101 protein-coding genes, 1 tRNA gene and 2 pseudogenes (2 of these 104 running past the window's edge) are annotated in these 115,343 nt (G+C 43.9%); 91 read left to right on the top strand and 13 right to left on the bottom strand.

Annotated elements, in window-relative coordinates:
- The 9 genes from G400_RS0102295 to holA form a co-directional block, all read left to right on the top strand.
- Positions 1-711, top strand: the 3' portion of a protein-coding gene (locus tag G400_RS0102295) for an FtsW/RodA/SpoVE family cell cycle protein (protein ID WP_017262037.1). The gene continues 465 nt to the left of window position 1, outside the view; 711 of the gene's 1,176 nt are visible here — the last part of the coding sequence; the start codon falls outside the window, past its left edge; it ends in the stop codon at positions 709-711.
- 69 nt (positions 712-780) lie between these two features.
- Positions 781-1,695, top strand: a complete 915-nt coding sequence (locus tag G400_RS15615; protein WP_017262036.1) for a YlbG family protein — start codon at positions 781-783, stop codon at positions 1,693-1,695.
- Entirely contained in the window at positions 1,695-2,276 is a 582-nt protein-coding gene (rsmD, locus tag G400_RS0102285; RefSeq protein WP_017262035.1) for a 16S rRNA (guanine(966)-N(2))-methyltransferase RsmD, read from the top strand. The genes G400_RS15615 and rsmD overlap by 1 nt, the downstream gene beginning before the upstream one ends.
- Entirely contained in the window at positions 2,269-2,772 is a 504-nt protein-coding gene (gene coaD / locus G400_RS0102280) for a pantetheine-phosphate adenylyltransferase (RefSeq protein WP_017262034.1), read from the top strand. The genes rsmD and coaD overlap by 8 nt, the downstream gene beginning before the upstream one ends.
- Before the next feature lie 20 nt (positions 2,773-2,792).
- Complete coding sequence (locus G400_RS0102275) at positions 2,793-3,833, top strand: SepM family pheromone-processing serine protease (RefSeq protein WP_017262033.1); 1,041 nt, start codon at positions 2,793-2,795, stop codon at positions 3,831-3,833.
- Positions 3,834-3,960: 127 nt separating this feature from the next.
- Positions 3,961-4,746, top strand: a complete 786-nt coding sequence (locus G400_RS15610) for a helix-hairpin-helix domain-containing protein (RefSeq protein WP_017262032.1) — start codon at positions 3,961-3,963, stop codon at positions 4,744-4,746.
- Between the two features lie 57 nt (positions 4,747-4,803).
- Positions 4,804-5,313 (top strand): ComE operon protein 2, encoded by a 510-nt coding sequence (locus tag G400_RS0102265; protein ID WP_017262031.1) that lies wholly within the window; start codon positions 4,804-4,806, stop codon positions 5,311-5,313.
- Positions 5,310-7,619, top strand: coding sequence for a DNA internalization-related competence protein ComEC/Rec2 (locus G400_RS14270; protein ID WP_081495852.1), 2,310 nt, complete (start codon positions 5,310-5,312; stop codon positions 7,617-7,619). Before G400_RS0102265 ends, G400_RS14270 begins: the two co-directional genes overlap by 4 nt.
- Positions 7,620-7,733: 114 nt before the next feature.
- Positions 7,734-8,759 carry a DNA polymerase III subunit delta gene (holA, locus tag G400_RS0102255; RefSeq protein WP_026017156.1) on the top strand — a complete coding sequence of 342 codons (1,026 nt, stop codon included), beginning with the start codon at positions 7,734-7,736 and terminating at the stop codon, positions 8,757-8,759.
- 266 nt (positions 8,760-9,025) lie between these two features.
- On the opposite strand, the gene rpsT is transcribed toward holA, so the two are convergent.
- Positions 9,026-9,280, bottom strand: coding sequence for a 30S ribosomal protein S20 (rpsT, locus tag G400_RS0102250; protein WP_017262028.1), 255 nt, complete (start codon positions 9,278-9,280; stop codon positions 9,026-9,028).
- A gap of 270 nt (positions 9,281-9,550) precedes the next feature.
- Here rpsT and rpsO point away from each other — a divergent pair, with 270 nt between their 5' ends.
- From rpsO to G400_RS0102210, 8 genes are all read left to right on the top strand, one after another.
- Positions 9,551-9,820 (top strand): 30S ribosomal protein S15, encoded by a 270-nt coding sequence (rpsO, locus tag G400_RS0102245; RefSeq protein ID WP_017262027.1) that lies wholly within the window; start codon positions 9,551-9,553, stop codon positions 9,818-9,820.
- A 388-nt stretch (positions 9,821-10,208) separates the two neighbouring features.
- Positions 10,209-11,936 (top strand): ribonuclease J, encoded by a 1,728-nt coding sequence (locus G400_RS0102240; protein WP_017262026.1) that lies wholly within the window; start codon positions 10,209-10,211, stop codon positions 11,934-11,936.
- Between the two features lie 3 nt (positions 11,937-11,939).
- Positions 11,940-12,875: an outer membrane protein assembly factor BamD gene (locus tag G400_RS0102235; RefSeq protein ID WP_017262025.1), complete on the top strand. Its 936-nt coding sequence runs from the start codon at positions 11,940-11,942 to the stop codon at positions 12,873-12,875.
- A gap of 219 nt (positions 12,876-13,094) precedes the next feature.
- Positions 13,095-14,282: an elongation factor Tu gene (gene tuf / locus G400_RS0102230; RefSeq protein ID WP_017262024.1), complete on the top strand. Its 1,188-nt coding sequence runs from the start codon at positions 13,095-13,097 to the stop codon at positions 14,280-14,282.
- 219 nt (positions 14,283-14,501) lie between these two features.
- Entirely contained in the window at positions 14,502-15,845 is a 1,344-nt protein-coding gene (gene tig, locus G400_RS0102225) for a trigger factor (protein ID WP_017262023.1), read from the top strand.
- Between the two features lie 184 nt (positions 15,846-16,029).
- Positions 16,030-17,286, top strand: a complete 1,257-nt coding sequence (clpX, locus tag G400_RS0102220; RefSeq protein ID WP_017262022.1) for an ATP-dependent Clp protease ATP-binding subunit ClpX — start codon at positions 16,030-16,032, stop codon at positions 17,284-17,286.
- Between the two features lie 190 nt (positions 17,287-17,476).
- On the top strand, positions 17,477-18,067 hold the full coding sequence (gene yihA, locus G400_RS0102215) for a ribosome biogenesis GTP-binding protein YihA/YsxC (protein WP_017262021.1): 591 nt from the start codon (positions 17,477-17,479) through the stop codon (positions 18,065-18,067).
- A gap of 35 nt (positions 18,068-18,102) precedes the next feature.
- Complete coding sequence (locus tag G400_RS0102210; RefSeq protein ID WP_017262020.1) at positions 18,103-18,405, top strand: nucleoside triphosphate pyrophosphohydrolase family protein; 303 nt, start codon at positions 18,103-18,105, stop codon at positions 18,403-18,405.
- Between the two features lie 50 nt (positions 18,406-18,455).
- On the opposite strand, the gene G400_RS16420 is transcribed toward G400_RS0102210, so the two are convergent.
- Positions 18,456-18,614, bottom strand: coding sequence for an SPJ_0845 family protein (locus tag G400_RS16420; RefSeq protein ID WP_017262019.1), 159 nt, complete (start codon positions 18,612-18,614; stop codon positions 18,456-18,458).
- A gap of 212 nt (positions 18,615-18,826) precedes the next feature.
- Here G400_RS16420 and G400_RS0102200 point away from each other — a divergent pair, with 212 nt between their 5' ends.
- From G400_RS0102200 to G400_RS0102175, 6 genes are all read left to right on the top strand, one after another.
- On the top strand, positions 18,827-20,317 hold the full coding sequence (locus G400_RS0102200) for an ABC transporter substrate-binding protein/permease (RefSeq protein WP_017262018.1): 1,491 nt from the start codon (positions 18,827-18,829) through the stop codon (positions 20,315-20,317).
- Positions 20,310-21,065, top strand: coding sequence for an amino acid ABC transporter ATP-binding protein (locus G400_RS0102195; RefSeq protein WP_017262017.1), 756 nt, complete (start codon positions 20,310-20,312; stop codon positions 21,063-21,065). The genes G400_RS0102200 and G400_RS0102195 overlap by 8 nt, the downstream gene beginning before the upstream one ends.
- A 67-nt stretch (positions 21,066-21,132) precedes the next feature.
- On the top strand, positions 21,133-22,278 hold the full coding sequence (locus tag G400_RS0102190) for an ArgE/DapE family deacylase (RefSeq protein WP_017262016.1): 1,146 nt from the start codon (positions 21,133-21,135) through the stop codon (positions 22,276-22,278).
- Between the two features lie 288 nt (positions 22,279-22,566).
- Positions 22,567-24,408, top strand: a complete 1,842-nt coding sequence (gene uvrC, locus G400_RS0102185) for an excinuclease ABC subunit UvrC (protein ID WP_017262015.1) — start codon at positions 22,567-22,569, stop codon at positions 24,406-24,408.
- Between the two features lie 261 nt (positions 24,409-24,669).
- Positions 24,670-25,989: a GTPase ObgE gene (obgE, locus tag G400_RS0102180; RefSeq protein WP_017262014.1), complete on the top strand. Its 1,320-nt coding sequence runs from the start codon at positions 24,670-24,672 to the stop codon at positions 25,987-25,989.
- Between the two features lie 53 nt (positions 25,990-26,042).
- Positions 26,043-27,968 (top strand): acyltransferase family protein, encoded by a 1,926-nt coding sequence (locus G400_RS0102175; RefSeq protein WP_017262013.1) that lies wholly within the window; start codon positions 26,043-26,045, stop codon positions 27,966-27,968.
- 32 nt (positions 27,969-28,000) lie between these two features.
- On the opposite strand, the gene G400_RS0102170 is transcribed toward G400_RS0102175, so the two are convergent.
- Entirely contained in the window at positions 28,001-28,303 is a 303-nt protein-coding gene (locus tag G400_RS0102170) for a hypothetical protein (protein WP_017262012.1), read from the bottom strand.
- A 230-nt stretch (positions 28,304-28,533) separates the two neighbouring features.
- Here G400_RS0102170 and rnz point away from each other — a divergent pair, with 230 nt between their 5' ends.
- The 5 genes from rnz (at position 28,534) to G400_RS0102145 (ending at position 33,756) form a co-directional block, all read left to right on the top strand.
- The gene (gene rnz / locus G400_RS0102165) at positions 28,534-29,463 is read left to right on the top strand and encodes a ribonuclease Z (protein WP_017262011.1); all 930 of its coding nucleotides are present in this window, start codon (positions 28,534-28,536) and stop codon (positions 29,461-29,463) included.
- 37 nt (positions 29,464-29,500) lie between these two features.
- Complete coding sequence (locus G400_RS0102160; RefSeq protein WP_017262010.1) at positions 29,501-30,397, top strand: SDR family NAD(P)-dependent oxidoreductase; 897 nt, start codon at positions 29,501-29,503, stop codon at positions 30,395-30,397.
- Entirely contained in the window at positions 30,394-30,768 is a 375-nt protein-coding gene (locus G400_RS14265) for a lipopolysaccharide assembly protein LapA domain-containing protein (protein WP_017262009.1), read from the top strand. The genes G400_RS0102160 and G400_RS14265 overlap by 4 nt, the downstream gene beginning before the upstream one ends.
- Before the next feature lie 124 nt (positions 30,769-30,892).
- Entirely contained in the window at positions 30,893-33,217 is a 2,325-nt protein-coding gene (gene recJ / locus G400_RS0102150; protein WP_017262008.1) for a single-stranded-DNA-specific exonuclease RecJ, read from the top strand.
- Between the two features lie 20 nt (positions 33,218-33,237).
- The gene (locus G400_RS0102145) at positions 33,238-33,756 is read left to right on the top strand and encodes an adenine phosphoribosyltransferase (RefSeq protein WP_017262007.1); all 519 of its coding nucleotides are present in this window, start codon (positions 33,238-33,240) and stop codon (positions 33,754-33,756) included.
- A gap of 145 nt (positions 33,757-33,901) precedes the next feature.
- On the opposite strand, the gene G400_RS16385 is transcribed toward G400_RS0102145, so the two are convergent.
- Complete coding sequence (locus G400_RS16385) at positions 33,902-34,009, bottom strand: putative metal homeostasis protein (protein WP_017262006.1); 108 nt, start codon at positions 34,007-34,009, stop codon at positions 33,902-33,904.
- Positions 34,010-34,186, bottom strand: coding sequence for a 50S ribosomal protein L32 (gene rpmF / locus G400_RS0102135; protein WP_017262005.1), 177 nt, complete (start codon positions 34,184-34,186; stop codon positions 34,010-34,012).
- Positions 34,187-34,368: 182 nt separating this feature from the next.
- Here rpmF and G400_RS0102130 point away from each other — a divergent pair.
- Together G400_RS0102130 and G400_RS0102125 are read left to right on the top strand one after the other, a co-directional pair.
- A tRNA-Ser gene (locus G400_RS0102130) sits at positions 34,369-34,457 on the top strand.
- 126 nt (positions 34,458-34,583) lie between these two features.
- The gene (locus G400_RS0102125; RefSeq protein WP_017262004.1) at positions 34,584-35,744 is read left to right on the top strand and encodes a hydroxymethylglutaryl-CoA synthase; all 1,161 of its coding nucleotides are present in this window, start codon (positions 34,584-34,586) and stop codon (positions 35,742-35,744) included.
- Between the two features lie 216 nt (positions 35,745-35,960).
- Here G400_RS0102125 and G400_RS0102120 read toward each other — a convergent pair whose 3' ends face one another.
- Positions 35,961-36,617, bottom strand: a complete 657-nt coding sequence (locus G400_RS0102120; RefSeq protein WP_017262003.1) for a hypothetical protein — start codon at positions 36,615-36,617, stop codon at positions 35,961-35,963.
- A 601-nt stretch (positions 36,618-37,218) separates the two neighbouring features.
- On the opposite strand from G400_RS0102120, the gene G400_RS0102110 reads away from it, so the two are divergent.
- Entirely contained in the window at positions 37,219-37,659 is a 441-nt protein-coding gene (locus G400_RS0102110) for a nucleoside 2-deoxyribosyltransferase (RefSeq protein ID WP_017262001.1), read from the top strand.
- A gap of 224 nt (positions 37,660-37,883) precedes the next feature.
- Here the strand turns inward: G400_RS0102110 and lexA are convergent, their stop codons facing one another.
- On the bottom strand, positions 37,884-38,513 hold the full coding sequence (lexA, locus tag G400_RS0102105; protein WP_017262000.1) for a transcriptional repressor LexA: 630 nt from the start codon (positions 38,511-38,513) through the stop codon (positions 37,884-37,886).
- A 230-nt stretch (positions 38,514-38,743) separates the two neighbouring features.
- Between lexA and G400_RS0102100 the strand changes: the two genes are divergently transcribed.
- The 4 genes from G400_RS0102100 (at position 38,744) to G400_RS0102085 (ending at position 42,997) form a co-directional block, all read left to right on the top strand.
- Positions 38,744-38,983, top strand: a complete 240-nt coding sequence (locus G400_RS0102100) for a DUF896 domain-containing protein (RefSeq protein ID WP_017261999.1) — start codon at positions 38,744-38,746, stop codon at positions 38,981-38,983.
- Positions 38,984-39,074: 91 nt separating this feature from the next.
- Positions 39,075-39,299 (top strand): YneF family protein, encoded by a 225-nt coding sequence (locus tag G400_RS0102095; protein ID WP_017261998.1) that lies wholly within the window; start codon positions 39,075-39,077, stop codon positions 39,297-39,299.
- Positions 39,300-39,395: 96 nt separating this feature from the next.
- The gene (locus tag G400_RS0102090; protein ID WP_026017155.1) at positions 39,396-41,147 is read left to right on the top strand and encodes an ABC transporter ATP-binding protein; all 1,752 of its coding nucleotides are present in this window, start codon (positions 39,396-39,398) and stop codon (positions 41,145-41,147) included.
- Positions 41,147-42,997 (top strand): ABC transporter ATP-binding protein, encoded by a 1,851-nt coding sequence (locus tag G400_RS0102085; protein WP_017261996.1) that lies wholly within the window; start codon positions 41,147-41,149, stop codon positions 42,995-42,997. The genes G400_RS0102090 and G400_RS0102085 overlap by 1 nt, the downstream gene beginning before the upstream one ends.
- Positions 42,998-43,117: 120 nt before the next feature.
- Here the strand turns inward: G400_RS0102085 and G400_RS14260 are convergent, their stop codons facing one another.
- Positions 43,118-43,852, bottom strand: coding sequence for a lysophospholipid acyltransferase family protein (locus G400_RS14260; RefSeq protein WP_017261995.1), 735 nt, complete (start codon positions 43,850-43,852; stop codon positions 43,118-43,120).
- A 287-nt stretch (positions 43,853-44,139) separates the two neighbouring features.
- Between G400_RS14260 and G400_RS0102075 the strand changes: the two genes are divergently transcribed.
- The 12 genes from G400_RS0102075 (at position 44,140) to G400_RS0102020 (ending at position 59,158) form a co-directional block, all read left to right on the top strand.
- The gene (locus G400_RS0102075) at positions 44,140-44,898 is read left to right on the top strand and encodes a tRNA1(Val) (adenine(37)-N6)-methyltransferase (RefSeq protein ID WP_017261994.1); all 759 of its coding nucleotides are present in this window, start codon (positions 44,140-44,142) and stop codon (positions 44,896-44,898) included.
- Between the two features lie 2 nt (positions 44,899-44,900).
- Positions 44,901-45,185, top strand: a complete 285-nt coding sequence (locus G400_RS0102070; RefSeq protein ID WP_017261993.1) for a GIY-YIG nuclease family protein — start codon at positions 44,901-44,903, stop codon at positions 45,183-45,185.
- 146 nt (positions 45,186-45,331) lie between these two features.
- A complete protein-coding gene (locus tag G400_RS0102065; RefSeq protein ID WP_017261992.1) occupies positions 45,332-46,324 on the top strand; it encodes a D-2-hydroxyacid dehydrogenase in 993 nt (330 codons plus the stop codon).
- Positions 46,325-46,476: 152 nt separating this feature from the next.
- Positions 46,477-47,262: a 30S ribosomal protein S2 gene (gene rpsB / locus G400_RS0102060; protein WP_017261991.1), complete on the top strand. Its 786-nt coding sequence runs from the start codon at positions 46,477-46,479 to the stop codon at positions 47,260-47,262.
- A 113-nt stretch (positions 47,263-47,375) separates the two neighbouring features.
- Positions 47,376-48,251, top strand: a complete 876-nt coding sequence (gene tsf / locus G400_RS0102055; RefSeq protein WP_017261990.1) for a translation elongation factor Ts — start codon at positions 47,376-47,378, stop codon at positions 48,249-48,251.
- Between the two features lie 82 nt (positions 48,252-48,333).
- Positions 48,334-49,056 (top strand): UMP kinase, encoded by a 723-nt coding sequence (gene pyrH, locus G400_RS0102050; protein WP_017261989.1) that lies wholly within the window; start codon positions 48,334-48,336, stop codon positions 49,054-49,056.
- A gap of 1 nt (position 49,057) precedes the next feature.
- Positions 49,058-49,621 (top strand): ribosome recycling factor, encoded by a 564-nt coding sequence (frr, locus tag G400_RS0102045; protein ID WP_017261988.1) that lies wholly within the window; start codon positions 49,058-49,060, stop codon positions 49,619-49,621.
- A gap of 420 nt (positions 49,622-50,041) precedes the next feature.
- Complete coding sequence (locus tag G400_RS0102040) at positions 50,042-50,737, top strand: isoprenyl transferase (RefSeq protein WP_236402217.1); 696 nt, start codon at positions 50,042-50,044, stop codon at positions 50,735-50,737.
- A gap of 45 nt (positions 50,738-50,782) precedes the next feature.
- Positions 50,783-51,568, top strand: a complete 786-nt coding sequence (locus tag G400_RS0102035; RefSeq protein ID WP_017261986.1) for a phosphatidate cytidylyltransferase — start codon at positions 50,783-50,785, stop codon at positions 51,566-51,568.
- A gap of 94 nt (positions 51,569-51,662) precedes the next feature.
- On the top strand, positions 51,663-52,928 hold the full coding sequence (gene rseP, locus G400_RS0102030) for an RIP metalloprotease RseP (protein ID WP_017261985.1): 1,266 nt from the start codon (positions 51,663-51,665) through the stop codon (positions 52,926-52,928).
- Positions 52,929-52,978: 50 nt separating this feature from the next.
- The gene (locus G400_RS0102025; protein WP_017261984.1) at positions 52,979-54,688 is read left to right on the top strand and encodes a proline--tRNA ligase; all 1,710 of its coding nucleotides are present in this window, start codon (positions 52,979-52,981) and stop codon (positions 54,686-54,688) included.
- 150 nt (positions 54,689-54,838) lie between these two features.
- The gene (locus G400_RS0102020) at positions 54,839-59,158 is read left to right on the top strand and encodes a PolC-type DNA polymerase III (protein WP_017261983.1); all 4,320 of its coding nucleotides are present in this window, start codon (positions 54,839-54,841) and stop codon (positions 59,156-59,158) included.
- A gap of 254 nt (positions 59,159-59,412) precedes the next feature.
- Here G400_RS0102020 and G400_RS14255 read toward each other — a convergent pair whose 3' ends face one another.
- The gene (locus tag G400_RS14255) at positions 59,413-60,384 is read right to left on the bottom strand and encodes a VOC family protein (protein WP_017261982.1); all 972 of its coding nucleotides are present in this window, start codon (positions 60,382-60,384) and stop codon (positions 59,413-59,415) included.
- Positions 60,385-60,579: 195 nt separating this feature from the next.
- On the opposite strand from G400_RS14255, the gene rimP reads away from it, so the two are divergent.
- From rimP to dtd, 20 genes are all read left to right on the top strand, one after another.
- Entirely contained in the window at positions 60,580-61,062 is a 483-nt protein-coding gene (rimP, locus tag G400_RS0102010; RefSeq protein WP_017261981.1) for a ribosome maturation factor RimP, read from the top strand.
- A 75-nt stretch (positions 61,063-61,137) separates the two neighbouring features.
- The gene (nusA, locus tag G400_RS0102005; protein ID WP_017261980.1) at positions 61,138-62,295 is read left to right on the top strand and encodes a transcription termination factor NusA; all 1,158 of its coding nucleotides are present in this window, start codon (positions 61,138-61,140) and stop codon (positions 62,293-62,295) included.
- 36 nt (positions 62,296-62,331) lie between these two features.
- Positions 62,332-62,634, top strand: coding sequence for an RNase P modulator RnpM (rnpM, locus tag G400_RS0102000; protein ID WP_017261979.1), 303 nt, complete (start codon positions 62,332-62,334; stop codon positions 62,632-62,634).
- On the top strand, positions 62,631-62,942 hold the full coding sequence (locus G400_RS0101995) for a YlxQ-related RNA-binding protein (RefSeq protein ID WP_017261978.1): 312 nt from the start codon (positions 62,631-62,633) through the stop codon (positions 62,940-62,942). Before rnpM ends, G400_RS0101995 begins: the two co-directional genes overlap by 4 nt.
- A 13-nt stretch (positions 62,943-62,955) precedes the next feature.
- Positions 62,956-65,838, top strand: coding sequence for a translation initiation factor IF-2 (gene infB / locus G400_RS0101990; protein ID WP_017261977.1), 2,883 nt, complete (start codon positions 62,956-62,958; stop codon positions 65,836-65,838).
- Positions 65,839-65,883: 45 nt separating this feature from the next.
- On the top strand, positions 65,884-66,246 hold the full coding sequence (rbfA, locus tag G400_RS0101985; protein WP_017261976.1) for a 30S ribosome-binding factor RbfA: 363 nt from the start codon (positions 65,884-65,886) through the stop codon (positions 66,244-66,246).
- Between the two features lie 135 nt (positions 66,247-66,381).
- Positions 66,382-67,290, top strand: a complete 909-nt coding sequence (truB, locus tag G400_RS0101980) for a tRNA pseudouridine(55) synthase TruB (protein ID WP_017261975.1) — start codon at positions 66,382-66,384, stop codon at positions 67,288-67,290.
- 41 nt (positions 67,291-67,331) lie between these two features.
- On the top strand, positions 67,332-68,306 hold the full coding sequence (ribF, locus tag G400_RS0101975; RefSeq protein WP_017261974.1) for a riboflavin biosynthesis protein RibF: 975 nt from the start codon (positions 67,332-67,334) through the stop codon (positions 68,304-68,306).
- A gap of 210 nt (positions 68,307-68,516) precedes the next feature.
- Positions 68,517-69,560, top strand: a complete 1,044-nt coding sequence (gene hrcA / locus G400_RS0101970) for a heat-inducible transcriptional repressor HrcA (protein ID WP_026017153.1) — start codon at positions 68,517-68,519, stop codon at positions 69,558-69,560.
- A 53-nt stretch (positions 69,561-69,613) separates the two neighbouring features.
- Positions 69,614-70,210 (top strand): nucleotide exchange factor GrpE, encoded by a 597-nt coding sequence (gene grpE / locus G400_RS0101965; protein WP_017261972.1) that lies wholly within the window; start codon positions 69,614-69,616, stop codon positions 70,208-70,210.
- Between the two features lie 28 nt (positions 70,211-70,238).
- Entirely contained in the window at positions 70,239-72,104 is a 1,866-nt protein-coding gene (gene dnaK / locus G400_RS0101960) for a molecular chaperone DnaK (protein WP_152323444.1), read from the top strand.
- Between the two features lie 174 nt (positions 72,105-72,278).
- On the top strand, positions 72,279-73,412 hold the full coding sequence (dnaJ, locus tag G400_RS0101955) for a molecular chaperone DnaJ (RefSeq protein WP_017261970.1): 1,134 nt from the start codon (positions 72,279-72,281) through the stop codon (positions 73,410-73,412).
- 261 nt (positions 73,413-73,673) lie between these two features.
- Positions 73,674-75,515 (top strand): translation elongation factor 4, encoded by a 1,842-nt coding sequence (gene lepA / locus G400_RS0101950; RefSeq protein WP_017261969.1) that lies wholly within the window; start codon positions 73,674-73,676, stop codon positions 75,513-75,515.
- A 69-nt stretch (positions 75,516-75,584) separates the two neighbouring features.
- A complete protein-coding gene (locus G400_RS0101945) occupies positions 75,585-75,920 on the top strand; it encodes a hypothetical protein (protein WP_017261968.1) in 336 nt (111 codons plus the stop codon).
- 284 nt (positions 75,921-76,204) lie between these two features.
- Positions 76,205-77,239: a zinc-binding alcohol dehydrogenase family protein gene (locus tag G400_RS0101940; RefSeq protein WP_017261967.1), complete on the top strand. Its 1,035-nt coding sequence runs from the start codon at positions 76,205-76,207 to the stop codon at positions 77,237-77,239.
- Positions 77,240-77,272: 33 nt separating this feature from the next.
- Positions 77,273-78,223 (top strand): 50S ribosomal protein L11 methyltransferase, encoded by a 951-nt coding sequence (prmA, locus tag G400_RS0101935; RefSeq protein WP_017261966.1) that lies wholly within the window; start codon positions 77,273-77,275, stop codon positions 78,221-78,223.
- The gene (locus G400_RS0101930) at positions 78,223-78,990 is read left to right on the top strand and encodes an RsmE family RNA methyltransferase (RefSeq protein ID WP_017261965.1); all 768 of its coding nucleotides are present in this window, start codon (positions 78,223-78,225) and stop codon (positions 78,988-78,990) included. Before prmA ends, G400_RS0101930 begins: the two co-directional genes overlap by 1 nt.
- A gap of 83 nt (positions 78,991-79,073) precedes the next feature.
- Complete coding sequence (locus G400_RS0101925) at positions 79,074-79,484, top strand: hypothetical protein (protein WP_017261964.1); 411 nt, start codon at positions 79,074-79,076, stop codon at positions 79,482-79,484.
- A gap of 159 nt (positions 79,485-79,643) precedes the next feature.
- Positions 79,644-81,881 (top strand): RelA/SpoT family protein, encoded by a 2,238-nt coding sequence (locus G400_RS0101920; protein WP_017261963.1) that lies wholly within the window; start codon positions 79,644-79,646, stop codon positions 81,879-81,881.
- A gap of 46 nt (positions 81,882-81,927) precedes the next feature.
- Complete coding sequence (gene dtd, locus G400_RS0101915; RefSeq protein ID WP_017261962.1) at positions 81,928-82,371, top strand: D-aminoacyl-tRNA deacylase; 444 nt, start codon at positions 81,928-81,930, stop codon at positions 82,369-82,371.
- Between the two features lie 140 nt (positions 82,372-82,511).
- Here the strand turns inward: dtd and G400_RS0101910 are convergent, their stop codons facing one another.
- A complete protein-coding gene (locus tag G400_RS0101910) occupies positions 82,512-83,360 on the bottom strand; it encodes a fructosamine kinase family protein (RefSeq protein ID WP_017261961.1) in 849 nt (282 codons plus the stop codon).
- Positions 83,361-83,410: 50 nt separating this feature from the next.
- Complete coding sequence (locus tag G400_RS0101905) at positions 83,411-84,274, bottom strand: N-acetylmuramoyl-L-alanine amidase (protein WP_017261960.1); 864 nt, start codon at positions 84,272-84,274, stop codon at positions 83,411-83,413.
- 375 nt (positions 84,275-84,649) lie between these two features.
- On the opposite strand from G400_RS0101905, the gene hisS reads away from it, so the two are divergent.
- The 4 genes from hisS (at position 84,650) to G400_RS0101885 (ending at position 90,596) form a co-directional block, all read left to right on the top strand.
- Entirely contained in the window at positions 84,650-85,942 is a 1,293-nt protein-coding gene (hisS, locus tag G400_RS0101900; RefSeq protein WP_017261959.1) for a histidine--tRNA ligase, read from the top strand.
- Positions 85,943-86,119: 177 nt separating this feature from the next.
- The gene (gene aspS, locus G400_RS0101895; RefSeq protein WP_017261958.1) at positions 86,120-87,895 is read left to right on the top strand and encodes an aspartate--tRNA ligase; all 1,776 of its coding nucleotides are present in this window, start codon (positions 86,120-86,122) and stop codon (positions 87,893-87,895) included.
- A gap of 698 nt (positions 87,896-88,593) precedes the next feature.
- Complete coding sequence (locus G400_RS0101890) at positions 88,594-89,202, top strand: NADPH-dependent FMN reductase (RefSeq protein WP_026017152.1); 609 nt, start codon at positions 88,594-88,596, stop codon at positions 89,200-89,202.
- A gap of 35 nt (positions 89,203-89,237) precedes the next feature.
- Positions 89,238-90,596 (top strand): NAD(P)H-dependent oxidoreductase, encoded by a 1,359-nt coding sequence (locus G400_RS0101885; protein ID WP_017261956.1) that lies wholly within the window; start codon positions 89,238-89,240, stop codon positions 90,594-90,596.
- A gap of 141 nt (positions 90,597-90,737) precedes the next feature.
- Here G400_RS0101885 and G400_RS0101880 read toward each other — a convergent pair whose 3' ends face one another.
- Positions 90,738-91,352 (bottom strand): hypothetical protein, encoded by a 615-nt coding sequence (locus G400_RS0101880; protein WP_017261955.1) that lies wholly within the window; start codon positions 91,350-91,352, stop codon positions 90,738-90,740.
- A 145-nt stretch (positions 91,353-91,497) separates the two neighbouring features.
- On the opposite strand from G400_RS0101880, the gene G400_RS0101875 reads away from it, so the two are divergent.
- The 17 genes and pseudogenes from G400_RS0101875 to pepT all read left to right on the top strand — a co-directional run bounded on the left by G400_RS0101875 (position 91,498) and on the right by pepT (position 109,232).
- Positions 91,498-92,373, top strand: a complete 876-nt coding sequence (locus tag G400_RS0101875; protein WP_017261954.1) for a YitT family protein — start codon at positions 91,498-91,500, stop codon at positions 92,371-92,373.
- A 33-nt stretch (positions 92,374-92,406) separates the two neighbouring features.
- A complete protein-coding gene (locus G400_RS0101870; protein WP_017261953.1) occupies positions 92,407-93,333 on the top strand; it encodes a deoxyribonuclease IV in 927 nt (308 codons plus the stop codon).
- Positions 93,334-93,464: 131 nt separating this feature from the next.
- Complete coding sequence (rpsU, locus tag G400_RS0101865) at positions 93,465-93,653, top strand: 30S ribosomal protein S21 (RefSeq protein WP_017261952.1); 189 nt, start codon at positions 93,465-93,467, stop codon at positions 93,651-93,653.
- A gap of 97 nt (positions 93,654-93,750) precedes the next feature.
- Entirely contained in the window at positions 93,751-94,194 is a 444-nt protein-coding gene (locus tag G400_RS0101860; protein WP_017261951.1) for a GatB/YqeY domain-containing protein, read from the top strand.
- Positions 94,195-94,628: 434 nt separating this feature from the next.
- A complete protein-coding gene (locus G400_RS0101855) occupies positions 94,629-95,606 on the top strand; it encodes a PhoH family protein (RefSeq protein WP_017261950.1) in 978 nt (325 codons plus the stop codon).
- Between the two features lie 68 nt (positions 95,607-95,674).
- On the top strand, positions 95,675-96,157 hold the full coding sequence (ybeY, locus tag G400_RS0101850; protein ID WP_017261949.1) for an rRNA maturation RNase YbeY: 483 nt from the start codon (positions 95,675-95,677) through the stop codon (positions 96,155-96,157).
- Positions 96,141-96,539: a diacylglycerol kinase family protein gene (locus tag G400_RS0101845; protein ID WP_017261948.1), complete on the top strand. Its 399-nt coding sequence runs from the start codon at positions 96,141-96,143 to the stop codon at positions 96,537-96,539. The genes ybeY and G400_RS0101845 overlap by 17 nt, the downstream gene beginning before the upstream one ends.
- Positions 96,540-96,588: 49 nt before the next feature.
- Positions 96,589-97,530 carry a GTPase Era gene (era, locus tag G400_RS0101840; RefSeq protein WP_017261947.1) on the top strand — a complete coding sequence of 314 codons (942 nt, stop codon included), beginning with the start codon at positions 96,589-96,591 and terminating at the stop codon, positions 97,528-97,530.
- Between the two features lie 236 nt (positions 97,531-97,766).
- Positions 97,767-98,531 (top strand): annotated as a pseudogene (recO, locus tag G400_RS0101835) (DNA repair protein RecO); the annotation flags it as partial.
- Positions 98,532-98,956: 425 nt separating this feature from the next.
- Complete coding sequence (gene glyQ / locus G400_RS0101830) at positions 98,957-99,943, top strand: glycine--tRNA ligase subunit alpha (protein ID WP_017261945.1); 987 nt, start codon at positions 98,957-98,959, stop codon at positions 99,941-99,943.
- The gene (gene glyS / locus G400_RS0101825; RefSeq protein ID WP_017261944.1) at positions 99,943-102,033 is read left to right on the top strand and encodes a glycine--tRNA ligase subunit beta; all 2,091 of its coding nucleotides are present in this window, start codon (positions 99,943-99,945) and stop codon (positions 102,031-102,033) included. The genes glyQ and glyS overlap by 1 nt, the downstream gene beginning before the upstream one ends.
- Before the next feature lie 499 nt (positions 102,034-102,532).
- A complete protein-coding gene (locus tag G400_RS0101820) occupies positions 102,533-102,898 on the top strand; it encodes a DUF488 domain-containing protein (RefSeq protein WP_017261943.1) in 366 nt (121 codons plus the stop codon).
- 193 nt (positions 102,899-103,091) lie between these two features.
- A complete protein-coding gene (gene dnaG / locus G400_RS0101815; RefSeq protein ID WP_017261942.1) occupies positions 103,092-104,936 on the top strand; it encodes a DNA primase in 1,845 nt (614 codons plus the stop codon).
- Positions 104,937-105,000: 64 nt separating this feature from the next.
- Entirely contained in the window at positions 105,001-106,134 is a 1,134-nt protein-coding gene (gene rpoD / locus G400_RS0101810) for an RNA polymerase sigma factor RpoD (RefSeq protein ID WP_017261941.1), read from the top strand.
- A 293-nt stretch (positions 106,135-106,427) separates the two neighbouring features.
- The gene (locus G400_RS0101805; protein WP_017261940.1) at positions 106,428-107,144 is read left to right on the top strand and encodes a tRNA (adenine(22)-N(1))-methyltransferase; all 717 of its coding nucleotides are present in this window, start codon (positions 106,428-106,430) and stop codon (positions 107,142-107,144) included.
- The gene (locus G400_RS0101800; RefSeq protein WP_017261939.1) at positions 107,122-107,922 is read left to right on the top strand and encodes a Nif3-like dinuclear metal center hexameric protein; all 801 of its coding nucleotides are present in this window, start codon (positions 107,122-107,124) and stop codon (positions 107,920-107,922) included. The genes G400_RS0101805 and G400_RS0101800 overlap by 23 nt, the downstream gene beginning before the upstream one ends.
- Positions 107,923-107,993: 71 nt before the next feature.
- Entirely contained in the window at positions 107,994-109,232 is a 1,239-nt protein-coding gene (gene pepT, locus G400_RS0101795; RefSeq protein WP_017261938.1) for a peptidase T, read from the top strand.
- A 116-nt stretch (positions 109,233-109,348) separates the two neighbouring features.
- On the opposite strand, the gene G400_RS0101790 is transcribed toward pepT, so the two are convergent.
- A complete protein-coding gene (locus G400_RS0101790) occupies positions 109,349-109,549 on the bottom strand; it encodes a YjzD family protein (RefSeq protein WP_017261937.1) in 201 nt (66 codons plus the stop codon).
- 168 nt (positions 109,550-109,717) lie between these two features.
- Here G400_RS0101790 and dnaE point away from each other — a divergent pair, with 168 nt between their 5' ends.
- The 3 genes and pseudogenes from dnaE to G400_RS0101775 all read left to right on the top strand — a co-directional run.
- Entirely contained in the window at positions 109,718-113,269 is a 3,552-nt protein-coding gene (gene dnaE / locus G400_RS0101785) for a DNA polymerase III subunit alpha (RefSeq protein WP_017261936.1), read from the top strand.
- A 183-nt stretch (positions 113,270-113,452) separates the two neighbouring features.
- Positions 113,453-114,868 (top strand): annotated as a pseudogene (gene pyk / locus G400_RS0101780) (pyruvate kinase); the annotation flags it as partial.
- A 152-nt stretch (positions 114,869-115,020) separates the two neighbouring features.
- Positions 115,021-115,343: the 5' portion of a CvfB family protein gene (locus G400_RS0101775; RefSeq protein ID WP_017261934.1), read on the top strand. Its footprint extends 565 nt past the window's final position; the window shows 323 of its 888 coding nt (coding positions 1-323); the start codon lies at positions 115,021-115,023; its stop codon lies off the right edge, out of view.

Raw genomic sequence — 115,343 nt, 5'->3', positions numbered from 1 at the left:
GGTTTAGCCCTGATGCAGCCAGACACTGGTGGTGCAGCGATTGATTGGTTTATTATTTTGATCATGATGTTGAGTAGTGGTAACAAACACAATGTGCCTACCGAAATTGTTGGTGTTTTGTTCATTGGCTATTTGGCAATGCTAGGCTTTTTGTCACACACAAACTTAAACTCGCCAATGTGGACTAAGCATTATCAATTGCAGCGGTTTGTGGCCTTTATCGATCCATTTGGGACGATTAAAACTGTTGGTCGACAGCTTGTTAATTCATACTATGCGATTAGTAATGGCGGCTTGTTTGGTCGCGGTTTGGGCAATAGTATTCAGAAAATGGGCTATCTGCCAGAACCTAACACTGATTTTATTTTGGCAGTAACGAGTGAAGAGTTGGGTGTTATTGCAGTGCTAGGGATTCTGGCCTTGTTAGGAACAATTGCTGGGCGGGCCATCCAGATCGGCAAACGGGCATCTACAATGTATGAATCGTTAGTTTGTTATGGCATTGCAGCGCTCATCACCGTGCAGTCATTGTTTAATGTCGGCGGTGTCGTTGGTGCATTGCCTATCACTGGGGTGACTTTGCCGTTTATTAGTTATGGTGGTTCATCTATGTTAGTGCTGTCTATGTCAATGGGCATTCTCTTAAATATTTCTGCCCGTGAAAAGCGCGCACAACTGGCTGAACGTGCTGAAAGGGCAACTGTTAAATGAGCTGAATTTTATGTATAAACTAATTCATATGACAAAAATATCGAAATAAAAAAGTAAGGAGGTTGTATTATGAGCGAGGAAAAAGCAGATCAAAATAACGGCTCAAAGGGTTCAACTGGTAAAAACAAACAAGCACCGCGTCGCAATAATCACCATCCACGTCGTCGGTCCAAATCAAATCAACAAAGAAACAATAAACCTAATGACCGTGCTAATGAAGAAGAGAAACAGGATAAAACTGTTAAAACAGCAAGTGATGACGGCCGTCAAAATCGATCGGCAGGTCAGCTTCGCCGTCGTCGTTCACAACGTAAACCCAACAAACCTTCGAGACAGGATAATGTACATACTGCCGAAAAGACGGTTACTGCATCACATTCCGTTAAGACGAATTCACATGGTGTAAAACGCGAATCAGAACAAAAAAGGACGGTTTCTCGGTCCCATAGAAACAGAACAACGACGCACTCATCGATGAATCATTCAAAAAGTGAAATTCAACATGAGAAAAATTCAACAACGGTGTCTGAAAAAAGGACTGACGGGCAAAACGTTCCTGCTAAATCTGAGGAGGTCGTCGTTCGCGCTAATCTGGCTGATGCCTTTGTTAATCACGACCCTGAAAAATTGGTGCCCCAAGCTCGTCAGGCGTTGCATGTGTTTGTGCGCAATTTGCGTCAGGTTCGGCAACTTAGGCGATTCGGTGATATTGAATACATCTCAAAGAAGCTACACTACGTTGTCATTTACATGGATCAGGATGACATTAGCCGAAATCAGCAAGCAATCAACAAGTTATCGTTTGTTCGGCGTGTAATGGTCAGTGAACGGCCTGAAATTGATCCGTTTGTTGGCGAAGGGGTTAACGCTAATTTTGTGACCCATACGGAGAATGACGGTGCGGCTGATGCCATCCCTGACACTGACCAGACGACTGCTGATCGTTCAGGATCAGCAGCAACAAAATCGACGGAGGCACATTAATGCGAGTGGTTGCAGGCGAGTTTGGTGGACGACCGTTATCAGCAGTTCCAGGGTCGTTAACGCGCCCCACTACGGACAAGGTCAAAGAAGCCATGTTTAGTATGATTGGACCTTATTTTGACGGTGGTCGCGTATTGGATTTATTTGCCGGATCGGGCGGATTGGCTATTGAAGCTGTATCACGCGGTATGACTGAGGCCGTATTGGTTGACCATCAGTACCAGGCAATTAAGACCATTAAGGCAAATATTGCGGTCACAAAATCAGCAGATCAGTTTACGGTTATCAAGGGTGAGGCTAACAATGTGCTCAAACGCTTGGTTGCTGAAGAACAGCGATTTGACCTAATTTTGTTAGATCCACCATATGCAAAACAGAAAATTATCGATAATCTCAATTTCATGGTAGCAAACGGCCTACTCAATGATGGTGCGCAGGTGATCGCCGAAACAAATCAGGAAGCTCAATTACCAGAAAATTTTGGCGCATTTACGCAAACTCATCATCGGGACTATGGCATTACAGATGTGATGGTATATCGGTATCAAGCATTAAAGAAGGAGACCGGCGAAGATGAGTAAACGAGTTGCGGTTTTCCCAGGTAGTTTTGATCCACTGACGAACGGTCATTTGGATATCATTGAGCGTGCCAGTCGCATGTTTGATCAACTTATTGTTGCCGTTGGCACGAATACGGGCAAGCGACCACTGTTTAGTGTTGAAGAAAAAATTAGTATGATTCAAGCTGTCACGGCAGGATTGCCAAATGTTAGTGTTGAAACAATCAGCGGATTAACAGTTACGTTTATGCATGAGCACCACGCGACCTTTTTAATTCGTGGGTTACGTAATGATCAGGATTTTAATTATGAACGGGATATTGCCAATATGAATCGCACCTTAGCAGAGGATGTTGAGTCTGTCTTTTTGTTGGCGAAACCTGAAAATGCGCAAATTTCTTCCAGTATTCTGAAAGAGATCGTTCATTTTGACGGAGATGTCTCGGCATTTGTGCCAACTGTTGTGTGGACCCATTTGCAGGAGAAGCGGCAACAAGAACGACAAGAGAAGAATTAATAATTGGATGGGGTAATTGAATGAAGAAGAGACGTTGGGGCTGGTGGCTTGGTGGTGCAATCGTCATCGTTGGGCTTCTGGTGATGCGGTTTTTGCCGCTCAATCAGTATATCGAAACGCCCGGAACGGCAGATAACTTACGCGATTTCGTCACGATGCCAACGCGGCCAGACAAGCGCAAGGGTGATTTTATGATTACCTCTGTTTACCAGCAACAAGCGACACCGATTTCTTGGTTGTGGGCACACGTTGATCCACACGCGACAATTTATAATGAGCAAGAAGTAACTGGCGGCGAAAATCAGTCGACTTATAACAAGGTTCAGGGATTCTACATGCAAAGTGCCATTAATCAGGCCATTGCGACGGCGTACAAAGCTGCCGATGAACAGTATACGCGGCAATACCTGGGGATCTACGTTTTGGATGTCTCAAAAACGTCTCACTTTTATCACAAAATTCAGGTCGGCGATACCGTTACAAAGATTGATGGTGTGCATTATGATTCTTCTGTTGGTTATCAAAAGGCGTTGGCCAAACGTAAACTATCGGATAAAGTTGCCATTACATATACACACAATGGTAAAGAGCGGACAACGAAGGCTGGTTTAATTCGTCTACCAGATGGACGTTCTGGGATCGGCATTACACTGACGGACGATGTTAAGGTCAGCACCAAAATTCCGGTTGAAGTTAATGCTGGGCAAATTGGTGGTCCATCAGGTGGTCTGATGTTTAGCTTGCAGATTTACCAGCAATTGACTAATCAAAACTTACGCCATGGTCAAAAGATTGCCGGAACTGGCACCATTAATGCGGATGGTTCCGTTGGTGAAATTGGTGGAATTGATAAGAAAGTTGTGGCTGCTCACAAGGCAGGTGCCAAGATATTCTTTGCGCCATATCTAAAACCAAGCAAGGAAGTCTTGAAGTATGAGGAAGGCCACAAGACGAACTATCAATGGGCAAAAGAAACGGCAAAAAAATACGCACCAGGTATGAAAGTTGTTCCTGTGAGCTCATTTGATCAGGCCGTCAAATATTTACAAACACACAAGTAAATGATTTGGATATAAAGTCATCGGTTGAAAAAACTGATGACTTTTTTTACGTTTGACGAACAAATAACGCTTGTTTGCGTATGTTATGGGTATGGACCATATCAGATAGTAAACAGGAGGATAATTCATGGAATGGCGAGAGGCATTACAAGATGCTTGGCGACAATATCGAGGTTGGCTGTTGGGCGGTCTAGCTGTCATGATTGCAGTGGGTGTCATTGGCACTCAGTTATTAAAACCGAATGATCAACACCGCGACACAAACAATTCAATGAATGGTACATCACAGTCAGCATTTCAATCTGATAGTTCTGGTAGTTTAGCCGATGCGACAACCAAGGTAGCGTCGCGATCAACTAAGCCAGAAACAACTAGTGCGACCACCGTTAATCCAGGAAAGCTTGCTGGGCAAACTGAATCAATGGTTGAGGTAAAAGGCGCTGTTAATCAACCGGGGGTATACCATTTTAAAACCAATATGCGGGTTATTAACGCCATTGAACGGGCGGGTGGTTTGAGGGCTGATGCTGATAGTAAACAAGTTAATCAGGCTCAGACATTGCATGACCAAATGGTGGTTTATGTTCCAACTCATGGCGAGGCGTTGCCATCGACTAATACAAGTGGTGTAGCTGGTGGTGCAAATACAACCACAGCCGGCGATAATGGTGCAACTGGCACCGCTGGGACGGCGTCAATCGAGGGTGACGGTGCCGATGTACCGATCGGATTGAACAGTGCGACAAAAGAACAGCTAACGAAAATTTCAGGAGTCGGTGACAAAAAGGCTCAGAAAATTATCGACTTTAGAACAGAACATAATGGCTTCAAGTCATTAGACGATTTAAAACAAATTTCTGGATTTGGTGAGAAAACCGTTCAAAAGTTGAAACCACATTTAAGCTTGTCGTGAGACACAGACTGGCATACGCTTAATGAAATACATTTAATGAATGGTGGAGGTAACATAATGGCAGATCAAAAGCGGGTTCCCTGGGATCAATATTTTATGATGCAAGCGGTGTTGTTGGCTAGTCGCAGTACTTGTCAGCGGTTGTCTGTTGGTGCTGTTTTAGTCCGCGACAAGCGCGTTATTGCTGGTGGTTATAACGGCTCTGTCTCCGGTGATGATCACTGTATTGATGTTGGTGATTATTTAGTGGATGGCCATTGTTTAAGAACAATCCATGCAGAAATGAATGCCGTTTTGCAATGTGCGAAGTTTGGAATTGCTACCGATGGAGCTGAAATTTATGTAACTGATTTTTCGTGTTTGCAATGTACTAAAATGTTGTTACAAGCCGGCATTACGAAAATTAATTATTTGCGCAATTATCATAATGATCCATACGCAATGCATCTGGTGTCCCTTAAGAATATCGAAGTGAAACAGATCGACATTCCCGAAGATGCATTGACACAATTCCACATTACTAATTACTTGACGGCTCAAGATAGCGATTCACGTTCTCAGCAATGACCATTTCTAACCGGCCACCATGGATTTTCTTGGGATTACTTGTCGGTCTTATTAATGCGGTGATTGTCGGTCATTTTTGGTGGGCTGGACTTGGCATTATTTATTTACTGGTCCGGTGCCTTCACTTAGGGAGCGTCAGAGCACATATGGTTTGGCTCATGAGCGCTGCAGTGTTAGCAAGTGTGTGGTTTAGCTATCAAAACATGCAGTATCAAACGAAAACGTGGTCAACAATCGCAACTCGCCAGCTTAGTCTACGGGTTGAACCGGATCAAATTCAGGTCACCGGCGATACGGCAAGTATTATCGGTGTGACAAAAACAGGACAGCGAATCCGGGCGTTTGGTCATTTAACGAGCAGGCAACAAGCAACCCAATTGCAAGCCATCGATCAACCGACACAATGGCAGGTAAAGGGCACAAATGACTTACTGGAAGGGCCACGGAACCAAATGCAATTTGATCGCCGTTCACAGTTACGTGCCATGGGGATTCATGGCAGTATGAAAATGGCTCAGTGGTTCATTGTGGCACCGAGTCAAACAGTATGGCAGTGGCCAATTGATTTAATGCATCACTGGCGCAAGCAATTATTGCTGTATTTTGCAACATTGCCTACCACTTTGAATGAGTACGCAAGCAACTTGATTATTGGGGCGACAGCTAATGATTTTTACACCCAGAATAGTGGCCTGAAACAATTGGGACTTTTGCATCTATTTAGCATCTCCGGTATGCATGTTGTGTATCTAGTCACGCTTTGCCAATTTATTCTTGCACGATTAGGCGTGCCTCGTGAGCACTCACAACTAATGTTGGCCATTGGCTTGCCACTTTACGCAATTATTGCTGGTGGTTCGGGCACGTTAATTCGCGCTATTCTTATTGGCGAGGCTGGTTTACTTCAGCCGCTCCTTAATCGCAAGCAGTCGACTCAAATAAGTGGCTTGGACATGTGGTCGTTATCGTTAATTGGTGGTGTTACGCTTCAACCGGCGGTCTTGTTAACGCTGGGCGGTCAACTAAGCTATTTGCTGGCGTTTGCGTTAATCTATGTTGCAGTCGAAAAGACATGGTGGCAAACATGGTTAATGAATCTAGTCAGCTTACCATTAATTTTACATACTGTTTTTCAAATTCATGTTCTTAGCACGCCTGTGAATCTATTGGTGATTCCATTGTTTGGTTGGTTCATTTTTCCACTTGTTATTATTGGCGCTTGCTTAGGCGGCGTATTAAGTTGGGTGGCAGGTATCAGTAACACAGTTTTGACAGTGTTTAGTAGTTTGACAAACTGGTTTGGCCAATTACCAGGAATGGTCACGTTTGGACATCTCTCAACATTGTTCACCTGTGTGTGTTTGCTGATGACACTGTTGGCTATTGATGAGCGACGGACACGAGTTCGATGCAGGTGGCTCATTGCATTAGCGATAGTTTACGGAATGGCGTTCGTGACGATTCATTGGCCAATGGATGGTGAGGTTTCGTTTATTGATGTTGGTCAGGGTGATAGCATTCTTTTAAGGACGCCATTTAATCAGCATGTTTCGTTAATTGATACGGGTGGCAAAGTGGGATTTTCAAAGCCGTCGTGGGCGCCCACTCTCCCGGGGATGACCAATGTTGAAGCTGTGACAGTCAATTATCTTCATAGCCGTGGTATCAGTGAAATTGACGATGTAAACTGCAGTCATCAAGATGCTGATCATATCGGAGATGTAGGTCGACTGTTGCAATTGATGATAGTTCACACATTGACGATTCCTGCTGGTATGCGCCAGTCGCGCGGTTTTCAGACGAAAATTGCCCCTTATCTGAAGCAAACCAGAGTCATCGAGCTGACTGCTGGTCAACAACCTGCAAATTTTCCGTTTACCATTTACCATCCGTTTCATCCAGGACCAGGTGGAAACGAGGATTCAGTGTCACTAGGCACAATTAGGAATGGGGTTCGATTTTTATTTATGGGTGATTTGGACCGGGCCGGTGAACGAGAAATTTTGCAACATTACCCGAGGTTGACCGCTGACGTGTTAAAACTAGGTCATCATGGCAGTGACACCTCTAGTGACCCAACGTTTATTAAACAAGTGGCACCTAAAATTGGGATTATTTCAGCCGGTCGTGAAAACCGGTATGGACATCCCAAACAAAGCACGCTAACGACACTGATCCAGAAACATGTTGCAGCCGTTAATACAGCGGACACTGGCATGATTAGTTATGTTTATGACTGGCTTGGCAACGCTCATTGGCAGACGATACTGCCGACACGCACACCGATTGCTGGTTCGCCCCGATAGTTTGTGGGCTGGATGAAACTTAATAGGGTATAATGGTGAAACGAGCTCAAACGTATTAAAAGGCGTCATGTGATGAGTAAATAGCAGCTTGATGGAAGGAATGAAATGGCAACGATGAAAATTGCGGAGTTAACACGACAATTGGCTGGTTCAAACATTCAGCCACTATATTTAGTGACGGGGACTGAACGGTACCTGCTTAATCAAATTCGAGCGCAATTTAAGGCGATCATTCCAGAAGACCAGGCGCAAATGAATGTCGGTAGCTATAACATGGTCCAAACACCGGTGGCCGTGGCGCTCGATGATGCTATGGCGATGCCCTTTTTTGGCGAGCATCGACTGGTTATCATCGATGAACCTTATTTTTTAACAGGCGAAAAGAGTAAGTCAAAGGTCGACCATGATTTAGATGCCTTGCTTAAATTTATTGAACACCCAGAGACAACTACAATTCTAGTTTTCTTCGCACCATACGATAAACTTGATAATCGTAAGAAGTTAGTTAAAACCTTGAAAAAAGTTGCTGTCAATGTGGACGCGTCGCCATTGAGTGAGCGGGATGCACGTCAATTTGTGGAGCAGCAGGTTGACCATGATGGCTATAAATTCGGTCCTGGTGCACTGGATACTTTAATTCAGCGCACTGGTGCTGATTTGTCACTGATGATGGCCGCATTAACTAAACTGGAGTTATTCGCAGTTCAAGATCATGTAATGACAACGGTAGCTGTTACCGGTTTAGTGGCACAATCTTTGGATGACAACGTGTTTGATTTGGTGAATGCGGTTTTAGGCCGAAATGTTAAACGAGCGGTGAGCTTGTATCATGATCTGTTAGCAACTGGAGAAGAACCACTGCGAATTAACGCCGTCTTAGTTAGTCAATTTCGTTTGTTGCTACAGGTGAAGGTGTTGGCTAGCCGCGGATTGAGTCAAGGTTCTCTGGCAGGTCAACTAAAAGTGCATCCATACCGGGTGAAATTGGCCTTGCAAAGTGATCGTCACTTTTCTCAACGTGATTTGAGTCGCGCTTTTTTAGGATTAATCAATATTGAAACGCAGCTGAAGCAAACGCAGGATGATCCAGAATTGCTTTTTAATTTATTTATGTTGCAGTTTACCAATCAAGCTGCATAGTCCTCCTCGGCTTGATATGAATAAAATGGAGCTACGACGTAAGTCCGATTTGAGAACAAGCATTAACGAAAAACTGACTCATTCCCGATCTGGGGAATGGGTCAGTTTTTCGTTAAGCGGAATTATCAGGACTTGGGAGCACGATATTGCTCACATCATTCGTCCCAGATAAACTTATGTCACAATTTCATTTTGTGTTGCTAAGGGGAATTGAGTAAAAATATGTAAAAGAAAAACCATCATCACGAATGATGATGGCTAAGAATTTACTTTGCTAAGCGAGCAGCTAAACGTGACTTGTCACGTGAAGCCTTGTTCTTCTTGATCAAACCTTTTGAGTAGGCGTGGTCAATTGCGGCGCTCGCGGAACGGTATAATTCTTCAACGTTGTCTGCACCAGCAGTTACAGCTTTTTCAAACTTTTTAACTGCAGTCCGTTCTTCGCTCAATTGAGCAGTGCGACGTGCTTTGGCAATTTCGTTAGTCTTAACACGTGCAATGGCTGATTTTGTAACTGGCATTAATTTCACCTCCGGAGCGTTTGACCCACGTCAAACAAATTTCAACAGTCATCATTATACAAGAGGCTTACGACCAATGCAATAAATAAATGCAGAAGCGTCAAGGAAATTCACTTGACCGCGGCACGAGTAGCGTACTTTTGCTTGCAATTAGCGGTGTGATTAGATAAACTATTAACCGTGCTAAAGCATGACCCTTACTTAGTTTATCGCCACCACTTGGCGTAGACTCGGTATGCGGTGACAATATTTGAAAGGTGGATTTTATCCATGGCTATTACACAAGCAGAAAAGAATCAGATCATCTCAGAATACGCACGTCACGATGGTGACACGGGTTCTGCAGAAGTTCAAATCGCAGTTTTGACAGCTGACATCAACCAATTGAATGCGCATTTACAAGTGCACACTCACGACTACCACTCACAACGTGGTTTGTTAAAGAAGATTGGTCACCGTCGTAACTTACTGCGTTACCTGCGTAACACGGATATTGAACGTTACCGGACGTTAATCCAAAAATTGGGTCTTCGTCGGTAATCGTTGTTCGACCGAAGTGTGTGAAGAGGGCTACCCATTGTGGGTGGCTCTTTTTTATTTATTCACGATAATGGCAGATCATCAACTGGTTTGAGAAGCCGCCAGCTGGGCAATTGATTGGCTTTTAAGATGGAATATGATAAGCTACATATAACTGATTGTCCCGAAGAAAATAGGTTATTTTAATAGGTTTTTTTGTGGAGTTGCCGCTCCTTTAAACACATCAAACTTAATAGCGATGTGAGGCTGCTTGCGTACTGAGATCAAAATGACGATGAATCACTATTTTGATTAAACTATAGACAAGCCGGTAAAAATGAATTCTTAAAGATGACCGTTAGAGAAACAATTAAGTAAAAAAAGAAATTTTTAATATGAGGTGAATGAATTGAGTAATCAGATTCGAATTATTCCGTTTGGTGGCGTGCGCGAAAACGGGAAAAATATGTACGCGTTGGAAGTTAATGACGATATTTTTATTTTAGATTGTGGTTTGAAGTATCCAGAAAACGAGCTATTGGGAATTGATATCGTCATTCCTGATTGGAATTATTTACGGGAACATGCGGATCAAATCGTCGGTGTGTTTTTGACACATGGACATGCAGACGCAATTGGCGCATTGCCATACTTCGTTAGTGAATTTAATGTGCCTGTTTTCGGTTCAGAACTAACGATTGAATTAGCAAAGTTGAATGTGGAAAATGATCCAAAATCTAAGCAATTTAACGACTTTCACGTTGTTGATGCTGATACAGAAATTGATTTTGGAGAGGAAACAGTCTCGTTCTTTAAAACGACGCACAGTATTCCAGAATCACTGGGAATTGATGTTAAGACACCACTCGGACAAGTTGTTTATACCGGTGACTTTAAGTTTGACCAGACCGCTGCACCTTTTTATCAAACAGATTTAGCTCGTTTGGGTGAAATTGGCAAGAACGGCGTCGTTGCCTTGTTAAGCGATTCAGCCGGAGCAGAACAATATGGCGAATCAGCAACCGAAAATCAAATTGCCAACTTCGTTAAGGACCAGTTTGCTGCACATGAAGGTCGAATCGTGGTCGCCAGTGTTGCGTCTAACATTTTACGAATGCAACAAATTTTTGATGCCGCTGCTGCGACGGACCGCAAGGTTGTATTAATGGGGCACGATTTGGAGAAAATTGTGCGGACAGCAATGCGCTTGGATAAGTTGGAATTGCCATCTGATGACCTATTGGTTAACCCTAAAAACATGAAGTCCTTATCACCTGAACAGACCGTTATCTTGGAAACTGGCCGGATGGGTGAACCCATTAAGGCCCTTCAGAGAATGGCAACGGGTGAAGATCGTTATGTCAAAATTGGTGAAGGTGATTTGGTTTTCATTACAACCACACCATCGCATGCAATGGAGACAACGGTTGCTAAGACGCGTGATCTAATCTTCCGTGCAGGCGCACATGTGCAAGCAATTTCCGACAGCTTGCAGTCATCCGGGCATGGTTCACCAGCAGATTTACAGTTAATGATTAACTTTATGCATCCGGATTATTTCATTCCAATTCAGGGTGAGTATCGGGTTCTAAATCGGCATGCTAAGTTGGCAGAAGAAACGGGGATTTCGTCTGATCATATTTTCTTAACACAACGTGGCGATTCACTCATCTATAACGGTGAGGCACCAATGCACTTAGCAGAGAGCATTGAAGTTGGCAACACGATGATTGACGGAATTGGCGTCGGTGATATCGGTAATATTGTACTTCGGGATCGCAAGATTTTATCTGAAGATGGTATTTTTATTGCAGTGGTTACGATTGATCGTAAGAAGAAGCAAATCGTCGCCGAACCTAAACTGACATCTCGAGGATTTGTCTACGTGAAAGCTAGTCGTGATTTAATGCGTGAGGCTAGTGAATTGGTCACGAAAACGGTTCAAGATAACTTGGATAACAAAGAATTTGACTGGGGTCATTTGAAACAGGATGTGCGCGAACATCTTGGGCGTTATCTATTTGATCAGACCAAGCGTCATCCAGTTATCTTACCGGTGATCATGGAAGTGAACCAACACGCCCATCATGCCCGGACAAAGAAAAACACAGTAAAAAAAGCAACTGAACAGGAGTAATTTATGTCGAAAGACACATTGAATGGTCGCCAGCGTGAAATGTTTGATAAGGCTAATCAAGCTTATCAGGACAAAGATTACGCGCAGGCGGCTTCTTTGTTAGAAAATATTTATAATGAAGTTCAAAATCCACAAATCAATCATTTATTGGTTGAGTCACTTTACCTACATGAGGAATATTCGAGAGCGCGCGCTTATGCGGATGACTATTTAAATAGTTATTTAACCACAGCAACCGATTTTCGGTTCTTACTGACGCTATTGTTGCGCGTACATGAATTTATTCTCGCACATGAAATTGTTGCGGGTGTCCGTGATAAGCAACTCAAACAAACGGGTCTTGACATGATTGAGGGAGCCGAAAACGAGGCTCGTTTGGACACAAAAGTGACCTTAACAACGATTGCTAAGCAGTTTTATCACATGAGCGACTATTCAGCGGCTGAGCAACAGGGACGTTTCCAAGCGGCACTAAAGTTGCCGCTAGCAGAATTCAAACAGGGAGCACAGTACTTGCTGGTCGATCCTTATTTACATCCATTATTTGTTGTTAGCATTTTGGAAGTCTTTCAACGTTTGCACGATGAAACCGCGGTAACGTTTCAATGGTTGGATAAAAAACGTTATACCGTGGTTCCCAATCAACTCAATTCGTTACAAGATGATCAAATGTACAAACAGGTACAGCAGTCATTGACAGAAAAGTTAGCAACTAAAGACCCCGTGGCTTACAATCTGTTAAGTCAAGAAGTGCGGTTGCAATTGACGTTGACTTATCCGTTTGTTAGTCGGGTAGTCACGGACGCAGACGGGTGGGTGGATAATTTAATGGCAGTTTATCAAGGAAAGCCATCTAATGGTTCCGACGAGATTGCAACGTGGCAGTCGCGGCTGGAAAAATTAACGGCTGAATTGTTGGCTAATGATAATCAGGGCTAAGAACTTATAGACTGAAACTGCCTGCCGTTGTTAAAAATTTGTGGCTTTTGTGTTTACAAAAGTCATGGCAGTATATATAATGTTTAAGGATTCTTGGGCTGAGACAATGAAAACTCAGTGTTTTCATTTTGTTCTCAACCGAGGATGTAGTATACTATTTTATAAAGACTTGTCAGGGCATACCTGACATTCTTCTATCACACACTGGAGGTTTTCATTTTGGCTAAAGAACATTATGAAAGAACTAAGCCCCACGTTAACATTGGTACTATTGGCCACGTTGACCATGGGAAGACTACTTTAACTGCTGCTATTACTAAGGTATTAGCAGAAAAGGGATTAGCTAAGGAACAAGATTACGCTTCTATCGATGCTGCCCCTGAAGAACGTGAACGTGGTATTACGATCAACACTGCCCACGTTGAATACGAAACAGAAAAGCGTCACTATGCACATATTGATGCTCCTGGACACGCGGACTACGTTAAGAACATGATCACTGGTGCCGCTCAAATGGACGGTGCTATCTTGGTTGTTGCCGCAACTGATGGTCCTATGCCACAGACGCGTGAACACATTCTGTTAGCTCGTCAGGTTGGTGTTAACTATATCGTTGTCTTCTTAAACAAGACTGACTTAGTTGACGATGACGAATTAGTTGACCTTGTTGAAATGGAAGTTCGGGAATTACTTTCCGAATACGATTTCCCTGGTGACGACATTCCTGTTATCCGTGGTTCAGCTTTGAAGGCTTTGGAAGGCGACCCAGAACAAGAAAAGGTTATCTTACACTTAATGGACGTTGTTGATGAATACATCCCAACTCCAGACCGTGACATGGACAAGCCTTTCTTGATGCCTGTTGAAGACGTATTTACGATCACTGGTCGTGGTACTGTTGCTTCAGGTCGTATCGATCGTGGTACTATCAAGGTCGGTGACGAAGTTGAAATCGTTGGTTTACGTGACGAAACTTTGAAGACTACTGTTACTGGTCTTGAAATGTTCCGTAAGACTCTTGACTTAGGTGAAGCCGGCGATAACGTTGGTGCTTTGCTACGTGGTATTGACCGTGAACAAGTTGTCCGTGGTCAAGTGCTTGCTGCTCCTGGTTCAATCCAGACGCACAAAAAGTTCAAGGGTGAAGTTTATATCCTGACAAAAGACGAAGGTGGTCGTCATACACCATTCTTCTCAAACTACCGTCCACAATTCTACTTCCACACCACTGATATCACTGGTGTTATCGAATTGCCTGATGGCGTTGAAATGGTTATGCCTGGTGATAACGTTACGTTCACTGTTGAACTTATCGAACCAGCTGCCATTGAAAAGGGTACTAAGTTCACTGTTCGTGAAGGTGGACACACTGTTGGTGCCGGTGTTGTTTCTGAAATCGATGACTAATTTAGACTTTGTCTAAATGTTCATCAGTGTCAGTTAATGACATTCACGAGTGCTTAGCTTAGGCTAGGCACTTTTTTTATACATAATCCTAGTTAATCCCTCTCGATACACGTGTTTTTTAGCACATTTATTTACTTTCGCGGGTGGTTACGTTACACTATTAGGCGTATGCAATTTATCAGAAGTTTGGTGACAAACTTCAACTGGAGGAATTTTTTAATGGTCGCTAAAGCAGAATTTGCTAAAAAAGAAGGCAACCAAGGCGAGTTGACTTTCTCAATCGCTAACGAGACGATCCAAAAGGGTTTGGATCAAGCCTTCACTAAAACTCGGAAACAATTAAACGTACCTGGATTCCGTAAGGGCAAAGTTCCTCGCGCTATCTTTAACCAGATGTACGGTGAAGAATCACTTTACAATGATGCGTTGAACATCGTTTTGCCAGACGCTTACTCAAAAGCTGTTGAAGAAGCTGGCATTACACCAGTTGATCAACCACAAGTTGATGTAAAGAGTATGGAAAAAGGTAAGGACTGGGTTTTGAAGGCTGACGTTACTGTTGCCCCAGAAATCAAGTTGGGTGAATACAAGGGTGTTACTGTGCCTAAGCAATCCACCACTGTTACCGCTAAACAAGTTAATGAAGAACTTGAAAAAATGCGTCAACAGCAAGCTGAATTGGTGCTTAAAGAAGGCAAGGCCGCTGAAAAGGGCGATACTGTTGTTATCGACTTTGACGGTTCAGTTGATGGTAACCACTTCGATGGTGGTAAAGCCGACAACTACAGCCTTGAATTAGGTTCGAACTCATTTATCCCTGGTTTTGAAGATCAGTTAATCGGTCACAAGGCTGATGAAGATGTTCAAGTTAAGGTTACGTTCCCTAAGGATTACCAAGCAAAAGACTTGCAAGGTAAAGAAGCTATCTTCGATGTTAAGATTCACGAAGTTAAGACTAAGGAATTGCCTGATTTAGATGATGAATTCGCCAAGGATGTTGACGAAGACGTTGACAGTCTTGAAGAATTAAAGGCTAAGACTAAAGACCGTTTGAAGGAAGAAAAGAAGACGGCCGCTCACGATGCTGTTGAAGATGCTGCTATCAATGCGGCTGTTGACAACGCTGAAGTTATCGGCGGCAAGATTCCTGACGCCATGATGGATGAAGATATTCACCGTCAAATGGACCAGTACTTGGCTCAAATGGCTCAACAAGGGATCAACCCTGAAACTTACTACAAGATTACAGGTACTACTGAAGACGACTTGCACAAGCAATTTGCTCCTGATGCAGAACGTCGTGTTAAGACTAACCTTGTTTTAGAAGCTGTTGTTGATGCTGAAAAGATCGAAGCAACTGACAAAGATGTTGACGGTGAAGTTAAGAACCTTGCTGGCCAATACAACATGGAAGAATCAGCAGTTCGTTCTGCTTTGACACCTGACATGTTGAAGCACGATATTGCCATTAAGAAGGCTGTTGACTTAATTGCTGACAATGCTAAGCAGGAAACCAAAAAGGCAGCTGCTAAGAAGTCTGACGACGAAAAAGAAGATAAGTAATATCGTCTTACATTAATAACTGTCCTACAGAAAGTGAGTGACCAGTAATGGTTACTCACTTTTGTGTCAACGACAGAATAGTGCAAGTCATTAGCTGTTTTTCTAATTATTTGCTATTATGTTCCTAGTTTAGGTGCCATGTAATTTATGGACGGCCTAGGATTAAAAGAGAGCGAGGGTGCTAATGTTTGATAATACCGATCCTAATGGTCCAGTAACTTGCTCATTTTGTGGAAAGTCACAAGATCAAGTAAAGAAGATTGTTGCCGGACCTGGCGTATACATTTGTAACGAATGTATTGATCTGTGTAAAGAAATTATTGACGAAGAATTTGCTGAAGATGCTGCTAGCCAAGTGTTGGATGTGCCAACACCAGCAGAAATTGTTAAAACGTTGGACCAGTATGTAATTGGTCAGAGCGAAGCCAAGCGTACTTTATCAGTTGCTGTTTACAACCACTACAAACGGATTAATGATTTGAGTACGGAAGACGATGGTACGGAATTGCAAAAGAGTAATATCAGTATTATCGGACCAACTGGTTCAGGTAAAACTTACCTGGCGCAAAGTTTGGCCAAAATTCTGAATGTTCCATTTGCGATTGCCGATGCGACGACTTTAACTGAAGCCGGTTACGTTGGTGAAGACGTTGAGAATATTTTGTTGAAGTTGCTGCAAAATGCAGACTACGATGTTGAACGGGCCCAGCATGGGATTGTTTACATCGATGAAATCGACAAGATTGCTAAAAAGAGTGAAAACGTCTCTATTACTCGTGATGTGTCGGGTGAAGGTGTTCAACAAGCCTTGCTGAAGATTTTGGAAGGTACGATTGCCAATGTTCCACCACAGGGTGGCCGCAAGCATCCACAACAGGAGTTTATTCAAATTGACACCACGAATATTTTGTTTATTGTCGGTGGTGCGTTTGACGGCATCGAAAACATCGTGAAGAACCGTTTGGGTGAAAAGACGATTGGTTTCGGTACCGATTCTGCCAATAAGGATGAAGTAGCCAACATGACTGATAAGGACATCATGCAACATGTGATTCCTGAAGACCTGTTGGAATTTGGTTTGATTCCAGAATTTATTGGTCGTTTACCAATTCTTACAGCACTGGAAAAGCTAGATGAAGATGATTTGGTTCGCATTTTAACGGAACCGAAGAATGCACTGGTCAAACAGTACACGAAGCTCATTGGTTTGGATGGCGTAAAGCTCGAATTTACGCATCCAGCGCTGCGAGAAATGGCAAAGTTGGCCATTGCACGTGATACAGGTGCTCGTGGTTTACGGTCAATTATGGAAGAAGTTATGCGAGACATCATGTTTGACTTACCAAGTCGAGACGATGTCGAAAAAGTGGCCATTACTAAAGAAACGGTCACTAAGCATGCACAACCAGATCTTGTTTTAAAGAGTGAAAAGGCCTCATAGTCTTACGAAAATAATGCGTTGAAGAGGAATGGCGTTAGCTTGCGGGCTGACGTCATTTTTTGTTTAAACCACCGGTTAACGTCATTAAAACGTCACAAAATTCAGGGTTTGCTATGCTATGATAGACACATTGAATTATAAAGCGTGTGACCAATTAAAGGGTCAGGTCACGATAAAGGAGCGTTCTTACATGGAAGTGCATGATGTCGAGCTAACAATCAGCGCGGTGGCACCAAAACAATACCCCAAAGGATCTTTACCAGAGGTTGCGCTCGCCGGTCGTTCAAACGTGGGCAAGTCATCGTTGATTAATACTTTAATTAACCGTAAGGCGTATGCCCGAACTTCAAGTCAACCAGGGAAAACACAAACTCTCAATTTTTATAATGTTGAATCTACCGTTTACTTTGTGGATGTGCCGGGATACGGATTTGCCAAAGTTTCTAAAACTGCTCGAGAAAAATTCGGTCAAATGATCGAAACGTATCTGAGTACCCGGGATCGATTGCGCGGTGTGATTTTACTAGTGGATGCGCGTCATGATCCTTCAGATGATGATATCAGTATGCATGAATGGTTGAACTATTATAATATTCCGATGCTCGTCGTGGCGACCAAGTCGGATAAAATTGCCCGCGGTAAATGGAATCAAGCTGAAAGTCGCATTCGCAAGGGGCTTAATATGACGCCAGACGATGCTTATATTCAGTTTTCTGCGGAGACCAAACAAGGTAAAGACGCGGTTTGGAACTGGATTGAACAGCAGGCTGGGTTAGCTTAAGTCAGGTAAAAGTTAGAACGGGAAGAGTGAACAGAATGGAATTTAATGAGTATCAAAAAGAAGCTAAGCGGACATTATTCGGAAACGAACAAGTGCTAACAAATATCACCCTCGGGGTGGCTAATGAGGCCGGTCAGGTGGTTGACCTAGTGCAACGTTATACTTTTCAAGGTCGTCCACTTGATAAAGAAAAATTAACACATGAGCTTGGCGACACACTTTGGTATCTATCTCAAATAGCTGAGTGGGCCAACATTGATTTTGAAGAAGTTGCCAAAAAGAACATTGAAGAATTAAATGATCGTTATCCAGATCCACAACATGCAAAGTGGGAATAGGATAAAAAACAACCAGCGATTTTACGCTGGTTGTTTTTTTGCGACAAGGCTTACTTGTCGGCTTTCTTTTTATCATCTTTTTTTGCTTCGTCTTTTAAATGCTCGCGCTTTAGTGGCGTTTTGTTCGGGTCCTTAATATCATCAGGATCGACAGCAAATTGGTCAAACAGTTTATCTAAGTCTGTTTGCCGTTTGAAAGTTAAACCCATGTGAATTGCTCCTCTCCAAATTTAAAAACTAAGTTGGGCTAATTGTAGCAGATTTTGCTTAAAAACGAAAATGTGCAAATTTTATTCACTATTACCTGCATATACTCAGAAATAATGCATAAAACTAATTATTTTTACAAAATAGTTGCATATTATTTCATCTAATCGTATACTCATTTACATTGTAAAACTTGATACGAGGGGCGAAATAGATGAAAAAATTTGCAAAGTGGTTACTTCTGGTCGTGACGATTGTCGTGACCTTGGGTGTAACCGGTAATATGAACACCAAGGCGGACAGCAATACACCAGCAACTGACCAGTACTTGAGTAAAGTGAAGGCGAAGGGGGAGCTGGTCGTTGGGACAAGTCCTGATTTTCCACCTTACGAATTTACAAAAAATATCAACGGCAAGTCAAAAGTTGTCGGGATGGACATGGAAATTTCCAAAAAGGTTGCCCATGATATGGGCGTGAAATTAGTTATTCGCCGGATGGATTTTGATTCATTATTGGTCGCACTCCAGACTGGTAAAGTTGATATGGTCATCGCAGGAATGAGCAAGACACCTAAACGGGCTAAGAGTGTCGACTTTAGTAACGTTTACTACAAGGCCGGCGAAGACCTAGTTATCAAGAAAAGCGATTTAAAGACGATCAAGAGTTATAAATCGTTAGCAGGAAAAGCAATCGGTGCGCAAACCGGCTCCATTCAGTACAACTTGGTCAAGAACCAAGCCACCAAGTCAACGCTGAAGGGAATGGACAAGGACACCGATTTAATTCTTGCACTGCAAACGAATAAAATTGATGCAATTGCTTTGGATCAGCCAACTGCTGAGGCGTATGCCAAGAATACTGATGGCTTGGTCGCCATTAACGCTCACTTTAAAGACGAAGGCGAACAAGGATCAGCCATTGCTTTTCCCAAGGGTGCTCAGTCTTTGGTTAATTCCGCAAATAAATCAATCGCCGAAATCAAAGCGAAAAATTTGATTCATAAACAATATTTGCCAAATGCTGGAAAATACCTGGCGACAGGTAAGTCCAAATCGGCTAAGGCAGCAAACTCAATGTGGGCCTACAAAGATTTCTTCGTTGCTGGGGTCGGCTACACGCTAATGATTTCGGCAGTGTCTGTTGTCATTGGATTTTTGTTAGGCACTTTGTTAGCCCTAATGCGTTTAAGCAAGAACAAGATTGCTAATGGTATTTCAGTAAGTTACATTGAGTTTGTGCGGGGCACGCCACTGATGGTTCAGATTCTGTTTATCTACTTTGGCTTAGGCCTCGTGGTTAACATTCCGGCACTACTTTCCGGGATTATCGCAGTTTCATTGAATTCTGGGGCGTACGTTGCTGAAGTTATCCGTTCTGGGATCAGCTCTATTGCCGTTGGTCAAACGGAAGCGTCTCGCTCACTCGGATTATCAAGGTCGATGACGATGCGGTTTATCATCCTGCCACAAGCGATGAAGAACATTTGGCCAGCATTAGGGAATGAGTTTGTTTCCTTGATCAAGGAAAGTTCAATTGTTTCCATTATTGGGGTTAAGGATTTAATCTATCAGTCACGAATTGTTCAGGCAGATACTTATCGTGGGGTTATGCCATTACTGATTACCATGATTTTGTACTTTATTATGACGTTTGGCCTATCACGGCTGATGAAGTTCTTTGAAGGGAGAATGACACATGAATAACGAAACGGCGACGCCAGTGCTAGAAGTGAAACATCTGAAAAAGGTATTCGGCAAAAACGAGGTCTTGAAAGATATTAACGAGCAGGTTAGTAATGGTCAGGTGATTTGCTTGATTGGCCCATCTGGGGCTGGTAAAAGTACCTTTTTACGTTGTTTAAACATGTTAGACCAACCGACCTCTGGTGAGGTTTTGTTTGAAGGTCAGGACTTAACTAAATTAGACGATAAACAGCTAGACAAGACACGTGAAAACATGGGGATGGTGTTTCAGAGCTTTAACCTGTTTCCGCATAAAACAGTTATCGAAAACATTAAGCTGGCGCCAGTTAAAGTTAAGGGCGAAGACGATGCAACGGCGACCGCGACGGCAGAAAAGCTGTTGAAACAGGTTGGTTTGGAAAATAAGGCCGATGCTTTTCCAGCCAGTTTATCTGGTGGACAGCAACAACGGGTCGCCATTGCGCGGGCACTAGCCATGAATCCTAAGGTAATGTTGTTCGATGAGCCAACATCTGCACTTGATCCTGAAATGGTTGGTGAGGTATTAAAAGTAATGCAGGATCTTGCCAGTGAAGGGATGACAATGGTAGTTGTCACGCATGAAATGGGTTTTGCCCGTAATGTGGCCGATAAAGTTTGGTTCATGGCGGACGGCTATATTCAAGAGTCCGCTGAACCTAAAACATTCTTTGAACATCCTGAAACTGACCGGGCAAAGGACTTTCTTGCCAAAATTCTTGAGGCATAAACGTCAGGTTTCAAACTGTCGATGATTCAGTTTTTCTTAATCATGAGAGATAATCTTGGAGGCAAACATGGAAGACGCTGCTGCATTAAAGATTTTAACGGATTTGATTGCGATTCCGTCGGTTAATGATCGTGAATCAGAAGTTGCTGACTATTTGGCTGGCCTATTTAAGGACTTGCCGGCTCACATTGAACGTGTCACGTTTGCGCCAGGCCGTGATAATTTAGTTATTACAATTGGTGATCATGGGCCACTACTAGGCTTCTCAGGCCATGAGGATGTGGTTGCGGCTGGCAATGAAGCAGATTGGACTTTTCCACCATTTGCCGGCACAATTGATCAGGGCAATGTTTATGGCCGTGGCGCCAGCGATATGAAATCTGGTTTAGCTGCACAGGTGGTCGCAATACTAGATCTATTAAAATCAAAACAACCGCTGCCTGGTCGTCTTCGTTTGTTAGCTTCAGTCGGTGAGGAAACAGGTGAGTATGGTGCTGCTCAGTTGACCCAACAAGGGTATGCTAATGACTTGGACGGACTGGTTATTGGTGAGCCCAGTGCGTTTGACATCAAGGTGACACACAAGGGTGTTATTGACTATAAGGTTACCTCTCTGGGCAAGGGCTCCCATTCATCACGTCCTGATCAAGGCGTCAATGCAATTACGCCACTACTGAAATTTGCTGAACAAGCTGAGTCAGTGATGGCAGCAAACAATAAACGAGACGATGTATTAGGCGGGCTAACGCATGTGATTAGCCAGATTGGCGGCGGCGAGCAGATTAACTCAGTGCCAGCAAATGCTTGGCTAACCGGTAACATCCGAACAATTCCAGCCTATCCAAACGATGAGGTCATGGCCCAGTTAGAAGACATTATTGAGTCGTTAAACAAGGCGGGCGCTAAATTAAGTATCAGTTATAGTTATCCTGAGCCACCATTACCCTCACAGGCTGGCACTAAATTAGCAGAAATCACACAGGCCGTTTTGAAAAACACTATTCATCGGGGTGGTGAGTTAACTGCGGGGACGGGTGCGACAGATGCCTCGGAATACACGAAGGCAGGGCAGTTGCCAATCGTTATCGTCGGCCCTGCAGCAGGAACAACCGACCATCAAGTGAACGAAAACGTGGCCATTGATGACTATTTGACTGGGTGCCATTTCTATCGAGCCTTAGCGGAAGCGTTTTGGGCACAAACAGAAGAATAGGTTGCCAGACAAAAATAAGTTCAAAACTATTATTAACAAGGTAAGAGAGCGGGACATAACACGTTTTGGCTTTCTCAGGTAACGTGAATAAGGCGTTTATGGGGGTTTTTCCCATGAATGCCTTATTCGCGTTAAATGAGCAAAAGTCAGTGTTATGTCCCAGTTTCTTTGAACAGAATAGCTGGGACGTCTAACCAGACGTGTTTCAAACGGACGCTCTTTTATTTTGCGAACACGCGTTCATGCGTTATAATTTAACTACGATTTTACGAGAACGGAGGCAGTTTTGTGGCATCAGAACACATTGAGCATAAATTAACGTTTCTACCGCCAATGCCTGGTTGTTACCTGATGAAGGACATTAACGGAAAGATTATTTATGTCGGCAAGGCCAAGAATTTGAAAAACCGTGTACGTTCCTACTTTAAGAGCAGTCACGAAGGCAAAACTGCCCAGTTAGTAGCTCACATTGTGGACTTTGAGACGATTGTGACGTCGACTGACAAGGAAGCTTTTTTGCTTGAAATCACGCTAATTCAAAAACATCAGCCATACTACAATATTAAGTTGAAGCGGGGCACAGGTTACCCGTATATTAAAATTACGCATGAACGTGATCCGCGAATCATCATCGCAAACGATGTTAAGCACGACGGTGGCTATTATTTTGGACCGTATCCCAATGTTTACGCGGCCGAAGAAACACTACATTTCTTACAAAAAGTCTATCCATTGCGTCGTTGTTCTGGTTATCAAGGGCGACCATGCTTGTACTATCACATGGGGCAGTGTTTGGGGGCCTGCTTTAAAGAAGTTCCCGAGAGCGCGTACGATGAGCAGATCAAACGCATTAAATCGTTTTTAAACGGTAATACCGCACGAGTTATCAAACATTTGCAAACACAAATGAAAGAGGCGGCAGCCAGTTTGGAATTTGAGCGGGCCGCTGACCTACGTGATCAGTTGCACTACATCGACGTAACAGTTGAAAAGCAAAAGATTATCAGCAACGATCAGACCCCACGGGACATCTTTAATTTCTATCTGGACAAGGGATGGCTGTCCATTCAGGTTTTCTTTGTGCGGCAAGCACGTTTGATGAAACGGGAAAAACGATTGTTCCCAGTTGTTTCAACGGCACCAGAGGAAATGCAAACGTTTATCATGCAGTTTTACAATCGAAAGAATGCTGTGTTGCCAAGAGAAATTTTGGTGCCCAGCAGTATTGACGAGGACACCCGGGAATCTATTGAAGATGTACTGAATGTTCCAGTTAACGTTCCTCAACGTGGCGTTCGTCGCGATCTGATGGAAATGGCGGGCAAGAACGCCCGACTGGTGTTGGAAGAAAAATTCCGTTTGTTAGAGTTAGACGAACACAAGACCACGGGTGCCATGCAAGAAATTGCGGATGCTCTGGGGTTACCACCCGTTTCTAAAATTGAAGCTTTTGACCATTCTCATGAACAGGGTGCTGATTTAGTTTCAGCAATGGTTGTTTTCGAAAATGGTCGACCAAATAAGAAGTTATATCGCAAGTATAAGTTACGCACGGTGGATCACGCTGATGAAACAGCCAGCACGATGGAAGTCATTCGTCGGCGTTACACACGTCTGCTTAAAGAGCATACAGATATGCCAGATTTAATTCTGATGGATGGTGGTGCAATTCAAATGAACGCGGCTAAGGATGTTCTAGAAAATGAGCTTGGCTTGGACATTCCAGTCGCTGGGATGGTTAAAAATGACCATCACCGGACAGCAGATCTAATGTTTGGCGAGGATGACGAGCATCTAAATCTGGATCCTAAGTCACAAGGCTTCTATTTGTTACAACGAATTCAAGATGAAGTGCACCGGTTTGCCATCACGTTCCACCGTCAACTGCACAATAAGAATTCATTAAGCTCACGTTTGGATCAAATTCAGGGTGTGGGACCAAAAACGCGCGCAAAACTATTGAAAAAGTACGGTTCTCTGAAGAAGATTGCTGCTGCTCCAGTTAGTGATCTGCACGAATTAGGATTGTCAGAAACGGTTGCACAAACTGTCCACGTGGCTGTGGCGGCAATGGTTACCGGTGAAGCCCAACAGTCGTTAAGTTATCTAGACCGTCAGCAAACAATTTAACTCATTTGAGTAGGTTAAGGACGTTGCTTTCAGACAGATGGGAGCAACGTCCTTTTCGTTTATGTTTGGCGAAGTTAGCATGACGTTTGCATTCGAAGAATCATGTTAACAAGATAGTGACTAAATGCAGAATTGTTTTTTGACCGAGCGTGTATTGCACTGTACAATGGGATGAGCGAATTGTTCGAAGATAGACGATTGTGGGATGCATAACTGGTCGCCACATTGATATAGAAACCAAGAAATTATGGAGAAACACAAATGGCATTTGTCGATAAAGCAACAATTGAAGTAAAAGCAGGAAACGGTGGTAACGGGATCGTTTCATTTAGACGTGAAAAATTTGTCGCTAACGGTGGTCCTTTCGGTGGCGATGGCGGACATGGTGGTAGTGTCATCATGGTCGTTGACGAAGGCTTACGGACATTAATGGACTTTCGGTATAACCGACACTATAAGGCTAAACACGGTGGCAACGGGATGACCAAGGGGATGACAGGTCGATCAGCAGCTGATTTGTACGTTAAGGTCCCAGGTGGAACCATCGTGCGAAACCTTGACACAGACGAAGTGCTGGGTGATTTAACTGAACCAGGTCAAGAACTTGTCATTGCCAAGGGTGGCCGTGGCGGTCGTGGCAACATGAAGTTTGCTACACCCAAAAATCCTGCCCCAGAAATCGCTGAAAATGGTGAACCAGGTCAGGAACTACGTATTGGTCTGGAATTGCAATTATTGGCCGATGTTGGCTTAGTTGGTTTTCCATCTGTCGGGAAATCGACATTGATGTCTGTTATTACAAATGCAAAGCCTAAAATTGCCGCTTATCATTTCACAACGATCGATCCTAATATTGGGATGGTCCGTTTGGATGATGGTCGGGACTTTGTTATGGCTGATTTACCAGGTCTGATTGAAGGTGCGAGCGATGGTGTTGGCCTCGGTTTTCAATTTCTTCGACATGTGGAACGGACGCGGGTCTTATTACATTTAGTGGCAATGGCTGGCGATGATTTCCTTGATGAAGAAAATGCGATGGCCCCGATTGATGCCTTTCATGCGATTAACAAGGAATTGGGCAATTATGATGCCAGCCTGTTAGATCGGCCTCAGATTGTGGTCGCTACTAAGATGGATCTTCCAGGGGCGGCAGAACGTTTTGAAGCCTTTAAAACTGCTTTGGCCGAAGACGACTCATTGTCAACGAAGCCAACTGTAATGGCGATTTCTTCCGTTTCTCACGAAGGGTTAAAACCATTAATTCAAGCCACGGCGACGCTACTTGACCAAACACCGGCATTTGTTCCGCAAGCGGATGAAGATCTTGGTGTTATGTATCAATATCAAGATGACGAAAAGCCTGCGTTTGAAGTTCAGCACACGGATGACGGCATCTGGTTATTGACCGGTGACAAGATTGAACGCTTATTTAAGATGACGAATACACAACATGAACAAAGTATGGTCCGTTTTGCCCGTCAACTGCGGACAATGGGCGTGGATGACGCGTTGCGAGAAGCGGGTGCACAGGATGGCGATACGGTCCAAATTTTGGACTTCACTTTCGATTTTGTTGAGTAGCTGAATCTAGTAATACGGTCATTTGTTCGTGAAAACGGGTAGGGGTTTAACAGATGCAAACAGCAAAAACGTCGAGTCATCGGCGTTACATAACAGGTATAGATGGTTTGCGGACACTTGCAGTATTAGGTGTGATCGCTTATCACTTGTTACCAGCGGCACTTCCAGGTGGTTTTCTGGGTGTGCCCATTTTCTTTGGGTTAACAGGTTACCTGGTAACTGATAGTTTTTTGAACTTAATTAATAAAGGAACTTCGCTAGCGGTTAACCATTTTTACAAACGGCGGATTCAACGATTGTATCCGGCCTTGGTAGCGATGTTGGCCTTAACCAGCACGTACATCACGTTGTTTGCCCGTAATCTATTGGTTGGTTTGCGGGGAACCATTGTCACCAACTTGCTGTACGTTTATAACTGGTTCGAAATCAATCATGGTCAGTCATACTTCGATCGTTTCAACGGTGAGTCGCCTTTCACCCATTTGTGGACGTTGTCTATTGAAGGTCAGTTTTATCTTTTCTGGCCCTTTATTATTTGGGGACTTGTGAAACTGTTCAAACGCCGGTCACGCGTGGCCGGTGCACTGATGGTTGGCGCTGTCATATCGGCACTTTTAATGGCAGTCCTTTTTAAAGACGCTAATCAGGTCAACCGGGTATACTATGGCACGGACACGCGGGCCTTTTCAATCTTGATGGGGGCAGCGTTAGCGGCAGTTTGGCCAGCCAATCATCTAAATGCAAATCTACACGCTGCTGGTCAGCGATTGTTAAATTGGGTCGGTGGTATTAGCCTGTTAGTCATGTTTATTCTGTACTGGGTGATGACAGGAACATCATCTTTCACGTATCGTGGTGGGATGTTCTTGTTTTCCATTTTTGCGACTGCGATGATAGCCGTTATTGTTCATCCTGGGGCCAGTTGGAATAAATGGTTGACCAATCCTGTATTCAACTGGGTTGGCAAACGCAGTTACGGCATTTACCTGTATCAGTTTCCGGTCATGATTTTTTATGAGCAACGGGTCGTCAACATTGCTCAACATACTGTGCTTAATGCGTTGGCGGAATTGGTATTGATCCTACTGTTAGCCGAGTTATCCTATCGATTTATTGAACAACCAATTGCTCATGGACGTTTTACATCTTGGTGGGCGATGGTCAAAGCACCAAAGACTTGGCGGCAGTATCCGCGCGAAGTGATTACGAGCGCGGTGCTTGTTCTCGCATCACTGATAACTATGGTTGGGTATGCTCAAGCAACACCTCGCAAGAAGCCCCCCGTCGATGCTGTCACTAAACACATCAAAGCGGCCGGGAAACAGACGGCTAAAAAGAATCGTGAAGTGGCTGCTCAAAAGGGTGCATTTGATGCTTCTGAGAAAGCTACAGCCCAAACGAACCAAAAGGCCAATAAGCAATTGTCTGCTCAGCAAAAGAAGCTCGCCAAGGCCTTTGATCTTCAGCCAGCGACAATGCTGTCGGCACAGCACATATCGCTAACGGCGGTGGGTGACTCGGTGCTGGTGGATAATGCGGACAGCTTGCAACAAGTGTTTGGGCACGCCTATGTAGACGCTAAGGTTGGCCGTCAGGTTTGGGAAGCGCCGTCAGTGATTCAATCACTAAAAAAACGCCATTTACTGGCGTCGACGGTTTTAATCAACCTGGGAACAAATTCGCCATTAACACAAACACAAATTGACAATGTGTTGAAAGCGGTAGGTCCAAAACGGAAAGTCTTTTGGGTCAATACAATGGTACCGACGAAAACATGGCAAAATCAGGTTAACGATTTAATTGCGATAAATGCCAAACGGTCTAAGCAGGTTTATCTTGTTGATTGGTATGGTGCTAGTCATGATCAACCAAGTTGGTTTGGCCCGGACCATGTCCATCCCAACCCACAAGGTAGTATTGCCTATACACGATTGGTGACAAATACGGTCGTTCAAAAAAGTATTTCACCAAAAAAATAGGGCTCAACATAATCGTTGAACCAAAGTAAGTGTCACATAAACATAATTTTTTCGTCAATCAGACGATAACCAAATAGCTCACGGGTTGTCGGTGACGCAATTGCGGCTTGAGCCGCAATTCGCCAACTGCCCGGGAGCTTTTGCGTTCTAGTCATGAATGCATCTAGCGTTAGTGGTCGACCAGCATGGGTTAAGTCTAGGTCCAGTATTAAGCGATGATCTGTCGGAGATTTGGTTAAGCTTACTACTGGTTGTGGATTGCCATCAACAGCAACAAATAAGGGTCGCTGCATGTCGTAATCGGCGGTGGAAAATTTAAAATCGACTAAGCGCATCGGTTTGGTGGTCCTTTCTGACTATTTATTAACAGTCATTTTATTACAGTTCAGCTTACCATAGTGGCGGTTGGTGACGATTGTTTTTTGGCCTCAAATTCAGTAGAATTGAATGCGAACTGAATGTTGACTACTGTGTCATCGTTCTTATTTAGGAACTCATAAAGATGTGTGAACTCATTAATAATATAGTAAATACTTTTATATAGGGATTAGGTAGAAGAATAGTTATGGAGATTGAATTTTTAGGTACTGGTGCCGGTTCACCGGCTAAAGCGCGCAATGTGTCGAGTCTTGCACTCCGTTTGTTGGATGAGCGTAATGCAGTTTGGTTATTTGATTGTGGTGAAGGCACCCAACATCAAATTTTAAATACAACGTTGAAGCCACGCAAAATTGAAAAGATTTTTATTACGCATCTACATGGTGACCACTTATTTGGGTTGCCGGGTTTGCTGAGCTCACGTTCGTTTCAGGGTGGCAATGAGCCATTGACGATTTACGGACCTAGAGGGATTAAGGAATATGTTCAGACAAGTTTGCGGTTGTCCGAGTCTGCGTTGACGTATCCTTTGAAGTTTGTGGAGCTCAGTGGGGATGGTGTTATTTTTGATGACGCAACCTTCACAGTTTCATGCAAACGGTTAGATCACAAAATTGTGAGTTTTGGCTACCGAATTGTTGAAAAAGATCACCAAGGTGAATTGCTCGTGGACAAACTAGCCGCGGCCAAAGTGCCATCCGGACCGGTATATGGTCAGTTGAAGGCTGGTAAAACCGTTTCTTTACCAGATGGGCGAACACTCAATGGTAAGGACTTCATCGGTCCCTCTCAAAAGGGCCGAATTGTGACAATTTTGGGTGATACACGTAAGACACGGCGAGCGACAGAATTAGCGCAGGATGCGGATGTGCTGGTTCATGAAAGTACGTTTGCGGCAAACGAAAGTAAACTGGCGCGTAACTATTATCATTCAACTAGCGAACAGGCTGCTCAGGTAGCCCATGACGCCCACGTAGGCCGATTACTGATGAATCACATTTCGGCGCGTTATAATGGACGTGGTGCTAAAGAATTAGAGCGTCAGGCTCGCGCAACGTTTGCCAATTCAAAGGTTGTTCGGGACTTTGACGTCATTGATATCCCGTTTAAAAAATAAACCGTACAAATAGTTACGGCAGTTGAGGTGAGTGCTAATGATGAACTTATCAAGTCGATTAAAAGAACTGCGTGATTTGAAGAATCGGATTGTTTTAATTACTGGCGCATCTTCCGGAATTGGGCAAGCGGCCGCCTTTGAAGTTGCTCGTCGCGGGGCAATCGTGGTTTTGGTTGCCCGTAATGAGTTGAAGTTAAATCAGGTTGCTCAACAGTGCATGTTGTATTCTGGCCGGCCAGCCTTTGCGTTTGCGCTGGATGTCGCTAATCCAGCGGCTATCGACAAGACTTTGAGTCAGGTTCGCCATGAAGTGGGTGCAGTAGATGTTGTCATTAATGCTGCCGGTTTTGGTGACATGGAGCCAGCAGTTGATACTGATCCTGAGGTAACAGACCGGATGTTTCGGGTCAACGTGCTTGGCTTGATCTACATTACGCGTCAGCTAGCCAGCGACATGATCGATAAACATTATGGGGCAATCATTAACATTGCTTCCGTGGCTGCAAAGATTCCGACGCCGAAGGCTGCGGTTTACACAGCGACAAAAACGGCCGTTGTCGGTTACAGTGATGTGTTACGGCAAGAGTTACGGCCGTTTGGCATTCAGGTGACGACCGTCAATCCAGGTCCTGTTGCGACCAACTTCTTCAATATCGCAGATCAAGACGGCGACTACTTGTCAAAAGTTGCCAACTTCACTGTGACGCCTCAACTGGTAGCTGAACGACTGGTTGATACCATTGGCTATCATGTGCGCGAAATTACTGTACCACGTTATTTTGCCGCAGCCTCAGTGGCCTATCATTTGTTCCCAACGGTTGGTGATTTTGTTATCGAACAGCTATTTAAACCGCACGCACCTAAGCGCATGCAACTGAGTGCTGAAAATGACGAACCTTCAACTGACACTGATCCGACGGAGGCACCAGAATGAAAAATCAATGGCGTTTAATTGCAGGATTGATTCTAGTGCTACTTGTCGCAATTTTTGCTGTCATGAACGGAAATAGTGTACCCATTCATTTTGGTGTAGCGACGGTTAAGTGGCCGATGATCTTGATTCTCATTGTGTCACTTTTGCTTGGTGCCATTATTGCACTGTTAGTGACGGCCGGAACACATGCCAGTGACAAACGAAATGGCAAACGCGCTGACAGCGAAACAACTGCGGAAAATGATCAGTTGAAGAAGCAAAATGAAGAATTAACGAGTAAAAATGAACAGCTTAATGGGCTCTTAGATGATCGAGACAAGACCATTGAGCAGTTACAGCAGAAACTTAGTCAACAAAACAATGCGAATTAGTTTCTGTAATGCGAGATGAAAACATCGTTATTGTGATTAAGGAAAGGTGTTTGTTTTCTGAATGTAGGGAACAAACGCCTTTCCAGTTGTGGATTTATTTAGACGTAGGTGAGGAGGAAAGACTGTGCTAGAGTCCAAGTACGATTGGCAACAGGCGCCACAGGTTGCAGACGAAAAGGTCGTGACATTTGCTCACGACCTTGATGTTTCGCCCTTTATGGCACGATTGTTGTTAGCACGAAGGTTAGACACTGTTGATAAGGTCAACGAGTGGCTGAAACCAACTATTGATGTACTGCATGATCCACACCAAATGTTTGATATCGAAAAAGGCGTTGCCCGGATTCAGTCAGCTGTTGAGGCCGGTGATCAGATTACGGTATATGGCGATTACGACGCTGACGGTTTGACCAGTACATCGTTAATGTATGAGGCTTTAGATCAGCTTGGAGCTAACGTGAACACATACATTCCTAACCGTTTCACGGATGGATACGGGCCCAACGTAGCAGCTTTTAATCGACTAATTGATGCTGGTACGCAGCTGTTTGTCACAGTGGATAATGGGGTAGCTGGTAATGAGGCAATCGAAGCCGCTGCCAAACGTGGAGTTGATGTCGTCGTTACTGACCATCATGAGCTACCAGAGCAATTACCCAATGCTGCTGCCATTATTCACCCTCGCCATCCACAAGGACATTATCCATTTGGCGGATTATCTGGTGTTGGGGTGGCCTTTAAAGTGGCCCAAGTGCTCTTAGATGCCACTGCCGATGAGTTAAGCGATGAGTTAGACTTGGTTGCTATTGGCGAAATTGCGGACTTAGTGCCACTAAATGACGAAAATCATGCGCTCGTTAAATTTGGACTGCAGGTAATTGCTAATACGCAGCGGCCAGGGCTGATTGCATTGATGAAGGCTGCGGGTATTGACGGACAGACCATCAATGAAGAGCACGTTGGTTTTGGCATTGCGCCGCGTTTAAACGCGTTGGGCAGACTTGGGGATGCCAATCCAGCAGTCGAGTTGCTAACTACGTTTGATGATGCGCGTGCTGAAGAGTTGGCTTCGGAAATTAACGCCCAAAATGAGAAGCGACAACAGCTGGTTAAAGATATCAGCGGTGATGCCTTGGCACAGGCGCAGACACCGGACAATCAGGCCCGCAAAACGCTCATTATTCATGGCAAAGGGTGGCATGAAGGTGTACTGGGAATTGTGGCTAGCAAAATCGTTGAGGCCACGCACAAACCAACCTTAGTCATGAGCGAAGATTCAGAAAAAGGGACGTTAAAGGGCTCCGGTCGCTCGATTGCAGGTTATGATTTGTTTAACGCTATCAATCCTGTTCGTGACCAAATGATAGCGTTTGGTGGTCATGCGATGGCGTGTGGCTTGACCTGTCCGATAGACCAGCTTGATACTTTAGCCACTGCGCTGGAACAAGCCTGTGTCGATCAATCGGTTGATTTGACAGCTAAACCTGAGTTGCCTGTTGCTGGGCTGATCACACTCGCAGACGTTAATGCGGCTGATTACGGTGCAGTTCAAGAACTCGGTCCGTTTGGAACGGATAATCCACAGCCGGTATTCGCGTTTAAACCAACTTTAGTAGACAATGTGCGCACTATGGGTGCGGCTAAGAACCATCTCAAATTTCAGATGTCAGATGAAGCGGGGCATCAAGTCGCGGCTATCGCTTTTGGGCGTGGTCATCAGAGTGAACAGGTCACTGCTAACCCTGAAAATGTGAGTGTTGTTGGTACATTGTCGGCCAATACATGGCAGGGGAAGACAACTTATCAGGTAATGGTAAAAGACTTTTCGGTGACTGGTATTACGATTGTAGATAGTCGAACGAATCATCTGGCCAAGTCATTGTTTGAACAACCTGACACCTATTTATTTTTCCACAAGAAGTTGGTTGATCAATTACAAAGTTATTTGCCAGAAGGGGCGCAGTCTTTGTGTGTTGGTCGTGATGAACTGCCGTCAAGCTGTGATCATTTGATTATTGTCGATTGTCCGGATGATCTGGATGATTTAAAGCAAGTGCTGAGTCAAATCAAAACGGATGAATTAACAGCCTACTTTTATGAACACGATTCAGCCTATTTAGATGGTATGCCAAGTCGTGCAGAGTATGGCAAACTGTTTAAGTTCGTTGCTAGTCATCAGAATGTTGATATTGCTCATCAGTTGCCAACGTTGGCAAAGTATCTCCAAATTGATGACGCCAAATTGATTTTTATGATACAGCTGTTTTTTGAGGTGGGATTTGTTAAAATAGACTCTGGCGTTATGAATGGGGTGAGTGAACCACCGCACGTAAATCTTACTGATGCAGCGGCTTACCGACAACGTTTGACACGTATCGATACTGAAGAAAAATTACTTTATTCCAAGGCACCTCAACTGAAAGCTTGGTTGATGGGCGCCATGAGCTAAGCTTAAAGGAGCTGTAAAAATTGGCTTTAGACTTAACAAAATACATTGCAACGGTGCCAGATTATCCCGAAAAGGGCATCATGTTTCGTGACATCTCACCGTTGATGGGTGACGGCGCTGCATATCACCAAGCGACCGATACCATCGTCAATTATGCGCGTGACAAGCAGGTTGATATGGTCGTTGGACCAGAATCTCGTGGTTTTATCGTCGGCTGTCCAGTGGCTTATGAATTAGGCATTGGCTTTGCGCCAGCACGCAAGAAGGGCAAGTTGCCACGTAAAACAATCAAAGCGGACTATGCTTTGGAATATGGCACTGCTTCGTTATACATGCATGAGGATGCGATTAAGCCAGGCCAACGGGTATTAGTTACGGATGATATTCTGGCAACTGGTGGTACGATTGAAGCAACCATCAAGCTTGTTGAACAGCTTGGTGGCGTTGTTGTTGGTTGTGCATTCTTACTTCAATTGAAGGATTTGCATGGGTTAGACAAACTAAAAGATTACGATACATTAGTCTTAATGGACTATTAAATCGTTTGGTGTGGCGGAGTTTCGCGTCACGCCTTTTTAGTCTCTGAGATTGTCAGGACAGCGTAATCAATTGTTTTAATATTGCAAATTCATCGTATAAAAAACGCCGTAAATGAACATTGCTGCTCATTTACGGCGTTATCAATTACTTATGATTCTTCTTAAGACTATGAAGGATTTGTAGGGCCTTCTTACGAGTCTTGATGTTGGGACTTCTTAGGTTTCGGGTCGCTGTGCTTTGATCTATTTTCATTTAGTTTGCCTCTTTTATAATTTGTTTGCCATTGTAAAAGCCATTGGGAGAAACGTGATGACTCATCACGTATTCACCAGTTTGTGCGTCAAAGTGGATCGCTGGTGCTGTGATCTTATGCGCCGCACGGCGTTGGTTACGCCGAGTTTTGGATGTTTTACGTGCTGGAGTGGCCATAATCAAGCCTTCTTTCGTTTATATTGTAAATGGTAATTGTTACTTTTTACAGTATAAACTAAACATTAACTTCGTCAACTACTTTGTTTAGACTGAGTTAAAAAGTGCTTATTTCAATTGATAAAAATGAGCTCTACCGTTGTGTAGGGGCGTTTTTATGCTATACTATTTGAGTACCTCTTGGAGAGTTGGCAGAGTGGTAATGCAACGGACTCGAAATCCGTCGAACCCGTTTATAGCGGGCGCGCAGGTTCAAATCCTGTACTCTCCTTTATACCCTTGGCAGGAAAACACCACCCATTGACGTTTGATGAGTGGTGTTTTTTCTAAATTAAATTAATGCCTGGGCGTTTTTGGAAACAACTAAAATTGATCTGTTAAAAGGGAGCTTGCTAGGATGAACATTGGTATCGATAAAATGGGGTTCTATACACCTCATTTGGTGTTGGATATGACGGATTTAGCTCATGCACGCGGGGATGACCCTGATAAGTATCATATCGGCATTGGTCAATCAGAAATGGCTGTCGTTCCGCCAACGCAAGACGTGGTCACTATGGCAGCCAACGCAGCAAATCAAATTATCGACGAATCGGACAAGCAGGCGATTGATCTGATTTTATTTGCAACTGAATCTGGAATTGATAACTCTAAGTCTGGTGCCGTTTATGTCCAACGTTTGCTCGGACTAACGGAACATACACGAGCCATTGAGGTCAAACAGGCTTGTTACTCCGCAACGGCGGCTTTGCAATTAGCAAAAGACTACGTTGCTGCACATCCGCAACGTAAGGCACTAGTTTTGGCAAGTGATATCGCCCGTTATGGCTTACATACACCCGGAGAAATCACCCAAGGCGCGGGCGCTGTCGCCATGGTTGTAAGCGCGGCCCCACAAATATTAGCAATCAGCGACCAAAGTACGTATTTAACGCAAGATGTGATGGACTTTTGGCGGCCAGTTTATGCAACGGAAGCGCGTGTGGATGGTCACTTTTCCGCCAACATTTACGTCGACTTTTTTACAAATGTTTGGACTCGATTCAAAAAGACATATGATGCCGATGTAACAGATTTTGACGCAATGCTGTTTCACTTACCATTTTCTAAAATGGGGTTAAAAGCACTGCGAACCATATTGCCCACGAATGAAACAGTAGCATCTCGGTTGACTGAGAACTTTGAATCTGCCAGATTGTGGAACCGGCATGTTGGCAACCTCTACACGGGCTCATTATATTTGAGCTTGTTGTCATTATTAGCAAACGGTACGTTGTCAGCTAATGCTCAGCTGGGCCTGTTTAGTTATGGCTCTGGTGCAGAAGGTGAATTTTACACAGCAACGGTACAGCCGAACTATCGGAACGGGTTTAATCGGGCCAAAATTGAATCATTACTCAATGCGCGTCAACGGGTATCTGTGGCCGAATATGAACAATTATTTAATGATCAATTACCAACTAACGGCAGTACCAAAAAAACGAACATTGCGGCCGATCCCGCGCGTTTTGTGCTTGCCGGCATTGATAATGAACAGCGTCAGTACCAAGCACATTAGTTGACGAGAAATTCCGTCAATAACTACAGTCGTAACTCAGATTAGTGCTACTGCGTCAATCGCAATGGATACGCCTATACGATTTTGTGACCGATAAAGTCTAAAGCTCTCGTTAATTCGAGGGCTTTTTTGTTTGCAAACGAAAAAAGACCGCCCACAGGCAGTCATGATATCTGATTCTTTAGGAAGAATGGCAATAGCTAGTTCATAGGATGATTATTGTGCAAAATTAGTAGTGGCTTTCCCATTTGTTGCACTGAATAAGACCTTTCCAGATTGATCTGGGCTGACTAGTGTCAGTGTGCAATCATCTTTAAGCGCCTTACTAACGTTTGCAGAAGAAGTGGCCAGATTCTTAACTAAAGTTGGCCAATGAGCCTGATCAGCTTCGGACGGTTGTTTTTCAAGTGCTTCCAGCGCTTTGACTGTATTTTCGTTCTCTGGTGTAATTGTGTAAGTTTTTTTGGCACGGTCAAAGGTGACTTTACCAAGCGTTGAAAAGGCCGAGTTAAGTTGTGTCGTCATTTGATCTTCGGCAGATGATTTAGCGGCACTTTTTTGTTTAGCTGTCTGACCATTGATAACACCGCCAGTCGGGTTAAAGGTAGACGCAGCTTTTGCCAACGACGATTGAGCGGCCGCTGATGTTTGAGATGATTGCCGACTAGCAGTTTGGGATGAAGATTGGTCAGCCGTTGTTTGGCTCTGATGGTGCCAGACGGGCAGTTTAACAATTCCAAATCCCGTGATCAAAGTGAAGATGACGACGAGTGCTGTCGCAAACTTCCAGGTACCATAGTTTTGAATCGAATTAAGTAAGTAAAAAATGGCCAGAATTAATGCAATTCCACCGAAAATGGCTAAAAAAATCATGAAGATAACCTCTTTTTCTCTATCGTGATGGTTTCTATTCTACCATTGCAACTGATGAATGAAAAAGCGATATCGATTATCCATAATAAAAATCGTATGATAATCATAAATAATATTATTGCAATTGGAGAAAACGTGCGTTACACTATCCATAATCGAAACACAGAGAAGAAGTGAATGATTTCAGGGAGGACCTATTATGACAGCAACTCTAGGCCAAGGTAGTATAGTTCGGTGTTCAAAATGCGATGATTTACAAAAGCCCTTTTTGGGTAAGGTGCTTGAACACTTAGCACATCACGTTATTGTACAAATTATTAATTTTGATCCGATTGATCGGTATATGGTAGATGTGTTAGATGGACAGGTGACATTAAGAACGGATCAAGTGCGTCCGTTAAGGATGATCAAAATTAATCCGCGATCCGAGAGAACGTCGCGTGGATAAATGATCATTGTTCATATTTTTGACAACAAGTATCGAATTAATAAAGATTTGAGCATATATAAAGTTCCATTTGTGAACATAATCGAATTTTAATTGTATGATTGTTCATTTTTGTCGTATAATTAGTGCATCAATTCGAGGAGGAATCATTCTGTGAAATCTATTTATTTAGCCAGCCCTTTTTTTGACGATGACCAAATTGATCGTGTCAAACGTGTAGAACAGGCTCTAGCGGACAATAAAACCGTTGGTGATGTGTTTAGTCCACGAAAGTCTCAATTCCCTGAATTAACGTTCGGCAGCCCAGAATGGCAGTCGACAGCATACAAGCACGATTTGGATCATCTAAACGATGCTGACATTGTTGTCGCTGTTAGTGACTTTACAGAGGATTCCGTTGACAGTGGGACGGCCTTTGAAATTGGTTATGCCGTGGCCAAAGGTAAGACGGTAGTACTAGTTCATGAAAAAACGGGCCTAGTTAATTTGATGTTAGCTCAAGGCGCAAAAACATATGTTGAGCATGCTGAAGAATTGACGGCGCTTAACTTTGATCAATTGCCAGAGCAACGTTACGTTGGTGAAGTTCAGTAGAAGTGTCTGTCTAGGAAGCACCTGCTGTGGTAATGGCGATTATTTTAATTAAGGTACAGCAAACAGTGAAAACAGGTTGATTTGTGCAGATTTAAGCCGTGAACAAATTATTGCATGTCATGTATGATGAGACGCGGCCTATGAAAGAAGTCAGACAAAAAAACTGAGGTTTAACCACTTACTTGTGGTTAAACCTCAGTTTTTTTACTGCTACAATTTTGGAATTAATAAACCGAATCACGATAGAGACCAACAACTTTACCTAAAATAGTGACATTATTTAAAATAATGGGAGCCATGTTATCGTTCTCAGGTTGGAGTCGATAGTGATCAGACTCTTTAAAGAAACGCTTGCAGGTTGCTTCATTTTCATCGGTCATTGCAATGACAATATCACCATTGTCGGCGTTTTGTTGACGTCGAACAATGACACGATCACCAGTTAGAATCCCCATATTAATCATACTGTCCCCACGAATGGTAAGCATAAAGAGATCGCCATCATATTCGGTTAGCTCCGGTGGAACCGGGAAGTAGTCGGTAGCATCTTGGACTGCTAGAATTGGTTCACCAGCAGCAACAACACCTAAGACCGGAATCTCATTTGGTGTCGTTGACACACCAAGCGTTTGCAAACCAGCGTCCGTTAATTCAATGGCACGTGGTTTAGTGGGATCCTTAACCAGCAATCCCTTTTTTTGCAAACGATCAATGTGTCCATGAACTGTAGAAGTAGAGGATAAATCAACTGCCTCACCAATTTCACGAACGGTCGGCGGATAACCTTTTTCATTAACACGTTCATAGATAAAGCGGAGTACCGCAATTTGTTTGCTTTCGGAACTTCTTGACATGTTCGTCAACACCTCGTCTTAGTTTTGCGCAGCCGCGAACAAATGTGAAAACGTGTTCGTGGTGGGTCCGGTCAGCGGAGCTACGCGATTTCGATAGTTAAAACTTAGCACATTTTTCTCTCCTGGTCAAACAAATGTTCGCTTTGCTGCAAATCTTTTCCACTTTTCGACTTCTTCTTGTATAATGGTCAGTCGAAGCCTTGGATAAATGATAAGGAGGGGCAGAATTAATGGAATCAGAAAAATTACGTGCCCGGATTAATGAACTTGCTCATAAACAAAAGACAACGGGACTAACTGATGAAGAGAAAGCTGAACAAAAGAAACTGCGAGAGGCCTTTTTAGCTAACTTTAGGAAGGCGTTTCGCTCACAAGTTGAAATGATGCAGGTGTTCGACAAGGATGGTAAAGAAGTTACGCCAGAAAAAGTGAAGGATGTCCAACGAAAAAAAGGTTTGCGAGACGATTAATTTGCCTTTTTTGACATTAAAGGGTTTTCAAGCGCGTTGATGTTGTGTAATATTATTTAATGTAATTCATCTATGGAAGGAGGTTATTTCGATGTCAACAGGGTTGTGGATTTTAATCGTTATTTTAGCGGCAGTCGCCGGTGTTGTTGGTGGCTTCTTCTTTGCGCGCCGCTACATGCAAAACTACCTTAAGAATAATCCTCCGATTACTGAAGAAATGCTACGGACGATGATGCTGCAAATGGGGCAAAAGCCTTCTGAAAAGAAGTTGAAGCAAATGCTGTCAACCATGCAGAGTCAAGCACGAAAGAGCTAATTCTGATTAATGTAATTGATTAAAACGGGCTGGATTACTCCTGCCCGTTTTTTATATTCTTTTTTAAATTGTGTTATTGGAAAGTTGGTGACCTTGGTGTCGATTTTTAGAAAACTTGCTTGGTACTTTAAGGCTGAGCGACGAACATATTTTTGGGGTGTGATTGGTTTACTGCTAACCGCCTTACTGGGCATCATTCCGCCAAGAATTATTGGTATGTTGGTTGACCTAATGGATAAACGTACGCTGACTGCTGGAAAACTTGGTCTAGCACTTGGCGTCATGACTGTTACGGCCTTGCTTGCATATGCAGCCCGCTTTTTATGGCGGACGGCCATTTGGGGAGGTGCAGCTAATCTCGAACGAACGCTACGAGAACGGCTATACTGGCATTTTATGCAAATGGATACTGCTTTTTATCAACGGTATCGAACTGGAGATTTGATGGCCCATGCGACAAATGATTTATCGGCTGTTCAACGTGTCGCTGGTGGCGGGATCCTTCAGTTTGCTGATTCCATTATCACTGGTGGTACCACATTGATTGCCATGATGATCATGGTTAACTGGCGGCTCACTATTTTAGCCGTCCTGCCGTTGCCGTTGATTGCGATTGTGGCTCGGTATGTGGGAACGAAAATTCACGTAGCCTTTGGCGAGTCACAGGCCGCTTTTTCTCGTTTAAACAACAAGGCACAAGAGAGTATTGAAGGCATTAAGGTTATTAAAACGTTAGGCCAAGAGAAACAGGATGAGGCAGATTTTGAGGGGCAGGTTCAGGACACCATCAAAATCAACCGTTATACCAACTTTTTGGATGCAATGTTTGATCCGTTGATCACGGTGATCATTGGTTTGTCATACGTTGCGACAATTGTCTTAGGCGGCCGATATGTAACAAGTGGGGTGATCTCGCTGGGACAATTGGTGACATTTATTGCCTATGTTGGGATGCTAGTTTGGCCAATGTTTGCGATTGGTCAACTATTCAACACTATGGAACGTGGGAATGCTTCCTACGACCGGGTTAACTTTTTACTGCATGAAAAGTCTAGCATCGTTGAAAAAACGGACGGGATTAAACAGCCAGCAACGGGTACTATCGATTTTGACGTCAAGGCATTTAATTATCCGGATGATAAGGAGCCACGGCTAACTGACGTTGATTTTTCATTGTCTACTGGTCACACATTGGGCATTGTTGGCCGAGTTGGGGCCGGCAAGTCGTCCATTATTAAGTTGCTCCTACGGCAATTTGATGACTATCAAGGCGCAATCAAAATGGGTGGTCATGATATTCGCGATTACACGCTGGATGCTTATATTCGATCAATTGGCTACGTGCCTCAGGATAGTTTTTTGTTTTCAACGTCTGTAAAGGGGAACATTGCTTTTGCAAACCCTGATTTAAGTGATCAGGCTATTGAAGATGCCGCTTATACTGCTGCGTTTGATACCGAGGTCGATAATATGCCGGACGGTTATCAAACGGAAGTTGGTGAAGAGGGGGTATCACTTTCCGGTGGTCAAAAACAACGATTGGCTATTGCCAGAGCGTTAGTAATCGATCCTGAAATATTAATTTTAGATGATGCCTTGTCGGCGGTTGATGCCAAAACTGAGGCGCAGATTCTTGAACGTTTAGGTAGTAATCGCGCTGGCAAAACGACAATTATTGCCGCACATCGTTTAAGTTCAGTTGTTAATGCTGATGAAATTCTAGTGATGACGGATGGTCATATTAGTGAACGAGGCACTCATGCTGAACTGATGGCCCAAAATGGGTGGTACAAACGGATGTACGATCAGCAACAATTGTCAGATTCGATTGGAGGTGGCAATGACTAATGGCACAAAATAATCATGAGTCGGCCTGGGCTCGAAGTATGTCGATGAAAGAACAGACAACAGTTATTAAGCGGTTGTTACCTTATGCGGCGCCATATAAATGGGATTTTATTTGGGCAATTGTCTTTGCCTTTTTGGTTAGTTTAATTAATGTATTGTTACCAAAACTGATGTCAACGTATATGGATCAATATTTAAGGGTGCATAATTCAGGCTTGCGAGTCGTTCTCTTCTTTGCTGGATTTTACTTCCTTGGCACGATTATCAAGGCGATTTTCCAGTTTGGACAGGAATTCTTGTATGCCATGGGTGGCGAACGAATGCTTGAAAATGTTCGTGTTAAGATGTTTCGCAAGCTTCACACACTGGGGATGCGCTATTTTGACCAAGTGCCGGCCGGATCAATATTGTCGCGACTAACCAATGATACGATGTCATTTCAGACATTCTGGGCACTGTTTGCTGCCGCTATTGTGGCGTTATTCTCAGTGATTACATCGTTTTACGCCATGTACCGAACTAACGTTAAAGTTTCACTGGTTGTATTGGCCTTTTTACCGATATTAATTTTTGCGATTTGGTATTATCAGCATTTTAGCAGTCGGGTCTACCGGTCCATGCGTGAACGACTGAGCGAACTGAACGCTAAACTAGCGGAGTCCATTAACGGAATTGCGGTGATTCAGGAATTTCGTCAGGAACACCGAATGAATCGCGAATTTGAACAAACCAACCAAGCCTATTTTGATACACGGCGGGCAATGATTCGCACCAATTCATTGCTACTGGGTCCAATTATTGATTTGCTGTTTGCTCTGGGCGAGGTTGCTGTGCTATGGATGTTTGGTATCGATGCATTTCATCACTTTGTTCTTGCAGGTACGATTTATGCGTTTGTCCAATACCTCAGCAATTTTTACAATCCGATGGCAAACATGATGGATTCACTTTCTGATTTTCAAGACGGTATTGTTGCCGGTTCACGTGTTTTACGGGTGATGGATGATCAAACACTCGCTCCGCAACAGCATCCGGTCGAGGGCGCTAAAATTACTCGAGGGAAAATCGAGTTTAAACACGTTAACTTTAGTTATGATGGTGAACATGATGTGCTACATGACGTTTCCTTTACTGTCGAACCAGGACAAACGGTTGCATTAGTGGGTCATACGGGTTCTGGTAAATCTTCAACAATAAATGTTTTGATGCGGTTTTATGAGTTTGGTTCGGGTCAAGTCTTGATTGATGATCGTGATATTCGCGATTACAGTATGGCCGAATTACGTCAACGTTTCGGGCTTGTCCTTCAAGATTCATTTATGTTTTACGGCGACATTGCATCGAACATCCGCATGTTTGATGACAATATCAGTGATCAACAAGTTGAAGATGCTGCGCGTTTTGTGTCAGCAGATCGTTTTATTGATCAATTGCCTGACAAATATCATGCTCGTGTCATTGAACGTGGTGCCAGCTATTCCGGTGGTCAGCGACAACTGTTGTCATTTGCACGCACGGTGGCACATAATCCAAAGGTGCTTATATTGGATGAGGCAACGGCCGACATCGACACAGAAACTGAAGCACTTATTCAGGACGGTCTTCAAAAATTGCAAAGTGGGCGGACCACGATTGCAATTGCACACCGGCTGTCAACGATTAGAAATGCCGATCAGATATTGGTGCTGGATCAGGGTCGAATTGTTGGGCGAGGCACGCATGCTGATTTGCTGGCTAAGCGAGGGCGCTATTATGATATGTACCGGTTGCAAACAGCCGTTGACGCAGATCAACGTGAGGCACTTCTTAACAGTGAGGAAAACAATGCTAGCGCTGAACCCCAGCCTTGAGTGAAATTATGACTGAGACAGTCTGTTGGATATGATAAAAATAAGGGTGTACTGACGATTCCAAATCTGGAATTATCAGTACACCTTTTTAATAACAATAATTGTGCTGTGGTTGGCTAATTATGATTTACGACTGTTGTGGACTTCTGGCTTAGTTAACTCTGCCAAATGTTCAGCTTCGACTTTTTCTTCAGTTTTCTCTGCAGCCTGTTTTTGTTGATATTCTTCATAGAGCTTTTGATTTGGATCCACATAGTGGAAGGACGGATCAATTTCTTTATCTAGAGCATCAAAAGCGGTTTGCATTTGTTGATCAATTTGTTGTTGACCGGCATCATCAGTTTTGAATTTACGGTCGATATAAATTGGTTCACCGAAACTGACTTTGACACGCTTGCGACTGAACAATCCCATAAAGGTCAATGGTCCTTGATAAACAGTGGGAACCAAGGGAACACCAGCAAGCTTAGCGATGACTGTGGCGCCGCCCTTCATTTCACTGGAATGACGAGTGCCAGAAGGAAAAATGATTGTTGACAGTTCACCCTGCTTTAAAATCTTGACGGGGGTCTTGATTGCTGAAGGACCTGGGTGATCACGGTCTACCGGATAGGCGTTGGCATGGTTGAGCACAAACCGGATGATTGGATTTTTGAAGAGCTCCTTTTTGGTCATGAACGAGAATTTTCGAGGTGATGCGGCTAGAGCGTAATAAATCGGATCAAACCACGTTCGGTGCGGCCCTACAAGAATGTAGGTTCCTTCTGGCAAACGGTCTTTATGTGTAATTTTTGGTCGTCCGTTGACAATTAGCAGGATAATGCGGGCGACAACACGAATAAATGAATAGAACAAGGCGGTGCCTCCAAGTCTTAAATGTTTTTAAAAATAGGTAACCTAAAAAGCTGATAATATAATATGATTGACGTTTCCCGAATGTCGAAACATTGGCCTTAGTTTAAAAAATAAGTTGAAATTCGTCAACCCCGTTGATTACTGACATAGATAAAGCTGGTCGCCATTGGTATTTGGAAATCTACTTGCAATTGCTAGGCTAGACCATAATAATTCTGATAAGAGTATGACGAAGATGACCCTAGAATGCAAGGTTGAAACAGTCTGTGAAAGAAGTGAACATATTAATGGAACCTAACTTACTGCCAGATGAACGAATTGACCAGTTATACGGTGCCGATATTAAAATTATTCAAAGCAAAACCGTTTTTTCATTTTCACTAGATGCGGTTCTATTAGCTGATTTTGCCAATCCCGACAGAACCAGGCGAGGATTAACTGTTGATTTATGTGCCGGTAACGGGGCGGTCGGTTTGTTTTTCAGTCCCAAAACAAAAGGGCAAATAAAAATGGTTGAGATTCAACCGCGTCTAGCCGACATGGCTCGGCGATCAATTAGTCTTAATGGTTTGGCAACACAGGCGGAAGTGCTGACAATGGATCTTAACGACGTGACGACGGTAATTCGTCCAGATTCTGCTGCGGTGGTGACGTGTAATCCACCTTATTTTGTCGATGCACCAACATCTCAAAAAAATCCCAATGAACATTACGCCATTGCACGCCATGAACTGACGACGACGTTAGCGGATGTGATTAACGCGGCCTCCGGGTTGCTTAAGATGACCGGTCACGCGTATTTTGTGTTCCGTCCAGATCGTTTTTTGGAAATGATGACGCTCCTGCAGGCGGCTCGTTTGGCACCCAAACGGTTGCAGTTTGTGTACCCAAAACCGGGGCGCGAAGCCAATATGTTCCTAGTGGACGCTATCAAAGACGGCAAAATAAATGGTTTAAAAGTATTACCACCGTTGACTGTTGCAGACAACGAAGGTAACTATGTTGGTCATGTTCGTGAATTGCTTTACGGAAACGAGGCGCAATAACAGTGTCAAAGCCTTATTATTTTTATGTGCTACTTTGTGCCGACAACACACTGTACGGCGGTTTTACAGACGATGTTGGCCGACGCTTTGCAACCCATCAGGCAGGCAAGGGAGCTAAGTACACACGACCAGCGTTTCGCCATCCATTAAAAATGATTTACGCACAGGCGTTCGAGGATAAATCTAGCGCACTAAAGGCTGAGTATGCGTTTAAGCATCAGCCGCGAGCCAAAAAAATTGCCTTTCTCCAGGATCATCATGCTAACCCGTTTGAACGTAATGATTAGTAATTAACGACGATTGACCAGTCGTTTCATTAGCTGTAGTGATTGGGTGTCATTCTTTCATCGAAGAAGGAGTTAGTTTTGTGCTAAGCTAAATTGGTATTCAAGAATTGAAAGATTCACCAATTTTGCTTGGAGGCATAAACGTTATGAAAATTTTAGCTTATGGCGTGCGAGACGATGAAAGACCTTACTTTAAGGCTTGGCAGACAGCACATCCCGAGGTAACTGTTTCGTTGACACCAGCTATTTTGGATGAACATTCCGTTGATGAGGCGGCTGGCTGTGATGGGATTAGTATTTTACAAACGGATCCAGTAGGGCCAGCGGTATTTGAACGATTGGTCAAGGAAAATGTGCGATCAGTGTCATCGCGAATCGTGGGCACGGACGCCATGGCGCTCGATACTGCAAAAAAGTTAGGTATTAAAGTGACCAATGTGCCTGCTTATTCTCCGGCAGCAATTGCGGAATTTACGGTTAGCCAGTTGTTACAATTGCTGCGCAACACGCGTCGTTTTGAAGCTAAAATTCACGCTCAGGATTTTCGTTGGGCACCGGATGTTTCGCAGGAGTTGAATCAACAAATAGTTGGTGTGATCGGCACTGGCAGAATTGGTCGAGCTGCAATTCAAATATATCGTGGTTTTGGCGCGAAGGTTGTTGCCTATGATGTTTACCACAATCCTGAATTGGAAAAAGAGGGCATCTATGTTGACTCATTGGCCGATTTATATCAGGCCAGTACTGTGATTACATTACACGCGCCAGCAACCAAAGATGATTTTCACATGCTGGATCAGGATGCTTTTGCCCAGATGAATGACGGCGTTTGGATCGTTAACGCAGGACGCGGCACGTTGATTGACAGTCAGGCGCTGATTACAGCGTTGGATAGTGGCAAGGTCGCGGGCGCCGCCTTAGATACTTATGAAAAGGAATTGCCCATTTTTAACCACGATTTAAGAGGTCAACAAATTGATGATCCAACTTTCAACAACTTGTTTGCTCGCGAGAACGTTTTAATGACGCCTCACATTGCTTTTTATACAAATGTGGCCGTAAAAAACATGGTGACCGTTTCACTCGATCATAATTTGAGCTTGATTCAAACAGGTGCCTCTGAAGATCAGGTGATTTAATGCTTGTCACAGCACTTGGCGTTTGGTATACTAATTGTCGGTTCAAAACCAATTCACACCTAGCGTGATGCGCAAATCGGTGCTCAGGGATGAGTGATCTGTGCAAATGAGCGTTGGGGAGGAAAAACATTATATTTTGGAGGATTTAACACATGGCTGTTATTTCTATGAAGCAATTGCTTGAAGCTGGTGTCCACTTCGGTCACCAAACACGTCGTTGGAACCCAAAGATGAAGCGTTACATCTTTACTGAACGTAACGGTATCTACATCATTGACTTGCAAAAGACGGTTAAGATGGCTGACGTTGCCTACAACTTTGTTAAGGATGAAGCTGCTAAGGGTTCAAACATTTTATTTGTTGGAACTAAGAAGCAAGCTCAAGACTCAATCGAAGAAGAAGCAACTCGTGCCGGTATGTACTACGTTAACCACCGTTGGCTTGGTGGTACGTTAACTAACTGGAACACCATTCAAACACGGATCAAGCGTTTGAAGGATTTAAAGAAGATGGATGAAGACGGTACTTTTGATCGTCTGCCAAAGAAGGAAGTTGCTTTGTTAACTAAGCAACGTGAAAAGCTTGAAAAGTTCCTTGGCGGTATCGAAGATATGCCTGGTATTCCTGATGTTATGTTCATCGTTGACCCTCGTAAGGAACAAATCGCTGTTCAAGAAGCACACAAGTTGAACATTCCGATCGTTGCTATGGTTGACACGAACACTGACCCAGACGACATTGACTACATCATTCCTTCAAACGATGATGCTATCCGTGCCATCCGTTTGATCTCTTCGAAGATGGCTGACGCTGTTATCGAAGGCCGTCAAGGTGAAGACCAAGGCGCTGACGATCAACAACAAGCCGCTGCTAAGGGCGATTCGATGGAAGACATCGTTGATGCTGTTGAAGGCGACAACAAGCAAAAAAACAACTAAGCGATAAAACCTTAGGCTGTCTATCAGTTGAGACCGTTTTGGCCTGAGATTGATAGGCAGTCTTTTTCTCAAATTACTATGTTTATTAAAAATTATGAGGAGGCCATACTAAGATGGCAGTTACAGCAGCTCAAGTTAAAGCATTACGTGAAAAAACCGGTGTTGGTATCATGGACGCCAAGAAGGCATTAGTCGCTACTGATGGTGACGAAGCCAAGGCCTTGGACTTCTTACGCGAAAAGGGTATCGCCAAGGCAGAAAAGAAGAGTGACCGCATTGCTGCTGAAGGATTAACCGAAGTTGCTATCCATGGCAACAAGGCAGCAATTGTTGAATTAAACTCAGAAACAGACTTCGTTGCCTCAAACGACACATTCAAAGATCTGTTACAAACAGTCAGCGACCAAATTGCTCTAGAAGAACCTGCTACTGTTGAAGATGCTTTGAAGTTGAAAGCTAATGACAACGAAACGTTAAGCGATGCAATCATCTCTGCTACACAAGTAACAGGTGAAAAGATTAGTTTGCGCCGTTTCCAGGTCGTTGATAAGACTGATGACCAAGTATTTGGTTCATACTTGCACATGGGTGGTTCAATTGCCTCTTTGGTTGTTCTTGAAGGTGGCGACGCCGAAACAGCTAAAGATGTTGCAATGCACGTTGCTGCAATCAACCCAGAATATGTTGACCGGACGGATGTTCCAGCTGATCGTTTGAATCATGAAAAGGATGTTCTTTCTAAAGAAGACGACCTTGCTGGCAAGCCAGACAACATCAAAGAAAAAATGATTGATGGCCGTTTGAACAAATGGTTGGCTGAAATTTCATTGAATGATCAACCATTCGTTAAGGATGGCGATCAAACTGTTGACCAGTACGTTTCCTCTAAGAACGCCAAGGTTGTTTCATTCGTTCGTTACCAAGTCGGTGAAGGCATGGAAAAGAAGAGCGATGACTTCGTTGACGAAGTTATGGGTCAAATCAAGTAATTAAACCAGGGCGTACGTTATGTGCGCCTTTTTTGTAGAATGAGACGCCCACATGGGATCTGACAAGGAGGATGTTGGTCTAATGGCTGATGTAAAATACAAACGTGTAATGTTAAAGTTGAGCGGTGAAGCACTGGCCGGTGAACAAGGATTTGGAATCTATCCGCCAAAGATTAAAACCGTTGCTGAAGAACTAAGAGAGGTCTATGCGCTGGGCGTGCAGATTGCAATTGTTGTAGGCGGTGGTAACATTTGGCGAGGTGAAGCGGGATCTGAAATGGGCATGGAACGCGCTCAAGCTGATTACGTCGGTATGCTGGCAACTATTATGAACGCCTTGGCTTTACAAGACAGTTTGGAAAGCTTAGATGTACCAACACGTGTCCAGACTTCTATTGAAATGCGCCAGATTGCGGAACCTTACATTCGTCGGAAGGCTGTTCGTCATTTAGAAAAGGATCGGGTCGTAATTTTTGCCGGTGGAACTGGTTCACCATACTTCTCAACGGATACAACTGCTGCGTTACGGGCAGCTGAAATCAATGCGGATGCTATTCTAATGGCCAAAAATGGCACGGACGGTATTTACTCAGCCGATCCGAATGTAGACCCTGATGCCGTTAAGTATGATTCTCTGACTCACTTGGATATTATAAATAAGGGTCTCCATGTTATGGATACAACAGCAACATCGCTGTCAATGGATAATAATATTCCATTGGTCGTCTTTAATTTTAACGAGCCTGGCAACGTTTTAAAGGTTGTTAAGGGTGAAAATATCGGGACAACTGTTAGGGGGAAATAAAATGGCTGTTAACGAACCAATTTTAAAAGATGCACAAGAACGGATGAGCAAGGCCGGCGACGCACTGTCGCGTGAACTTGGCAATATTCGTGCAGGCCGTGCCAATGCTGGTCTACTCGCTGATATTAAGGCAGATTATTATGGGGCACCAACACCGATTAATCAAATGGCTTCCATCACGATTCCGGAAGCACGTGTCTTGTTGATTACACCATTTGATAAAAGTAGTTTGGATGCTATTGAACACGCAATTTTGACTTCTGATTTGGGAATTAATCCAGCCAATGACGGTAATGCTATTCGGCTGGTTATCCCACAATTGACTGAAGAAAGCCGAAAAGACTTGGTAAAGCAAGTTCATGGTAAGGCTGAAGAAGCTAAAGTTGCCGTGCGAAATGTACGCCGGGATGCAATGGACTCATTAAAAAAAGGTCACAAAAATGGTGACTTTACTGATGATCAGTTGCACGATCTTGAAGAGCAGGCTCAAAAAATCACAGATGCTGGCATTAAGAACGTTGAAAATATTGCTAGTGACAAAGAAAAAGAGTTAATGACTATCTAGTTGTTGCTCTGTATATCTTTCGTTATATAAGCGATTGTGCTTGGAAATCTACTTTCCAGTCACAGTCGTTTTTTTATTCAAGGTGACAATTTATTAATGAGTGAAGGACGTGGCCAGTTTTACCGGTTACGGGAAAGTGATACAATGCCGAGGTAGATATTTGCGACAACGATTATTATTTGACGGCCGCACACAATGGTTATCGGTGCCGTCAACAGAGGACATTTCGTCATTTTTTAAAAGCTCACTCCGTTTATTTCGCTGTGTTTTAATGTAATGACTAGGTGTTTTTGTTAAACTAGAAAGACGTAGAATTGAAAGGTGGACGTTGTTTTGTTTGGACGAAAAAAAACTGTGGCGCCTGAAACTTCGCCAAGTGATCTCGATGAGACACGCATTCCTAAGCACGTTGCGATTATCATGGATGGTAATGGACGATGGGCTCAGAAGCGTCATTTGCCACGTGTGGCAGGCCACAAGGAAGGCATGAATACTGTCAAAAAGGTGACCATTGCGGCTAGCCATTTAGGTATTAAGGTGCTAACGCTGTATGCTTTTTCAACAGAAAATTGGAAACGTTCAGAGAACGAAGTTAACTATCTTATGCAACTGCCGGTCGATTTTTTTGACACTTTTGTGCCTGATTTGGTTAAAGAAAATGTGCGGGTTAATGTCATGGGATATACAGATCAGCTCCCGAAAAAAACGCAAACAGCCGTTAACAATGCGATTGCAGATACTGCTCATTGCACTGGCATGATTTTAAACTTTGCGCTTAATTACGGCGGACAGGCGGAAATCGTGACAGCTATCCAAAAAATTGCTCAACAAGTTGTTGATGGAAATCAACAAGTTGCGGACATTACTACTGACACTGTTGATCAGGCCTTAATGACTGCACCACTTGCGCCATACAATAACCCTGATTTGTTGATTCGAACTAGTGGTGAAGAACGAATTTCCAATTTTTTGCTTTGGCAAATTGCTTACAGCGAATTAGTCTTTACGGAGGGGTATTGGCCTGATTTTGATGACGCAGAATTACGCCGTTGTATTAGCCAATTCCAACAACGTGACCGTCGCTTCGGTGGCGTCAAACAACCAAAAAATAAATAAGAGTTTGTGACAGGCTAAGGTCTGTCCAGAAGTGAGGAGTTTCATATGCGTACTCGTGTCATTACCGCCGTTGTGGCGTTATTGATTTTTATTCCGGTGATTGTCTATGGTGGTTGGCTAATTCAATTAGCAGCCATTGTCCTTGGCGCTGTGGCGTTAGGCGAAGTGCTGGTTATGAAAAAGAAGTTGGTCGTGTCTGCGGAAGCGATTATTAGTTTTCTAGGGTTACTTGTGCTACTAGCCCCACAAAGTTGGTTGGCGTTTTTGCCTGATAACCTCAATCGAGAATTTTTATTCTTTATTTTCGTGATGCTGTTGCTGTTACATACTGTATTCACACGCAACCATTTTTCGTTTGATGATGCTGGTGTGTTGACACTTGCAATGTTGTACATTGGCATGGGTTTTTACTACTTTGTTGCTGCTAGAAATACTGGGTTGTCCACGCTGTTCTACATTTTGTTTGTCATCTGGACGACAGATTCTGGTGCCTATATGATTGGGCGCAAATTGGGTCGGCACAAATTGGCTCCCCAAATATCGCCTAACAAAACGTGGGAAGGTTCTATTGGCGGCACGATTGTGGCCGTTATTGTCGGCAGTGTTTGGGTTGCCTTTTTCCCACAACACTTTAGTTTGCCGATAATGGTCATTCTGACACTAATTTACAGTGTCTGTGGTCAATTAGGTGATTTAGTTGAATCGTCTCTTAAACGTTTTTATGGTGTTAAGGATTCTGGCAAAATATTGCCGGGTCATGGCGGTATTTTGGATCGCTTTGACAGTTTGTTGTTTGTGTTACCAATCCTACATTTGACGGGATTGATTTAGACACACGTATTTGGTCTAGGAATATAGCTGTTCAAACTTCGGCTTTTTCATTTTTAAAAACGGTAGCCTGCTCAAATGAAAGGATCCTATGTGAATGGTAAAAACAATTGTTGCTTTTATTATTGTTTTTGGAATTTTAGTGGTCGTGCATGAGTTTGGCCACTTTTATTTTGCCAAACGGTCAGGTATTCTTGTGCGTGAATTTTCAATCGGAATGGGTCCCAAAGTTTTTTGGACGCGCAAAAACGGGACGTTGTATACGATTCGAATTTTGCCCTTAGGGGGTTATGTTCGAATGGCCGGTGCTGCCGAGGATGAGGATGACCAACTTCAACCGGGAACGCCAATCAGTGTTATGGTGGGCGATTCTGGTAAAGTCACCAGAATTAATGCTAGTGATCAAACGACGCTGTTTAATGGCATTCCTGTTATTGTGACGGAGTCTGACTTAGTAGATCAATTGGTCATAAAGGGTTACGAAAATGGTGACGAAAGTGTCGTCAAGACGTATGCAGTAGATCACGATGCAACAATCATTGAAAAGGACGGCACAGAGGTGTTGATTGCGCCACGTGATGTCCAGTTTCAGTCGGCTACGTTGTGGCACCGTATTTTAACTAACTTTGCAGGACCACTGAATAACTTTATTCTGGCGTGGTTGGTGTTTGCCATTATGGGATTCGCCATGGGTGGCGTTGCCAGTAATAGCAACGCGATTTCAGGAGTATTAACGAATACGCCGGCGAAATCGGCTGGCCTGAAATCGGGTGACCGAATCGTTAGCGTTAATGACAAACGCACTAACAGCTGGACGGCTGTGACAAGTGCTATTACTAGTGATACCCATGGCGACATTACACTTGGCATTAAGCGTGGTCAAAAGACGGTTAAACATGTCAAAATAACGCCGCAGGTAAAAACTGTTTCTGGCAGTAAAACGCGGACCGTTGGCATTAAACGTGGTATCGATACCGGCTTTTTTGCAAAGCTATTTGGTGGGTTCTGGAACACGACTGTGCTGTTGTTCGCGGCGCTCGGTCATTTGTTCACGCATTTCAGTCTTAATGACCTTGGTGGGCCTGTGGCGATTTATGCGAATACGGCCACAGCTACACAGGCTGGTTGGAGTGGTATCCTCTACTGGCTAGGTTTTTTATCATTAAATTTAGGAATCGTCAACTTGTTGCCAATTCCTGCGCTTGACGGTGGTAAACTAGTTTTAAACGTAATTGAAGCAATTCGACGTAAACCATTGTCACAGCAAACTGAAGGTGTCGTTACAATCATCGGATTTGGTTTTGTTTTGTTTCTGATGATTCTGGTCACGTGGAACGATATCATGCGCTATTTTGTTCACTGAAACGACTGACAATGGCCGTTAACTTTTGGAAGATTGAGGAGAATTAATCGATGAAACAAAGTAAAATGCTAATTCCGACGTTGAAAGAAACGCCGAGTGATGCAGAGGCCTTGAGCCATCAAATGATGTTACGGGCGGGGTACATTCGACCAGTTGTTGCTGGTGTTTATGCCTACCTGCCACTGGCTTTCCAAGTGTTAACAAACGTGGAAACAATCGTTCGCGAAGAAATGGCTAAGATTGATGCTGTTGAAATGTTGGCTCCGGCGTTACTGCCAGCGGACCTCTGGAAACAGTCAGGGCGTTATGACACATACGGTCAGACGATGTACAAGTTGAAGGATCGTCACGAACGTGATTTGATTCTTGGCCCGACGCATGAAGAAACTTTTACGAGTTTTATTCGGGATGAAGTTAAGTCGTACAAACGGTTACCATTGGTTATGTACCAAATTCAACAAAAGTATCGTGATGAGGATCGTCCTCGTTACGGACTGTTGCGGGGTCGTGAATTCCTGATGCTGGATGTTTATTCATTCCATAGCGATGCTGAGAGTTTGGACCGCGTCTTCAAACAGATGGAAGTTGCCTTTCGAAATGTCTTTAATCGTTGTGGTCTGAACTACCGTGAAATTTTGGCGGATTCCGGGGCGATGGGTGGTAAGGAGTCTCGCGAATTTAATGCAATTGCGCCAGTCGGTGAAGACACGATTGCCTACTCCGACAGTAGTGATTACGCTGCTAATTTGGAAACTGCAACCAGTCTTTATGTACCTAAAAAATCGCATGAAGAACCTCGTGAGCTAGAAAAGATTGCCACTCCTGGTGAAAAAACCATCGATGCAATTGCTAAACGACTTGATATCGACACAACTAAGACATTGAAAACAATGTTGTATATGGCTGATGGCGAACCATTAGTTGCCTTGATCCGCGGTGATCATGAAGTTAATGACACTAAGCTAAAAAATGTTGCCGATGCGACTGACTTAGAAATGGCAACCACTGAACAGGCTGAACAGTATATGGGTGCAGATTTCGGTTCTCTAGGTCCTGTAGGCGTCAGTGAAGATATTAAAATCATTGCCGACCAGGATGTTGCCGACCTTATGAACATGCCGGTTGGTGCCAATGAAAATGGCTTCCACTATTTGAATGCAAACTTGAACCGTGACTTCCGCGTTGATCAGTTTGCAGACATTCGCTTGGTTCAGGAAGGCGATGTATCTCCTGATGGCGAAGGCGTCTTGAAGTTTAACCGTGGTATTGAAATTGGGCATGTGTTTAAATTAGGAACCCGCTATTCTGAGTCGCTTGGTGCTCAAGTCCTTGATGAAAATGGTCGTCAAAAAGACGTAATCATGGGTTCTTACGGGATTGGTGTGAGTCGTTTGCTGTCTGCGATTGCTGAACAGACGGCTGATGAAAATGGTCTTGCATGGCCTAAAGCCATTTCGCCGTTTGACATTCATTTGATTCCCGTTAACATCAAAAACGATGAACAACGTGAATTGACTGATGAACTTGAAACATCCTTAACTGATGCCGGTTACAAGGTGTTGGTTGATGACAGAACAGAACGTGCAGGGGTCAAATTTGCTGATTCAGATTTGATTGGTTTGCCATTGCGCGTTACCGTCGGGAAAAAGGCCGCAGACGGTATTGTAGAAATCAAACTGCGCAAGACTGGTGAGACAGTTGAAGTTCGCAAAGAAGAGTTGACTGAAACAGTGGCTATTCTGTTCAAAGGCATTGATTAACAATATCGATTGAAATTAAAATGTTATGGATAACAAGTCGAACCTTTAGGGTATTTTCCCATCAGGGTTCGACTTGTGTGCACTGTACTGAAAAACGATTATTTTATAATTGGCTACTTAAGAACATTCATGTGGGGAGGCCGCATTTTCGTGGCGTTAAATCAACACGAGCTTTTTATTAAATTACTAGACCAACTAAATCTTGAGTCACAGGCAACCGACGCAAATTTTGTGAACGCGCAGATTACCGATATGGTCGTTCATGAACAGAGCAGGACCTGGAGTTTTGGCTTTCATTTTGATCACATCTTGCCGTTCGAAACGTTTATGAACTTTTCACAGCGATTAACCCAAGCGTTTGATGAGATCGCAACGGTAAACTTTCACATTGCTTCAAATGATACACATGCTGAAATTGAAACGATTGCGCGCTACTGGACCTGGGCAGTCAGTCACAGCGGATTGAACGAGCAGTTTGCACGACAGTTGTGTGAAGGAACAGCACCAACTATGGATGGCGAACGAGTGATTATTACGGCGCCCAATCAAGTTGTTTCAGATTTTCTTAGCGGTGACACATTGACCGCTTTAGTTGCCACGTATCAGCGATTAGGTTTCCCCGAATTGTCATTTGCAACGACGGTTGATGAAGCGGCATCAGCGCAACAGCTTGCTGATTTTCAGGCAGCCAAGGAAAAACGAGACGAAGAAATGGTCACCAAAGCTGCTGCCGTCATCGCCAAAAATAAGGCCGAACATTCATCTGCGCCAACCGTCAACGGTCCTGTTAGTATGGGGCGGAAAATTAAAGATGACGAACCAGTTCGTCGAATGGATGAAATTACTGAGGAAGAACGCAGTGTGACCGTTGAGGGTTACGTGTTCGCCAAAGAAATTAGAGTACTTCGGTCAGGCCGACAGTTGCTGACGATAAAAATTACGGATTACACCTCTTCATTCATCGTGAAGAAATTTTCACGGAATGAAGATGACGAAGCTAATTTTGCGGCCATTCCTGAAAAAGCGTGGGTTAAAGTTCGTGGCTCTGTGCAGGAAGATAACTTCTCGCGGGACTTAGCCATTATTGCCAATGATTTGCAGGTGGTTTCTCATACAGAACGAGAAGACACTGCGCCAGAAGATGGTAAGCGGGTGGAATTGCACCTCCATACGCAGATGAGCACGATGGATGCTACGAATAACATTGCTGATTTTGTCAGCCGGGCAGCAAAATGGGGTCACAAGGCGATTGCAATCACAGACCATGCTGGTGTCCAAGGTTTCCCAGCAGCGTTTAAAGCTGCTGAAAAGGCTGGCATTAAAATGCTGTATGGTGTTGAGGTCAACTTGGTCGACGATGGTGAGCCAATTGGGATCAATGACGCTCATGAGGTGCTAAAAGGTCACGAATACGTGGTGTTTGACGTTGAAACGACTGGTCTTTCAGCCATTTACGATAAAGTTATCGAGCTTTCTGCCGTTAAAATGCAGGATGGTAACGTCATTGATCAGTTCGAGGAATTTATTGACCCTGGTTTTCACTTGTCTGATACGACCACTAACTTAACGAGTATTACGGATGATATGGTGGCAGGCTCTAAGACTGAAGAAGAAGTCTTTAAAATGTTCCGTGATTGGTATGGCGACGATATTTTGGTCGGTCATAACGTGACATTTGATGTCGGTTTTATGAACACTGGTTATGTGCGTCATGATATGCCAGAAATCGATAATCCGATTATTGATACCTTAACGCTGGCACGGTTTTTATACCCGACGTTAAAGGGTTACCGTCTGAATACACTAGCCAAAAAATTCAATGTTTCATTGGAACATCATCACCGTGCCATCTTTGATGCTGAGTCAACGGGTCATTTAGCCATGATTTTCTTGAAAGATGCAGAAGAACGCTATGGCATTGTTTATCATGATCAGTTGAATGAACACATGAGTGACAACGATGCGTACAAACATGCACGACCATTTCACGCAACCGTGATTGCTAAGACGCAGGCCGGTCTGAAAAACTTATTTGAACTTGTCTCACTGTCGAATGTGAAATACTTCTACCGGGTACCCCGTGTACCGCGGAGTGAACTAAACCGTTTACGCGAGGGACTTATCGTCGGCTCAGCGTGTTCCTCTGGTGAAGTATTCGAAGCGGCCATGCAAAAGGGAAAAGCAGAAGCACTCAAGCGAGCAAAATATTACGATTATTTGGAAGTTCAACCTAAACCGGTTTACAAACCCTTAATTGAGGGTGAGTTAATTCACGACAATGCAAAACTTGAGGCAATCATTAAATCCTTAGTTGAAATCGCTCATGAATTGGATAAACCGATTGCGGCGACAGGGGATGTTCATTACTTGGATCCCCACGATGCTATTTATCGAAAAATCCTTATTAGTTCGCAGGGTGGTGCTAATCCGCTTAATCGTCATTCATTACCGGATGTTCATTTCCGTTCCACTGATGAAATGCTGTCAGAATTCAGTTTCTTAGGGGACGATTTGGCTCAGGAATTGGTTGTTACCAATCCGAATAAAATTGTTGACATGGTCGAAGATGTGCACCCGCTGAAAGATAAACTGTACACGCCAAGAATGGCAGGTGCTGAGGATGAAATCCGTGAACGGACAATGGACACGGCTCATGAACTATACGGTGATCCATTGCCAGATATCGTGCAAAAGCGTGTTGACCGTGAATTGAAATCGATTATTGGAAACGGGTTCTCTGTTATTTATTTGATTGCACAACGGTTAGTGCATAAATCTAACAAGGATGGGTACTTGGTTGGTTCTCGTGGGTCGGTGGGCTCTTCCGTTGTAGCGACGTTTGCCGGCATTACGGAAGTGAATCCACTGGCGCCCCATTATCTTTGTCCTAACCCAGAATGTAAGTACAGCGAGTTCTTTACGCATGGTGAATACAGTTCGGGCTATGATTTACCGGATAAGAACTGTCCTAAGTGTGGCACGTTGCTTAAGAAAAACGGACAGAACATTCCGTTTGAAACATTCCTTGGATTTAAAGGAAACAAGGTTCCTGATATTGATTTGAACTTCTCCGGAGATTATCAGCCCATTGCGCATAACTATACTAAAGTCATGTTCGGTGAGGACAATGTATATCGCGCGGGGACGATTGGAACGGTTGCCGATAAGACCGCTTATGGTTACGTTAAGGCTTATGAACGTGATCACGACGTTACTTTCCGCCAGGCTGAAATTGACCGTTTGTCCAGCGGCGCCACGGGTGTCAAACGAACGACGGGTCAACATCCAGCCGGAATTATCATCGTTCCGGACTACATGGATATTTACGATTTCACGCCAATCCAGTATCCTGCCGATGACCAAGACGCTGCTTGGCAGACAACTCACTTCGATTTCCATTCAATTCATGACAATATTTTGAAAATGGATATTCTTGGACATGATGATCCAACGATGATCCGGACATTACAGGATTTATCAGGAATCGATCCAAAGACGATTCCTACGGATGATCCCGGTGTGATGGGATTGTTCTCTGGTACAGATGTGCTAGGTGTTACAGAAGAACAAATCTTCAGTAAGACAGGGACACTGGGAATTCCTGAATTCGGAACCCGGTTTGTTCGAGGAATGCTTGAGGAAACACATCCGAAGAACTATTCCGAATTATTACAAATTTCAGGGCTGTCACACGGAACCGACGTTTGGTTGGGTAATGCGGAAGAGTTGATTAAAGACGGCACGGCGACGATTGCCAACGTGATTGGTTGTCGTGATAACATCATGACCGACTTGATTAACTACGGGTTGGATTCCGAAATGTCGTTTCAGATCATGGAATCTGTGCGTCACGGTCGCGGGATTCCTGATGAATGGCAAGCAGCTATGCGCGAATCGAATGTGCCACAGTGGTACATTGATTCCTGTCTAAAGATCAAGTACATGTTCCCAAGAGCGCATGCCTCTGCCTATATTTTGATGGCGTTACGAGTGGCTTACTTTAAGGTTTACTTCCCGATGTTGTATTACGCTGCTTACTTCTCTGTTCGTGCTGATGATTTTGATCTAGTTGCCATGTCGCGTGGTAAAAATGCGGTTAAGGCATCAATGAAAACGATCATGGACAAGGGAAACGATGCATCAACTAAGGAAAAGAGTCTGTTAACGGTGCTTGAACTAGCTAACGAAATGATGGAGCGTGGCTTTAAGTTCAAAATGATTGATGTTGAACGTTCGGATGCACAGAGTTGGTTGATTGACGGAGACTCATTGATTGCTCCGTTTAATGCTGTTCCTGGCTTGGGCGATAACGTTGCTAAACAGATTGTTGCAGCTCGTGAGGAAAAGCCGTTCCTGTCCAAAGAAGATCTAAGCAAACGGGGCAAAGTTTCTGCTACGATTATTGATTTTCTGACTGAGAACCATGTGTTAGATGATTTACCTGACGAAAATCAGTTGAGCCTATTTTAAAGCCTTGTTTAGACTTGATTAAAACAGTCAATTTATATTTAGCATAATATGAACTGAACGTGGCTGTGATACTCGTTTATTTGGCCCAAACGATGCTGATGTCACCGTGTGCCAAAAGATCGAAAAACTGTATGCAAAGCAAATACGCCTTATTCCCGAACTTGAGGAATAGGGCGTATTTAAGATTAGACATATCCAAAGATTCAGCTTGTTTTCCGCCTTGGTTTTAATTCATATTTTTAGTTCACTAATACTTATTGTGAGTTGGTTGTCAGCAATTTGCTCTGGTTAAGAGTGGCCTTGTTTTCAAAACGTTCCGCTTCGTTGAACTTTACATTATGGTCGTTATACCAGCGCCTGACAGCATCTGTTTGGTCAGCAAAAAGGGGTGGCAAAGACAATTGTTGCCCCATAGTAGATGCTGGTTCTTCCAATGCAAAACCAGGTGTAACAGTTGCCAATTCGATTCGGTTATCGGAGGGGTCACGAACATAAATACTTTGAAACCAGCCGCGGTCACGATAAAGTTCAATATCCAAACCAAGTGATTGTGCCCGTCTGTAATAATGAAACAGTGTTGCCTGATCAGGAACTTGTAATGCAATGTGATCAACACTGCCGCGGCCCATTCGTGAGCGGTGATTTGAATCAGGTGCTGAGGTCAGAGTGATTGATGCACCGCTAGATGGGAGGGGAATATGATGATTAAAGTCGTTGAGCCCCAACCAATCCTGATAGAAGGTGACCGTTTCCGAATAATTAACATAGTCAATATTGGTTCCAAGTAGACCAACTATTTGATTCTCCACGGGAACATCATTTGGCACATGCTGGTGATCCGTTAATTGACGATCCACTTCGACGAAGGTTAACAAAACACCATCTGGGTCTGTGACTGTTAGTCCGCTAGCAATAAGCTGTGGATGAAAGTTGGCCGCCTTAAGCCGTTTTTGCCAATAGGTCGTCGTATTACGAGGAATGCCGATCCGAATACCTGTTAGTCCGTGGTTTGCTTCCTGACGTTGGCCTAAATGGTCTAAAACAAAAAAGGTGATGACACTGCCGGGATCGCCTAAATTATTACCGTAATAAAGGTGTCGGATGTGAACGGCTTCTTGATTAACGGAATTTTTAACGAGTCTGAGACCAAGTACTTGAATGTAAAATTGTGCATTAGCGGAAGCGTTACCGGTCAGCAATGAAATATGATGTGGTGAAAAAAGCATGATACCCCTCCTCAATATCAGTTGGACTTAATCATATTTTATACCGAACATGCTCAAAATGCTTGAATTGGTGCCGTTGGTTGTGTTTTTGGCGCTGGGATGCTATACTATGACTTGTAATTTAAGACTCTTAATCTAAGAGTGAGCCATTCGTGGCTCGCTCTTTTTTCAGGGCTAAATGAGGAGGTGGAAAACTTGAGCAGTGTGACAGAAACGGTTACCCAGATGGTTCAGCCCATCGTTGACGAACATCATTTTCAGCTTGTGGATGTTGAATTTGTCAAGGAAGGTAAAAGCTGGTATTTGCGCGTCTACGTGGACAAACAAGGCGGCATTACCATTGATGACTGTGTCATCGTGAATGATGCTCTGAGTGCGGAGCTTGATGCCGCTGACCCAGATCCCATTCCCCAAGCTTACTATTTAGAAGTTTCCTCGCCAGGCGCGGAACGGCCACTAAAAAAGGAGGCCGATTTCGAAAGCGCAGTTAACCAGTATATTCACATTTCACTGTATCAACCGATTGACAAAGTGAAGGTATTTGAAGGTACTCTGGCTGAACTTACGCCGGAAACATTAACGTTGAATTATAAAGTCAAAGGGGTTGCTAAAACAGTGACGATTGAACGTAAAGCCATTGCAAGTGCCCGTTTGGCGATTGATTTTAGTGGTATTTAAAACACAACTGACACAGTGATCGTGCCTAAAGTCGCGAATCGCTATCCTGACGGTTCATGTAAGGAGTACTAGGAAATGAGTAAAGAATTGGTTGGGGCGCTAGACGCTCTTGAACAAGAAAAAGGGATCAAAAAGCAAGTGGTTATCGAAGCGTTGGAAGCAGCGTTAGTTTCTGCTTACAAACGGAATTATAATCAAGCTGCTAACGTTGATGTTGAATTCAACGAACGCAAAGGAGATATCAAGGTCTACGCAGTTAAAACTGTGGTTGAGGATGTCGAAAACGACCAGTTGCAAGTAAGTTTGCAAGATGCTGTAGCCATCAATCGGGCTTATGAAATTGGCGACGAAATCAAGTTTGAAGTAACACCAAAAAACTTTGGCCGAATTGCTGCTCAGACGGCTAAGCAAGTTATCATGCAACGAGTTCGTGAAGCTGAACGTGGTTTGGTTTACGATGAATACAGTCAGTACATGGATGAAGTCGTTACTGGTGAAGTTGAACGCCAGGACACACGTTACTTGTACGTCACGTTAGGCAGTGGTTCTAATACGGTTGAAGCCGTTATGGCTAGTTCAGATCAGATGCCAAACGAGACATACAAGATGCACGATAAGATCAAGGTTTATGTTTCGCGGGTTGAAAATAACCCTAAAGGGCCACAAGTGTTCGTTAGCCGGACGCATCCAGAGTTACTGAAACGCCTATTTGAAGAAGAAGTGCCAGAAATTTATGATGGTACTGTTGAAATTGTTTCGATCGCCCGTGAGGCTGGTGATCGTGCTAAAATTGCCGTAAAGTCTAATGATCCTAACTTGGACCCTGTTGGTACCTGTGTTGGTCCTCGTGGTCAGCGTGTCCAATCTATTGTTAATGAATTATCCGGTGAAAACATGGATATCGTTGAATGGGTGGATGACGAAGCACAATACGTTGCTAACTCACTGAACCCAGCTGAAGTAGTTGATGTTGTGTTCGATTCTGAAAACGAACGGGCTTGCACGGTGGTTGTTCCAGATTATCAATTGTCATTAGCAATTGGTAAGCGTGGTCAAAATGCCCGCTTGGCTGCTAAGCTGACCGGTTTCAAGATTGATATTAAGTCAGAAACTGAAGCTGCTAACTTGTTTGAAGATGCGGATGATCAGGAGTATGTTGAAGCTGGGTCAGACGTTGAGGTCGACAAGCCCGATTTTGAAAAGGGCGAAGACGACGATCAGTCCGAAAAGTAGACTGGCACTAGTTTTTAACCTTAAGGGGGAATTGTGATGCATCAGCGTAAAGTACCCATGCGTAAAGACATTGTCAGTGGCGACATGTTTCCGAAAAAAGACTTGATTCGTGTGGTCAAGAATAAGGAAAATGAAGTCACAATCGATCCAACGGGTAAGCAAAATGGTCGTGGCGCCTATGTGACCATTGATACAGCGACGGCTAAAAAGGCACAACATGAGCATAGCTTGGACAAGGCGTTTGGGATGAAAGTTGACGACGCTTTCTATGAAGAGTTAATTGCTTATGTCGATCACCAGCAAGCCCGGCGCGAGCTGTTTGGGGACAATCACAAATGACCCCAGAGCAGCAGTTATTAAACCTTCTTGGCCTGGCACAACGGGCGGGCCAGTTGGTTACAGGTGAACCCATGGTATTAGCAGCGATTAAAGCAGGCAATATTCGTTTTCTGTGGGTTGCAAATGACATGGGCGCAAGTTCAAAAAAGAAGTTAACTGATAAAGCAAGCTTTTACCATGTGCCGGTCAGTACTGCATTTAATGTTGCGGAACTGAGTCAGGCTACAGGACGACAACGTTCAGCATTAGGCGTCAGCAACGCTGGCTTTGCCAAAAAAATGCAAACGTTATTGGATAAAATGAAATGAGGAGAGTGAAAGGATGGCCAATAAGCGAATCTATGAACTCGCGAAGGAACTTAATGTTTCCAGCAAGGAGCTCCTAACGAAGGCAAGCGCCAAGGGGATGAGTTTTAATAATCACATGGCGACCATTAGTGATGCTCAAGAAAAGACGTTACGTGGGATTATTAAACCGACTGTTCAAGCGAAGGCTGCCAATGCAGCGGCAAACGAAAAGTCTGGTGATGCCGCACCTAAACGCAAAGTTGTTCACCATTTGATCAACAATAATAAGAAATCGGACCGTCGCCATACTAATTTTGGCCGAAACGGGGCCAACCTACACGGCGAAGGGCGGATCATGAATTTGAGCAATCCACGGACGAATAATCGTCAAACAAAACGTCAGCAAGAACAGCAGTCAACGGCACCACGCTCTCAAGCTGCTGCTTCACAGACTGCCACAAGTACTGCAGCTAAAACGACATCACAAGCTGTTCAGTCTACCGCAACTTCAGTGACTGCATCGTCAGCTGCTAAGTCAACGATGCCTCGTTCACAGGCAACGGCTAAGACAACCGCTACAAGTCATGCACCGCATTCTACTGCCAGTCACACGACTAGTCGATCAACTCAGTCGCGGCCAGCTGGAAGAAACACTGATCAGCGTAACGGCGGTAACAATAACTCACGCAATAACAACCACACAACGGCTAACCGTAATAGCACCAACAGTTCGCATTCAAATGGCCGTAGTGGAGGCTATAACGGTAACAGTGGCAACAACCGTAATAACAACACTAATAACGGTAGTCGTGATAATAACCGTAGTTATGGCTCACGTAACAACAATGGCTCTAACAATTCTGGTAACTCAAACAACCGGAACAGTACCAACTCGCGCAACACGAGTTCGCGTACTTCGAACCGACCAACTGCTAATGCCGGTGCATCGTCATCCAATAACAACAGCAATGGCAGTGGTCGTAATAACCGTTTCAGTAACAGTAACAACGGTAACCGTTTTGGCAATAACAACCGTCGTGGCGGCCGTGGTCAACAACAATATGGACAGAAGCACCAAAAACGTAATAAACGTAATCAACGAATTAAGCAGACTGCCCAAGCACAGCCAGCACCAACTCGTAAGGAACGTCCATTACCAGATGTATTGATGTATGACGTTGGCATGAACGCTCAGGACTTGAGTAAAATCTTGCACCGTGAGACTGCGGAAATTGTTAAGAAATTATTTATGCTGGGTGTCATGGTTAACCAAAACCAAAGTTTGGATAAGGATACTATTGAAATTTTGGCAGCAGATTACGGTATCGAAGCTCAAGAAAAGCCTAAGGAAGATATTGCTGATATCGACAAATTCTTCGAAGAGCAATCGACGACTGATCCAACTAAGTTAGTACCACGTCCACCAGTTGTAACAATCATGGGTCACGTTGACCACGGTAAAACAACACTGTTGGATCAACTGCGTAATTCTCACATTACGGCTGGTGAAGCCGGTGGGATCACTCAGAAGATCGGTGCTTATCAAGTTGAATTAAAGGGTCGTAAGATTACCTTTATCGATACACCCGGGCACGCGGCCTTTACTGCTATGCGTGCGCGTGGTGCGGACATTACTGATATTACGATTTTGGTTGTTGCTGCTGATGATGGTGTTATGCCTCAAACCATTGAAGCTATTCACCATGCGCAAGCTGCTAAGACGCCAATTATCGTAGCCGTTAACAAGATTGATAAGCCAGGTGCCAACCCGAACCATGTTATTGAACAGTTGTCTGCTTACAACTTGATTCCTGAAGACTGGGGTGGCGATACCATCTTTGTCGAAATTTCAGCCAAGTACGATAAAAACCTGGATGAATTATTGGACATGATTCTTTTGCAAGCTGACTTGATGGAACTCAAGGCAGATCCAGAACAGCGTGCTCTTGGTTCAGTTATTGAAGCGCGTTTGGACAAGGGTCGTGGCCCTGTTGCCACTGTCTTGGTTCAAGAAGGCACCCTTGAAGTCGGTGATCCAATTGTTATTGGGAACACTTACGGACGGATTCGGACCATGAACAATGATCGTGGTCGGACCGTTAAAGAAGCTACACCTGCAACACCAGTGGAAATCACTGGGATGAACGATGTACCAGAAGCCGGCGACAAGTTTGTTGTCTTTGAAGATGAAAAATCTGCTCGGGCAGCTGGTGAGGAACGTGCTAAGCGTGCTTTAGTTGAAGAACGCTCACATGCTAACCACGTGACGTTGGACAATCTGTTCGACACCATGAAGGAAGGCGAAATGAAGGAAGTTGACGTTATCATCAAGGCCGATGTTCAAGGTTCTGTTGAAGCATTAGCAACTTCATTCCAGAAGATTCAGGTTGATGGTGTTCGGGTTAACATTATTCATCAGGCCGTTGGTGCCATTAATGAAAGTGATGTTACTTTAGCCGAAGCTTCAAATGCAATCATTGTTGGCTTTAACGTTCGTCCGACCGCTCAAGCCAAGTCGCAAGCTGATAGCGATGGTGTGGACATTCGTTTGCACAACGTTATCTACAATGCTATCGATGAAATTGAATCAGCCATGAAGGGTATGCTTGAACCTGTCTACAAAGAAGAGGTTACCGGTCAGGTTGAGGTTCGTGAACTTTACAAAGTTTCTAAAGTCGGAACTGTTGTCGGTGGTATGGTTACGGAAGGCTACATCAGCAGCGATGCCGGTGTTCGTTTGATCCGTGATGGCGTTGTCGTTTACGAAGGTAAGTTAGGCTCTCTACAACGGTTCAAGGATCAGGTTAAGCAGGTTAAAGCTGGTTTTGATCTTGGTCTAACCATTGCTGGTTATAACGACATCAAGGTTGGCGACGTTATCGAAGCCTTCGTGATGAAGGAAGTTCCCGTCGAATAATCTCGATAGTTTAGTAAATTCAAGTAACGTTAGGAGTGAAAGACGATGCCAAATAAGCATTATCGTGTGGGTCGCCTGGAACAGGAGATTCAACGTGAAGTTGCTGATATTTTGCTTAAACGGGTTCGTGATCCTCGTGTAGCCGGTGTCACTATTACCGGTGTTGAGGTAACGGGCGACTTGCAAGAGGCAACATTGTATTACAGTATCTTGTCCGACAAGGCAAGTGATAACGAAAAGGCTGCAGCTGGATTGAGCAAGGCTAGTGGTTTGATTCGTAGCGAACTTGGCAGTCGGCTAAGCATCTACAAGACACCTGAAATCACGTTTGAGCAAGATAAATCCGTTCAGTATGGTAATCATATTGATGAATTAATTAATAAATTACACCAACAAGAACGTGACTAATCATTAAAGCGACTGCCAAGACTGGCAGTCGCTTTTTAGTTTTTGCTAGGTTATAATTGTGACCGTTATTAATTCAAATTGATGGACCGCTGTAGGCTGGTGCATCCTTAAAAGATGAAGTGAGGTTCTGCTGCCATGGAAGGCATTTTGCCGATTAATAAGCCGCGTGGAATGACGAGTCATGACGTGGTTTTTAAACTGAGAAAAATATTGCACACAAAAAAGATTGGCCATTCAGGAACGTTAGATCCCAATGTTGATGGTGTGTTGCCTATCTGTGTGGGACCGGCTACGAAGGTCGTGCCGTATTTAATGGCGTCAGGGAAAGTTTACCGTGGCACAGTAACTTTGGGGTTTGCCACGGAAACCGAAGATTTAGACGGGGCAGAGATTGCTCGAAAACCGTTAACGCAGCCATTTACTGATGCTCAAATTTTGCACGCTATGATGGGACTGATTGGTGACATTGATCAAATTCCACCGATGTATTCAGCAGTCAAAGTTAATGGGCGCAAGTTATACGAGTACGCTCGGGCTGGGGAAACAGTTGAACGTCCAGTGCGTCACATTCATGTTGATCGTTTCGAACAAACGGGACCAACGAGTTTCGACAAAAAAAACGGAACTCAAGTGATTCCGTTTGAAATTGGCTGTGGTAAGGGGACTTATGTTCGAACGCTTTCCGTTCAACTGGGTGAAGCATTGGGTGTCCCGGCCGTTATGAGCGATTTGACACGTTTGAAAAGTGGTGGCTTTGATCTGTCACAAACAGTCACTTTAGAACAGGTTGCCGACGCAATGACTACCGGCAATATTAATCAGTATTTATTGCCAATTGATGTTGCGCTGGCTCATTATCCCGTGACAGAGCTAACGTTAGCTGAATGGCAGATTGTCACAAATGGCGGTTTTTTGTCGCCCTCTGTATTAGTTGATCAAAAGGTCACTGCCCTTAAGTTCCAGAATCATATTAAGGCGCTTTACCAATTGTCAACTGACGGTAAAGTAGCCAAGCCACTGAAAATGTTTTCGAATCATCTGTAATGAATGTAAATTAAAATTTTTGATATTGAAGGTGCGAAACATTGCAAGTTATTTATTTACGACATCCATACCGATCAGAACAAATTCCTGATGGACCGGTTGTTTTAGCAATGGGGTTTTTCGATGGTGTGCATATTGGTCATCAGACGGTAATTGAGCGGGCACGTAAATTGGCCAATGAACGAGGTGTCAAGCTTGCGGTGTTGACATACACGCATCATCCTTCAATTGTCTACAAGACATCCGTTGACTCCTTTCGCTATTTATCGACGTTTGACCGTAAATTAGAATTATTAGATCAGCTCGGCGTTGATATTGTGTATGGCATTAGTTTTACTTCCCAGTTATCGGCGGTTGCCCCACAGAAATTTGTTGACGATTACATGGTTGGTTTGCATGCGGTGGCCGTGGTTGCCGGATTTGATCACACGTATGGCAAAAAGGCAATTGCTGGTATGGCACAATTGCCGACTTATGCTAAAGGGCGTTTTGATGTGGTCGAGGTCAAACAAGTGGCAATTGACCAGGCCAAGGATAGTTCGACGCGAATTCGTGAGTTAATTGATGATGGCCAACTGGCACAAGCCAACGAGTTGTTGGGTTACACCTACCAAACTACTGGAATTATTGTTCATGGTGAGGCGCGTGGACGCACATTAGGCTATCCAACGGCTAATGTTGATCCGACAGCGAGTGAACGGGTTCCAGGCATTGGAATTTACGCTGTGTGGCTCCAAATCGGGCAGCAATGGTATCCGGGCATGGCTTCAATAGGTCGCAACGAAACGTTTGGTGAACATCGGCCTATCACTATCGAGATTAATCTACTTGATTTTAATCAGGAAGTTTACGGTGAAGAGGTTAAGGTCGCTTGGGGTGCGTATCTGCGTGGTCAAGTTAAGTTTGACGGTGCGGATGCTTTGGTGCATCAACTAGACCAGGATGCTGCAGACACTCGCGCCTTCATGACGAAACACCGACAAGGACCCGTTGAACGTTTATCGATGAAACAGTAACTTTTTAATGAAAGAACGGTTTTTCCCCACATTTAGGAAAGAGCCGTTCTTTTGTTGCCATTTTGAGGTTTTTTCGATGGTTAATTGCGTTGAAAAAAATAATTAACAAAAGATGTTTGAAGTCGCCAAAATTGTTTGACTTTGTTTGACCAAGTTGTTATATTAGTAACTGTTCTTAGCACTCAAATAGCGTAAGTGCTAAAAGGGGTGATTAAGACGCTAACAGAACGACAAAAAGTGATTTTGCAGGCGATCGTGCGTGAGTATACGGAAACCGGTGCGGCAGTTGGGTCTAAGGCCCTTGCAGCGCGCTTACCGATTCACGTTAGCTCTGCAACAATTCGCAATGAAATGGCATCGTTGGAAGAACAGGGTTATGTTCAAAAAGAGCATACGTCTTCGGGACGGATTCCGTCGCTGGCAGGTTACCGTTATTATGTTGACCATCTTGTTAATAATGATGCGGTGGCACATGCCGATATTCAGTTAATCCAAAATGAATTGAGCGGTTCTTTTAATAAGATTGATGAAATCATTGAAGAGTCGGCCAATTTATTATCGGAATTGACGTCATATACTGCTTTCACACTTAAGCCTGAACAGGCAGATGCGCGACTAAGTGGTTTTCGGTTAGTGCCTTTAGGCAATCGACAGGTGATGGCAATTTTGGTAATGGACAGCGGTGAAGTTGCTAATCAAACGTTCACGATTCCACGCTCAATGTCCAGCGATCAGCTGGAAACAGTGGTTCGTCTGATTAATGATCAGTTAGTTGGTTTGCCAATTACTGAAATTGTGGACAAACTGCGTGTGGAAATTCCTGCAAAAGTTGGTCAATATATGCAAACCCCGGAAGGTTTTTTACAAATCTTCGGTCGTGTATTAGATCAAGCAGCTACGGAACGTTTCTTCGTTGGCGGCCGCTTAAACTTGCTGAACTTTTCCGTTAACCACAACCCGCAGGACTTAAAATCGCTGTATCAATTGTTTGATACGTCAGATGATATCGCCAGTGTTTTAAGTCCACCGGACAATAAAGTACAGGTGAAGATTGGTAATGAGATTACCAATGATTTACTTAAGCATTATAGTTTGGTTACAGGAACTTACGATGTGGGTTCCCACGGAAGAGGTATGATTGCCGTGTTAGGTCCAACACGGATGCCATATTCGCGAATGATTGGTTTAGTTGGTGCATTCCGACAAGAACTGGCCGCTAAGCTTTTGGATTATTATCGAAACCTGGATGACTAAGGCTTTTACCAGTTACCAGTGGTTTGACTATAAAATTAAATGGAGGTGGCAGTTTGTCAAACAAAAAAGAAGCCCAATCATCAGCAGCAAAAGATGATCAACAGGCTAAGGCAAACGCAGCTAAGGCGAAGGATCCAACGGCTAAGGACATTAAGAAAAAGGTTCAGCAGCCAACGGAAAATGATACCGTCGATCAATCTGCTGAAATTGATAAGCTGAATGATAAATTAGCGGAGAAGGACGATCAATTACTTCGAGCACAGGCAGAAATTGCCAACATTCAACAGCGGCAAAAGAAAGAAACCGCCCAGTTGATGAAGTACGATGGTCAACAATTGGCACACGACGTGGTTCCCGAGCTGGATAACCTTGAGCGTGCCTTGAATACTGACGTTCAGGATGAAGCTGCAAAACAGTTGAAACACGGTGTTGAAATGGTGTATAACCACCTTCAAAATGCTTTGAAGGAAAATAACGTGACGGAGATTGAAGCACTCAACAAACCGTTTGATCCAACGTTGCACCAAGCAGTCCAGACCACACCGGTTGGCCCCGATCAGAAACCGGATACTGTTGTGGCAGTGCTTCAAAAGGGCTACATGCTTAAAGATCGCGTTTTACGTCCAGCAATGGTCGTTGTCGCGCAGTAAGCAATTAGATTAAATAATAAGGAAGTTTATAAAAATGGCTAAAATTATTGGAATTGACTTAGGTACTACGAACTCAGCGGTTGCTGTTCTTGAAGGCAGTCAACCAAAGATTATCGCTAATCCAGAAGGTAATCGGACAACGCCTTCCGTTGTCTCATTCAAGAATGGTGAGACACAGGTTGGTGAAGTTGCCAAACGACAAGCAATCACTAACCCTAACACCGTTCGTTCAATCAAGCGTCACATGGGTGAGGCAGGTTACACGGTTGATATTGAAGGTAAGAAATATACTCCTCAAGAAATTTCAGCAATGATTTTACAATATATCAAGGGATTTGCTGAAGATTACCTTGGTGAAAAGGTTGAACAAGCAGTTATTACTGTTCCTGCTTACTTCAACGATGCACAACGTCAAGCAACAAAAGATGCTGGTAAAATTGCCGGTTTAAACGTTGAACGAATCATTAACGAACCAACGGCTTCAGCACTTGCTTATGGTTTGGACAAAAAAGACAAAGATGAAAAAATCTTAGTTTACGACCTTGGTGGTGGGACATTTGATGTTTCTATCCTTGAATTAGGTGACGGTGTCTTTGATGTTCTGTCAACCAATGGTGACACGCATCTTGGTGGTGATGACTTTGACCAGAAGATCATTGACTGGTTAGTTGATGGCTTCAAGAAGACCAATGGTGTGGACTTATCTAAAGACACCATGGCTATGCAACGGTTGAAGGATGCTGCTGAAAAGGCCAAGAAGGATCTGTCAGGTGTTAATGAAGCACAAATTAGTTTGCCATTTATTTCCAGTGGTGATAACGGTCCATTACATTTGGAAGAAACCTTGTCACGTGCACAATTTAACCAAATGACGGCTGACTTAATCGAACGGACTAAAACACCTGTTCAAAATGCTTTGCGTGATGCTGACTTATCAATGGACGACATTGACGAAGTTATCTTAAACGGTGGTTCTACTCGGATTCCAGCTGTTCAAGAGGCTGTTAAGGACATGGCAGGTAAGGAACCTAACCATTCTATCAACCCTGATGAAGCCGTTGCTCTTGGTGCCGCTGTTCAAGGTGGTGTTATCACTGGTGATGTGAAGGATGTTGTTTTGCTTGACGTTACGCCATTGTCACTTGGTATCGAAACCATGGGTGGTGTCTTCACGAAGTTGATTGATCGTAACACAACGATTCCAACGTCTAAGAGTCAAACATTCTCAACTGCTGCTGATAACCAACCAGCCGTTGATATTCACGTGCTCCAAGGTGAACGGCCAATGGCAGCTGATAACAAGACATTGGGTAACTTCCAATTAAGTGATATTCCAGCTGCACCTCGTGGTGTGCCACAAATTCAAGTCACGTTCGACATTGATAAAAACGGGATCGTTAACGTTTCCGCTAAGGATATGGGAACGAACAAGGAACAAAAGATTACCATTAAGAGTAACTCCGGTTTGTCTGACGATGAAATCGAACGGATGAAGAAGGAAGCCGAAGAAAACGCTGATGCCGATAAGAAACGCAAGGAAGACGCTGACCTTAAGAACGAAGTCGATCAATTATTGTTCCAAGTTGACAAGACTTTGGAAGAACTCAAGGGTAAGGTTTCTGATGACGAAGTTAAGAAGGCAACCGATGCACGTGATGCATTGAAGAAGGCCCAATCTGATAATAACGTTGAAGAAATGAAGACCAAGAAGGATGAATTGAACAAGATCGTTCAAGACCTTACGGTTAAGTTGTATCAACAAAACGCTAGTTCCGGACAAGCTGCCGATGGTTCTGCGGCTGGTCAGGATGGCAGTCAAGCAGGTTCTGCTGACGGCGATGGCAAGACAGTTGACGGCGACTTTAAAGAGGTTAACCCTGACGACAAGAAGTAGTTTCTCGCATAAGAAATAGCGATACAAGAGTCAAAGGCGCATGCGCATCTTTGACTCTTTGTGTATGTGAGGACCATTTCTGTGGTAAACTTACGCAATACTAAACAAAAGGCAGAAGCTCATAGTATCGGTACTAGGTTATCGAGATGACAAGCTTTAATTGGGGGTTCACACATGTCTCAAGGAAGAGACCCGTATGACGTGCTCGGCGTGGGCCGGGATGCGTCTCAGGATGAGATTAAAAAGGCGTTTCGCAAACTTTCCAAAAAGTACCATCCGGACTTGAATAAGGCCCCAGATGCTGAGGAAAAGTTTAAGGAAGTTGCTGATGCTTACGAAAAAATTGGCGATCCACAAAAGCGCCAGCAGTATGACCAATATGGTGATGCTGGGCAACAGTTCGGCGGCGGCCAAGGTGGTTTCGGTGGTCAGGGCTTTGGTGGCTTTAGTGGTGGTCAAAGCTTTGGCGGTTTTGACGACATCTTTAGTCAAATGTTTGGGGGCGGTGGCGCGTCTCGCCGTAATCCAAGTGCACCGCAACCTGGTCAGGACTTACAGTACTCGATGAGCTTGAAGTTCGAAGAAGCCATTTTCGGTAAAAAAACAACAATTAAATATGACCGTGAAGAAGTTTGCCACACTTGTGGCGGTAATGGAGCTAAACCCGGTACTTCTCCGGTAACGTGTCATAAATGTGGTGGTACTGGGTACGTTGAAACAGTCCGGAACACACCACTTGGTCAGATGCGTTCACAACAAGTTTGTGACGTTTGTGGCGGAACTGGTAAAGAAATCAAAGAAAAGTGCCCAACTTGTCATGGTACAGGTCACAACACTGAAAATCACGAAATCGAAGTCACTGTTCCTGCAGGTGTCGACGATGGTCAACAAATGCGGTTACAAGGTCAAGGTGAGGCTGGAACGAATGGCGGCCCTTACGGAGACCTGTACATTGTCTTCACGGTTCAACCAAGCAAAGACTTTCAGCGTGATGGTGCCGACATTTACTTCAGTCAACCACTGACGTTTGCTCAAGCCGCGTTAGGTGACGAAATTGAAGTAAAAACAGTGCATGGTAACGTTAACTTGAAGATTCCAGCTGGCACTCAGACTGGTACTAATTTCAGGTTGCGCGGTAAGGGTGCACCTCATTTGCGTGGTAATGGTAATGGTGATGAACGGGTTACAGTAACTGTTCAAACGCCTAAGGGTCTTAATAAGGCTCAAAAGGATGCGCTTAAGGCTTTTGCTAAAGCTAGCGGCGAGGATGTCCCAACTGGTCATGGCGGTCTATTCGGCCGACGTTAACAAGCAGTTGAACGAAATGAATGGTAAAGGCGTATTCTGCGGTAAAATGACTGCGGGATACGTCTTTATCTTTATACTGGCGAGTTTAAGCTTTGTCGATTATTTGAATGCTAGTGGAGACTTTAGGCGATCATTTGTTTGATATAAATTGTCGCAGGGCAAGATCATTGGTATAATAAGTGTTTAGAATTCAACGTTATCAAAAGGTAATGTGTAACAATACCGAAGGTTAGCTTCGTGAGTTGCAGGGAGGAAATGTGCATGGATCTAACGGAAATGCAGGAACGACAGCGACATATTCGAAATTTTTCGATTGTTGCCCATATCGATCACGGTAAATCAACCTTGGCTGATCGCATTCTAGAATTGACCGATACTGTGTCCAAACGGGAAATGCAGAATCAAGTGCTAGATGACATGCCGCTGGAGCGTGAACGTGGGATTACAATCAAGTTAAACGCAGTGGAGTTACACTATCACGCGAAGGACGGGGAAACCTATATCTTTCACTTAATTGATACGCCTGGACACGTGGATTTTTCTTATGAAGTCTCACGCTCATTAGCGGCGTGTGAAGGGGCTTTATTGGTGGTAGATGCTGCTCAGGGTGTAGAAGCACAGACATTAGCGAATACGTATTTAGCGTTAGATAATGATCTAGAGATTCTGCCAGTTATTAACAAGATTGACTTGCCATCGGCTCAGCCAGAAGTTGTTCGTGAGGAAATTGAAGAAGATATTGGGATTGATGCATCTAATGCTGTTTTAGCAAGTGCCAAGAGTGGGATTGGGATAACTGATATTCTTGAGCAAATCGTGCACCAGGTACCGGCGCCAACTGGTGATTTGGACAAACCATTAAAAGCGTTGATTTTTGATTCAATCTATGATGATTATCGTGGGGTTGTTTTGAGCCTCCGAATTATGGAGGGAACGGTTAAGCCCGGTGACCACATTCGTTTGATGAATTCGGGAACAGAGTATGAAGTGACCGAAGTCGGCGTTAACTCGCCGAAGCCAATCAAACGTGACGTGTTGATGGCGGGGGATGTTGGCTATATCACTGCATCCATTAAGGACATTGCGGATACACGAGTGGGTGACACGGTGACGGATGCTGTTAATCCGACCGAAAAGGCCTTACCAGGTTATCGTAAGATGAATCCAATGGTCTACGCAGGATTATATCCAACCGATAATGGTAAGTATAACGACTTGCGTGACGCTTTGGAGAAGTTACAGCTTAACGATGCAGCATTAGTTTTTGAACCGGAGAAGTCACAGGCATTGGGCTCAGGTTTTCGTTGTGGATTCCTAGGAATGCTGCATATGGACGTGGTTCAGGAACGGTTAGAACGTGAGTTTGACCTGGACTTAATTACGACGGCACCGTCTGTTACGTATCATGTTGATATGACTGATGGTTCTCAAGTCATTGTGGAAAATCCTTCTGAAATGCCTGACCCATCTAACATTAAAACAATCAATGAGCCTTACGTTAAGGCAACCATCATGGTGCCAAATGATTACGTTGGTGCGGTGATGGAATTATGTCAGCGAAAACGCGGTGACTTTGATACGATGGCTTATCTTGATGATCACCGTGTAAACGTGATATACTACATGCCATTATCTGAAATCATCTTTGACTTTTTTGACCGTCTTAAAAGTAGCACCCGTGGTTATGCATCCTTAGATTATGAGTTGGATGAATACCGACCAGGCGATCTTGTTAAGATTGATATCTTACTGAACGGGGATAAAGTTGATGCGCTGAGTTTTATTGTTGCACGCGAATTTGCAGCCAATCGTGGTCGGACCATTGTTGGTCGTTTAAAAACAATCATTCCTCGTCAGAACTTTGAAATCCCAGTCCAAGCGGCCATTGGTGCCAAAGTAGTGGCCCGGTCTGACATCAAGGCTTATCGGAAAGATGTAACGGCTCACTTATATGGTGGTGACCGTACGCGGCGGATGAAGTTACTCGAGAAGCAAAAAGTCGGTAAAAAACGGATGAAAGCCGTCGGAATCGTTGATGTGCCACAAGAAGCATTTATGGCTGTTCTTCAGACTGACGAAGAAGAAAGTCATAAAACAAAATAATTGTTCATTTGACATTGACTATTGGTGAATTAATGAGCAAAATAAGAAAGACAAATTGGAGGTGAGCGTGTGTTAGCACGGACCAAAACGTTTTTGAAAGCAAGTCAGTTTAAATATGAGAAGACGTACATTCGGCCGATGATGGTGCCACAACACGTGTACGTTCTCCGCTTTGGTAAGAAGAAGCTCAATAACCGTTTGATTGCTAAGTACAGTCATAGTTGGACTGGGCGGTTAAAGATTGACGAGATTGATCTTCGTCTTCACGGACAGCATAATCCACGGGTATTCCAAGATGAAAATGAGTTATTGAAATACTTGGCCAGCCACATTTTGACAGATGATGGGCGGGAACGGTATGCAAAAGTTCGGAAAGCGGCCGAACGGGAACACGTTGGTGAATAAACTCACGGTGTGGGTGCCTTCGGTGTTTTAAGCCACTGATAATAACTGATTAATATCTCTTTGTGTCGATTAGTAGACTAATTCGGCGCAGAGAGATTTTTTTATTCGACGGACGAAGATCGGCCTGTTATGTCCACTAGTTGCGCTGGCCTAGTCGGCTATTAATCTAGTGGTTTCAACAGTTGGTTATAGAAATGATAAACTGTTGGTACAAGCTCAGTGATGGTATTTTCAGTTATTTTTTGGGACAATAGAGTTTAGAAAAAGGTTGGAGGTCAAAATCAATGAGGGTAATTGAATCATTTGGCACACAAAGTATCGATGAACGGGCTGCGATGATTGATGGTACTCGACCAACACCCAACGTTGGGGAGCATGACGTTCGTGTTAAGATTACGGCAGTATCCGTTAATCCCGTCGATACCAAGTTACGCCAAGCGTTAACAAGTCAGACAGTGGGTACAATTCTTGGTTATGACGCAGTTGGACAAATTGCCGAAATTGGCAGTGCGGTTGATCATTTTGAGATTGGTGATCGTGTGTTCTATGCAGGTAGTACCGCTCGCGATGGCGCCAATGCCGAAGAACAGGCAGTCGATGCCCGTTTGATTGCACATGCTCCTGAGCGCTTAACGGATGCCGAGGCAGCAGCGTTGCCATTAACGTCATTGACGGCCAGCGAGGTTCTCTTTACTAAAATGGGTTTTAAAATGGCTGCTGACGCTAATACTGGCCAACAATTGTTAATCATCAATGGTGCTGGCGGGGTGGGTTCTGTCGCCATTCAGCTGGCTAAGTGGGCGGGATTGACTGTTTCAGCGACAGCATCACGCCCAGAAACTCGTGATTGGGTCAAAAAAATGGGCGCCACTCACATTTTTAATCATCGTGAAGCCTTGGCGCCTCAAGTGGCAGATGCAGGAATCAATTTCTTTGATGGTATCTTAATTCTGCACTCCACCGATCAGTACTTTGAAACGGCAGCAAAATTAATTAAGCCGTTCGGTCATGTCGCATCTATCGTCGAGAATCGCGAGCCATTGCCGATGGGACTGTTGAAGAATAAGGCTGCTAGTTTTGATTGGGAATATATGTTTGCAAAAAGTGATTATGGTGTCGACCTTAGCTCTCAAGGTCAATTATTGGCAAAAATCGCGGAATTGGCGGATCAACAAATCTTGCACACGACGTTAACCACGACGATTGATTCAGGCATCAACGCCGACAATCTGCGTGCTGCACATCAATTAGTTGAAGCCAACAAGATGGTCGGTAAAGTGGTTGTTACCGGACCGTTTAACGGCAGTGAAAAAGCCTAATTAATTTTTAAAAGTGAAAGGAAGAAAACTAAGGTGCAGTGGACAGAAGTAAGCGTAACAACGACTAATGAAGCGGTAGAGGCCGTGAGCAACATTTTAATGGATGCTGGTGCATCCGGTACTAAAATTGATGACGCAGCGGATTTTGCTGCATTGCAACCAGAATTTCCTGGTGAATTATTGGATAAACGAGATTTGCCACATTTGACTCATGGTGCTGTGGTAACCGCTTATTATCCTGAGACGATTGAGCTGTCAACGATTATTCCGGTAATTAAACAACGGATTAATGAACTTGATGATTTTGGGTTGGATGCTGGACCGGCGACTGTGTTGCAAAAACCAGTTGCGGAAGCGGACTGGGCTAACGTTTGGAAAAAATATTACCATCCGGTACGTGTTACCCGTTATCTGACAGTTGTTCCCAGTTGGGAGCATTATCAGCCGGTAGACGAAAACGAAAAGACGTTAACGCTAGATCCTGGCATGGCGTTTGGTACCGGCACTCACCCAACGACGGCATTGATGTTGCAGGCGTTGGAATTAACCATTCGGGGTGGTGAAACCGTGTTGGACGTTGGTACAGGATCTGGTGTGTTGTCTATTGCAGCAAAACAGCTTGGCGCTGGCGAAGTTTTTGCGTATGACGTTGATCAAATTGCTGTAGACTCGGCTAAAAGCAACTTGGACCTCAACCCAGTTGCTAAGGATGTCCACGTGAGTGCTAATGACCTGTTAAAGGGTATTACGCAAACAGCTGATATTATTGTTGCCAATATCTTAGCCGATATTATTGTGCCACTGATTCCGCAAACATGGCCGTTGTTGCCAAAAGGTGGTCTGTTTTTAACTAGCGGCATCATTGCGGATAAGTATCCGTTGGTCGTTGGCAAACTGAGGGAAGCTGGTTATCAAATTGTCGAAACGTTGCGGCGTGGTGACTGGTATGGCATTATCGCCAAAAAGCCGGAGGTAGATGACTGATGCAACATTATTTTTTACCCCAGGATTGGCAACAAACAACTGAATTTCAGTTGGACGGAGCGACATACAAACATTTTGTTCAAGTACTACGTGCCACTGAGGGCACCGAAGCTGAGTTTGTCACACCGTTACACGAATTATTGATTGCACGACTCGTGAAACTGGATAGCGATCACCGAAGCGCGACGATGCATGTGGAACGCAAGCAAGCCGTTGATGTGGAATTACCAGTGCACGCCCGCATTATTTGTGGGGTTCCTAAGGGTGACAAAGCCGAATTAATTACGCAAAAGGCAACCGAATTGGGAGTTCACGAAATTGTTTTTGTACCTACACAATGGTCAGTCGCTTCATGGAAACAAAAGGCTGCTAAAAAGTTGGCACGATTACAGGTGATTGCGACTAATGCTGCTCAGCAATCACACCGTCTTGTGATTCCTCAATTGAAATACGCGAATTCTTTAAAGGAAGCGGCAGCAATGCCCGCCGATTTTAATCTGGTAGCCTGGGAAGAGTCGGCCAAAAAGCAAGAAACCGGTCATTTAGTTCAAACGTTTAAAAAAATACGAATTGGTCAAACAATCAATGTCATCTTCGGACCGGAAGGTGGACTAGCTGTTCAAGAAGTCGACGAGCTGACCGCAAATGGTTACGTGGCTGCAGGGTTGGGACCACGAATTTTACGAACCGAAACAGCGCCGCTGTACTTTTTAAGTGCGCTATCTTATGCCGTTGAGCTGCAAAAAGATTCAAAAAATGTAAATTAATGAAAATTAATCGTGACGCTGTACGGTAAATTGGCTATAATGTTCAACATAAATTAAAATTTGATGAAAAGCGTGGCGATTCAATGACAGGTCTGAGGGCACATAGTGGTTGGCAGTATTGGTTACTCGGTTTATTTTTTGGTGGTTTATTACCATGGCTGGCTAATGCCAGTAGCATGACCGTTTACCATAAAGTAATGTGGGTGTTGCTTGGTATTAACGGTTTATATGCGCTGGTCAGTGGCTGGCAAATTGGTCGCTCGCAACATGCCGGTTGGCGTGTTTTGATTTTCCCAGTGTTGTTTGCGCTGTTTACGTACTTTTTGAAAGATAACGCACATGAATACGCCTATTACCTTGCAGTTGGCTATGCGTGTGTTAGCTATTTTATGAGTGGTTTCCACACGGGTTTTACCACTGACCACCGTTCGCTTTCGGCTCATGCACATCAGGCTGAGACAGTTGCTGCCGGTAAATTAGCGGTTGGTCGTTAATGACTTAGATTATGTTGCTGCCAGTGTTAGGTGTTTACCTAAGACTGGCATTTTTGCTACCAATGGCTTACTGTAAGCGGTAGATTTAAGCGTAGGCATTGTTTAATTTACCTTTTCGGGTAAAATTAGGACAACAATAAATGCATTTGGGGTGAAATAATGTCAAAAGAACATATTTGGACGGCTGATGAAGTTATGGCTCAGGTCAGTTCTTACATGAATACAGAGCACGTGGCCCAAGTGCGGGAAGCATATGAGTTTGCGGCTAGGGTTCACGCTGAACAAAAGCGTCAGTCCGGTGAGCCATATATTATGCATCCAATTCAGGTGGCGGCAATTTTAGCCGATCTACGAATGGATCCAGAAACGGTTGAGGCCGGTTTTCTTCACGATGTTGTTGAGGATACGGTCGTAACACTTGATGACTTGCGCAACGAGTTTGGCAATGATGTTGCCGAAATCGTTGATGGTGTTACTAAAATTGGTAAGATTAAATATCGCTCCAACAAAGAACAATTAGCAGAAAATCACCGTAAATTATTACTCGCGATGTCACATGATATTCGTGTCATCATTGTGAAACTGGCGGATCGGCTACACAATATGCGGACCTTACAGCATCTGCGCCCAGATAAACAGCGCAGAATTGCGAATGAAACGCTGGAGATTTACGCGCCATTGGCGGACCGTTTAGGGATCAGCACCATTAAGTGGGAGCTTGAAGACTTAAGCTTGCGTTACCTCAATCCGGAACAATATTATCGGATTGTTCATTTGATGAATTCCAAACGGAATCAGCGGATTGAGATTATCAATGAAGCAATTGGTGAACTCAAAGATGCCATTAGTGATCTGCACATCAAAACGGAAGTTTATGGTCGACCAAAGCACATTTATTCCGTTTACCGTAAGATGGTTGACAAGCATAAGCAATTCGACCAGATTTATGATTTATTGGCCATTCGGGTTATTGTTCAATCAATTCGTGACTGTTACGCAGTTTTAGGTGCGATTCACACACACTGGACACCAATGCCAGGGCGGTTTAAGGACTACATTGCCATGCCTAAGGCAAATATGTATCAATCCCTTCACACGACCGTTATCGGCCCTGAAGGCAAGCCACTGGAAGTGCAGATTCGAACGGAAGAAATGCATCGAGTAGCTGAGTTTGGGGTTGCCGCGCATTGGGCTTATAAAGAAGGTCAAACGGATGAAGTTCAAGAAACCAGTAATGGCGATCGGCTAAATTGGTTTAAGCAAATCATTGAACTACAGAACAATGCGACTAACGCCGACGACTTTATGGAAGGCGTTAAGGGTGACCTGTTCACAGATTCCGTTTACGCGTTCACACCTAAGGGTGATGTACTGGAATTGCCAAAGGGTGCCGGACCGTTAGATATGGCTTATATTATCCATACGCAAGTCGGTAATCATACAACTGGGGCAAAAGTCAACGGTAAGATTGTGCCGCTGGATTCTGAAATTAAAACGGGTGACATTGTCGATATCATGACGTCACAGAATTCTAGCGGTCCTAGTCGTGACTGGGTCAACTTGGTACACACACGACGCGCTCGTAATAAGATCAAACAGTATTTCCGTAAAATGGATCGTGAAGAAAATATTGATGCTGGTCGCGACATGATTACGCATGAATTGCGCGAGCTTAATTTTGATCCTAAAGAGATCATGACAGATGCCAAATTGGAGAATGTAGCAGAACGGATGCATTATCGTTCAGCAGATGATCTGTTATCTGCCATTGGTTTTGGAGATGCTGCACCGCGCGGCGTCGCAAATCGTTTGACCTCGGACGAGCGGGCTAAAATTGCTGCCGACAAACAAGCTGAGACGGAACGTGAAATTCTTACCGATAGCAGTGAAAAGAACGAAGAAACGCAGGAAACCACTGCTAAGGCTGATGCCAAACAATCGTCCTCTGATGGGGTCATCATTGAAGGCGTCGACAATCTTCTCGTACGTTTGAGCCATTGTTGTTCACCAATTCCAGGTGACGCGATTGTCGGTTACATCACGAAGGGGCGTGGTGTTTCCGTTCACAGAGCTGATTGTCCTAACGTCAAATCGGCAGAAGAGCACGGTGAGCGAATTGTGGACGTCGAATGGGATGATCCGGAAAACAACCGGACTAACTACAACGCTGATATTGAAATTCGCGGCTATAACCGGAATGGTCTATTGAACGATGTTCTACGGATGATCAACAATACAACGAAGTTCTTGACCTCTGTGACCGGTAAAGTGGACCATAATAAGATGGTCGTCATTTCTGCGACGGTTGGTGTCCGCAATCTTGAGGTTCTTAACCATATTATGGACAACGTGAAGAATGTCCCAGATGTGTACGAAGTGCTCCGGGCAACGCACTGATCGGATTTTGGTTATTGCGTAGTCCAATTTTTGGAGGATGTAGATAATGCGTGTACTGTTGCAACGAGTAAGTCAGGCCAAGGTAGACATTAATCAAGTAATGGTTGGCCAAATAAGCCATGGGTTATTGTTGCTGGTCGGCATTGCACCATCGGATACACAGACTGAGGCAGATTATTTAGCTCATAAAATTTTGAATTGCCGTATTTTCAGCGATGACAGTGGCAAGATGAATTTGAATATTCAGGATGTTGCCGGACAAATTTTGTCCGTTTCTCAGTTCACGTTGTATGCTGACTTAGCAAAGGGTAATCGACCAGGTTTTTCCAATGCTGGTCAGCCGTCTATGGCAGAGCCATTATGGAAGTACTTTAACGAACAGCTTGCGGTGCAAGTACCTGTTGAAACAGGCAAATTTGGTGCTGATATGCAAGTGAGTTTGGTAAACGACGGACCCGTTACCTTGATGTATGAAAGAAATCACGAATAAAAATTTGAGACGATTAGTGGATTTATTGCACTGATCGTCTTTTTAGTTCGAACCTGACTATTTCAAGGCAAAAAAAGCCGCGATGACATTTCTGCTCACGGCTAAATTGATTTCATATACATTTATTTATTTTAAGACGATTAATAATTATCGAGTATCTGATCAACCGCACCCGCATAGGTGAGACCAAATAAGTTGAGGTGAACTAATAGATAGTAAAGACGGTAGAATGGCAACCGTTGATCAAAGCCCTTAGCAAAAGGAAAGACACTCTGATAGCCATTGTAGAAATCTTCGTTGAACCCGCCAAAAACGGTAGTGACACCAATATCAAATTCGCGGTCACCATAATAGACATCTGGATCAATTAAGACGGCACCGCCATTGTCATCAAACATGAAGTTGCCTGACCAAAAATCTCCGTGTAATAAAGATGGTAGTGGCTGATAGTCAGAATATAAGTCCAGAAAGACTTGGCGTGCTCTTTGATAATGGGCTTCTCGACTTGGATTCCAATAATGATTGGCCTTGGCTAAATCTACGACAGCGTCTAAACGTTGTGTCGTGAAAAAGGTGCCCCAGTCTGCTTGCCACTGATTATGCTTAGGAATTTTGCCGATGAGAAAATCGTGGTCAAAACCATATTGCTGATTTGGGCTAACTCGCTGGTGAACCTTAGCCAGCGCCTCGCCAACTGCTCGTTGATTACCTGTGGTGCCTTCGTTGATCCAACTAAGGAGAAGAAAAGCGTCGCCGTCGATTTCCCCAGTTGCCAATACTTGTGGAACCGTCGCTGCTTGACCCAATAAGCTCAATCCGTCAATTTCATGCTGGAAAAAGGCTTGGGGATGGTTAGGCTGAACCTTCAAAAATTGAATGCCGTCACTCGTGTCAAGACGATAGGCCGCGTTCACATCACCACCATGAACGGCGGTCACCTGATTGATCTGATGAACTGGTAATTGTTCAAACCATGTCTTTTGTCTCATCGTACTCATCCTTTCTTAAATAGTGAGGTGTGTAATGTATTTAAAAATGATTAATTAGCATCGCTGAAATAATCGGTGAGGCCTTTGGTGATAGAGCGGGCAACCCGATAAGGATACGTGACGCCGGAAATCGTTTTAAAATCATCACGGTCATTGATATAACCCATTTCCAATAAAACGGCCGGTCGCTGGTTGTCCCGAATTACTTCAAAGTTGCCGAATTCAATGCCTTTATTTGACATGGGATAATGGTTCATTTGGCTATTCAAGGCTTTCGCCAGCTTCATCGAAATGTTTTTGTGATAATAGTAGGTTGTTAATCCTGATGATTGATTTTCTTCTGGTGATGAATCGAAGTGAATGCTGATAAAGGCGTCAGCTTTCACCTCGTTGGCAATGGCCGGTCGTGGGGCCAACCCGACATACTTGTCGCTGTCACGTGTCATAATGACGTGAGCACCGTGACGACGCAAATCTGCGGCAACTTCTTGAGCAACCTTTAAGGTGTACGTTTTTTCCATATACTTTGACGATGTTGCATCTAATGTATGGAGCGCGCCAGAATCGTTACCACCGTGGCCAGGGTCAATCACAATGGTAGCTTCAGACAGGTTAGTGGCTTCCTTCAAATTAGTTCTGCGATTAACGAGCCAACTCGCTACCCAACCCGTGTGACGATCATCGTAGCGAACGTGGTACCATAGATTTTTTTCACCGATCTTGACCAGTCGAGAATTTAGTTTGGCTTTATGAACCGTTTTATAATTAACGTTTGGTCCAGAACGCACATTCAGTTGATTGATGCTCACCGTCACCGTTTCTTCACGCGTCAGCAATACGAGTAAGACACCGAGCGTTACTGTAACAGCAATTGTTAGCAGTAATTGGAACCATCGTTGTTTCAAAAATTTCATTATCTCAATCCTTGTACAATAAAGTACATCAATTATAGCAAACTAACGCCAGAAAGGCGGGAAAAAACGTGATTCGACTTGACAGAAGGGCAAAACTAAACTAAGTTTTAAACACGTAGAAATAATATTAAAACCGTTAATGAAAGATTACTAGCAGCGGCGACCCACTCAGAGAGCAAGTGGTTGGTGAAAACTTGTCCGGTCAATGTTGCGAAGACACTTTTTAGGTGGATGAAAATCCCGTCGCAGCAGACGTTACCATGAGAACTTATAAAGGTGGTACCGTGCGTAAAGCGCCCTTGATGATGAACATTCAGGGGCGTTTTTTTATGCTCTGATAAATGGTTTATATTAAATTGCACTGGAGGCAAACACATGAAATATCAACGACCAAAAGGCACGGCCGATATTTTGCCGGGAATGTCGGAAAAATGGAGTTATGTAGAAGATACAGCACGACTATTATTTAACGATTATCAATTTCATGAAATTCGCACACCAATGTTTGAAAACTTTGAGGTGTTTTCACGATCAGCTGGTGATACCAGTGATGTTGTCACTAAGGAAATGTATGATTTTCATGATAAGGGTGATCGCCACATTGCGTTGCGGCCAGAGGGAACGGCCGGCGTCGTTCGGGCCTACGTTGAAAATAAACTTTACGCACCCGAACAAGAAAAACCATACAAAGTTTTCTACATGGGACCAATGTTCCGTTATGAGCGTCCCCAAACGGGCCGTAGTCGTGAGTTCCACCAAATCGGGGTTGAATCATTTGGTAGTGATTCACCAGCAGTTGATGTTGAAATCATGGCAATGGCAATGGATTTCTTTAATCATCTCGGTTTGACCAATCTAAAACTGGCTGTGAACTCCTTGGGCGATAAAGAAACCCGCGCAGCTTACCATCAAGCACTAGTTGATTACCTTGAACCCCATTTCGATGACCTCAGTGAAGATTCGCAGTCACGTTTACACAAGAACCCGTTGCGGGTGCTGGATAGTAAAGATAAAAAAGATCAGGAAATCGTCGCCAATGCACCGTCGATTCTCGATTTCATGACACCAGATGCCCAAAAGCATTTGGACACCGTTAAGGAAATGCTCGAAGCATTAAAAATTCCGTTTGAAATTGACTCAACGATGGTTCGCGGACTTGATTATTACAACCACACCATCTTTGAAATTGAAACGAATTCACCAGCGCTCGGTCATGGTTGGATGACCATTTGTGGTGGTGGCCGTTATAACGGGTTAGTCGAAGAACTTGGCGGACCAGAAACACCTGGATTTGGTTTTGGTATCGGGATGGAACGGTTGTTGCTCTTACTGGACAATTTAGACGTTACGGCGCCAATCAGCAATCCATTGAATGCTTACGTCGTTGGCATTGGTGAGGAGACCAACGTTGAAACATTGAAGCTGGTTCAAGCAATTCGACAGGCAGGATTCAGCGCCGATCGTGATTACTTGAATCGCAAACCAAAGGCGCAGTTCAAGACCGCCGATCGCCGTCAAGCCGAATTCACCATTACAGTTGGTGCTCAGGAACTGGAAAGTCAAACGGTTCATTTCAAGAGTATGCGAACAGGTGAAGAGACAACATTACCAATGGATGCCATTTATCAAGACTTCGCTAGCGTATACGATAAGTATTCGGAAGAGTAGAGTGATGCCGAAGCCCTGGTAGAAGTCGAGCAATAACGTGGAAGACGACACATTCGGTGGTTTTCCGAATGAGCTGGCTTTCGGGTTATGCGCAGGCTTCTGGGCATCAGGTGCACGTTAAGAGTGATGCCGAAGCCCTGGTAGAAGTCGAGCAATCAGAAGGAGAGCGAGAGAAATATGGAACGAACGCAATACGCAGGTTTAATTGACGAAAGTTATGAAGGTCAGCAGGTTACCCTGTTTGGCTGGGTTCAAAAACGGCGTGATTTAGGTAAGCTGATTTTTATCGATCTACGTGACCGTGAAGGACTAGTTCAGTTAGTATTCAGTGCCGCAAACAGTGAATCTGCTTTAAATTTAGCGGAACAGATGCGTAGTGAATATGTCATTAAGGTCAGCGGGGTTGTTAAGGCCCGCAGTGCCAAAGAAGTTAACCCAGACATGAAGACTGGGAAAGTTGAAATCGAAGTTAGTGATGCAACTATCTTGAATAAATCCAAAGTGCCGCCATTCGATATTGCAGATGGTGTTGAAGCTTCTGAGGATTTAAAACTGAAGTATCGCTACCTCGATTTGCGCCGGCCAGAAATGCAACGTGGCTTAATTTTGCGGAGTAAGATCACGCAAGCGGTTCACAGTTACTTTGATGAAAATGGCTTCATTGACATTGAAACGCCAGACTTAACAAAGTCAACGCCAGAAGGTGCACGTGATTATCTTGTGCCAAGCCGGATTTACCCTGGTCACTTTTATGCGTTGCCACAGTCACCACAGTTGTTCAAACAGCTGTTGATGGGTGCCGGTTTTGATCGTTATTATCAATTGGCCCGTTGTTTCCGGGATGAAGACTTACGTGGTGACCGTCAACCTGAATTTACTCAGATTGATATGGAAACAAGCTTCATGAGCCAGCATGACATCATGGATATGACTGAAGGCTTAATTGCCCGCGTTATGAAGAACACGTTGAATTTAGATGTTAAGTTGCCATTCGACCGGATTACTTGGCAAGAATCTATGGACCGGTTTGGCACGGACCAGCCTGATTTGCGGTTTGGGATGGAATTAAAGGACATCTCTGACATCGTGAAAGGCAGTTCTTTCAAGGTCTTCAGTGGTGCTGTTGAAAATGGCGGCCAGGTTAAGGGAATCGCGGTACCTGGTGGTGCAGACCATTATTCACGTAAGCAAATTGATGCCTTTACTGATTACATCAAACGTTTTGGTGCCAAAGGTTTGGCTTGGGCCAAGGTTGGCGCTGATGAATTCAGTGGTTCTGTTGCCAAGTTTGTTAACGACCAGTACAACGAAATCACGACTGCGATGGATGCTCATGAAGGCGACTTATTGCTGTTTGTAGCTGATCGTAGCAAGGTCGTTGCTGACAGTTTGTCATATTTGCGGGTAACGATCGCTAAAGAATTAAACATGATTGACCCTAAGAAGTTTGCTTTCCTTTGGATCATCGACTGGCCGTTGTTTGAATATGACGAAGGGGATCAACGTTGGGTACCAGCGCACCACCCATTCACCATGCCAAACGAAGGTGACGAGCACTTCTTAAATGAGGGTGAGAATCCTTATGAAGCTCATGCTCAAAGTTACGATATCATTTTGAACGGTTTGGAACTTGGTGGTGGTTCAATCCGTATCCACACGCGTGAATTACAGGAAAAAATGCTGAAGGCGCTAGGATTTACACCTGAACGTGCCAATGCTCAGTTTGGCTTCTTACTAACAGCGTTGGATTACGGTTTTCCACCGCATGGTGGTCTGGCAATCGGCCTTGACCGGTTTGCACGACTTTTGGCAGGTTCTGACAACATTCGTGAAGTCATTGCCTTCCCGAAGAACTCGAAGGCTACTGAACCAATGACCGAAGCCCCAAGTCCAGTTGCTGACAAACAATTGGAAGAATTGTATCTGAATGTTACAAAGCAGGACAAAGAGTAAACAATTTTGTAATTGCCAGATGCCGCTTACGGTTGCCAACAGTGACACGCTTCAGCTAATTTGATTTATTGCGACTGGCAACAGTAGTTTGCTCAATATTTGACTACGACGGCAGTATAAAGCTGTTTGTATTTCGACATTTTGTTCATATTTCAAAAAAACTTAGCGATGGCAGTTTTTTACTGCTTTCGCTAAGTTTTTTATATCCAGCGCCACACATGACAAAAGGTTAAAGACAATTGAATTTCAGTATTTTGATTAATAAGAATTCAGTTTCACAATAATGAATCTTGTTGTGGTGGGCTACAGGTGTGTGATTTTCATGTCAAAAGGAGTGGAGCCAGTGAGAGACATAGTTTCTTGTCGACAACACTTATGGCCTGCATTTTGGCCATGTAGTGTTGTGGGACGACTTCTGAGATGCGAACTTCAGCTCAGAATCGAGGATAAAAACCGCGGGTTTGGCGGGTTGAATCCGGTCCTCATGAAACGGCGTCTCTCACTGGCGGAATGGTAGTTATTTTTATTTAATTGTTTAAAAGGTTGAACGTCAGCTTTTCAAGAGATGTGAGCGAATTTATTAACACCGGATTATGTTGCTTGATTGTGTGAAATTCTTTACAATAGTGGTGGCAGTCGTCATGAACGATATTGCACAAATGACGATTAAGTTTACCGAAATAGAAGGGATCTTCAACATGAATAAATATATTGCTTTAGTTGGAACCAATTCGGATAAATCAACAAACCGTGAATTGCTCCAATTTATGAAGCGACACTATGCTGATCAGGCCGACATTGAAGTGGTAGAAATTAAGGGCTTACCCGTCTTTAATAAACCAGACAACATGAAAGTGCCTGATGCAGCCTTAGCCATCGCTGATAAGATTGATCAGTCAGATGGTGTCATTATCAGTACACCTGAATACGATCATTCTGTTCCAGCAGCTTTAATGAATGCACTTGAATGGTTATCTTACGGAATTCATCCATTTGTGGACAAGCCGGTGATGATTACCGGTTCTTCGTATGGTTCACTTGGTTCTTCACGGGCTCAAGGCCACTTGCGCATTATTTTGGACTCACCAGAGTTGCGGGCCCGCATTATGCCAAGTTCAGAATTTTTGCTGGATCATTCTTTACAAGCGTTCGATGACGACGGAAATTTGTTAGACCAGGAAAAGTTGAGCAAACTTGATGGGTTGTTTGCTGATTTCCAAACATTTGTTGGTTTGGCTAAGCAGCTTAACCACGCAACAAGTATCAATCGCCAAGAAGCTAGCGACTATTCTTGGGATAAACAGTAACGTGACTCAAGCGAGTGATTAGGAGACGACAAATAATGAAACTTGTAGGAATTGCCGGTTCGGTAGCGGACCATTCTTATAACCGGATGTTGCTGAAGTTTATCGCAAACCACTTCAGCGACACGGTTGACTTGGAAATTTTAGATATTAACGATGTGCCAATGTTTAATCAAAGTGATGATCAAACAGACAGTGAACCAATTGCCTACCTGACGCGAAAGATTAGTCAGGCGGACGGGGTTATTATTGCGACACCAGAACATAATCACACACTCACGGCTAGTTTGAAGAGTGTGATTGAATGGTTATCATTCAATGTTCACCCATTTTCAGACAAACCTGTGATGATTGTTGGTGCTTCATATTATGATCAAGGTTCTTCGCGGGCACAATTGATGCTTCGCCAGATTTTGGAATCACCTGGCGTTAATGCCATTGTTATGCCTGGTAATGAATTTCTATTGGCAGATGTTAAGCAGGCCTTTGATGAAAACGATAACTTGAAGGATGCTAACACCGTTAAGTTTCTTGGCAGTACATTAGATAAGTTTGTTAAGTTTGTAAGGGTGATCAATATGTTAAACGAACCTCAACCAACCAGCGCTGAAGACGAAGACTTAACTGCTTCTAGCAAGATCGACACGACTGTCGAAGGCGTTGATATGGGTGCTGATGACTGGGTCGAACAGGCCGCTAAAAAGGTCAATGCCGTCGAAGGTGATACGTACGTTAAACTTGATCGTGGCCTTTTAACGGTTGATCAGCTGAACGCGTTCTTAAACTCAATGCCAATTGAATTGACGTATGCAGACAGTAACAATCAGTTCATTTACTATAACCACATGCTGCCTGCTGATAAAATGTTGGCACCACGGACACCGGCTCAGGCGGGCGATCCAATGTCAATGGTTCACCCGGCTCGTGCTGTTAAGCATGTTAAGGAAGTTATTCACATGTTGCGGACTGGCCAAAGAGACGAAATTAAGATGCCTGTGCCAGGTAACGGACCAGACAAGTATATTTTGCATGCTTATCGTGCGATGCGCGACAGCGAGAATAAATATCTTGGGATTAACGAATACGTTGAAGATTTAATGCCAATGATCAAATGGTACTTGGCTAAGACCGGTCAGAAGTTAGTTGACGATCCAGATGCCGTAACCGGTGCATCTGCAGAAACGACTGACGCATCTACAGGGGCCTCGTCAGCCAATGAACGGACCGTTGCTCCGGTAGCAGCCCCAGCAACGCCTGAAACTGATGCTAGTACCGGAGCATCCGAAGATGAGGAAGAACCAACGTCAGTAGCAAGTGCTGAATCAATATCAGCATCGACTGAAACAGCGGCTGATTCCGAACCTGATGATGTCACTGGCGCTTCAGAAGACGAATAGTTTGTTTTCATTTAAGCTATTCCAATCCAATACACATTGACAAACGCTTTTATTAAGCACAAATAAATACCGTTCATTCGTTTCTACAGATCAAAGATGATGTGTAGGAGAATGAGCGGTATTTTTGACGAGACATTTTAATTAAGGTTGATAACTGACTGTTTTAAGGATGTCAACGGAACGTTGTTTGCCAGTTTTAGTCACTTCATGGCCACGTAATTGCTGTCCATGCGTGCCAACTTTTGCGGTTACGGTTTTGGGTTGTATTGACCAGCCTTTTGATGTGATATGAACTTTGTAGGTAGCCGGAGTGAGCGGTTGACCATTCTGAGTCAAAGCATTTGTTGACCACGCTTGGGATTTAACCGTTACATCATCGCCCACAATTGCGTCACCATGACTAATGGTGACATGTAACTTTGTTTGATCAGGTAAATTTGTTGATCCTTTTAGCTGTACGCGACCCTTGTTATCCACATTAAAGTGAAGCTTGGTACTAACGCTAATGGTTGGTTTGCCCTTGCTTGTACTTAACCAAGTTTCGCCCACACCGGGATTTGAAGACGCAGGCGCCATGCCAGCAATTGTCCAAACAACGATACAAACGAGGCTTAAAACAATCGCCAGAATGGTTTTAGTTCGTTTTTGCCAGGGACCGAAACGGAACATCACGTAGATTCCAGCCGGAAAGAAAATGATGGTTAGCACAATCCCGAACCACGGTTCTTTATAAAATTGATTTGCTTGCGTATTCATGAATACCTCCGGGTTAGTCAATTGTTTAAGTATACCATCAAACGCCGGTGGAAACGGTTTCCACCAAAAAAAGCGGCGATAAAAAAAGCGCCAGCGTGATGGGTTTGTTATAATTGGGGCACATTAAGACAAAGGACATTATTTTATGAATGATTTGCAGCAATTAATTGAACGACACCAGTATACGGGTCGGGTTGGAACAGCATTTATTTATTCGATCTGTGTCTCAATCGCCCTAAATTTCTTTTGGAATCCCGGTCATATCTATTCTTCAGGCATTACAGGAGCGGCCCAGCTGGTCCATACGTTGTCAACACGGTATCTTGGCGTGGACCTTGGCATTGGCGAACTACTGTTTTTGCTTAATATTCCACTGTTCATTTTGGCGTGGATTAAAATTAGTCATCGATTTACGATTTTTACAATCATTGCCGTCGGGATGTCAACCGTGATGATTCGGGTGTTACACCCTGTAACCTTAACAACTGATCCGATTATTTGTGCGATTTTCGGTGGTGCTGTCAATGGTTTCGGTACCGGCTTAGCATTACGTTACGGAATCTCTACCGGTGGGTTGGATATTTTAGGGATTGTGATCCGTCGGGCAACGGGCCGTAAGATGGGCACTATTAACATGACTTTTAATGCCTTCATCATTGTTGCTGCGGGATTTGTGTTTGGCTGGCCATACGCTTTTTATTCAGCAATCGGTATCTTCGTGAACGCGCGGGTTATGGATATGGTGTATACCCGTCAACAGCGGATGCAGGTGATGATTATTACGGACCGGCCAAAAACGGTCGTGGATTCGGTCCAACATCACATTCGACGTGGTATTACTATCGTGCATGGTGCTGAGGGGGCTTACAAGCACAATAAGAAGTCGATTTTATTTACAGTTATCTCTGGTTATGAAGTTGGTGAGCTGCAGGAGGCCATTAACGAATCGGATCCCAATTCATTTGTATCACTGAGTAATATTGTCAGGATTCTGGGGAATTTTTATGAGCCAAGGTTGTAGAAATTAGATGCTAAAGTTCGAAGGGAGAAAATGATGTTAGTTGGGTCGCACGTAAGCATGAGTGGTAAAAAAATGTTGTTGGGTTCTGCTGAAGAAGCTGCAAAATATGGTGCCAATACATTTATGATTTATACAGGGGCGCCACAAAACACGCGCCGCAAGCCAATTGAGGAATTAAATATTGAAGCCGGTCACACGTTTATGACGGCACACAATTTGGATCACATTGTTGTCCATGCTCCCTATATTGTTAATCTTGGCAATACGTTTAAAGCGGAGAGCTTTGCGTTTGCCGTTGATTTTCTCAGGGAAGAGGTCAAACGTGCGGACGCACTGGGGGCAGAACAGATTGTCTTGCATCCAGGTGCTCACGTAGGTGCAGGCCCGCAAGCTGCCATTCAATCAATCATTAAAGGCTTAAATGAGATTCTGACGCCTAATCAGCATGCTCAGATTGCCATTGAAACAATGGCTGGCAAAGGCACCGAAGTTGGCATTACGTTTGATCAAATTGCTGAAATGATTGATGGCGTCACGCTAAACGATAAGCTGTCTGTCTGCTTTGACACTTGTCACACCAGTGATGCAGGCTATGATATTAAGGGTGATTTTGATGGTGTTATGAACGACTTTGATAAGATTATTGGTTTAGATCGATTAAAAGTTATTCACTTAAATGACTCGAAAAATCCTCAAGGGGCGCACAAGGATCGCCATACTAACTTAGGATATGGTACGATTGGTTTCGATCGTTTGAATCAGATTGCTCACGATGAACGATTTGTTAACGTGCCAAAAATTATGGAAACGCCATATGTTGCCGTTGATCCTGAAAACAAGCCAAAGGATAAACGAGCACCATATGGCTACGAAATTGCTGAATTAAAAGCTGGTAAGTTTAATGATCATCTTGTTAGTGACATTGCAAATGACCTGCCTTATGATAATTTTTTAAATTAATCGCATTTTTCTGAAATAAATTGGCTCGAATAATTGACGAAGGTCAAAGGTTTCTGTATACTTCTTTAAGGACAGTTAAGTGCAGAACGTACAAAACCGTTACTAAACGCTCGAAGGGAGGGGATTTCAAAATGGCAAAGACAGTTGTTCGCAAGAACGAATCCTTAGATGATGCTCTCCGGCGTTTCAAACGGACCGTTTCGAAGAACGGGACCCTTCAAGAATACCGCAAACGGGAATTCTATGAAAAGCCAAGTGTTAAGCGTAAGCTTAAGTCAGAGGCTGCGCGTAAGCGTAAGAACAAGAAGAGTCGTTTCTAATTGTGAAAGTGAACGTCAGCTTAGGCTGGCGTTTTTTTCTGTCCAAGAAGCGGTATACTACATTCAGTGACTGAATAATTTGGAGGTATGAGAAATTATGGATTTGTTATCCCAATTGAATGAAGATCTGAAGACGGCCATGAAGGCTCGCAACAAATTAGAATTAAACGTTATCCGTTCATTGAAGACAGGTGTCATGAACGAAAAAATCGAACTGGGTCACGATTTAACACCTGACGAAGAAGTTACGGTGGTCTCTCGTGGGCTAAAACAGCGCAAGGAATCATTGACCGAATTTGAAAAGGCAGATCGTCAAGATTTAGCAGATGATACCAAAGCAGAGATTGCGATTGTTGAGAAATACATGCCCGCTCAAATGAGTGAAGATGAAATCAACAATGTTGTTAAAGAAACTGCACAACAAGTTGGCGCAACAAGCAAGGCCGACTTTGGTAAGCTAATGGGTGCCGTAATGCCTAAAGTTAAGGGCAAGGCAGACGGCAAGCTGGTTAACCAGGCAGTTAAAAACCTGTTAAGTTAATCAAGTTTGTAACGGGGTTAAAGAACAAAGTTTAATTGGAGCAAGTGATTATGGAATCCTTATTCTCGTATTTGGGAATGGGGATTTTTTGGATTGTTCAGTTAAAAAGAAGGTTGTAGTGACACCAGTTCTAAGCGTCGCAGAATGTTTGTGCTGGTGGTTGATTATGATAAAATAGAGATTGTACAGTGCTAGCTAATTACAATCTAGGAACTTCAATGTTGCTGTCTGTTGCTTAACAGTCAAATGAGGCATACGGTCGATAACATTGACGGCCCAAGGTTCATGTGAATGAATTATGGGTAAAAAAGATATGAGATAGGCGACCAAAAAGCAGCTTTAAAAGATGTCTGCATACGGTAATGAGTAGCCATTCACAGTCTTTAGACATAAATCAAAAATAAAGAGAGTAACATCAAAGGAGCGAAACATCTTTGGCAGAAAACCAGTTTGCATTTGAACGACAGTTCCGTTTGTCCACACCGGATTTGGAAGCCGGCCTAGTTGGCGCTAATGACGCCAATTTACGCTTGCTGGAAGAGGGTCTGAATGTTAATATTCACGCCTTTGGCGATACAATTACCGTATCCGGGGATGACGAGCAGTCCGTGGATCGCACAATTAAAATTATTGATAATCTGGTTCAGTTAATTAAGAGTGGTATTACGTTAAACAGTACCGATGTCGTGTCAGCAATGAAAATGGCCGAACGTGGTACATTAGAATATTTTCAGGACTTGTACAAACAGACACTGATTAAGGATGATCATGGACGCGCAATTCGGGTCAAAAATTATGGCCAACGTCAGTACGTTCAATCGATTAGCCATAACGACATTACGTTTGGTATTGGACCAGCTGGGACAGGGAAAACCTTCTTGGCAGTGGTAATGGCCGTTGCCGCTCTGAAACGAGGGGATGTTGAAAAAATCATCCTAACACGGCCCGCTGTTGAAGCTGGTGAAAGCCTTGGCTTTCTGCCTGGTGATTTAAAGGAAAAAGTTGATCCGTATTTACGTCCAATCTATGATGCGCTTTATCAAATTCTCGGTTCAGAGCACACACAGCGATTGTTAGACCGAGAAGTGATTGAAATTGCGCCACTTGCTTATATGCGTGGTCGTACTTTGGATTCAGCGTTTGTTATTTTAGATGAGGCTCAAAATACGACTAATGCGCAGATGAAAATGTTTTTAACCCGTCTGGGATTTGGTTCAAAGATGATTGTGAACGGTGATATTTCCCAAATTGATCTGCCACGGGGTAAACATTCTGGTCTTGTTGACGCTCAGAATTTGTTGCAAAACATTAATCACATTGGTTTTGTATCATTTAATGCGGATGACGTGGTTCGCCACCCAGTCGTTGCCAGCATCATTAACGCCTATGAAAACCAGCCTACGCAGGACTAACCTAATGAAGAGTTAGTTCAGTTCACAGATACGGTCAGATAATCAAATTAACGGAGTGAAGAATAAACATGGATCTTGAGATAGTTGATCAAACAGAACAAGGCGTGCCCGAAGAACGGGTAACGATGGTTCGTGAAATCCTCGAATTTGCCGGAAAGACAATTAAGTTACCAGAGAATACGGAAATGTCCTTAACGTTTATGAATAATGAGGGGATTCGGAAGTTGAATCGCGAATATCGTGGTGTCGATAAAGCAACGGACGTGATCAGCTTCGCAATCGAAGAGGATCCGGACGATGAAGATGAGATTGTCATGGACGATGAGTTACGTCAGGAAATTCCGATGAATATTGGGGATATCATGATTTCCGTTGATAAAGTTGCGGACCAAGCAGAATATCTCGGGCACTCTTACGATCGCGAATTAGGTTTCTTAGCGGTTCACGGCTTTCTGCATTTAAACGGATATGATCACATGGAACCAGCGGATGAAAAAGTGATGTTTGATTTACAACGAAAGATCTTGGACGATTATGGCCTCACCAGATAAGCATCAAACAGAGAAAAATCATCATTTTATTCAGGCGTTTCATCACGCCATGGATGGTATTATTGGAACCATTCATAATGAACCTAACATGCGCTACCACCTTATTTTTGCGTTGGCGGCGCTGTTGTGTGGTTTGATTTTGCAAATTACACGAATGGATTGGCTATGGATTACGTTGGCCATTTTTACCGTTATTCTGGCAGAATTTGCGAACACTATCGCCGAGTCTCTGAGTGATTTAATCACCCATGGTCAGTATGATCCATTAGCCAAGCAGGTTAAGGACGTTGCTGCTGGTGCGGTGGTGGTTGCCGCCTTGTTTGCAGTGATTACGGGATTGTTAGTTTTTGGCCCGAGAATTTGGAGTTTGATTTTGAATTAAAACACATGGTGATGATACTAAATAGCATCATAGTTAAGGAGAGCACTAAATGACGCAAGAACAACAAGCATTTCATTCCGGCTTTGTGGCGATTGTTGGTCGGCCAAATGTCGGCAAATCCACTTTTTTGAACCGTGTAATTGGTCAAAAAGTTGCGATTATGAGTAATGTGGCCCAGACGACCCGAAACAAAATTCAGGGTATTTACACAACGAATAGTGAACAGATTGTCTTTATTGACACACCGGGAATTTTCAAGCCATCGAGTAAGCTGGATGAGTTTATGGTCAATTCGGCCATATCGACATTGAACGAAGTTGACGCCGTTTTATTCATGGTTAATGCACAAGAAACACGCGGTGCGGGCGATAATTACATTATTGACCGATTAAAGGACATCCATAAGCCAGTTTATTTAGTGATTAACAAAATTGATCAGATTCACCCAGATAAATTATTAAGCGTTTTAGAGCAATACAAGGATGCTCTCGAGTGGAAAGAAGTGTATCCAATTTCCGCTTTGCAAGGTAACAACGTAGATGAATTTTTGAGTCAGCTTTCCAAAGACTTACCAGAAGGACCACAATACTATCCTGAGGATCAAATAACGGATCATCCGGAGCGATTTGTCGTCGCAGAACTTGTTCGTGAAAAAGTGTTACAGCTAACTCGTGATGAAGTGCCGCACTCTGTCGCGGTTGAAGTTGAATCGATGAAACGTGAGTCACGTCCGGGGAAGCGAGCTGATGGTCAGCCCAATGAACTAGTTCATATTGCAGCAACGATTATTGTGGATCGAACCTCACAAAAGGGCATTATTATTGGTAAAGGCGGCAAGATGTTGAAAGAAATTGGTTCACGTGCGCGTGCTGATATTGAGCCACTGCTTGGCGATCGCGTTTATTTGGAGTTGTGGGTCAAGGTGGTTCAACACTGGCGGGACAAACCTTCCGCGCTAAGGGAATACGGTTATAAATCACAAGACTATTAGTGCATGTTTGAGTAGTAAGATTGTGTTCCAAAGGTAAGTGACACAAGGGCACCTCATTCCCAGCCTCGGGAATAGGTGCTTTTGCATTAACACTCATTATCCAGACAGAATTTTGTCATAGTTTCATTCCGTGCTATTTTTCACTTTTACTTTCGTTACTTTCGAGTCAGATATGTTAAAAGCATTGACAATGACCGTTACTGCTGGCATTTAATTTAGGAGTTGGGAGGCGCAATGTGGCAACTTATCAGAATACACAGTTTCAAGGCATCGTGATGTATGCGAATGATTATCGAGAACGCGATCAGTTGATTAAGATTTTTACTGGCGAATATGGCAAAAAAATGTTCTTTATTAAGAATGGCAAACGCCGCGGCATGCGTCTCCATAGTGCTCTTTTACCCTTTACAGTTGGAACGTATGTCGGCAATGTAAACGATCAGGGACTTAGTTTTATTAACGCAGCTAAAGAAACGGCACAACTGCAACAGATTCGCGCTGACATCAATAAAAATGCATATGCAACATATATTTTAGGATTGGTCGATGCAGCCTTTCGGGATGGCCAAATAGTGCCAGATTGGTTTATGAAGACTAAGAATGCGTTGACACTCATTGATGACGGGCTTGATGAGCAAATCATTACCAACATTATTGAAATTCAATTGTTGCGGGCCTTCGGGGTCGCCCCAGAATTGCAACGATGTGCCGTTTGTGGGAGGACAGATTTGCCGTTTGACTATTCTGAAAAGCTTGGTGGGTTAATTTGTGCCAATCATTTTGATCAAGATAGTCACCGTCTACATTTGGATGCACGGACAATCTTTTATTTACGCCAGTTTTCTGTCATCGATTTGGCCAAAATCACCACAATTAATGTGTCACCAAGAACGAAGCGAGGATTGCGGCGAGTACTAGATTTGATTTATGAGAATAGCGTTGGGATTCATTTGCGTTCCAAACGTTTTATTGACCAAATGGCGACGTGGGAAGATCAGTTAGCAGCTCGTGGTCAACAGTTGAAACAACGTCACCAGGCGGCGTTAAAGACTGATGACAAAAAATCCGATCTGAGTACGAGTCAAGGTGTCAATGACGAAAAGGCAATGGGCTCGGATGAGTCAGAGCAACAGACAGATTCTGACCAGCATTGACAATTTCTGGTACAATGCCTATGATTATGAAGTTGAACAAGTAAATAAACGTTAACAGCGATCGAAAAGGGTTATCGTGGTCATGGTCAGCGAACTGGGGATAGTGAAAGCTCAGTCATGGTTGCGATAGATTGGCATTTCGGGAGTTAACACCAACTAAGCTGCCTGATTTAATTCGGGAAGTAGGGTGGAACCGCGTAATTAATTCACGTCCCTACATCGACACATTTTGTGCTGATGGAGGGGCGTTTTTATTTTGAAGGGAGATCGTCATGGAAATTAAAAAAGATGAAAAACTTTCCGTGCAACAAATTATTTTGACCTTGCAGCAATATTGGGCCGCGCAAGGCTGCATGTTGATGCAGGCCTACGATACTGAAAAAGGGGCTGGTACGATGAGCCCTTACACATTTTTGCGGGCGATTGGACCAGAACCATGGAACGCCGCTTATGTGGAACCAAGTCGCCGGCCAGCAGATGGTCGATACGGTGAAAACCCTAACCGTCTATACCAACATCACCAATTTCAAGTATTGATGAAACCAGCTCCCGAGAACATGCAGGAACTGTATTTGAACAGTTTGCGTGAACTTGGCATCGATCCTCTTGAACATGATATTCGTTTTGTTGAAGATAACTGGGAAAACCCGTCCATGGGTTGTGCCGGTGTTGGTTGGGAAGTTTGGCTTGACGGGATGGAGATCACCCAGTTTACTTATTTCCAAATCGTTGGTGGTCAGGAAATGAATCCAGTAGCCGCTGAAGTAACGTATGGTTTGGAACGACTTTCTTCGTATATTCAGGACGTAAACTCCGTGTTCGATTTGGAATGGAGCGATGGCGTACTGTATGGTGACATTTTTAAAGAACCAGAGTACGAGCACAGTAAGTATTCCTTTGAAGAAAGTAACCAAGATATGCTCTTGCATATGTTTGATGATTTCGAACGTGAAGCGAAAGCTAACCTGAGTAAGGGGCTTGTTCACCCAGCGTACGATTATATTTTGAAATGTTCACACACCTTCAACTTACTTGATGCCCGCGGTGCAGTTTCCGTAACTGAACGGGCAGGCTATCTAAGTCGTATTCGGAAGATTGCTCACAGTGTTGCCGTAGCCTTTATCAATGCACGTGCCAAACGTGGTTTTCCATTGATCAAAGACGACAAAGAGCGTGAGGCTGTCCTTGCCGATTGGCGGAAAAAGGAAGAAAAGAAAGCTGCTCGGGCAGCTAAGAAGAACGCAAAGGAGGCCAAATAATGGCACATCAATTTTTACTTGAAATTGGGTTGGAGGAAATTCCTGCTCACGTGGTGACACCAAGTATTGATCAATTGGTTGAACGCACAAAAAACTATTTGGCCGAACAACGGATTACGTTTGACAGCATCAAACCATTCTCCACACCACGGCGGTTAGCGTTACTGATTTCTGGTCTGGCTGATAAGCAACCAGATGTTGAAGAAGAAGTTAAGGGCCCCGCTAAACGGATTGCGCAGGATAAAGACGGCAACTGGACAAAAGCGGCTCAAGGTTTTGCTCGTGGACAAGGTGCCAGTGTTGATGACATCATTTTTAAAGAATTAAAGGGTGAACAGTACGTTTACGTTCAAAAGCACGAAACTGGGCAGCCCGTGAGTGAGGTTTTGACGGGCATGAGGGATGTCATCATGGCGATGACGTTCCCAACCATGATGAAGTGGGGGAGCTACAAGTTTCAATACATTCGCCCAATTCGTTGGTTGATTGCATTGTTGGACGATGAGGTTTTGCCATTCAGTATTCTCGACATCAGCACAGGCCGAACTAGTCAAGGTCATCGTTTCCTTGGGCACGAGGTGGAAATTAAGCATCCGGCAGATTATGAAGAAGCCCTGACAAGTCAGTTTGTTATCGCGGATGCTGCCAAACGTAAAGCTAGGATCCGTCAACAAATTCAAGCGCTGGCAGCCGAACATAACTGGACGATTGATATTGATGAGGACTTACTGGAAGAAGTTAATAATCTAGTTGAATGGCCAACGGCGTTTGCCGGTCACTTTGATGCTAAATACCTCACAATCCCCGATGAGGTTTTGATTACTTCAATGAAGGATCATCAACGTTTCTTCTACGTGCGTGATGAGGCTGGTAAGTTGCTGCCAAACTTTGTTTCCGTGCGTAATGGGAACGATCAGCACTTGGATAACGTGATTGCTGGGAATGAAAAAGTGCTAACTGCTCGTTTGGAAGATGCGATGTTCTTCTATGAGGAAGATCAAAAACACGATATCGACTTTTATGTGAACAAACTGAAGTCGGTTAGTTTCCACGACAAGATTGGTTCCATGACTGAACACATGAAACGGACTGGCATTATTGCCAATTTGATTGGTCAACGTGTTGGTCTTAGCGAAACTGAGTTAGCTGATCTACAGCGTGCAAGTGAAATTTACAAGTTTGACTTGGTAACTGGTATGGTGGGCGAATTTGCCGAGTTGCAGGGTGTTATGGGCGAAAAGTATGCCTTATTGTTCGGCGAGAAACCGGCAGTTGCACAAGCTATTCGTGAACACTACATGCCTGTTTCAGCCGACGGTAGCTTGCCACAATCAAACGTTGGCGCGGCTTTGGCAATCGCGGACAAGTACGATAGTATCACTGCGTTCTTTGCAGCTGACATGATTCCTAATGGTTCTAACGATCCGTATGCTTTACGGCGTCAGGCGTTTGGTATCGTGCGGATTCTGCGCGATCGGAAATGGCACTTGCCATTGTTGAAGATGGGGCAAGACTTTGAAATTGCTCTTTCCAATAAGCACGTTGAATTCAACCCAGAGTTGACAGCTAACTTAGCTGCTAGCCGCCAACGGATTCAGGAATTCATGAACGACCGGGTTCGTCAATGGTTTGCTAGCCAGCATGTTCGTCATGATATTGTAGATGCTGTTACGAGCGCTGACACTACAGATGTTGTGAACATGTTGGATGATGCGGCCGCATTAGTGGCGCACGTGGATGACAGCAACTTCAAGGATGCCATTGAAGCATTAACGCGGGTTGCTCGATTAACGAAGGCAGATTTGTTGGATGCACCATCACTGCCTGTTGATCCTAAATTGTTTGAAAACGATGCAGAACAAAAACTGTATGACGGTGTTAATGACGTTAAGGCTCATTTCGATGACCGGACACCAGAACAAAACTACCAAGCATTGGCCGACTTGCAGCCAGTTATCGATGCCTACTTTGAAGCCAATATGGTTATGGATGATAACGAAGCCATTCGGCGTAACCGTTTGAATCAACTTGCTCAGCTTACGAAACTTACCATTCACCTTGGTGATCTTAAGCAATTGATCGTTAAATAGGTGGTTGGGACCTTACGCTTCCGGTTGTCCACATTGCTACGCTCGCCGTGGGACCGGTTCGAGCCTCCTGAAAACCGGAGTCTTTCACCTCGCCGCCAAGCCTCGTGAACCCCGAGTCTCGGCGATCGTCCGTGATGTTAATTCGAGAGAACCATTCGAATTAACATCACTTTCACGGCTCGGTATCAATGTTGACGCCCTCCAGCTCACATAGCGGTTTCTGTTAGCACTCAACCGATTAGCTATATAGCAAGCTTTAAGACTTTTTGCGGAGATAGTGACGTCTCTGGTCGACGTAACGACATTTGTCGAGCCAATTCATGTCTGTAAGTTGAGGCTGAACAGTCATTTGATAATTTGAATAGTAGTTGATTGAACGGGCAAAAAATCGTCCTGTCAATCAGCTGCTATTTTTATTTAGTACGCTATTCGCGCTATACTAAACGTGAAAAAATATTTAATTTGAAACCGTTCGATTGCGGTTTGGGAGTGGTAAACAATGGCATTACAGCTGAAACGAATTTACGAAGCACCAGCTGCCAGCGATGGGCAACGAATCTTTGTCGACCGTTTGTGGGCGCGTGGCATCAGTAAGGAACGGGCGGCATTAACCGACTGGGACAAGGAGATTGCGCCATCCGCGGAATTGCGCAAACAGTTTGGTCACGATCCTAAAAAGTTTCCAACTTTTAAACATGAATATGAACAAGAACTGGCGGCTAATAAGATGACGAAGGCCTTTATTGAAAAGATTCGGTCAGGTTTATCAGCGGGCAACGTGACGCTATTGTTTGGTGCTAAGGATGAGGAGCATAATAATGCGGTTGTTCTCAAAGAATTCATCGAGGCGCGCTTGACAAAATAATTTAATAACCGGGCACTAAAATACACGAATTCAAATACTGTACATTGCTGGCAAAGCGTGTATAATACTCATTGTGTGTAATTGGGCTCAATTTTAGTCGCATTTTTTGTCTCGCGAAACTTAACGTTCACGATGTCGGAAGGTGCGTCTTTTTACGCTCAATAGGCCAGGCTTCAGCACTGGAGGTGATGTTGTGGCAATGAGAATTCCAGAGGATGTCATCGAAAACGTTCGTAGTTCAGTGAATATTGCGGACGTAGTAGGTCAGTATGTACAGTTAAAGAAATCCGGTAAAAATTTGTTTGGCTTGTGTCCGTTTCATGAAGAAAAGACACCGTCATTTTCAGTTAACGAAGAAAAACAAATTTTCCACTGCTTTAGTTGTGGCCGTGGCGGTAACGTGTTTAAGTTCTTAATGGAACTGAATAACATCAGTTTTCCAGAAGCAGTCATTCAAGTAGCTGATGACGCCAACATCACCATTGCTGACGAGTATAAGCAGACTGAAAGCAGCCCAGTTAACTCTGAGTTTGGCCAGTTAATTGGTTTATACGAGGATGCTGCTAGGCTTTATCACCATGTGTTAATGAACACACAGGTTGGTGAAGAGGCGCTGGATTATTTGCATAAACGTGGACTGGACGATGATACGATTAACACGTTTGACATTGGCTTCGCACCTGCTGAAGGACTATTAAAACCCTTCTTTGAAGAGCGAAACGTTGATTATCAAACATTGCGTAGTTCCGGATTGTTCATTGAGAACCAAGACGGGCAGTTGCGTGATCGTTTTAGTAACCGAGTGATGTTTACGATCCGTAATGCTAGTGGCAAGGTGATTGCTTTTTCCGGTCGTTTGTTGCATAAGGATCCAGATGCGCCGAAATATTTGAATAGTCCAGAAACGAAGATCTTCCATAAAAGTGATACGCTGTTTAATTTTGACCTAGCTCGTCGTGAGATTCGTAAGGCGGATGCTGTAATTTTGTTTGAAGGTTTTATGGATGTTATTGCAGCTTATTCTGCCGGAGTAAAGAACGGTATTGCTTCCATGGGAACAAGTTTAACCACTGATCAGATTGGTATTTTGCAACGTGTGACTAATACGTTGTATGTGTCATATGACGGTGATGATGCGGGTCAAAACGCAACTCACCGGGCGCTGTCACTAATTAGTGGTCAAAGCAATATGGATTTAGGCGTCGTGCAGATGCCTGAAGGTCTGGATCCAGATGAATACTTGCGAAAGTATGACGCTGAACACTTCCGAGGGGTGTATGAAGGTGCCAAGGAGACGCCCGTGGGATTTGCGCTACGTTATTTAGCCCGTGGCCGGAATCTTGATAATCAAAGTGATCAGTTGACTTACTTGAATGAAGTGTTAAAGATTGTTGCTGGTGTCCACTCGCCAGTTGAACAGGATTTATATCTGAATCAACTGGTGGATCGCTTTGGTGTTGATAAGGCTAGTTTAAAAGAGCAACTGGCTGACATTCGTCAGACGCAGACGCCAACTGTTGTTCCTGGTGAACAGCTAGGCACACCGGTTCAGAGTGCGCCGACACCAGTGAAACAACTAGTCCGTGAGCCGGCACACCTAGATCGCATTGAACGCGCGGAACGATTGTTATTGCATCGTATGCTGATTGATCAGAGCGTTTGGTTACATGTCACGGCTAATCAGGATTTTCATTTTGTCCATGACCAGTATCAGACATTGTTTTTAATGGCTCAGGGATTCAAACAAACGCATGCCGATGTTCAAATTGCGGCATTCTTGGATTATGTCAACGATGATGAGTTACAACATACATTGATTGATATCACAGAACAGCCCAGTGTTGACCGGGATGATATGACCGATGTGAATGATTGCATGCACATCATCATGAATCAAGCGCCCATTGAGGAGCAGATTCGTCAGAAGAACATTGCCATGATTGAGGCCAAACGATTGAATAATCATGACCTTCAAAATCAACTAACCTTGGAATTAGTTAATTTGTACAAGCAAAAGCAGGCGATGAAAAATGCTTGATAATTCTATTAATCGGTGTAAACTTATTTATTTGTCGGATTGTGAATACTAAGGGGGACCTTGCATGTCTGAAAAGAAAACAACATCTACAAAAGATTTTGATGAAAAGAAGTTCAAAACAGCAGTTAACGCACTAATTAAGAACCGTAAGAAGGCTAAAGAAGTCCGTTATGATGAATTACAAACGGAACTGGTTAAGCCATTTGCGTTGGACGCCGACAAAATTGATGATTTAATGCAAAAAGTTGAGGATGCTGGTATCAGTATCGTCGATGAAAATGGTGACCCCTCTGAGCACGCCTTAAAGAACAAAAAGAGCAGTGTTACAACCAAGGAATTAAAGGCTAGTGATGCTGCACCATCCGGAGTTAAAATCAATGATCCGGTTCGAATGTACCTGAAGGAAATTGGCCGTGTTTCTCTATTATCTGCCGATGAAGAAGTTGCTTTGGCTTTGCGAATTGAACAAGGTGACGAATCAGCCAAACAAGAATTGGCTGAAGCTAACTTACGGTTGGTCGTATCAATTGCTAAACGATATGTTGGTCGTGGGATGCAGTTCCTTGATTTAATTCAAGAAGGTAACATGGGACTGATGAAAGCCGTTGAAAAGTTTGATTACCGCAAGGGATTTAAGTTTTCAACGTATGCCACTTGGTGGATTCGTCAGGCTATTACCCGTGCGATTGCTGACCAGGCACGGACAATTCGGATTCCCGTTCACATGGTTGAAACAATCAACAAATTGATTCGGATTCAACGTCAATTACTTCAAGATTTAGGTCGTGAACCAATTCCTGAAGAAATTGGTGCTGAAATGGACATGCCGACGGAAAAAGTTCGTGAAATCTTGAAGATTGCGCAAGAACCAGTTTCTTTGGAAACACCAATTGGTGAAGAGGATGACTCTCATTTAGGTGACTTCATTGAAGACCAGGATGCAACTTCGCCAGCTGACCACGCAGCTTATGAACTGCTGAAGGAACAGTTGGAGAGCGTTTTGGATACGTTAACTGACCGTGAGGAAAATGTGCTTCGTTTACGTTTCGGTTTGGACGATGGCCGGACCCGGACTTTGGAAGAAGTTGGTAAGGTCTTTGGCGTTACGCGTGAACGAATTCGTCAAATTGAAGCAAAAGCATTACGTAAGTTACGCCACCCAAGTCGTTCCAAACAATTGAAAGATTTCTTGGAATAGCCGAGGAGTCTCTAGGGCTTGCTGATTGTAGTGTGTCCGTTTGAAATAACTAGAATTTAATTAGCTTTATATGGCATTCATGGTCAATTCTTGAATTGATGATGGATGCTTTTTTTATAGCGACGTTTGAAAAAAGAGCTAGTAAACCATTTGACGACAAAGTTCTGTAAAAATTCTGCAACTGGCGCGATGTGATTGGTATACTGTTAATAAAGATGGAGAGTGTACCGGCGATGATTGTTATGTCGCAAGTTGCTTTTTGTTCTAGTAATCGGTGCACAAGAGGAGGATACATGGACGCGGATCACTTATCAAAACGATTAGCTGCTGTGGCAGCATATGTGCCTGCCAATTCACGCATGGCGGATATCGGCTCGGATCATGCTTATTTACCAGTTTATTTGGCTAAACGCCAACGAATTTCGTATGCGGTGGCCGGAGAGGTTGTTGATGGACCGTTTGAAAATGCTAAAGCGGAGATTGCCAACCAGAATTTAACCGAGTGTATTGATGCCCGTCTGGGAGACGGGGTAACAGTGCTTAAACCTGACGATAACATTGATACCATTGTTATTGCAGGAATGGGTGGCACATTGATCAGTGACATTCTGGAACGTGGTTGGCAACAATTGACTGGCAATGAATTACTTGTGTTACAACCAAACGTCGGTGAATATCATTTACGTAAATGGCTGGCTACTCATGCTTATCAAATCACGGCTGAGCAGATTTTAAAAGATGATGGGCACATTTATGAAATTATGGTGGCCCATAAGGTCAAGGAGCCGTTTTCACTCAGTGAACTGGATGCACGCTTTGGTCACTTTTTACTTGCTAATCCCAATGACGCGTTTGTTGAAAAATGGCAACATGAGCAGCAGCGGAACGCACACGTATTAACAGCACTAAATCATGCGGCAAACGTACCCGTTGCTAAACAACAGGAATTGCAACGTGAACAGCAACTAATTGAGGAGGTCCTACAAGATGCAAGCACAAACCTTAATTGATCAATTCGAAAAGTTTGCGCCACTTCGTTATCGCGAAGCCGGTGATCCGACCGGTTTTCAAATCGGCAGTCGCCAGGCAGAAATTCATAAGGTTTTGGTAACTTTAGATGTTCGACCAGAAGTTGTTGATGAAGCAATTGCCGAACATGCTGATTTTATTTTTGCCCATCATCCAGTCATGTTTCGCCCGGCTAAAAATCTTGATTTTGATGCAGACCCACAATTGGCAATGTACGGGAAGATTGTTGCTAATCACATTACTGTGTATGCTGCTCATACCAATTTGGATAACGCTCCAGGTGGCATGAATGACTGGCTTGCTGACCAACTGCAATTGGAACATGTTCAATCTTGGCTGCCCAATCCTGATGCGCAAGAAGTATCCATGGGCCGGGTCGGTAAGCTGTCAGAACCGATGTCAATGCAAGCATTCGCGGAGTATTGCAAAACACAATTTAAAATCGGTGGGTTGCGGTTGATTTCACATGAGCCAACCAAACAAGTCAGCAAAGTTGCCATTTTAGGTGGTGACGGTGGCAAATTTTTCCGTGAAGCACAGGCAACGGGGGCCGATGTCTATGTTACGGGCGATGTTTATTACCATACCGGGCATGACATGTTGGCATCCGGTTTGTCTGTTGTGGATCCAGGACACCACATTGAAGCTGTTTGCATCCCCAAGTTGGCTTCTATGTTCCGTCAGTGGTCTACACAATATCAATGGCATCTCGATGTTTTAGAATCAAAACCTAATACGGATCCCTTTACTTTTGTGTAAGCGCGCCGAATCAGGTAGACTTGTTTTGAGTATGTTTGAACTTTATTTTAAAAAATAGGAGCGTGACAGTTGTGGCACAATATGAAACCTTGCTTTCGCGGTTTATCGGTTATGTAAAGGTCAATACACGATCAGATCCAGATTCAACAACCATTCCATCTTCGCCTCGTGAAGCAGACTTTTTAAAATCAATTGCTGAGGAACTAACTGAACTTGGGCTATCGGATATCAAAACTGATCCTGACAGTGGTTATGTAACTGCTGTTCTGCCAGCCAATGATGATGGCAAAACAGCACCAATTGGCTTTTTAGCGCATATTGATACAGCGGATTTTAATGCGGACAACATTACACCCAACATTGTTAAGAACTATGACGGTAAGTCAGACATTAAACTTAGCGACGATGGCCAGTGGACATTAAAACCTAGCGAATTTCCAGCATTGCACAATTACACCGGTGAGACATTAATTACAACTGACGGTACAACACTTTTGGGTGCCGACGATAAAGCTGGTGTGGCTGAAATTATGACGGCCATGGAGTACTTGCTTAATCATCCAGACGTTAAACATGGTGAAATTCATGTTGGTTTTGGTCCAGATGAAGAAATCGGTACTGGTGCGGATCACTTTGATGCTAAGCGTTTCGGCGTTAAGTATGCTTACACGGTTGATGGCGGTCCATTAGGTGAATTGGAATACGAGACGTTTAATGCCGCACAGGCAGTCGTAACCATTCAAGGCAAAGATGTTCACACGGCCACTGCTAAAGGTGTTATGCAAAACGCACTGCAAATTGGGATTGATTTCCATAATCAATTACCTGCAAGTGACCGTCCAGAAAATACTGAGGGTCGGGAAGGCTTCTTCCACTTGTACAAAATGACAGGGACCGTTGATCAAGCCCAGTTAACTTACATTATTCGGGATCACGATCGTCAGAAGTTTGAAGACCGTAAACAACAAATGCGAGATATTGCTGATAAGCTCAATGCTACTTTAGATGAACCACGAGTGAAGTTGGTATTGACGGACCAGTATTACAACATGCGTGAAGTACTTGAAAAGGACATGACCCCAGTTGAATTGGCTAAAAAGGCCATGACTGAGTTAGATATCGAACCTGTCATTTATCCGGTTCGCGGTGGGACGGATGGTTCCAAGATTTCGTTCATGGGTGTACCAACGCCGAACCTGTTTGCCGGCGGTGAGAACATGCACAGCCGTTATGAATATGTTTCGCTTCAGACTATGGAACGTGCTGTTGATGTGATCTTGAAGATTACGGAACTCAATCGGCAAGCTTAAGAAGTGGTAATCACTGTTTACAACGCAAAATAAAAACGACCTTAACAGAAACATCTGTTAGGATCGTTTTTTATTATCTGTCGTGAGCAATGCTAGTTAGCAATCCGCGACAACAATTATGATTGACTTGCTTCATCAGCATTAGCCGCTGGTTTGTCGGCCATCATGTGTGTTGCGACTGAAGTCACAAGGCAGACGACGGCGGCAACGATGCCAATTTCAAAAGCGCTATATTGCAACAATTCTAGTTGCCCACCAATATAGCCAATGACCTCGCCCCAGATGAAGCCCCAAAAGATTACAGTTAAGTAACGCATATTGTGACCACCTTTCGTATCAATAGTAGTTTAACACTCTGACTACTGATTTCAATAAACTTTCATTCGCGAATACGGATAATTTTGGCTGGTTTTGTTATAATATGAAAGACGAACAAACGTTTGAATATGTAATCTTATCGATTATTCAATGAAAGGGGGATGCTTGTGTCTTCTGAGACTGAAATTGATGCAGCAACGGTACCGTCATCTGGCGAAATAAATGGTCTCGTACCATTATCTGTTATCAGTAGTTATAGTCTATTGCAAAGCCCAACAAGAGTCACAGAGCTCGTGCAAACTGCAAAGCAGCGAGGGTATCAGGCGGTTGCACTGACTGATATTAATGTGTTGTATGGCGTTGTTGACTTTTTTAATGCTGCCCGACAAGCTGGCATCAAACCATTAATCGGTCTGACCATCGAACTAGCCAGTGAGGTAACTGAGCCAATGGACAATGACCAGGCGATGCCATCGACAAAACATAATGATCTGCCAACATTCCCGCTAACTTTGATTGCTAAAAATGAGCATGGCTATCAAAATCTAATTCAAATTTCGTCAGCAAAGATGACCCGCGAAGAACGCGATCCATTAAAAGTTGTTGATATAAGTGATTGGTTGTCGGATTTGGTCATCGTTAATGGATTACAAAGTGAAATTGGCCGACTAGCCAGTACGGGACAACAAAACGCAGCGGCTCAACAAATGACGCGGTTGCAAAAGATTGCCAATGACACGGTATACCTTGGTGTGAGTGATCAACAATCAAGAGCGACGATCGACACGCTTCAACAATTTGCAGATCAGAACCATTGTCGATTGGTGGCCGTCAACGACGTTCGCTATTTGAACCCCGATGATAGTTTTAAGACTAGTGTGATGACGTCGATTAGTAGTGGCGAACAAATTACTAATTTAGGAGCTGTAAGTCAACAGACAGGCCCATGGTATCTTCGTGAGGCTGTTCCGCTGGCTAATCACTATCATGAATTGGGTCTGGATGAGGCCGTCCGAGAAACGAGTCACATTGCTAACATCGCAACGGTTGACTTTACGTTTCAAGCCCCACAATTACCACATTTCAAGACGCCCAGTCATGAACCGGCGGCAGATTATTTGCGACAATTGTGTGCCGCAGGCTTGACCAAACGTTTAGGCGAAGGCAATCCCCTGGCGGAGCGGTATCAACAACGATTGACTCATGAGTTAACTGTTATTCATCAATTAGGCTTTGACGATTATTTCCTGATTGTTTGGGACGTGATGAACTATGCTCATGAACATCACATTACTACCGGTCCAGGACGTGGCTCGGCGGCTGGATCCCTGGTTGCTTATGTACTCGCTATTACCGAAGTTGACCCGTTAACATACGACTTACTGTTTGAACGATTTTTAAATGATCAACGGGCCCAAATGCCCGATATTGATTTGGACATTCCAGACGACAAACGTGATGAACTGTTATTGTATGTGCGCGATCGATATGGCGCTGATAAAGTTGGCCAGATCATTACGTTTGGAACCCTCGGCGCTAAGCAGGTCATTCGTGACGTTGGCCGTGTATTTGGTTTGTCCACGTTTCAAATGGCTGAATGGAGCCGGACGATTCCTGGTGGATTAGGTGTGACGTTGGCTAGTGCCCAGCGTGATTCACAACCCCTGCGCAATCTAATTGCGGACAGTGGCGTCAACTCTTTACTGTTTGAAACAGCCATGGCGTTGGAAGGGTTGCCGCGACATACATCAACGCATGCTGCCGGTGTTGTCTTAAGTGATCAGCCATTAACAGATATTGTCCCGGTTCAATCGGGATCCGAAGGTCTGCTCGTGGCCCAATTTCCTAAAAACACCGTTGAAGCGCTAGGGCTGCTTAAGATGGATTTTCTTGGACTCCGCAATTTAACCATTTTAGCGAATACATTAGCAGAGATCGAAACGACAAATGGCAAGAAGCTTCAAGTTAATGATATTCCGTTAAATGACAGTGAAACATTGGCCTTGTTTCAAAAAGGTGATACCAATGGCGTATTTCAATTTGAATCGAGCGGCATTAAAAATGTTTTGCGTCAATTACATCCAGAAACCTTTGAATTGGTAGTTGCGGTTAATGCACTTTATCGACCAGGACCGATGGAAAACATCGATCACTTCATTGCCCGCAAAAAGGGCAAGGAGCCAGTCACGTATCCGGCACAAGCATTAGAGCCAATTTTGGGACCGACATTTGGCATCATTGTTTATCAAGAGCAGGTTATGCGAGTCGCCTCAGTTATGGGCGGTTTCTCATTAGGTAAGGCCGATATTCTTCGCCGTGCCATGAGTAAAAAAGATCATCATAAAATCGATGCATTACGTACTGAGTTTATTGAGGGGGCAGTGGCTAAGAATTTTACGCAAGCGGTCGCTGTTCAGGTATATGACTATATTGAAAACTTTGCATCTTATGGTTTTAACCGATCACATGCTGTTGCTTACAGTAAAATGGCGTTTGAACTAGCTTATCTAAAGGTGCATCATCCGGGTGCCTTTTTTACAGCACTACTTAATTCTGTGCTGGGCAATCCAACAAAAACGAAATTATATTTGTTAGAGGCAAAACAGCATGGTGTTAATGTAGCGGCGCCCAACGTTAACGTTAGTCAGGCGGGATTCTCACTGGTAAACGGACAAATTGTGTTTGGACTTAGTGACATTAAAGGTGTGCGTCGAGACTTTGTTGCCAATATCTTGGCTTTGCGGCAAAAAAATGGTGCATTTAAAGACTTAGAAACATTTGTCAACGCGATTGAACCACAGTTTCGGAAAACGGACGTTTTAACAGCCATGATCTATGCTGGCAGTTTTGACAGTTTTGGCTTAAACCGAGCTGAATTGTTGGATCTGTTGCCACGTGTGATTTCCGGTGCTCAGGTCAGCATCGATCTATTTGAATCAAACTTGGGGCTTAAACCCAAGGTTGAGCATCGCCATGATTTATCTTTGAAGGAAAAATTAAGTCATGAGGCCGAAGTACTTGGTGCTTATGTATCAGGACACCCGGTAGAACAATATACAGGGCTCAGCCAGCAACTGAATGCAACGCCAATTGTCGATGTAGCGGTCGGGCAAGTGGCAACCGTTATTCTATACACTAGTCGGATCCGTGAAATAAGAACTAAAAAGGGTGACCGAATGGCATTTGTCAGCGGAAACGATCCATCTGGTGAATTGTCGATTACTGTCTTTCCACGACTTTATAAAGAAGTTAGCGAATGGTTGGCGCCAGAACAGGTCGTCGTTGTTACCGGTAAAATTGATACGGGTCGCCAGCTGGAAATCGTGGCAGATCGACTTCAATTGGCCAAAACAGTTCAGGAACAAGGTGTGCATCAGCAATCGCGTCAAAATACGCAACTGAATGGTGGATCCAATACGCAGTCGAATAAGCCTGCTCAAGCGACAACAAGACCGCATGTGTCAGAGCCAGCCACGCCAATCGGCACTTGGTATTTACAACTGACCGAAGCAAACATCACTGGTGGTGCGGAGAATGCCTTTCGACAGCAAATGGGCAGTCTCCGCGGGAATAACCCAGTAATTTTGCATAATCAAGTTGATAACCGGACGGTTAAGTTGGCTTCCGCATTTAATTTGGCGGCCACGGCACAGGTTCGCAATCAATTGATTGGCATTTTTGGTGAAGGTAATGTTGTTTTTCGACGAAATCAGACATAAACGTTTAAACTGTCTTCAACAAAATGAAAAACCGGTGTGGGTTTTCATGAATATTTATGAAAACTCATGAAAAGGGCGACAACGACATTTTAAAAGTGTTAAACTAATATCGTATTTAAGGGAACAATAACGTTCTCAAAAAAGCCACTCTGTGGCACAAACTCAAAGGGAGAGATTTTTGTTATGAAAAAAACTAAAATCGTTAGCACGCTTGGACCAGCCAGCTCAGACGTTGATACGATCGTTAAGCTGATTGAAGCAGGCGCCAACGTTTTCCGTTTTAACTTTTCTCACGGAGATCATGAAGAACACCTTGGTCGTTTAAACAACGTCCATGAAGCTGAAAAGATTACTGGCAAGACTGTTGGTATCATGCTTGATACTAAGGGTGCTGAAATCCGGACAACGGTTCAAAAAGATGGCAAGATCGAATACAAGACTGGTGACAAGGTTCGCATCTCAATGGACGACTCCATTGAAGGTACACACGACAAGATTGCCGTTACCTACCCTGGCTTATACGATGATGTTCATGTTGGTGGTCACGTTCTGTTTGACGATGGTTTGATCGACATGAAGATTGACGAAAAAGACGATGCTAACAAGGAATTAGTAACCACTGTTCAAAACAATGGGATGCTTGGTTCTCGTAAAGGTGTTAACGCACCTGGTGTTTCCATCAACTTGCCTGGGATCACTGAAAAGGATTCATCAGACATTCGTTTTGGTTTGGATCATGAAATCAACTTCATCGCCGCTTCATTCGTACGTAAAGCGCAAGATGTTTTGGACATTCGTGCTCTGCTTGAAGAAAAGAACATGCAACATGTTCAAATCTTCCCTAAGATTGAATCTCAAGAAGGTATCGACAACTTCGACGAAATTCTTGAAGTTTCAGATGGTTTGATGGTTGCCCGTGGTGACATGGGTGTTGAAATTCCTGCCGAAAATGTGCCATTGGTACAGAAGGAATTGATCCGTCGTTGTAACGAATTGGGCAAGCCAGTTATCACTGCTACCCAAATGTTGGACTCAATGCAAGAAAACCCACGTCCTACACGTGCTGAAGCATCTGACGTTGCTAACGCCGTATTTGATGGCACTGACGCAACCATGTTATCTGGTGAATCTGCTAACGGTGACTACCCAGTAGAATCTGTTGCAACGATGAACCGGATCGACATCAAGGCTGAAAATGACTTGAGTGTTGATGGACACGCTGTTCACAATTTCGATACTTCAGATGTTACAGAAGCCGTTGCTGCTGCTGTTGCCCGTACTGCAAGTAACTTGCACGTTAAGACAATCGTTGCTGCTACTGCTTCAGGTCACACTGCACGGATGATCAGTAAGTACCGTCCAAACGCCGACATTCTTGCCGTTACGTTTGACGAACGCACTCAACGCGGTTTGATGATCAACTGGGGTGTTTACCCAGTTATCGACACTGCCCCAGCAAGCACTGATGACATGTTCGCATTAGCTAAGAAACGTGTTGTTGAAGAAGGCTTAGCTGAAAAGGGTGACACGATTTTAGTTACTGCCGGTGTACCAGTTGGTACAAAGGGTACAACTAACATCATGCGTGTTATGCGGATCGACTAATTTTAAAAAGTATTCGTTTAAGGCTGCTGACGTTTGTCGGCGGCCTTTTTCTTTCTTAAATTGACGGGTCTTTATAGGCGGATGTCGCTTGCAATCAAGCTTTCTGCTATAATAGACAAAATGAAATTACTGATTTGGAGGCAGCTATGCACGATTTATTAGGCCGTGTGATTGAAACAAAGGTCACTGATCAAAACGAAGATTATTACATTGTTCAATGTGAGGGATTTTCGTTTCAATTTGATAAAAAAGAAGCAGACCATAAGCTGGGAATAGGTGCTCAGGTTACTGGATTTGCTTACGAAAATGAAGATCATGATTATCAGATCTCAACGACGATTCCAAAGTCCCAGGTTGGGCACTATGCGTTTGGGACAGTTGTTCGGTCCGCACACGGCCTGGGCGTGTTTGTGGATGTTGGATTGCCCAACAAAGATTTTGTCGTTTCGGTGGACGAATTACCAACGAT

This window comes from Furfurilactobacillus rossiae DSM 15814 (assembly GCF_000428925.1).
In the GTDB taxonomy this organism is placed as follows: Bacteria; Bacillota; Bacilli; order Lactobacillales; family Lactobacillaceae; genus Furfurilactobacillus; species Furfurilactobacillus rossiae.
Note: the sequence above shows the minus strand (reverse complement) of the source record. Positions and strands in the feature narration are given on the sequence as shown.

What these genes read in the sequence shown, in the direction of transcription:
- obgE (WP_017262014.1), top strand. Translation starts at nt 24,670, where the DNA reads ATGGCATTTGTCGATAAAGCAACAATTGAAGTAAAAGCAGGAAACGGT.
- G400_RS0101920 (WP_017261963.1), top strand. Translation starts at nt 79,644, where the DNA reads ATGTCAAAAGAACATATTTGGACGGCTGATGAAGTTATGGCTCAGGTC.
- G400_RS0102120 (WP_017262003.1), bottom strand. Translation starts at nt 36,617, where the DNA reads ATGATTTTTTTAGCCATTTTCGGTGGAATTGCATTAATTCTGGCCATT.
- G400_RS16385 (WP_017262006.1), bottom strand. Translation starts at nt 34,009, where the DNA reads ATGAAAATAGATCAAAGCACAGCGACCCGAAACCTAAGAAGTCCCAAC.
- lexA (WP_017262000.1), bottom strand. Translation starts at nt 38,513, where the DNA reads ATGTCAAGAAGTTCCGAAAGCAAACAAATTGCGGTACTCCGCTTTATC.
- G400_RS0101925 (WP_017261964.1), top strand. Translation starts at nt 79,074, where the DNA reads ATGACAGGTCTGAGGGCACATAGTGGTTGGCAGTATTGGTTACTCGGT.
- G400_RS15610 (WP_017262032.1), top strand. Translation starts at nt 3,961, where the DNA reads ATGGAATGGCGAGAGGCATTACAAGATGCTTGGCGACAATATCGAGGT.
- G400_RS0101940 (WP_017261967.1), top strand. Translation starts at nt 76,205, where the DNA reads ATGAGGGTAATTGAATCATTTGGCACACAAAGTATCGATGAACGGGCT.
- rbfA (WP_017261976.1), top strand. Translation starts at nt 65,884, where the DNA reads ATGCCAAATAAGCATTATCGTGTGGGTCGCCTGGAACAGGAGATTCAA.
- frr (WP_017261988.1), top strand. Translation starts at nt 49,058, where the DNA reads ATGGCTGTTAACGAACCAATTTTAAAAGATGCACAAGAACGGATGAGC.
- rnpM (WP_017261979.1), top strand. Translation starts at nt 62,332, where the DNA reads ATGCATCAGCGTAAAGTACCCATGCGTAAAGACATTGTCAGTGGCGAC.
- G400_RS0102170 (WP_017262012.1), bottom strand. Translation starts at nt 28,303, where the DNA reads ATGCGCTTAGTCGATTTTAAATTTTCCACCGCCGATTACGACATGCAG.
- G400_RS0102025 (WP_017261984.1), top strand. Translation starts at nt 52,979, where the DNA reads ATGAAACAAAGTAAAATGCTAATTCCGACGTTGAAAGAAACGCCGAGT.
- G400_RS0102175 (WP_017262013.1), top strand. Translation starts at nt 26,043, where the DNA reads ATGCAAACAGCAAAAACGTCGAGTCATCGGCGTTACATAACAGGTATA.
- G400_RS0102265 (WP_017262031.1), top strand. Translation starts at nt 4,804, where the DNA reads ATGGCAGATCAAAAGCGGGTTCCCTGGGATCAATATTTTATGATGCAA.
- hisS (WP_017261959.1), top strand. Translation starts at nt 84,650, where the DNA reads ATGAAATATCAACGACCAAAAGGCACGGCCGATATTTTGCCGGGAATG.
- G400_RS0101860 (WP_017261951.1), top strand. Translation starts at nt 93,751, where the DNA reads ATGGATTTGTTATCCCAATTGAATGAAGATCTGAAGACGGCCATGAAG.
- rsmD (WP_017262035.1), top strand. Translation starts at nt 1,695, where the DNA reads ATGCGAGTGGTTGCAGGCGAGTTTGGTGGACGACCGTTATCAGCAGTT.
- yihA (WP_017262021.1), top strand. Translation starts at nt 17,477, where the DNA reads ATGGAAGTGCATGATGTCGAGCTAACAATCAGCGCGGTGGCACCAAAA.
- aspS (WP_017261958.1), top strand. Translation starts at nt 86,120, where the DNA reads ATGGAACGAACGCAATACGCAGGTTTAATTGACGAAAGTTATGAAGGT.
- G400_RS0101880 (WP_017261955.1), bottom strand. Translation starts at nt 91,352, where the DNA reads ATGAATACGCAAGCAAATCAATTTTATAAAGAACCGTGGTTCGGGATT.
- tsf (WP_017261990.1), top strand. Translation starts at nt 47,376, where the DNA reads ATGGCAGTTACAGCAGCTCAAGTTAAAGCATTACGTGAAAAAACCGGT.
- G400_RS0101820 (WP_017261943.1), top strand. Translation starts at nt 102,533, where the DNA reads ATGGCATTACAGCTGAAACGAATTTACGAAGCACCAGCTGCCAGCGAT.
- rpsB (WP_017261991.1), top strand. Translation starts at nt 46,477, where the DNA reads ATGGCTGTTATTTCTATGAAGCAATTGCTTGAAGCTGGTGTCCACTTC.
- rpsO (WP_017262027.1), top strand. Translation starts at nt 9,551, where the DNA reads ATGGCTATTACACAAGCAGAAAAGAATCAGATCATCTCAGAATACGCA.
- G400_RS0102075 (WP_017261994.1), top strand. Translation starts at nt 44,140, where the DNA reads ATGGAACCTAACTTACTGCCAGATGAACGAATTGACCAGTTATACGGT.
- rpsU (WP_017261952.1), top strand. Translation starts at nt 93,465, where the DNA reads ATGGCAAAGACAGTTGTTCGCAAGAACGAATCCTTAGATGATGCTCTC.
- glyQ (WP_017261945.1), top strand. Translation starts at nt 98,957, where the DNA reads ATGGAAATTAAAAAAGATGAAAAACTTTCCGTGCAACAAATTATTTTG.
- rseP (WP_017261985.1), top strand. Translation starts at nt 51,663, where the DNA reads ATGGTAAAAACAATTGTTGCTTTTATTATTGTTTTTGGAATTTTAGTG.
- G400_RS0102125 (WP_017262004.1), top strand. Translation starts at nt 34,584, where the DNA reads ATGAACATTGGTATCGATAAAATGGGGTTCTATACACCTCATTTGGTG.
- G400_RS0101930 (WP_017261965.1), top strand. Translation starts at nt 78,223, where the DNA reads ATGCAACATTATTTTTTACCCCAGGATTGGCAACAAACAACTGAATTT.
- rpsT (WP_017262028.1), bottom strand. Translation starts at nt 9,280, where the DNA reads ATGCCAGTTACAAAATCAGCCATTGCACGTGTTAAGACTAACGAAATT.
- G400_RS0102085 (WP_017261996.1), top strand. Translation starts at nt 41,147, where the DNA reads ATGGCACAAAATAATCATGAGTCGGCCTGGGCTCGAAGTATGTCGATG.
- G400_RS0102275 (WP_017262033.1), top strand. Translation starts at nt 2,793, where the DNA reads ATGAAGAAGAGACGTTGGGGCTGGTGGCTTGGTGGTGCAATCGTCATC.
- G400_RS14270 (WP_081495852.1), top strand. Translation starts at nt 5,310, where the DNA reads ATGACCATTTCTAACCGGCCACCATGGATTTTCTTGGGATTACTTGTC.
- G400_RS0102190 (WP_017262016.1), top strand. Translation starts at nt 21,133, where the DNA reads ATGGAAGACGCTGCTGCATTAAAGATTTTAACGGATTTGATTGCGATT.
- truB (WP_017261975.1), top strand. Translation starts at nt 66,382, where the DNA reads ATGGAAGGCATTTTGCCGATTAATAAGCCGCGTGGAATGACGAGTCAT.
- clpX (WP_017262022.1), top strand. Translation starts at nt 16,030, where the DNA reads ATGTTTGATAATACCGATCCTAATGGTCCAGTAACTTGCTCATTTTGT.
- ybeY (WP_017261949.1), top strand. Translation starts at nt 95,675, where the DNA reads ATGGATCTTGAGATAGTTGATCAAACAGAACAAGGCGTGCCCGAAGAA.
- G400_RS16420 (WP_017262019.1), bottom strand. Translation starts at nt 18,614, where the DNA reads ATGGGTTTAACTTTCAAACGGCAAACAGACTTAGATAAACTGTTTGAC.
- G400_RS0102160 (WP_017262010.1), top strand. Translation starts at nt 29,501, where the DNA reads ATGATGAACTTATCAAGTCGATTAAAAGAACTGCGTGATTTGAAGAAT.
- G400_RS0101805 (WP_017261940.1), top strand. Translation starts at nt 106,428, where the DNA reads ATGGACGCGGATCACTTATCAAAACGATTAGCTGCTGTGGCAGCATAT.
- G400_RS14255 (WP_017261982.1), bottom strand. Translation starts at nt 60,384, where the DNA reads ATGCTTTTTTCACCACATCATATTTCATTGCTGACCGGTAACGCTTCC.
- G400_RS0101845 (WP_017261948.1), top strand. Translation starts at nt 96,141, where the DNA reads ATGGCCTCACCAGATAAGCATCAAACAGAGAAAAATCATCATTTTATT.
- nusA (WP_017261980.1), top strand. Translation starts at nt 61,138, where the DNA reads ATGAGTAAAGAATTGGTTGGGGCGCTAGACGCTCTTGAACAAGAAAAA.
- G400_RS0101790 (WP_017261937.1), bottom strand. Translation starts at nt 109,549, where the DNA reads ATGCGTTACTTAACTGTAATCTTTTGGGGCTTCATCTGGGGCGAGGTC.
- G400_RS14265 (WP_017262009.1), top strand. Translation starts at nt 30,394, where the DNA reads ATGAAAAATCAATGGCGTTTAATTGCAGGATTGATTCTAGTGCTACTT.
- G400_RS0101885 (WP_017261956.1), top strand. Translation starts at nt 89,238, where the DNA reads ATGAAACTTGTAGGAATTGCCGGTTCGGTAGCGGACCATTCTTATAAC.
- era (WP_017261947.1), top strand. Translation starts at nt 96,589, where the DNA reads ATGACGCAAGAACAACAAGCATTTCATTCCGGCTTTGTGGCGATTGTT.
- dtd (WP_017261962.1), top strand. Translation starts at nt 81,928, where the DNA reads ATGCGTGTACTGTTGCAACGAGTAAGTCAGGCCAAGGTAGACATTAAT.
- G400_RS0102035 (WP_017261986.1), top strand. Translation starts at nt 50,783, where the DNA reads ATGCGTACTCGTGTCATTACCGCCGTTGTGGCGTTATTGATTTTTATT.
- G400_RS0102040 (WP_236402217.1), top strand. Translation starts at nt 50,042, where the DNA reads ATGGATGGTAATGGACGATGGGCTCAGAAGCGTCATTTGCCACGTGTG.
- G400_RS0101995 (WP_017261978.1), top strand. Translation starts at nt 62,631, where the DNA reads ATGACCCCAGAGCAGCAGTTATTAAACCTTCTTGGCCTGGCACAACGG.
- rpmF (WP_017262005.1), bottom strand. Translation starts at nt 34,186, where the DNA reads ATGGCCACTCCAGCACGTAAAACATCCAAAACTCGGCGTAACCAACGC.
- G400_RS0102195 (WP_017262017.1), top strand. Translation starts at nt 20,310, where the DNA reads ATGAATAACGAAACGGCGACGCCAGTGCTAGAAGTGAAACATCTGAAA.
- G400_RS0102235 (WP_017262025.1), top strand. Translation starts at nt 11,940, where the DNA reads ATGTCGAAAGACACATTGAATGGTCGCCAGCGTGAAATGTTTGATAAG.
- G400_RS0102100 (WP_017261999.1), top strand. Translation starts at nt 38,744, where the DNA reads ATGGAATCAGAAAAATTACGTGCCCGGATTAATGAACTTGCTCATAAA.
- G400_RS0101870 (WP_017261953.1), top strand. Translation starts at nt 92,407, where the DNA reads ATGTTAGTTGGGTCGCACGTAAGCATGAGTGGTAAAAAAATGTTGTTG.
- rnz (WP_017262011.1), top strand. Translation starts at nt 28,534, where the DNA reads ATGGAGATTGAATTTTTAGGTACTGGTGCCGGTTCACCGGCTAAAGCG.
- pyrH (WP_017261989.1), top strand. Translation starts at nt 48,334, where the DNA reads ATGGCTGATGTAAAATACAAACGTGTAATGTTAAAGTTGAGCGGTGAA.
- G400_RS0102095 (WP_017261998.1), top strand. Translation starts at nt 39,075, where the DNA reads ATGTCAACAGGGTTGTGGATTTTAATCGTTATTTTAGCGGCAGTCGCC.
- dnaJ (WP_017261970.1), top strand. Translation starts at nt 72,279, where the DNA reads ATGTCTCAAGGAAGAGACCCGTATGACGTGCTCGGCGTGGGCCGGGAT.
- G400_RS0101905 (WP_017261960.1), bottom strand. Translation starts at nt 84,274, where the DNA reads ATGAAATTTTTGAAACAACGATGGTTCCAATTACTGCTAACAATTGCT.
- G400_RS0102200 (WP_017262018.1), top strand. Translation starts at nt 18,827, where the DNA reads ATGAAAAAATTTGCAAAGTGGTTACTTCTGGTCGTGACGATTGTCGTG.
- G400_RS0102210 (WP_017262020.1), top strand. Translation starts at nt 18,103, where the DNA reads ATGGAATTTAATGAGTATCAAAAAGAAGCTAAGCGGACATTATTCGGA.
- glyS (WP_017261944.1), top strand. Translation starts at nt 99,943, where the DNA reads ATGGCACATCAATTTTTACTTGAAATTGGGTTGGAGGAAATTCCTGCT.
- G400_RS0101800 (WP_017261939.1), top strand. Translation starts at nt 107,122, where the DNA reads ATGCAAGCACAAACCTTAATTGATCAATTCGAAAAGTTTGCGCCACTT.
- rpoD (WP_017261941.1), top strand. Translation starts at nt 105,001, where the DNA reads ATGTCTGAAAAGAAAACAACATCTACAAAAGATTTTGATGAAAAGAAG.
- lepA (WP_017261969.1), top strand. Translation starts at nt 73,674, where the DNA reads ATGGATCTAACGGAAATGCAGGAACGACAGCGACATATTCGAAATTTT.
- tig (WP_017262023.1), top strand. Translation starts at nt 14,502, where the DNA reads ATGGTCGCTAAAGCAGAATTTGCTAAAAAAGAAGGCAACCAAGGCGAG.
- G400_RS0101890 (WP_026017152.1), top strand. Translation starts at nt 88,594, where the DNA reads ATGAATAAATATATTGCTTTAGTTGGAACCAATTCGGATAAATCAACA.
- G400_RS15615 (WP_017262036.1), top strand. Translation starts at nt 781, where the DNA reads ATGAGCGAGGAAAAAGCAGATCAAAATAACGGCTCAAAGGGTTCAACT.
- holA (WP_026017156.1), top strand. Translation starts at nt 7,734, where the DNA reads ATGAAAATTGCGGAGTTAACACGACAATTGGCTGGTTCAAACATTCAG.
- G400_RS0101910 (WP_017261961.1), bottom strand. Translation starts at nt 83,360, where the DNA reads ATGAGACAAAAGACATGGTTTGAACAATTACCAGTTCATCAGATCAAT.
- G400_RS0102065 (WP_017261992.1), top strand. Translation starts at nt 45,332, where the DNA reads ATGAAAATTTTAGCTTATGGCGTGCGAGACGATGAAAGACCTTACTTT.
- G400_RS0101875 (WP_017261954.1), top strand. Translation starts at nt 91,498, where the DNA reads ATGAATGATTTGCAGCAATTAATTGAACGACACCAGTATACGGGTCGG.
- infB (WP_017261977.1), top strand. Translation starts at nt 62,956, where the DNA reads ATGGCCAATAAGCGAATCTATGAACTCGCGAAGGAACTTAATGTTTCC.
- coaD (WP_017262034.1), top strand. Translation starts at nt 2,269, where the DNA reads ATGAGTAAACGAGTTGCGGTTTTCCCAGGTAGTTTTGATCCACTGACG.